The organism is Desulfocicer niacini (assembly GCF_054657595.1).
Map to the genome: position 1 here is coordinate 1 of NZ_BAAHYK010000020.1, position 106,684 is coordinate 106,684.

A 106,684-nucleotide genomic window follows, 5' to 3' on the forward strand; every position below is an offset into this window, starting at 1 on the left:
ATAAACATGGAGGGTGGGGGTCGGGCAGGATGATAATGTGGTCCGGGAAACGGTGATTCCATTTCTCCTTACCGGGTAATAATGGCATTATCTTGGATAAATATTTATCCAATTCTTGACAAATATCAGGACTTGAATATATAGTATGGATAAATATTTATCCAACATAAGGAGATTTATCATGTCAATTAACACATATCGTTTTCATGTCAATGTGGGTGAAACCAAGAGAACCACGGTATCCTTTCCCAAATATCTTTTGACCATGTTCGCATTAAAGAAGGGGTGGGCACTGGAAAACAATAAAGCCCTTCACCGGGATATCAGGGAATGGTGCAACAAGGAATTGACTGATGGGGGATACAATGAACATGCAATAAATTATTCACAGTTCCTTCAAGAAAAAATGGTTGAATCCCTTCTGGATAAAAATTTATCCAAAGCATATTATGATTTATTTTTAAATGGGCAGTATGAAAGGATCAGATATTGATATTCGGACCACCGAATCCACCGAGAAGGCAATGCCCATCTTTTCCGCGACCATGGCAATCATGGCCATTGATGAACGTTTCAGACTCAACCCCCACCAGACTAAAGTCATCCACCAGCACCACAAGGCCTTTGTCAATTATGCCGGGAACTGTCACGTCATCTTGTATGGATAATTTAGTAATGTTTTTGCCCCATATATGTATAAATAAAGACACAAAAATACCTATTGACATATCTTATAGCACATTATGGGGCAAAATAGCATGTAAAAAGCTCCACGGTTCGGGGGTGCCCTGGGGACTTTTTGGACACCGTACGCATTGAGGAATAGCCCGGTGGGGTGAGGTGGTAATAATCTACGGGAACCACATATCAGGAATGCTCAGGGAGAATATCAAATTCAGGGCATCCAAACTTGGATTGACCTTTAGAGCCCCAAGGTGCCGATGCACCATAACGGTGTATCAGCTTTCCCCATGACGACCTAAGTAAACCATAGGGTGTTGACCGGTACTCAGATTTGAATAACGGCATCACCGGGCAATATATCCAGCCTGCCGTCGTCCTTCCCTGGATGCGTGGATTCTGTGAACGGTGTCTTGCCGAACCGCGCCGCCAGGTTGCAGCCATGGCCACCGCTCAAAGTTGAGCAGTCAAAGCATTACCCACATTTGGGCAGTGCTGGTTAAAATGTTAACTTTTGTTAACCTTTCCGGAGATTTTTGGGACTCCATAAAAAAGGACCCACCCCACTGCTGATCTGATACAGCGCACAATATGGTTAATCAGGCGGTTACCAAAACCATAGACCATAGGCTCCAGAGATTTGGGCTATTCCAGGGGCCTTCATTTCACCGGCTCCTTGCCGCAGGGAATAGGGATGCTATGTCAGCACCCCCCTGGAGCTGATTTTTTGGACTTCATAGGCACACCCATTTAACTTGCTGACATTAAAGCCGACCGTACCCTCAGTAATGCACACTCTGATAGCAGTATGCGAAAGATGCATAATGCCCTGATATGGATAAAGCCGATAACAAAACCAAATGGAAGAGCATCACCCCCAACCACCTTTAGGTGATATTGGGGATGTCGGAGATGAGGAATTGATGTTGTTTTTATCATTGTCCTGGGGCGAAGAGTCTGGGGAGCATAAAAAACACATCTTGGGATTGCCCAAGGTCACTCCCCCAAAACAACAGTTCGGTTAAAAAAAATCATAAAAACAGGGGTGGTTTCCTGGCTGTAGAAAGGTGAATGCCCCTCTGTTATATCTGTTTAATGCTTTTATCATTATTTTGAAAGTGGGCAAAAAGTGGGCAAAATTGAAAGATTAGTTGAGATATAAAACAAAAAGGCTTGCAATCATATTGACCGCAAGCCTTTGTTTTTATAAGTATTTTGAGTGGTGGGCCGTGAAGGGATCGAACCTTCGACCTACTGATTAAGAGTCAGTTGCTCTACCAATTGAGCTAACGGCCCCCTCAAAAACAAAGCGAACTTAACAGCTATTGATTTTGATGTCAAATGCTTTTTTAAATATTTTTCAAATCAATAAAATATTGACCTGACCCAATGGCTTTGTTAATTTTAAACGTTTACGGGATTGATAGACGTATTTCGATGGTATATCCAAACCCGACAACTGGCACAAAGGTTTTGAAAAAATATAAACATATTAAATATTCTTTTTTAATGGGGAGTTAAAACATGGAAAACAAAAAATCCCAGAGCCTGTTTGAAAATGCGGTTAAATATATTCCAGGCGGGGTGAATTCACCGGTACGTGCCTGCGGGTCTGTGGGAGGAAACCCTCTTTTTATAGAACGGGCAGATGGCGCTGAAATCTTTGATGCCGATGGCAACTCATACATAGATTACGTGGGCTCCTGGGGTCCCATGATCCTTGGTCACCGACATCCCTCCGTCATTGAGGCATTAGAAAGTGTGCTGAAAACCGGCACCAGCTTTGGTGCTCCCACCAGCCTTGAAACCGATCTGGCAAAGCTTGTGACTGAAATTGTACCCTCGATTGAAATGATTCGTATGGTTAACTCCGGCACCGAAGCCACCATGAGTGCCCTACGTCTGGCCAGGGGATACACCGGACGGGATGTGATCATTAAATTTGATGGCTGCTATCATGGACATGCAGATACGCTGCTTGTGGCTGCAGGGTCCGGGGTGGCCACCTTGAACATTCCCGGGAGCCCCGGGGTTCCCGCCTCGGTGGTGGAAAACACCCTGTCTGTGCAGTACAATGACATTGATGCAGTGACAACCATCATGGAAGAAATGGGAAATAAGGTGGCAGCCATCATTGTGGAACCCATTGCCGGTAATATGGGAATGATTCCGCCGGTGCCGGGCTTCCACGAAACCCTGCGGGAACTTTGCACCACCCATGGGTCTCTGTTGATTTTTGATGAAGTCATGACCGGCTTCCGGGTTGGTAAGGCATCGGCCCAGGGATTGTTCGGCATTACCCCGGATTTGACCTGTTTTGGTAAAATCATCGGTGGTGGATTGCCCGTGGGTGCCTATGGCGGCACCAGAAAAGTCATGTCACATATTGCGCCCCTTGGCCCTGTGTACCAGGCCGGAACCCTGTCTGGCAACCCCCTTGCCATGGCTGCGGGTATTGCCACATTAAACGCCCTTCAGGTACCGGGCTTTTACGAAGATCTGGATGCTAAGACAGAAAAACTGGTGGCTGGACTCAAAATTGCTGCAGCTGATGCCGGAATAGGCTTTTGTGCCGGACATATGGGGTCCATGGGCGGCTTCTTTTTTACGCCAGGACCGGTTCATAATTTCAATGAGGCCAAGGAAAGTAATCTGGAGCATTTCTCTGCCTTTTACAAAGGAATGCGTCAGCGGGGCATCTACCTTGCTCCCTCTCAGTTTGAGGCTTTCTTTGTTTCATCCGCCCACACGGATAAAGATATAGATACCACCATATCTGCAGCCGCAGATGTCATGAAGGATCTTGCCTGATATGGATCTTTCGGAAAATCATATCCCCGTCCAAGTGAAGAAAATCCATATGATTGCCGCCTGCGGCACCGGTATGGGTGCCTTGGCCTGCATGCTCAAAGATCTTGGATACGAGGTTACCGGTTCTGACCATCAGGTGTATCCACCCATGAGTGATTTTCTGGAAGGGAAGGGGGTGTGCCTGTTTTCTGGATTTTCCCCTTCCCATCTTGATCCGCCACCGGACCTTGTGATCATCGGCAATGCCGTTACCAGACAAAATGTGGAAGCACAGTATGTGATGGAAAATAAGCTTCCCTATTGTTCCATGCCCCAGGCCCTTAACCATTTTGTTGCCGGGGATAAAAAAATCATTCTGGTGACGGGAACCCATGGGAAAACAACCACATCCGCCATTATTGCCCACCTCTTACAGGAGGCAGGTCTTGATCCCACTTTCATGATCGGTGGAATTTTAAAAAATTTCAACAGTAATTACCGGCTGGGAAAGGGAGATTATATTGTCATTGAAGGCGATGAGTACGACACCGCTTTTTTTGATAAAGGGCCAAAATTCCTCCATTATATGCCCCACATCACCATTATGAATGGCATTGAATTTGACCATGCCGATATTTTCAGGGATTTAGATCACATCAAGGAGGCGTTTAAATCCCTTGTGGATCTCATGCCCGCCGGGTCAACCATTCTTGCCAATGGTGCTGACGCTAATCTTTTTGATGTGCTGAAGAGTGCCAACTGCTCCATTGAATATTTCGGTCAGGATGCTTATCATTGGTCCTTGCGTCACAGCAGGGCAAATGGCCGGCAGACATGTCTTTATATAAAAAGGGAAAATGGTGAAGAATTTGAGGTTTTATCTCCCCTCATGGGCAGACACAACGCCATGAATACTCTTGCTGCCGTGGCATCTTTGATAAATCTTAAGATTCCGTATGCTTCTTTTGTTCCGGGTATGAAATGTTTTAAAGGCATTAAAAGACGGCAGGAGATCAGAGGCGTCAGACAAGGCGTAACCGTCATGGATGATTTTGCCCATCACCCCACGGCTGTGAAAGAAACCCTTGCTGCTGTGAAACCCTTTTATGCCCCTGGTGATATAATTGCAGTATTTGAGCCACGAACCAATTCCAGTATGCGTGATATTTTTCAAAATGACTATGCCGCAGCCTTTGATGACGCGGACATGATCTGTATCCGAAAACCTTCACGCCTTGATAAGGTGCCGGAAAATAAGCGTTTGTCAACCCAAAAGCTGGTAAACGACATCCAGGTCCGGGGAAAGAATGCATTGTATTTTGAAGATTCGGACTCTATTTTATTGTTTTTGAAAGAGCATGCAAAGCAGGGAGACCTGGTGTTGATAATGTCCAATGGTGGTTTTGACAATATTCATCAGCGACTTTTGGCCCTGCTATAAGTCATGAAAAGAAATGCATTGATCAGACTTATTTTTATCGGATGCCTTCATACCTTTCTGTATCTGTGGTTTGTCCCTTTTGTGGTGTATCCCAGGTTTGGAGATAGTGGACTAAAGATGACCGTTGCCGTTGCCGTGCTTATATCGGTGGCACTTCTGGCAACACTTTTTGTGGGTAAATTTAAAAAATAAAGATGTAAATCATCTTGATATCGTCAGAGCAGGAGTTTTGTTATGGAAAAAATTGAAAAAATTCAATGGGATGAGGCATTGAGCGTTGACATTCCGGAAATTGATGATCTGCAAAAAAAGATATTTGCACTAATTGATGTGCTCATTGATCTAAAGGATGATCATGCCAACGCCAAGGACAGCTCCATCAACGTGGCGGAGCTCACCGAGTATGGAAGATATTATTTCTCCAAGGAAGAAGAATACCTTAGAAAGGCGGGTTATCCCGAGACGGACGTCCATGCCAAGGAGCATCGCAGGTTTATAAAAAGCACAGTGAGTCTGCGCCGACAGGTGGCAGAGGATAGAAACAATCTTACCTATGGCGTGATCAAGGAACTCAGGGATTGGCTTATTGTGCATATCAGCACTCATGATCACAAATATGTTCCTTTTTTACGAACCAACAGCTACATTCTGGAGTCCAGGGCAAAGTAAAACCGTCCCCCGGAACTGATTCTCGGCGATGATCCCGGCAAAAAGCAACGGAGGGCAGGGTTGGCTTATTTGGGGAGGGGTCATGCTTGCGTTATGGGCATTATCGGTGGTGTTTTGCGTTCGCCCCGGCTGTGGTCGATAATCCCCATAACGCAAGCATGACCCCGTTCTCACAAAATTGGAAGAAAAAACTTGAACATCGAGTTGTAACTTGACATCACCCCTGTAAGTTAAAAAGAATATCATTTTCCAGATAAACCTGTTCCAGCTTTTTCTGGTGTTCCTGCAGAGATTCCCCCTGACGACTGGCAAGTTCCTGAACAATATACTTAAGGATACACATCATATTTGAGGTGTTGCCGATGTAGGCAATGGAATTGATGGGGACTTTAAGACAATGGTGGGAAAATTGTATAATGGGACACATGTTGTTATCTGTGATCACCACAAGGGTGTGTCCCTCCCGTCGAACGAGCTTGGCAAGCTTTATCAGTTCATTGGGATACCGCGTGGTGGCAATCATGACCACAAGACTATTTTCAGGGGCATTGGCAAGTATATCTATGCATGTAGTATCACTGCCCTTGAGGGTCTGAACCCCTTTTCTAATACGGGTGAGGGACCATCCCAGGAAATAGGCAAAAGTATAAGACAGCCTTGAACCTGCCACAAACACCGTGGGACTTTCCGCAATGGTTTTTACTACATGCTCCAGTTTTTTGATATCAATGGTTTCATATAGATATTGAAGATTACTCAACTCATCCAATACCACATTGTTCAGCCTGTTCATTCCCGGTTTGTTTATCCCCTGGAGATCGGCTCTGTCCAGAAGACTCAATCCCGTATCCAGGAATCCCTTTAAATCCTGTTGAAAATCGCTGTAGCCTTTGTAGCCGCAGCTGTCAATGAATCGAATCACCGTAGCTTCGCTGGTCTTGCATGCTTCGGCAAGTTCCTTTATGGTCATAAAGACCGCCTTGGTGGGATTCTGGGTAATATAATTTCCGATGATTCGACCCTTGGGAGTCAGAGAGTCAAGCTTGCTTAAAATGGTTGTTATTACAGAATTTGAAGTCATATTGCTCATCTTTCAAAAGTTTTCAGTAAAATTGAAATATTTTATTTCATTGCCTGGCAAACGCATTTTATTTCAAGGTTTCAGGCACAGTTTCATATAAAAAGATAATATTCTCACGCACACAACAAAGATTTAAAATGGCATTATGTCGCCCCCAACGGCTGACTCATCCAGCCCGGACCAACGGTGTTCCATATACCCTGCCAGCCTAAAGCATAGGCACAACAGGCAGTTTTGTTCTTAATCAATCTGCATTCCCTGATAATCGTCAGAGCAAATGGGCTTATCCCCTTTGGCTCCGAACGTGGCAGACCGGACGGGCGTTGGGGCTCTGCTGTGGACATTTTCATATGAAAATGTCCACCTGGCAAAAATCATTGCAATTGAAATCCATCAGAATATCCGGATTTCATGAAGTAATGCGCTGTATAAATAGTCGGAAACAATCACTTTGTCAACAACTGTAAAACTTTATGAAATAAATTTACTCATTTTTTAAAAAACAATTTGACATGATTTAATCCATGGACTATAAAAAGCACAGTCAGTATTTGAATAACATCACAGTACAAAACTCAAGAGAGTGCTTATGTTCAGTAAACAAAAACCCATGTGGGGTGAAAAGACCCAACTTAAGTCAAGTTATGATGCGGTAATCATCGGTGGCGGACTTCACGGGCTGGCAACGGCTTATTTTCTGGCCAAGGAACACGGCATCACAGATGTGGCCATCATCGAGAAAAACTACATCGGCTTTGGTGGCGCAGGTAGAAATACCGCCATTGTGCGTGCCAACCAAAGAACCCAGTACAATGTCCCCCTGTACAATGAGGCCCTTAAGTTATGGCCCATCCTCACCAAGGAACTGGACTATAACCTGATGTTCAACAACTGCGGCAACCTGAACCTCATGCACAGTGAAGCGGCCATGAAGGCGGCCACCACCACCATTGCAACGGCCCAGTTCCATGGTGTTGAAAGTCATCTCATTGATGCCAAGGAAGCCAAAGAACTGGTGCCGGCTCTGAATATTTCAGAGGATATCACCTTTCCCATCCACGGTGCCATGTTCCATCCCCCGGGAGGAATTGTCCGTCATGATGCTGTGGTGTGGGGCCTTGCCAGGGGTGCCAACAAATACGGTGTTGAAATTCACCAGCAGACAGAAGCCACGGGCATTAAAACCCAGAATGGAAAAGTCACAGGTGTGGAAACAAGCCGGGGGACCATAAACACCAAACAGGTGCTCATCTCCGCCGGCGGTTATTCTGCGGCCCTTATTTACGGCATGCTGGGTATTAAACTTCCCATCAGCGTATTGACCATCCAGGCCATGGTGACCCAGCCTTTAAAACCAGTTTTAAACCATGTGGTCTCCTCCGGTGCCTATCACTGCTATGCCAACCAGACCCTAAAAGGTGAAGTGGCAACCGGTGCACACATGGACCAATGGCCCAACTACACCACCCAGAACACCGCCCATTATATCAAGCACCAGGCCGAAGCCCTTTCTGAGTTTCTCCCCTGTCTCCGGGGCGTAAAATTCATGAGAATCTGGGGTGGCCTTGCAGACATGACGCCGGACATGGCTCCCATCATGGACGGTAATGAACATATTGAAGGGTTTTACATGGATTGCGGATGGGGTTATTTCGGGTTTAAATCCTGCTCTGCCGTGGGGAAATACATGGCGCAGTTCATGGCGGAAAAGAAGTGTCCGGAAATACTCAAACCCTTTAACTACAGGCGATACGAAAATCATCAGCTCATGGGTGAAACCGCCGCACTGGTTAACTATACACCTGATAACTGATCGGTGGGATTTAAGGAGATATAAAAATGGCATTAACAATTACATGTCCCATATGCGGCAAACGAAACGGATATGAGTTCAGGTATGGTGGGGAAGACAAAGGGCCAAGACCCGAAGAAGCAGGGTTAACCCCCGAAGCCTGGTGTGACTATGTACATATGAACAAATGCGTCGCAGGCGTTCAAAAAGAGTGGTGGTTTCACAAGGATGGTTGCGGTTCGTGGTTTACCATCCATCGCGATACAACAACCAACCTTGAAGTAAAAGGTCCGGAGGCTGACAAATGATGACCCGATTTAATCAGCTGCCCACGCTGAAAATAGATCCGACAAAAAAAGTGATTTTCAATTACAAGGGAAAGTCCTACACCGGTGTGGAAGGCGATACCATTGCCAGCGCCCTTTATGCCAACGGTGTCCGCATATATGCCAGAAGTCTTAAATACCATCGTCCCCGGGGGCTTTACAGTCTGGATGGTGAGTGCAGTAACACCATGATGGAAGTGGACGGAATCCCCAATGTACGCACGGAGAACACCCTGCTCAAACAGGGGATGACCGTGAAGGAGCAGAACGTCAAAGGATCTGCCGAAAACGATATGCTGGGGTTTCTGGACAAGCTGGACTGGGCCATGCCTGCCGGTTTCTATTATAAAATGATGCATAAGCCTGCCCGTATCTGGCCCATCGCCATGAAACAGATTCGTAAAACGGCAGGTCTTGGTGAAATCAGTCCTGATTTTGTAATGCCGGGTAAGTTCGATGAGATTTTTCCCAGAACCGACGTTGTTGTTATCGGTGGCGGTCCTGCTGGTATGACCGCGGCTCTTGCCGCTGCTGAAAAAGGCCTTCGGGTAATTATCATGGAATCTCGCCCCTGGCTGGGTGGATTTTTTGACTACCGCATGACGGAATATAAAGATGGTGTTGCTCTGTACCAGCGGGGCCAGGATCTGGCACAACAGGTGGAAGCCCATGAAAATATCCGGGTGCTGAAACACACCGCCATGGTGGGTGCGTACAGTAACTGCCTGGTCACCGGTTTCCAGACGGGAACTGATAAAGACGCTTTTAACGAACGTTATGTGGAGATCCGGGCCAACAGTGTCATTGTGGCCACTGGCTGCATAGAGCGTCCTCTGCTTTTTGACAACAACGAGCGTCCCGGCGTCATGCAGGTGGGATGTGCCCTTCGCATGGCCCGTCATTATGGTATTCTGGCCGGTGAAAATGGTGTTTTCAGCGTAGGTCATGATCTGGGCCTGGAAGCGGCCATTGATCTGTTTGACATGGGCATGAAAATCGGTTGCGTGGCGGATGTGCGTGAAGATGGTCAGGACCCCGAACTGGTACTTGCACTGGCCAAACGAAATATTCTCCTTCTTAAAGGATGGGTGGCCACCGTTGCACATGGCAAAAAACAGGTCAATAAGGTAACCATGAGCTCCATTGACGGCATGATCACCCGGGATTTTGACTGTGATGTGCTGGTGGCATCCGCAGGTCTGACCCCTGTGACCGGTCCGTTGACCATGGCCCAGATTAAACTGAGACACGATGATTTCACCGGTTTCTTTGTGGCAGATGAAATGCCGGAAAACACCTTTTCTGCCGGTCGCATCCTGGGACTTAACAATGCCTTTTCCATTGAATGTTCCGGCAGGCTTGCCGGTATCAAAGCTGCCAAGGCCTGTGGTGCCTGCACCGCCGCCGATGTGGAAGCTGCCGAAGCTGCTGTGAAAGAACTTCCCGGACCCGTGCGCGGTTCCAAGCTTGTGACAGCTCCTGTAAAGGGTAAAAAAAGTTTTATCTGCTTTGACGAAGACACCACCATCAAGGCTGTGAAGCAGACCATTGACAGCGGGTTTGATGTGCCCGAACTTGTAAAGCGATATTCTTCAGCCGGTCTTGGACCAGGCCAGAGTGGTATTCCCGGACACAACCTGCCCCTTTATGTGGCAAAATACCAGGCCCTTGCCGGTGTTCCCGTTAAACCCACCACGGTGCGTGCACCCATTGTACCCACCTTTATTGCCACCTATGCCGGTGCCAATCACATCATGCACAAAAGAACCCCCATCCACGATCTCCAGGTGGCGGATAAAGGGATTCTGCGTAAAATCGGTGTGTGGGAACGGGTGAGATATTTTTCCGAGGATTACTCCTGCCGCAAAGAAATTGAAAACGTGCGAAACAATGTAGGTATGCTGGATGGCTCCACCCTGGGTAAATTCCGCCTCCATGGACCCGATGCCCTTAAAGCCCTGCAGCGTATTTATGTCAGCGACATGTCCAAACTCAAACCCGGCCGGGTGAAATACTCCGCCATGTGTAACGACGACGGATGTGTTATCGATGATGGTGTTGTCATCATGCTGGGTGAAAATGATTACTACATTACCACTTCCACCGGCCGGGCCGGTCAGACCGTGGAATGGTTCCGGTATCACACCCGGTATGACGGCTGGAATTTCAACATGGTGAATCTCACCGACTCCATGGGTGTAATCAACCTGTCCGGTCCCAATGCCAGAAAGGTGTTTGCGAAAATCACCGATGAAGATGTCTCCAATGAAGCTCTGCCTTACTCCGGTTATAAAGAACTGGTCATTAAAGATGTCATCCCGGTAAAGGTCATGCGACTGGGCTTTGTGGGTGAGCTCTCCTATGAGTTCCATGTGCCTTCTTCTTACATGACATCCCTGTGGCAGATCCTCAAGGAAGCGGGTGCGGAGTTTGGCATCCAGAACTTTGGTGTGGAAGCCCAGAATGTCCTTCGTATGGAAAAATGCCATATTATCCTGGGCCAGGAGTCCGAGCAGCGGACCAACCTTCTGGATGTGGGACTTGGATTTCTGTGGGATCGTAAAAAAGCCGAAGCCAAAACTGTTGGTGCTGTGGCCCTTCGCCAGGCAGAAAATGATCCTACCCGTCTCAAGCTGGTGGGATTCAAAATGGAAAACAAGGGACGTGCGCCCCGGGATGGTGCTCTCATCGTGGATACACGGGTGCGTGGATACATTGCAACGGCCCGGGACAGCTTTTCATTGAACGAGGCCGTGGGTATGGCCCTTGTTGAATCAGAGCTTGCCAAGGTGGGTACCCGGCTTGAAATCTACGAAGATGAATGCGGCGACAAACGTATCTATGGCAAGGTGGTTCCCATGCCATTTTATGATCCTGACGGAACAAGAATGAAGAGTTGAGGTAAAAAGAAATGGTAGACATAAAAAGAATTTCACCGGTGTCCTTTGGTAAATATCCCAAACGCACGGAAATCCGGGACAATTGGACCATCGCCATGGAATATGACGGAGAAGGGCAGGGCCTGTCCATTGTGGACTTAAGTCATATAACCCGCCTGGATGTCCAGACAAAAGATCTGTCAGCTGTAACCCCCTTTGGTGTGGCTATCCCGGAAGTTCCTGGGAAGTCAGTTCTTGAAGGCGGGGTATTGATCAACCGCATGAACGGTATCCAGGCATCTGTCTTTCAGCTGCCCGGAAACGATGCAGATTGTCCCACGGATGTATTTGTCACAGAGACCACGGAAAATACTCTGTGCGTGGCCATCATGGGCAAGGATGTATTTTCATTCATGGAAAAAGTGACCAACCTGGATTTCCTTGACCCCAAAATGACAGCTCCGTTCCTGTTCCAGGGCCCCTGCTGCCATGTGCCCTGCCAGATCATCACTCTTTGCAAGGATGGTGAAAAGGCTGGGCTGATCCTTACCTGTTCCCGGGGATATGGAAAGGATATGATCCACGCCCTCATGGACAGTGGTGTTGAATTTAACATGCAACCTGCTGGTGAAGAAAAATTCTCCGCCTGGGTGGCGTCTTTGTAAAAATATTTTAAACGTCAGATAATGGGGGATAATGGGGTCAGGCTTGGCTTATGGGTGTTATTTCCCCTGATTTATTCAAGCTGGAAAATTTCAAAATAATGCCAGCCAGGCTGCCCCTATGTGATTTGATCATCAAGGATCAAAATCCAAAACAAAAAACCTGATCCAATTCCGGATCAGGTTTTTTTGCGTTTTGACCATGCCGGTCATTAGGCGCTTATCAGATTCTTATCTCTGGTTTTCGTATTATTTGGGCAAAAGAATCTGAAATTCTTTTTGGTTCCGGCTTGTCCAGGTCAGGTATTCATGGGTCCTGAGGTCTCATGGTTCTTGGCCATGTTGCTTGACATACTCATACATCACAATGGATGCGGCAATGCTTACATTAAGGCTTTGCACCTTTCCAAACTGGGGAATGGCCAGTCGCATGATATTATCGTATTTATCGGGATCAAAGCTGATGCCCAATCCTTCATGGCCCAGCACAAAGGCACTTTTTCGGGGAAGGGCAGTGTTAAAAAGCGATGTGCCTTTTTCCGGTTCCAGGATTACCAAGGTATATTCGCTCTGGACCAGGGGCTGGTAGCAGGCGTCAAAATCATCGTAAAATTTTGCCGGAACATTTTTAAATCCTCCCATTCCCGGGGCCGGATCAAAATGGTCAATGCCCACCAGATCCACCCGGTGTGCCCCAAAAGCATCTGCACTGCGAAATATTTTTCCCACGTTATAAGAAGGCTTGAGGTGATCCAGCACAATGATCATCTCATGGATGCCGGGTTTTGCCAGTACATTTCTCTGTTTTTGACGTCGAAAACGCCGCTGGGCATTCTGGACTTCTCTTTTCATCATTTCTCTTACTTTGTGCGGTCCCATGCGGAGGTCCTCTTTATTAAAACTGCACCTGTGAGGTGTCATTAACAAAATTGTTTCTGGTGTGGAATTATTCAATGAATTTCAATTTTATGAATTACCCCAGATTGCCGAAAAGAGACCGTCATTTAACATGTTTTTTACGTGAATGCAATTTCAGGTTTGTATTCGTCCGGCTTAAAGCGATTTTTAAATCACTTTAAGCAGTTCCCATGGCTTTTCCATGGTTTCCAGCGCCCAAACGGTCCGAATCAAGGCCTCCACTGTGTCCAAAGGAAGGATCTCACCGGTAAATCGTCTGAATTTATCTTTAATCTCCGAATCTGTCAGGGGATAGTTCCAGTCCCCCTTTAATTTGTCAGCCGCTGCATTAAATGTCTGCCCTGCTGTTGTTTCTATGGTGAGTCGGGCCAGGGTGCTGACGGGATATTTTTTTTGTATCTTTTCATCCACTGACAAGGTGACGTTCCGTGCCAGGGCCGTCACCCTGTCATCAAGGAATCGTTCCGGTTTCATCTGGCTGGGGGTCAATTCTCCATCCAGGGCAGCAACCGCCAGGAGAAAGGGGAGGCTGTACTGGGCCTGTTCCACGCAGTCGGGCACCACGGTGTCCAGTAGAGATGCGTAATAAAAAGTGTCCACATGGATCCCTTTTATATCGCCTCCACCCAGTTTGTTTTTTTTCATCAAGTCAAACAAAAGGTCCAGCGCACTATGGGTCCAGCGACAACTGGGATATTGTTTGAAATAAAGATTTTCCATTTCATAATGATCTCCGCAGGTATTGAGCTTTGCAAGATCTTCCTTGCCCCTGAAAAGGGTCAAAGTGCCGGTGATACCCACTTTGGCCATCATGGCGGCGTTCAGGCCCGTGGCTGCGGACCATCCCATACCTTCTTTAACCGTGGGAATGCGGCGGTCTTCAATCCATCCCATGAGCTGACAGCTGGGAGTCTGAACCTCAGTGATGCCCAATGCCTGCTCCATCTCCCGTGCATTTAAGCCCACAAGATGCCCCACTGCGGCGGCGGCTCCAAAGCTGACCCAATTGCCGGAGCCATAATATGTTTCACCACTGTTGATGGCAAGTCCGCATCTTAACCCCACTTCATAACCTGCCACCAGGGCTTCCATGAACTGTCGTCCATTGGCCTTTACCATTTCTGCGGCGGCAAAGGTAGCCGGCAGAATGACTCCGGCCGGGTGTCCCTTGGCCATGCGATGGCCGTCGTCACCATCCAATACGTTGGCAAGTACCCCATTGACATTGGCAGCCATGGTGGGGTTAATACCTTCTTTAACCCCCATGACAGTCGTGCCGTCTGCCTGCCGTGCACTTTGGGCCAGCCGGGTTATCTGTTGACCGACCACGGTATTGGTACCGGCAATCATGCAGCCCAGGGTATCTAAGACCACCCGTCGTACCTGGTTGATCACTTTGTCTGGTAAATTCCCATAACTTACCCGGGTAGAAAAATTTATCAGTTGAGATGCTACCTGTTTCATATTTTTTTCATAATTCCTTATCGGGATTTGTTTGCAAGATGGCCCACTCATCACATTTGACGGGCCAGCTGATGAACAACGTATTGTTTCAGCGCAATTTCAACATCCTTTTCCATGGGGGGGGGTGCATATGATTGCAAACGATTTGTCTTCGCTTCACTGGCCGTTTCATGGGTCCACTTTTTGCCGTTTTGCACCCATCTATCGTGGTTGGATTTATTAAACAGTTTATTCTGAAAAAAAGCAGTTCGGCATCGTTTCATGGTGTGGATCTGGGAAAGGTACTGTCCACCCGCTCCGATCTCTTTAATTAGATCCAGAGCAAAGGCTTCATGGGAATAATCACCAGGCTCCAGCATTTTTTTAACCATACCGCACAGTTCTTCATCTGCCATGAATTTTTCGTATCCCATGGCAATGTAGGCCCCTGAAATACCACAGCAGTGCAGAGACATATTCACCCCGGAGGTAGCTGCCGCTCCAAGAATCATTGCAGATTCCGCACCCGCCTGGTAATCCGGTGCCAGGGAATCGGTGAAAGCACCACCTGCACGGGTGGGGATGTTATAATACCGTCCCATGGCCGCATGGACGGCAATATTTCTGGCAACCTCCGGTGATCCAATGATATATCCCCCTGTTTTCATGTCAAGTGGGGTACCGCCTGCCCCATATATGACGGGGGTGCCGGGACAAATCAACTGTGCAAGACAAATGCCAGCAAGATTCATGGCATTTTGCATCGCCTGGGTGCCAGCTTCTGTGATGGGGCTTGTGGAACCCATCATGGCACCACTGTGAATGATCACCGGTTGTCCCTTTGCGGCATAAATCATGAGAGCATCGGTCATGTCATGGGCAAATTGCAGGGGCGCAAGGGCATTGATAAGTCCTACAACCACAGGGCGATCTAAGGTATTAAAAATAATTTCTGCCATGTTTAAACTATCAAGGGCTGCCCGGGGAGAAGTGGTGCTGCCCATGGTTGGTTTATCACTCAGGGTGAAATTGCTGTAAAGCATTTCAAGGTGCCCGGTTTCGGCGGAAAGTTCTGCTGGCTGGACCATGATGGAGCCCAGAAAGTCCAGATACGGGGAGGTATGGGTCAATTTGCAGAAATTATCATAATCGTCCTTGTTGGCATTTCGCATGTTTCCATTTTTTTCAATGATAAATGGTGCACCATACCCCGGTCCCATGTGATGATAATTTTCACCCATGGTGATGGAGTGCAGTTTGTTTCTGGCATGCCAGACAAAGGAAGATGGAACCAAAGAAAGGGCTTTTTCAATATTTTTTTCACTGAAAAAAACCGTTTCATTGTGAATTTCAACACCGTGCCTGGAGAGCAGCTCCAGGGCCGATACGCAATTAAATCGAATGCCCGCCTCGGCCAGTATCTTCAGAGAGTAAGTGTGTATTTTCTGTTGCTCTTTGATTGATAATGACGGAATTTTGGCATTCATGGAGCCTCCTTTATGTGAACAGTTAGAATGAAAGGGTTCTTGAATCAAATCTATAAATAATTAAAGTCATCATCGCTTTTCGGGTCGGGTTTCCAGATTGAACAGAATATCATTTTCCAGGTAGGCCTGTTCAAGTTTTTCCTGGTGTTCGTTAAGGTCATCCCCCCTTTTCTTTGCCAGGGCGTGGACCAGATAATTGATCAGACAGCTTAATGAAGTGATACTGCCAAGAAAGGGGATGGTCAACATGGGAGCAATCAGGGAATGATCACTGAACTGTAAAAGCGGGCAGGATGAGCTGTCCGTGAGAAGGATGAGGGAATGCCCTTGTCGACGGACCATCTTACCGACCCGTATCAGTTCATTGGGATAGCGGGATGTGGCCACAATCACCACAACCGTATTTTCCGGGGCTATGGCCAGCCAGTCAATGGTGGTGCGGTCGCTGCCTTTGAGGATGGTGATATCCTGCCGAACTTTAGTCATGGTCCATCCCATGTAGTTGGCCAGCGAGTAGGAGAGACGTGAACCAATGACCAGCACCCGACATGCTTCTGACAGGCGGGTAATGATTTTGTCTGCTTCGTCCATATCCATGTTTTTACCCAGAAAAGAAAGGTTTTCAATTTCCTGGGCCACCAGCCGGGTAAATGCGTTTTGCTCTCCATTTTTGGCTTTAATGGTGATGCGGCTTCTCTCCATGAGTGTCAGCCCGGTGTCAATGTGATTTCGCAATTGTTTGATGAAAACGGCATAGCTTTCAAAACCCAGTTGGCGTACAAAACGCACAACTGTGGCTTCACTGACACCGCTTGCAGAAGCAAGTTGCCGTGTGGTCATAAACACCGCCTGTTGTGGGTTTTCCATAACATAATCGGCTATGATTTTGTTTTTGGGTGTCATGTGGGGGGTGGTGCGTTTTATCACTTTTTCCAGTGTGGGCGAATCTGAACTCATTTATTTGGTCTTCCTTTGTTAGTTATTATTCAAAAAGCAATTAAATCAAAAGGGCTTGATCAGAACCTGGGCCACTCGTAATTGTTGGCGGGCCGACGGGCTCAGGTTTTTGTCAACTATCTGTGTCTCAAGACATATTTCTACAAAATCGTCAATAACGAAAGCCTGACCCCGCTTTCGTGTTGTGATCAGTCCCAATCAAAGTGCCGAAATAGTGTCGGACATCTGCGTTTATATCCTTCAGAATTAATACATTAAAAATAACATATTTACAATAAATGATTGAGTTCTTTCATTAGATGTTGATTTGATGCTGATGCATTTCTTTCACTGTACAGGTCTTGCTGATGGCGGACTTGGTCACAAGATGGACCACCCGTCATAATCTGCGGGCCAATGATGCCAGGGGGTGTTGGTTTTATTAATTGTCTGTATTTGCAAGATAAATTTTAATAAATCTGCCCAAAATGCAAGCCTGACCCCTCCCCAGTACGGTCGATTTTATGGGCAAGTCCGAAAATGGCGAACCCTGAGTTGAAAAATAATATTATGGCAAGTGAATAAATATTTTATGAAACAGCAACTATCAATATTGACATTGCTTGAATCATCATGTAATGGATTGAAATTCCAAAATTCATAAAATTGGTTAACACCCATATTAGGATATTTTTTTACCCGGCATGTGCTGAGATGGATTATTACCATAACGTAAATATTCGGTCAGCACCTCATCTTATCCTGTTTTGATCTGCTCGCTCAGCATTAGTATGCGGTGCAACCCCAAACAGGCGAATATGGGGCACTGGCCAAACATTGATATGAGCAAGCCGAATACTTATACCACAAATGTTTTTAATTCTGTCATTTAAGGGGTTTGACATGGCGATTAATGAAAAAAAAGAAAATATTTCAGGCGGTGATATTAGGATTTTTCCCCCCATCCATGACTGTGCTCCGCGTCTGGATGATGTGGTGACGTCTACAAGACCCGTTCTCAGCTGGCTTAACAGTGGGGGAATATCTTTTGATGAACGAAATTATGTGCTTCAACTGGATACCTCACCGTTTTTTAACACAAAAAATTTCATGTAATATAAAAATATCCCTGAAACAATTTATGCCACGCGTTTTAGGCTGGAAAATCCGCTCATGGACAATACGCGTTATTTTTGGCGGGTTAAATGCCAGGAAGGGCACGGCGATGAAAGCCCATGGTCCACGGAATTTGGGGGCTTGACAGCACGGTTTGATGTAAATACCACATGGAATAAACAACTTTTATTCCAGCGGGTTGACTGTGTTGATATCATCGCATCCAGTGGCACAGGAGAAGCCTATATTCAGGCCTATGAGGAGTCGGGTTTGAATCACTGGCGGGGCAGAGCTGGTGAAAGGGTTTACACCATTGATTTTGATATGGGTCAAATCGTTTGTATTTCCCGCATATGGCTTCTCATGGCTCCTGCTGGCTGGAGCCATGAGAAGCCTTGCAAAGCCTGGGGATTGACCCACATTTCAACCTCCAGTCGACTGGAAGACTACGTCTGGCAATCCAGCGATGATAAAGAAAATTGGATCGACATACCCGGAACTTCCGTGAACGGTTTTCATGGGTACAAGGCTGTGATTGACCTGGACGAGAGCCCTGTCAGCACACGTTTTTTCAGACTTTTGATCACCGCATGGACCGGGGATCCCCCAACGGTTCATGAGGTAACCTTTTATGAAAAAGCTGATCCGCCGCCTTTGCAGGTACCCCCCGGAAAATATGTCATGATTATTCGCAATGAACAGAGTTTTTTAAATTATGAGAAACAGGATTGGCAAAATGCAATTCTGGGCAGAGAAGGGATGCAGCGTTGCCCTGGTCCCTTGGGGTTGTCCAGATTAATCATGCCCAGGTTAACAATGAAGTCCTTGAGAATTTTGAAAATAAACCTGTTGCCATTTTTCTGACAGGTCAGAGTCGTTGGTGGGAAATGATGCCCATGTTTGAATTCAACGGTGAAATGGAGGTTATCAGGAAAACGGATATTCCTCTTTTTGGTGTATGCGGAGGGCATCAGATGATAGCGGCCCAACAGGAGAGAACTTTTGTACAAAGCACAGGGCGATACCATGGTGCATATGAAAAGGACGTTAAGCATTTAATGGAAGGAGATATTGTTCCCATTAAGATTATTGCACCAGACAATTTGTTTGCAGGTATGAATGATCCTTTTTATATTCCCAAGCTTCATAGCTGGAACATCTGTGTTATTCCGGATGGTTTTGAACTGATTGCCACCTCCACGGACTCAAATGGACATGTGGTAAATGAAATTATTAAACACAAAAAACGACTGATTATCGGGAGCCAGGGACATCCTGAAATTTCCACACCCTGGAGTAGCGGCAAGCTTCTTTTGATAAATTTTTTGCGACTTGCCATGGCCCATGCCGCCGGAAAAACAGATGGAAACACGCCAGATTTGCAACTGTGTATGAATTAATTATTTCATGATAAAAATTATAGGTATAGATATTGACATGTTTTGCTTCGCATGATAGGTGTGTCTATCATCAAGAAAACAATTTGGAGGTCAACCATGTATTTAGACGTTTCTATCTGCCCGGAATGCAACCGAGAATTGTCTTTGCACGCTGCAAAATGCAGGTATTGTCACAGAGAAATTTCAGAACCAAAATATAAATCTGTTTTTCGGTGGCAGTGGGCGGACAGATTTATACTATTGGCCTTGACAAGCTTGATGGCCTGTTTTTTTGTCCCCTGGTTTCCCGGCGAATTCCTTTTACAGGACACTGGCTTTTCCATTTATACATTGCTCATCCATATTGTGGATATTGAGATTGATTTTCTACCCTCCTATAATATTTTAAGAATGGGGCTGATATTGCCTCTTTTTTCCATGTTTCTCTTCTTCATGGTCTATTTTGAGGAAAATCTTAAATCAAGTCCCTTTCCGGGAATTTTTCTTTTTGTAATCCTTATGACAGTGGTGAGCCTTCAACTAATGACATGGGTGTCAGGCCTTGCGTTATTTGCAGCTTTGGGCTTTTTTCTGTTTTTCCTGGCCTGGTTTTTTCGTCGGCAATATACAAAGGGCTTTCTTGGACAGGAGGTACACCAGTTTCTCTTCGGATTTTTTACGCTTACGATATTGATTTACCTTGCCGATTTCTATGTGAACTTTCTTGCGAAGCTGGATGGAATCAATTTGCTTCACACCTGGGGATTCTGGGTTTCCCTTTTTGTAACGCTGCCCGTGACATTGCTGGCGTTGACCAGATATATGAAAAGCATAACGGATTTCTGGCTTACCCTGTTTATGGTGGTATTCACCATTGCCGCCTACGACAGCCTGGTAAAATTATTTTTTTACTGCGAACCATTTGTTTTTTTTGCAGACAATCTCCATGAAATCCTGGTTGAGCTGGTGACGCACATTCGAATTGTAAGCATTTCCCTTGTCATTGCCATTGCCGTGGGTGTGCCCGTGGGCGTCTACATTACCCGCAATCCCGGTATGGCGAGTATTGTGCTCTACGCCTCCAGTATTCTGATCACCATACCAAGCATTGCCATGTTTGGTTTCATGATGCCCATTCTGTCCTCCATTGATAATGCATGGGATGCTGTAAATGGTATCGGTATCGGTGCTGTTCCGGCGGTGGTAGCCCTTTCGCTTTATTCTCTTTTGCCTATTATACGTAACACCTACATTGCCTTGAAAAGTGTTGATCCTGCCACCCTTGAAGCGGGCAAAGGAATGGGGATGACCCATTTTCAGCTATTAATTCAGCTTCAACTGCCCCTGGCGGCACCCATTATCATGGCCGGTGTCAGAACAGCTGTGGTCATGGCCATCGCCATAGCAGCCATTGCCGCCTATATCGGGGCTGGGGGACTTGGTATCTTTGTCAGTGAAGGATTGCAGTTATCCACCAATTCCTCAGTGATTGCAGGGGCTTTGGTCATGAGTCTTCTGGCCATTGTCGCTGACATGGTTCTGGGTAAGGCAGAAGACTGGCTGACCCCAGACGGGTTAAAGATAACACTCTCCAATGGATAAAATAATTTATAAAAACAGGGGTTGATGGATCATTTAACTGCTTTGAGACTGTATTAAAAATATCAGAATCAAGCCTGACCCATCTCTATAGTGGAAGATGTTGTGACTTAAGCCCTAAAATAATAAAAGGAAGAAGATTATGGGAACCATGCTGAGTCTCCAGGACGTAACCAAAATTTATCCGGGAGCAGGGAATGTAAAGGCTGTGGACGAACTCTCTTTTGATCTGGAAGAAGGGGAAATCTGTACGGTGGTTGGGCCGTCGGGGTGCGGTAAAACAACGGCCATGAAAATGATTAACCGGCTCATCTCCATCACCAGCGGGAAAATATACATTGATGGTGAGAATGTTGCCCGTCTGAACACCATTGAGCTGCGACGCAAAATAGGCTATGTCATCCAGAATATCGGCCTGTTTCCCAATATGACCATCGGCGAAAACATCGCCATTATTCCTAAACTGTTAAAATGGGACAAGGGTAGAATAGAAGAAAAGGTATTAAGCCTCCTTGAAATTGTGAATTTGTCCCCGGATCTCTATCGAGATAGATATCCCAGGGAATTGTCCGGGGGGCAGCAGCAGCGCATCGGTGTGGCCCGAGCAATGGCTGGAGATCCCCCCATCATGCTCATGGACGAACCCTTCGGAGCCATTGACCCCATCAACCGGGAGCATCTTCAGAACGAATTCTTGAAAATCCAGGAAAAGGTAAAAAAAACCATTGTGTTTGTAACGCACGACATCGACGAAGCTATTAAAATGGGAAATAAAATCTGCCTACTTAAGGATGGACATCTTGTGCAGTTTGCTTCGCCGGAAGAAATGCTTGTGAACCCAAAAGACAGTTTCGTCAGTGATTTTGTGGGCGGGGACCGCACACTGAAACGTTTGAATCTTTTCACCCTCAAAAAAGCCATGCAGAAAAACCCTCCGGTGATTCTGGAAAGCGAAATCGTTGAAACGGCATTGAATCGCTCCCGGGAACTTGGACAGGATTTTCTCATTGCCACAGATAAACAAGGGGGATTTGCTGGTATATTAAATTGTAAGGATACCTCCATTTCCCCAAATGTTCAGGTCAAAAAAGCCATGGAACCGGCCAAGGCGTGGCTGCCATCCCATTCCAGCCTTAAAGATGGCCTGTCGGAGATCTTCACCCATGATTATGGATTTCTGGTGGTTGTGGACGATGACAAAAAGGTTCTTGGATGGCTTCGCACAGATGATATCAAAAAAACCCTGAAAGGATAATTCCCATGCCAGTGACTATTTTTTTTCAGCTTTTCAGAAAAATTTTACCGGCTGCTGCAACCATTGCCTTTGTTTGCTGGATATACAGCAGTTATGGTGCTTGGACCTATACCTTCCAGAATAAGGCAGAATTCTTCAAGCTCATCGGGGAACACCTGATGCTTGTTCTCATAAGCATGACCGCCGCCATTACAGTGGGCGTTACGCTAGGAACCATCATGACGCGAAAAAGGATGGAAAAAAGTGCATCTGTGATCATGGCAGTGGTAAATGTGTGGCAGTCAGTGCCTTCCCTCGGGGTCATTGCGCTGGCATATGGTATTCTGCCTGCGCTTGGCATGTCGGGGATTGGCATGGTGCCTGCCCTGATTGCACTTTTTTTCCATGCGGTTTCCCCCATTGTCAGAAATACCTATGCGGGGATTGATGGGGTCAGTAATGACGTGATTGAGGCTGCAACGGGCATGGGAATGACAAAAAGACAGATTATGTTTCAAATTGAATTACCCAATGCCCTGCCTGTGATCATGGGGGGGATTCGAACGTCTTCAGCCATCATTGTGGGTACAGCCCCCCTTGCATTCCTCATCGGTGGCGGTGGCCTTGGATTCTGGATATTTACAGGTATTGCACTGGTGGACATGGGAATTATGACAGCGGGGGCGGTCCCTGTTGCTTTACTGGCCATGGCCATTGATTATCTCCTGGCGCTTCTGGAAAGAATAATCGTCAGCAAGGGTATTTTGCAGGATGATTATCAATTGTCAGCATAAGTTCGTTTATATTTATCAAAGGAGAAAATGTATGAAAAAAATGATTATTGCACTCACAGCCGCAGTTTTTATGTTATCGCCCCTTACCAGCATGGCAGGTGCCCCGGTTAAAATCGGTTCCAAAGCATACACCGAGCAGGTGATTCTGGGAAAGATGATGGTGCTACTGTTAAAGGACAGAAAGATTCCGGTTGAAGATCGAACCAGCCTGGGAGGAACCAACGTAAACAGAGAGGCCCTGGAACAGGGACAGATTGACCTTTACATGGAATACACCGGAACTGCCTGGTTAACTTTTTTTAAAAAGAAGGAGGTGGTCAGAAATGCTACGGATCTTTACAACAAAGTTAAGGCCGTTGATGCTGAAAAAGATCTTGTGTGGTTGACCCCGGGTGTTTTTAACAGTACCTACGCCATTGCCATGAAAGCCGATGTTGCCGAGAAAATGGGCATTAAAACCCTGTCCCAGTGGGCGGATTATACCAAGAAAAATCCGGGTGTCATGACCGTTTCAAGTAATGCAGAATTTTATTCCAGGGCCGATGGATTTAAAGGCATGATGGAGTATTATGGCCTTGAATTCGGCAAAGACATCCCCGATGCCAATGTGCTGAAAATGGAAACCCCCCTGTGCAAAAAAGCCGTCAGGGATGACCAGGCATTGTGTGGTATGGCCTTTGCTGCAGATGGAGAAATAAAAGCCTATAATCTTTATGTGCTGGAAGACGACAAGGGCTATTTTCCCATTTATAATCCCTGTCCGGTTATTCGCGCATCGGTTCTGGAGACATATCCTGAGCTGACAAAAATCCTGGGAGAGATCGGACCTTCCCTTGACACCGGTACCATGATCCGACTGAACTACCGGGTGAATATAAATGGAGAAAAGCCTGAAGCCGTTGCCAAAAGCTGGCTGGAAGGCGTTGGGCTCATTGTGAAAAAAAGGAAATAAATCGCCAGCAACTCCGTCGTGTTAAAAAATGCCCGGTGAAATCATTGGAACACCGGGCATTACCCAATCTCTTCGTTAATTTTATTTGGGTCAGAAAATCACGTTAGCCCCATGTCGGATTCCAGGGCCTTATCCGGTTGGGGTCAGGGGCATGCATCATAAAACATACACCGGGCGCACTTCCATTTTTCCGGTTTGGTCATAATATGGTTTATTTGTCATAGTTAGCGGGGCCAACGGGGTCAGGCTTGTGTTATTGATAATCCACCAATCCCAACCAACGCCTTATTCGCCCCATCATTTTTTCAAATCCTCCAGTATATTTTTGAGAATATGTATCCACAAGGGTTTTGGCTTCATCTTCCTGCAGAATCTCCTCATGATTAACCATTTCCCGACGCTGTTTTTTACGGTAATTGACAATCCAAATATAAAAATCGGTTTCCGTCCGATGGGGAAATGATGCCATGATACCGTTTTTTGCGATGAGATCAACCAGCGGCGCATAAATTTTATCATACCAGGACAGGGCAGCCTCCCCCATGGTAATATGTCTTTTTTTTATTTCCGACAGGTAAAACCCATGGCGTTGAATGTGCTCCATCATAAAGGAATATCCCCCCAGAACCGTTATGTGAAAATCCACATTTCGGTGCTTTTTCAAACCCGTCTGGGTTAAAAATTTGTGATATGTCTCCAGGATTGCCAATTCCTTGATATCTGTTTTATCATTCAGGGAGACATCACAGTCGTATTCATAAATTCTTGCCTCAATGGCGTTTTGTTTCTTTGCTCTGGCCACGGAGATGCGGTGGTGCCCGTCTTTGACAAAATAGGCATCACATACCTTGTAAAGCGTAACCGGGGGCAAAATCTTCCCCGATGCGATGACCCCGTCAATATCTTTCCAACGGCTTCTAAGACTTTCTTCTCTGGGAAAAAAATGGCGGGTAAAATTCTGGTAACGCCCCTGACTGCCGATGATGGCATCCAGGCGAACCGTCTGAATTCCGATATCTGTGACAAACCATAAATCCAATTTTTCTTTCACATCTTCAAAGGGTATCAATCGATGGGATCTTCTGGTAAACCATCCGATTAACTCTTCATAGAAACCCTTGGAAATGGCCTTGGAAAATTTCAGGTCAGACGCATTTTGCTGTATGGTGTTGGACTGCATTTTAAATTTTTAAACAACTCCTGATTCTGTGTTTTTATTGAAGGAAGAATCCAGCATAATATGCTCATTTGCAAAGCAAGACACACACCCCCTAAGGCATCTGGCGCTGGAATGAGTAAATTCTTTTAAATTCATCCCTGAGCAATTTCTATTCACTAAATGATGTATACACGTATCTTTATTTTATTGCCATCTTTAAGGGTTGTAGGAAGTGATTTATGAATCTGTATATTTTTGATAGGTTTCGATTCATTATTCTTGACTTATGAATGAAACGATGTCATTAGGAAACAATCTTATAGAAATAACAACACCTCATTGTCGTAGAAGACATTGAAAACGCTATCCCCATAAAACATATCAGACAAGCCTTTGATATCTTTTAAGGATAAGGATGGAGCGGCATGGATTAAAAACGATAAAGATCCGGCACCGGGTTCTGGTGACGATAAACAAGATTTTTTTCTTGGATTAATTTAAGGAGAGATTATGGATTCAAAAGGTTTTCAAGGTGGACAATATCGTCCCCTTTCCCAGGAACAGGTGGTGACCATCCACAATGCATCACTGCAAATTCTTGAAACCATTGGAATGGGATTTGAGGAGGGGCTTGATGATACCGCAAAAATGCTGGCTCAAAACGGTGCAGATGTTGATTTCAGCAACCGTCGCATTAAATTTTCCAGAAATTTGATCGAGAAAGAGATCGAAAAAGCACCTTCCAAAGTGATTCTGCATGGCCGCGACACCCAGCATGATCTCGATCTGACAGAAGATAAGGTTCATCTTGGCACCGGGGGGGCTGCCATAAAAATTCTTGACATTGAAACAGGACAGGCCAGGGCAACCAACCTTGCCGATCTTTACGATGTATCACGGGTGGTGGATCAGCTTAAAAACATCCATTTTCTGGTTCGTCCCTGCATACCAACGGATATCCAGGAAGATGATTACGATATTAACATGTATTATACCTGCATGAAAGCCACGCAGAAACATGTTATGTCCGGTGTAAATAATGAAGAAGGACTTCATAAAGTCATTGATCTTGCGTCCATGGTGGCAGGTGGTAAGGAAAAATTCATGGAAAAACCTTTTATTTCCGTGATTACCTCCTTTGCCATCAGCCCCCTGAAACTTTGTACCCAGTCCACATTGATCATGCAGGAAGCCAATCGAAATCAGATCCCGGTGGCCCTTTCCTGCGCCCCCATGGCAGGCTCCACCTCCCCTGTAACAATGGCGGGAACCCTTGCTCTGATCCATGCAGAACAACTGGCAGGCATCACCATCTGTCAGTTGACCCATGCCGGTGCTCCCTTGCTCTATGGCGGTATCCCCGGGCTTGCCAATCTTTCCACCATGGGTTATCAGGGCGGCGCTGTGGAGTGTGGCATGATGAATGCTGCCATTCACCAGATGTCCAAACATATTAAAGTACCCAATTACAACTCATCAGGATTGACCGATGCCAAGGTGCCCGATGCCCAGGCTGGATGGGAAAAAGCCCTGACAGCGGTGCTTGCATCCATGGGAGGATCCAATTACATCCACCACAGTGCCGGCATGCTCGAATCCATGCTCACCGTTGCCCTGGAGCAATATGTCATTGATGATGAAATCATCGGCAACTGCTGCAAAGTCTTAAAGGGAATTGAGGTGGATTCAGAACATCTTGCTCTGGATGTCATCAAAGCGGTGGGGCCTGGAGGAAATTACATGACCGCTCCCCATACCATGAAGCATATGAGAACGGAATATTATCAGAGCAATGGTGTTTCCGACAAAAAAAGCCGAAATAAATGGGAACAAAATGGCAGCATGGATGCCAGGGAGAATGCCGTAAAAATAGCAAAAAAACTGGTTGCAAATAGAGTAACTGGCTATATTTCACCGGAAGTTGATAAAGCCATCCGGGAAAAATACAATATTTTATTGGGGGAATTTTAAAATGTCCGATTACAATGCGATGATAGAGGGATTGGTGGGCTGTGACGAGGCAAAGGTAGTTGGGCTTGTCAATGCCGCGCTCGCAGAAAATATCCCGGCGGTGGATATTCTGAACAAGGGCTTGATCGCAGGTATGGATCTTGTCGGTGAAAAAATGGAAAATGGCGACATGTTTATTCCGGAAGTACTCATGGCGGCCCAGGTCATGGGTAATTGTGTGAAGATCCTCAAGCCTCTGCTGGGAGAAGGAGAGGGACAGGCCGGAGCTTCCGTGATCATCGGAACCGTAAAAGGAGATCTACATGACATTGGGAAAAATCTGGTGGGTATGATGATGGAAAGTGCCGGAATGACCGTCCATAATCTGGGTGTAGATATTGCTCCCGAGGAGTTTGTTGCCCAGATAAAAAATCAAAATGCTCAGATCGTTTGCCTTTCCGCCTTATTGACCACCACCATGCCCATGATGAAAAAAACGGTGGATGCCATCGTTGAGAGCGGCCTTCGGGACCAGGTTAAAATCATGATAGGCGGCGCGCCGGTTACCCAGGCTTTTTGTGATGAAATTGGTGCAGACGGATTTGCTCCTGATGCTGGATCTGCTTCCAAGCTGGCAAAATCCTACGCGAATTAGTCACAGCGTAGAAAAAATAGGATGGTCCTGTAAAAACTCCAATTTCGGCAATTATTTTAATGATCATTTATGCCACATGTAATGGAACGTATGTGGTGGTAAAATTGGAGAACTCCTGACTGACAATTAATGAACATCAGCAACAAGGTTTTACCTGCCTTATTGCTGGTGTTTTTTTATTTAAAATACCACAACAGAACCCTCAAAAGGCATCCGATCCGGCGCATTCGAAGCTAAAGGGGATCTTAAAGCAATTGATACCCAAATTAAACTTGCTTGAAAACCATGTAATGCGGTATAGATATACAAGGTTATGAGGTAATGTTCAGAAGTTGTCTCCATTCAATTAAATAAATGCGGGGAGGGATGTGCATGGACAAAAAGAATTTACGCTTGTTAGTTGCCTATGATGGATCTGATCTGGCCCTTGATGCAGTACGCTATGTAGGAAAAGTCTTTCCTGTTGAAACAACAGATGTTGTTCTGTTTTATGTGGGGAAAAACATTCCAGCATCATTCTGGCAGATGGAAAAAGAACTGAACCTCAGCTTGAAAACCCCTGATGTCAGAGCATCCATGGCCACCCAGGCCAAGGCCTTTAATGCCTGCCTGGATAAAGCCCAGAACATTCTCACGGAAGCAGGATTTCCGGTAAGTGCCATTGAAAGAAAGCTTCAGAACGGGATTCATGGCGTGGTGCGCGATATTGTGGAAGAATCCATGAAGGGGTACAGTGCCGTGGTGGTGGGAAGAAGGGGACACAGTCGTCTAAAAGACATTCTTGCTGGCAATGTCCCCAATATGCTTCTGGACAAAATTAATACCATACCACTTATTGTTGTGGGTGGTCTGCCGGACAGTCGCAATTTTCTGGTTGCCTTTGATGGCTCCAATACCATCCTTAAAGCTGTGGATCACATGAAAAGAATGCTGGATGCTGCTGCCTGCAAGGTACTTTTGTGTCATGTGAGCAAGCTTCAGAAAAATAGGGGGGATCTCACTGAAACCGATGAGATAGAAGCAAAACTCAACCATTCCAGGCAGGAACTCATGGCAGCAGGCTTTTCCGTTGACAGAGTGGCATGCGAAATCCTTGAAGGAAAAAAGAGCCTTACCGATGCCATTATAGAAAAGGTGGAGCAGGGGCAGTTTGGTACGGTGGTGGTGGGACGACGGGGGCTTACTGCGTTAAAAGAACTCATGCTTGGCAGAGTTGGTGAGAAAATATTCAAGCTGGCCCAGCATTTGACTGTCTGGGTGGTCAAGTGATCCAAAAGATTAACCCTTGACTTGATAAAAAAATGTGTGGTACCTAAAACACTTATCTGGTTTTTGTTTAATATCTGATATATCAGACTAGAGAGCAAGGCGGGCATGCATGGCTCAAACCAATATTAATCACTCTTGGTTTGAGCTTTTTATTTTAAATCTTGATGATCCCCCGTTTTTTAATACCCTCTCAAAAATTTTCAGGATAAAAAAGATTTGGATCATCGAGTTCAATATGGTGAGCTTACATGGTGTGCTCAATGAATAACAATTAACAAGGTTTGGAGTAAAGAAAGAAAATGGGTTTATTCAGGTTTAAAGGTTTCCCCGGCAAGGGGACATTTCCCCATGGTATTCATCCACCTGATAACAAGTTCTTTTCAGCCGACAACGCAATCGAAGTGTTACCAACACCTGAAAAGGTGGTGTTGCCTCTTCTGCAGAACATCGGTGCCCCCTGTGAACCTGTTGTAAAGCCAAAGCAACAGGTTACAGCGGGAGAACTTGTGGGCAAGGGAAAGTCTTTTGTTTCTGCAGCTCTTCATTCCCCCGTATCAGGCACCGTCCAGAAGCCTGTGATGGTTACGCTGCCCAATGGCCGCCGGATGAAAGCTATTCAGATAAAGGCAGATGTTGATCAAAATCCCGGCCAGTTGCTGTGGGATAAGCTCAGTGCCACGGATTGGCCCACGGACTGTATTTCCATTTATGAACCGGCCACCATTTCAAAAATTATCCATGGTGCCGGTATTGTGGGTCTTGGGGGTGCAGCCTTTCCCACCCATGTAAAGGTCATGCCCGATGAAAATAAAATGATAGATACGCTGATGATCAACGGTTGTGAATGTGAGCCTTTTCTCACACCTGATTATCGTCTTATGCTCCAGGCTCCCGGTGCCATCGTAACCGGTGCCCTGCTGGCTGGCCGGGCCGTATCCGCCAAGGAAATCATCATCTGCGTGGAAGATAATAAACCCCTTGCCATTGAAAAGCTTCGCCGCATCACAGCCCAGACCGTGATCCGGGTGGCCGTGGTTCAGACCAAATATCCCCAGGGAAGTGAAAAGCAGCTGGTGAAAGCCGTGCTGGGTCTGGATGTACCCCTGGGTGGTCTTCCCTCAGATGTTGGCGTTGCCATGAGTAATGTGGGAACCATTGCCGCCATTGGAATGGCTGTGATCAAGGAATCACCCCTGACCCACCGGGCAATTTCTGTTTCCGGCGGGGGAATTACCACCCCGAAAAATCTGTTTGTACCCATGGGCATCAGCATCGGAGAATTGATTGATTATTGTGGTGGTTTTACAAAGGAAGCTGCCCGGGTGGTATCCGGTGGCCCCATGATGGGTTTTTCCTTTTCCGATCTGAGCACCCCGGTTACCAAGGGTACCAGCGGCATCACAATACTGACCCATGAAGATGTGGCAAAGGAAAATGAAACTGCCTGTGTACGATGCGGCAGATGCGTGGATGCCTGCCCCATGAACCTGGTTCCCACAAAGCTTGCCATGGCATCCCGATACAAAAATCCGGCCCTTGCCGTGAAATACAATATCAATGCCTGTTTTGAGTGCGGGTGTTGCACCTATGTCTGCCCGGCCAACATTAAACTTGTCCAGCTGATTCGTACCGGAAAACAGCAGGTTGCGGCCATGAAGAAGTAGTCTTCTTTATGTCTGGTTATAATTAAGGAGTAAATTAACGTGTCTCAGAAAAACGATATAGCAGGGCAGGGCATGGCCGACGAGGCCATCAAGATCCATGTGGCTCCCTCACCGCACCTGTCCGATCAGACCTTTACCACCCGGCGCATGATGACCGATGTAATCATCGCCCTCTTGCCCCTTGTGGTCATGTCGGTTTATGTGTTTCGTATGTATGCCGTTACCCAGCTGGTGATCTGTATTGCCGCCTGCGCGGCAGCCGAATTCGTCTTTGTAAAAATGAGAAGTAAATCCCCAACCCTGGGTGATTTTTCCGCTGTGGTCACCGGCATGATTATTGCCCTTTCACTGCCGGGTACGGCCCCATGGTATGTGGGTGTTCTTGCATCGGTGGTGGCCATCGGCATCGGCAAAATCATTTTTGGCGGTCTGGGAATGAATATCTTTAACCCGGCCATGGTGGGTCGAGCCTTTGTCATGATCGCCTTTGCCAGTGCCATGGGTGCCTCGGCCTACATCAATGCCGACGGCACCATTGATGCAATGTCCATGGCAACGCCATTGACTGCCTTTAAACAAAGCGGTGTTGCAACCTCAATTTTGGATCTCTTTGTGGGCGTAACCAACGGCTCCCTGGGAGAAACCAGTTCATTTGCCTGTCTGCTTGGCGGCGGATATCTTCTTTATAGAAAAACCGCTTCCTGGGAAATCCCCGCCGGTATTCTTTCAACGGTTATTGTTCTCTCTGCACTGGCGGACCTGTCCGGAAACTGCGGGGGTACCTTTGTTTTGCATCAGCTGTTTGGCGGCGCACTTTTATTCGGCAGTTTTTTCATTGCCACTGATCCGGTTTCAAGCCCTGTTACCCCCAAGGGAAAATGGATTTTCGGCATGGGCACCGGCGCATTGATCATGGTTATCCGTCTTTACAGTGGATACCCCGAAGGTGTCATGTTTGCCGTGCTGCTCATGAATGCCATGACCCCACTGATCAACAGATGGACCATTCCCAAACCCACCGGGGTGGCATGATAAACTGGAAATGTTGAAATTTACGTTGACCCGGTAGAAAAAAGCCCGCTGCTACAACAGACATGGCAGGCTTCTTCACCAAGGGTCATGGGAAATTTCAGATTCTTTCAATTGCCCACCGGGCATGTAAGGTAATAAAGACTTATGGATGATACGACATCAGAAAAAAGGGAGCGGTTCCAGAATAACAATCTGCTCCAGGCATGGCTTGTTCTGACACTTGCCTTGATTTTCGGTATATCTCTGGCAGGGGTCCAGGCAGCCCTGGGACCCAAAATTGAAGCCAACAAAATAAAAGAGACCATGGAAAAGGTGCCCGAAGTGGTACTGGGGCTTGAGGCGGCGCAGAAACTTGCGGCTTCGGGTGAAACGCTTAATATCCAGTCCCGGGTCATTGAAGTAAGTAAAAAGAATAAAAAGAAATTCTACACGGTGTATGAAGCAAGATTTAAGGATAATACAGTTGCCGGATGGGTGGCCAAGGCCGGTGGCCAGGGCTATGCAGACAAGATAGAGCTGCTTGTGGGTATTGATGCCCTGGCAGAAAACATCACCGGGCTTTTTATCCTGGACCAGAAAGAAACCCCGGGTCTTGGAAATAAAATTTCAGACACCGCGTGGCGCAATCAGTTTATTGATAAACCCGCAACAAATCCCTTGGTGGTGGTGAAGGATAAATCCCAGGGAGCCAGCAACATTGATGCCATTTCCGGTGCCACCATCTCGTCGGTGTCTGTGTGCGGTATTATCAATCAAACGGTTTCCGATATCAGACCGGAATTGACTTCAACCAAAAAAGATTAATATATAAAGGGAAATGACCAATGGCTGAACAACCAACCGCTCTGGAAAGATTTGTCCAGGGCATATTGCCTGAAAATCCGGTTTATCGCCAGCTGCTGGGGATGTGTCCCACCCTGGCGGTGACCAACGGCATGAAACCGGCAATGACCATGGCCTGCTCCGTGGCCTTTGTGCTGCTGTGCGCCAACGTTGTCACAAGCCTCATCCGGGGCCTGTTGAAGCCCCATCTTCGCATCGTTGTCTTCACCCTGACCATAGCTACTTTTGTAACCATAGCCGACCGGGTGCTTGCCGCCTATCTTTATCAGATGAGCAAAACCCTTGGGCCCTACATTCCATTGATCATCGTTAACTGCCTTATCATCTGCCGATGTGAGGTATGCGCCTCAAAGCAGAATGTGTTCACGGCTGCCTCGGATGCCGTGGGTCAATCCATTGGGTTTGGCCTGGCCCTGGCAAGCATTGCCATGGTGCGGGAACTGCTCGGAACTGGCGGACTGTTTGGCATGCCCATACTTCCGGCCGCGTGGCCGGACTGGGTCATCATGGTACTGCCCCCCGGTGCATTTATCACACTGGGACTGCTGTTGGGATGCGTCAACTGGATAGAAATGCGCAGGGGCGCCAAAGCCGGTAACTAAACCGGATCAACCGATGTATTTTTAACTGGAAAGGTTGTTATGAATTATCTCATAGATATTCTGCTCATAGCACTTAGTGCCGCCATTATAAACAACTTTGTGCTGTATTATTTTGTGGGGATTTGCCCTTTTATCGGGGTCTCCAAGAAGGTGGACATGGCCTTTGGTATGGGCTGCGCCGTTACCTTTGTTATTTGTATTGCCGCATTTCTCAGCTGGAGTATCACCACCATGGTGTTGATTCCCGGCGCACCGGTTTCTTCTTTTTTTGCAGGTTTTTTCCTGTCTGCGGAAGCCGCATCAAAAATTGATCTCACCGTGTTAAGTTATATTGTGTATATTTTCGCCATTGCCTCTTCGGTGCAGTTTGTGGAAATGTATGTGCGAAAATTTTACCCCTCCCTGTATAACTCCTTTGGCGTTTTTCTGCCGCTGATCACCACCAACTGCGCCATTTTGTTTGCCTGTTTGACCATCATGGCCAACGTGGCCGGTGTGGAAAATCCCCAGGACGCCTGGGATCTGGGCCGATCTATTACCCTGGCCCTTTTCGGCGGCGTTGGCTTCACCATTGCCATTGTCATCATGTCCGGCATCCGGGAAGAAATTGAATTGTGCGATATTCCCAAACCCTTCCAGGGCGCTGCCATCACCATGATAATAGGTGGCATTCTTGCCCTGGCCTTCATGGGATTCACCGGTGTGGATTCCGGCGTCAGAAAAGCCATTACCCCAACCCCTGCAGAAGAAACGGCCGCTGTCATGACCCTTGACCATGCCTTTGATCATCCGTTGAATTCCAGGGTTATTGTAAAGGAGATGAGGTTGTCATGATTGGAGTCGTCACCATTGGCATTGCTGCCGGAACCATGCTGCTCATGGCAGTTGTCATGTCGTATATTCTTGGCTGGGCCAATAAAAAGTTTCATGTGGAAGTGGACCCCCGGGTGGAGGCGGTAACAGAAGCCCTTCCCGGGGCCAACTGTGGTGGATGCGGGTTTCTCGGGTGCAGTGATTATGCGGTGGCCATTGTGGCCAACAATGCGCCGGTGAACAAATGCCCCGTTGGCGGGGCTGCCTGCGCTGAAGAGGTGGCCGTCATCATGGGCGTTGAAGTGGGAGATGCTGTGCCGTCACGGGCGGTGGTCCATTGTGGTGCCCACACCAATGACAAGGCAGGAAAATCTGAATACCGTGGCGAACAACGATGCGCCGCGGCCCATCTGGTGGCCGGTATCCAGGACTGCACCTTTGGCTGCCTGGGCTTTGGCGACTGCGTTTTGGCCTGTAATTACGATGCCATTCACATTGTAGATGGTCTTGCCACCGTGGATTATGATAAATGCGTGGGCTGCGGTGCGTGTACCCGTGCCTGTCCCCGGATGATTATTTCCATGGCGGATTTTCATGAAGACAGGATTCCTGCCATTCTATGTTCCAACAAAGATAAGGGAAAAGATGTGACCAGCGCCTGCAGTGTGGGCTGCATGGGATGTAAATCCTGCACCCGGGTGTCCGATATTATCACCATGAACGGTGATCTGGCCGTACTGGATGCCAGTGCCTATACCTATGAGAAAGTGGAAGGTGCCGAAAAAGCCATTGAAAAGTGCCCCACACATTCCATTGCTTTTATCGGGAAATAACCGATTGAATTGCCACGATTAAAAAAACCACCCTGAATTTGATTCAGGGTGGTTTTTTTTATATAACGGGCATGTCCTGACGAACACAAACTCATAGCTTAAAGGTTGTAAACGTCCTCGCCCTTGATCACATTGATGGATTGTTCTTCCAGGATGGCGATGGCCTTGTCAATGTTATCAAATCGAAAAATCATGATGGCGTTTTTCCCATGGGGATTGGCAAAGGCGTACATGTATTCCACATTTACCCCCTGGGCCGTGAGGGGATCGAGAACATTGTTAAGTCCGCCGGGGGCATCGTCGACTTCAACGGCAAGTACGTTGGTTTTTCCCACGGTGAACCCCTGTGCCTTGAGGGCCTTTTCCGCCATTTCATTGTTGTTGACAATGAGTCTTAAAATACCAAAATCTGTGGTATCTGCCAGGGACAACGCCCTTATATTGACATTGGCATCCCGAAGAATTGCGGTGACTTCGGCCAGGCGGCCTGCCTTGTTTTCAAGAAAAATAGATATCTGTTCGGCTCTCATATCTGAAACCTCCTTTGTAAAAATGTAAGGAACAGGTTCTGATGTCCATTGGGGCAAGCGACGTCAGAACCAGGCCCAAATGTATTAAGCTTTTCGGTTGTCAATGACCCGGATGGCTTTTCCTTGACTTCTTTCAATGGTCTTGGGTTCCACAAGCTTTATCTTAGCCGATACCCCAAGATATTCTTTAATATCCATGGAAAGCTTTTTCTCCATCTCCTGGAGTCCCTTGATTTCATCGGAGAACATTTCCTGGCCGATTTCCACTTTCACCGTAAGGGTATCAAGGTTATCCACCCTGTCAACCACCAACTGATAGTGGGGCTGAAGATCCTTGGTTTTCATGATCACACTTTCAATCTGGGAGGGGAATACATTGACCCCCCGGATAATAAGCATGTCATCGGTACGTCCGGAAACCTTGTTCATGCGCACATGGGTTCTTCCGCACACACAGGGCTCGGGATTAAGGGCAGTGATATCCCTTGTACGGTAACGGATGATGGGAAAGGCCTCTTTGGTGATGGAAGTAAACACAAGTTCTCCGGTTTCTCCATAGGGCAGCACTTCACCCGTATCGGGGTTAATCACCTCAGCTATGAAATGATCTTCAAATATATGAAGACCCTTCTGGGCTTCAAGGCATTCAATGGAAACTCCGGGACCCATGATTTCACTTAAACCATAGATGTCCATGGCCTTTAGATTGAGTTTTTCTTCAAGATCGTTTCGCATGTCTTCAGACCAGGGCTCGGCACCAAAGATACCGCATTTAAAATTGAGATCCTTGAAGGAGATCCCCATTTCCTGGGCAACTTCTGCAAGATGAAGAATATAGGATGGGGTACCGGTTAGCACAGTGGGTTTAAAATCACGCATGATGACAATCTGACGTTTGGTATTTCCCCCGGAAACGGGAATCACGGAGGCACCCAGACGTTCGGCACCATAATGTACCCCAAGCCCTCCGGTGAAAAGGCCGTATCCATAGGCATTATGGACAATATCATTGGAGGTGGCACCCCCGGCGGCAAGGCTTCTTGCCATGAGTTCCGACCAGGTTTCTATATCCCTTCTGGTATATCCCACCACAGTTGGAAGACCTGTGGTACCTGAGGAGGCATGGATGCGTACCACATTTTCCATGGGAACAGCAAACATGCCATAGGGATAATTGTCCCGAAGATCCTTTTTCACCGTAAAGGGAATTCTCTGCAGATCCTTAAGGGATTTAATATCCGAGGGTTTAACCCCTGCTTCTTTAAAGCTTTGTGTGTAAAAGGGGACTGTGGCATACACACGTTCCAATGTGGTTTGCAGCCGACGCAACTGGATCGCTTCCAGAGCCTCCCGTGGCATGGTTTCAAAATCCATGTTAAAAATGGGCATGGTAAAATGCTCTCCTTCTTTTCTTCTTTCTTCAGTATCTAGGCATCCGTCGTGTCAGCCCCAAAGTACTTTACACTTTTGGAGCAAGAGTTCCCGAAAAAAGGAATTATTGCGCCAAACAAGTCTAAAGAGGCAAATGAAGGATGCCAATATATATTTCAGTTTATTAATAATCAGCTTTCCAGGGTACCTTTGAAATCCGCTTTTCTTTTCTCAAGAAAGGCACTGGTACCTTCTTTGGCATCAACGCTTGCCATGCATATGGCAAAGGCATCTGCTTCAAATTTACATCCGGTTTCAAGATCAACATCTTTGCCGGCACCAATGGCTTCCTTGGCGGCCCTTAAGGAGGTTCTTCCTTTTTTCGCAATGGCTCTGGCAGTTTTCATCACAGCCTCCATGAGGGCATCCGGGGCAAAGACCTGATTTACAACTCCCAGCGTTTTTGCTTCTGCGGCGGGAAATATTTTACCGGTGTAAATAAGCTCTCTTGCCATGTTGGTTCCCACCAGGCGCGCCAGACGCTGGGTGCCACCAAATCCGGGAATAAGGCCCAGGGTAATTTCAGGAAGACCAAACGCTGCTTTTTCCGATGCATAAATGAAATCGCAGGCAAGGGAGAGTTCAGTTCCACCACCCAGAGCAAAGCCGTTAACGGCGGCAATGACAGGGATGGGCAGATTTTCCAGCCTGGAAAATATTTTTTGCCCTTGAACGGCAAATTTTTTGGCCTGGAGGGAAGTCATCTGGGCCAGTTGGGAGATATCAGCTCCGGCAACAAAGGCCTTGTCGCCGGCACCTGTCAAAACCAAAACCCGGATATCTGTCGATTCTTCAATCTGGGTAATGGCAGTGTTAAATTCTTGAAGCAAGGCATGGTTCAGGGCATTGAGTGCCTTGGGACGATTAAAACTGATGATGGCAATGTTTTCTTGGACCTCAAAAATAATGTTTTCAAATGACATGATACGCTCCAGATAAAAGGTAATTTAATTTAGCGCATGCTGAATTTCAGTATGTTTTTGAACCCTGCAAGATCCGGCATGCGTTTTTTATCCCCAGATTGGTCGATGTTGTGACCAAGCCTCGTCTTTAAAATTTTTCGGGATTGGTTTCCTTTATATATGATTCAACTCCGTCAATAATACTTTCACATAAGTAGTTCTGATAATTTTCATTAAGCAGACGTCTGCATTCTCTTTTGTTACTGATAAAGGATGTCTCAATGAGTATGGACGGCATGGTGGCCCCCAGCAGTACATAAAAGGGTGCTTTTTTCACACCGAGGTTATGAACGTACTTGTATTTTTTTGAAAGACCGGTGCAGATAGCCCCTTGAACATGGGTGGCCAGACGTCCGGATTCGTTGATTTTTGCATTCTGCATGAGCCCATTGAGAATATCTTCCAGATCGGAAATGTTTTTCCGTGAGGTGGCATTTTCCCTTGCAGCCACATTAACGGCATCATCATCGGTGGCCAGATTTAAAAAATAAGTTTCCACCCCGGTGAGATTTCTGTTTTTTGCTGCATTACAGTGAAGGGAAACAAAAAGATCGGCATTGCGGGTATTGGCAATGGCCGTTCGACTTTCCAGGGGTAGATATTTGTCTGTGGTTCGGGTCATGATGACATTGCAGCCCAATCGAGCTTTCATTCTTTTTTCCAGTTTCCTGGCAATTTTCAGTACAATGTCTTTTTCCTTAACCCCCGCCTGATACCCCAGTGCTCCGGGGTCTTTTCCCCCATGACCGGGATCTATGACAATGGTTTTAACCCCCAGGGCCAGTTGTTGCACAATGCCTTTATTGGTTGGTGATGCGGGAGGAGATGGAAAGGATTTTTTGGAGGCTTTGGAAGGGGTTGAAGCAGAAATAGTGGGTTTGGCCGCCCATACATCCACCACCACCCGAAAAGGATCATTCAAGGAAAAAACATTATAAGTATCAAAGGATTTAATATCGATGACCACCCGCACCGAGTGGGGGGTGTGCTGTCCTGCCCTGGCCTGGGTGAGCAGATGATCGTTGATGTAGGTATGTTTAGGAATATTTTTGCCCAGACGCGAATCTTCAATATCAAGAAAAAGGCGCATGGGTTTTTTTAAAGTGGGATTTTTTTCCAGAAGCGCGTGGGTGAATTTTCGACCTTTTTCAATGTCAATGACTACCCGGGTATAAGATGGGTTAGACCAATGACGAATATCCGTAATAACTGCATCGTGACTGGCTATGGTGGCAGATTCGGTCATGGGAGTGATTTTTGTTGTGCCGGATTTTTTTTCCCACTGATTTTTAAGGGCTTTTTTCCGGGGTAGCTGATCCCTTTTGGCATTGACGGGGGGAGAATTCACTGGCGGAGAAATCGAAGAGACTTTTGGAGAATTTGCTGTTTTAAGTTCGGGTTCGGCCGTGACATCAAGGGCGGCCAAAAGCTTAAGGGACCTGTTTCGGTAGGCGCTTTTGGGATATCTACGGGTGATGCGCTGGAGAAGATCAATTGCTTCTTTTTTGTCCTGGGGTGCATAGGAGAACTTGTAAAGATCCAGGTAAAGTTGTGCAGAACGGTACATGGCCGCAGGTGCCCATGGATCATTGGGCATTGTCAGAAAAATATTTTGAAATTTATCAATGCATTTCATCCAGTTGTCACGGTATTGGCGTTTTTTCGGGTTTTTTTGCAATTGTCTGAAGGCGCGATTGCCATTTGTATATTGCTTTTTTGCCGTGGCTGCATTACAGCGGGCAGGGGCCAGCATAAAGCACCCGGTAATCACCAGTAGTAACAGCAGAACAAAGGGTTTTATGGAGGGCTTTATGTGCATGTGGTTTCTATTTGTGTGTTATCCATCTTTTCTTTTATGGTGTTAAGCAGATTCAAGGCTTCAATGGGAGTCATCCGGGAGATGTCAATGCCGGCAATCATTTCAAGAATCGCTTCGTGTTTTTTTTCTTCAAATAAATCCATCTGGCGGGAGACGGGCTCATCTTCAGTATCCGGCACATCATTATTCTCCCCGGGTAAAAGCCCGTTTTCAACGGCTTTTAGAATGGATTTTGCCTTGTCAATCACCGCCGGAGGCACGCCGGCAAGCCTTGCCACCTGTATGCCATAGCTTTTATTGGTTCCGCCTTTCACAAGGGTGCGTAAAAAAATTATATTTTCCTTAAACTCCTTGACGGCAATATTGAAATTTTTAACCCGGGGATGAATCTGCTCCAAACGGGTCAGTTCGTGGTAATGGGTGGCAAAAAGTGTTTTTACGCCTTTGTTTCTGTGATCATGGAGGTATTCCGCCACGGCCCAGGCGATGCTTAACCCATCATAGGTGCTGGTACCTCGTCCAATTTCATCCAGAATAACCAGGCTGTTTTCAGACACATTGTTGACAATATTGGCGGTTTCTTCCATTTCCACCATAAAGGTGCTTTGTCCCTGGGACAGATTGTCCAAGGCACCCACCCGGGTGAAAATTCTATCCACAATGCAGAGGGATGCTTTTTTTGCCGGAACAAAGGAGCCTATCTGGGCCATTAATACGCTCAGGGCAACCTGGCGAAGCACTGTTGATTTACCTGCCATGTTAGGACCGGTGATGATCATCACCTGGTTTTCTTCCATATCCATTTTAATGGAATTTGGCACATATCGGTCGCCCTTCATCAGTTTTTCCACCACCGGGTGACGGCCATCCACAATGGATATACGCTGGTCTTTATTTATCTCCGGTCGGCAATACTGATTCTGCCCTGCCGTTTCGGCCAGGGCCAGCAGACAATCCACCGTTGCCAGAAACGATGCCATGGTTAGGATGGCGGCGGTTTTGTCCACAATGAGACGACGCACCTCGGCAAACAGGGAATACTCCAGGGCGCAGCGCTTGTCCTGGGCGGACAACACGTTTATTTCAACTTCTTTAAGTTCTTCGGTGATGAATCGCTCGGCGTTAACCAAGGTCTGTTTTCGAATATAATGAGCCGGCACGGATGGGGCCTGGGCCTTGCTGACCTCGATAAAATATCCGAATACCTTGTTATATTTGATTTTAAGGGAGCTCAGGCCGGTTTTTTCTTTTTCCTTCATTCCTTTTCTGACAATCCACTGTTTGCCGTCCCGGGACATTTCAATGAGTTCATCCAGATCTTTGTTGTAACCATCCTTGATCAAGCCGCCCTCGTTAAGGGGCAGGGGAGCATCTTCCCGGATGGCCTTGTCAATCACACCGGCAAGGGTGGTCAGATCCGATGCCACGGTGTCACGATTCTTTATGTTCACCCCGCTGTAAAGGGGGGAGGAGAACTGATTCAGGTCTGCAAAAAGATCAGGCAACTTAAGAAGGGATGTTTTAAGGGCTATGAGATCCCGGGCACTGCCGTGGCCCATGGATATTTTGCTGCCAAGGCGCTCTAGATCATACACGGATTTAAGATGATCCCGGAGGCGATTACGAAGACTGTTTTCGGCAAGGGCTTCTTCCACGGCACTGAGTCGAAATTCAATGTCCTTTGGGTCTTTTAAGGGATAGCGAATCCAGTTTTTAAGTGTTCTGCTGCCCATGGCCGTGGTGGTTTTGTCCAGAATGGAAAGAAGCGTTCCTTTTTTATCCATGGTCTGGATATTTTTCAATAATTCCAAGTTACGGCAGGAGCGATCATCAATTATGAGATAGCTGTTCAACACATAGGGGCGAAGGGTGAAAACATGATCAATGTCATGGAACTGGGTCTCTTTAACGTAATGAATGATGGCACCTGCAGCCCCGATACCAGCTGAAAAATGATCACAACCGAATCCTTCCAGACTTCGGGTTTTAAATTTATCTATGAGGGTCTGGCGTGCCGTGGCAGGGAAAAATACATCCTTTGAAAGCCAGGAAATCTGACGATGGGCAAAGGCCTGGCGCAGGGGCTTGAAAAAAGGGTCTTGCCGGTGATGAGAGCTGATCAGTATTTCACTGGGATCTATGCGCAGGGCTTCGTCCATGAGCACATCAGGAATTTTGCCGTTGGTGGTTCTGGTTTCCGTGACATTAAAGGTGCCGGTGGAAATATCCAGGCAGGCAAGACCGGCATATCCATCCACCAGGGCCAGGGCCATCAGAAAGTTATTTGAACCCTTGTCAAGCAGGGATTCATTTAAAATCATACCCGGTGTGATGACCCGAACCACCTCTCGTTTCACCAGTCCTTTTGCCTGGGCCGGATCCTCCACCTGCTCGCAGATTGCCACTTTGCAGCCACTTTCAATGAGTTTTGCAATGTAGGTATCCGCGGCCCGAAAAGGTACCCCGCACATGGGAATGGCATTGTCCTGATTTTTGTTTCGTGAGGTCAGGGCAATTTCAAGGATGCCCGCAGCTTTACGGGCATCCTCCTGGAACATTTCATAAAAATCCCCCATTCGGTAAAACAGAATGGCATCGGGATAATTGTCCTTGATGCGCTGGTACTGCTCCATCATGGGGGTGTTTTTTTTGGGGGTCATAGCTTTAATAAAAATTTAGGAGGGAGTAAAGATCAATACATGGATCTTTTTATGCCTCCACCTCTTTTTTCTGTTTTGCATCAACGGAATCAACATCCATGTCATTTGTTTCCGTGTCAGTTATCAACTCTGTCTGATAGGGATCTGCCTCGTATTTCTCCAGTTCATTTTTCAGGTTGGCTATTTCTTCAAGATTGGCTGCATTTTCAGCATTGAGGCGTTTCAGGGTTTTTTTGGCTTTTAATTTTAGTGTCATGGAGACAAAACCGGCGTACAGCAGACCCACCAGAAGGCAGGCACCCATATATACAACATTTTGAACCGCCGGGGCTGTCCAGTGCCATGTTTCCACTCCAAGACTGAATGACAATTCCTGTTGTGCAAGGAAATACGCTCTGTTCTGATAGATCAAAAGCGAAATGAAAATCACAACAATCAACCCCAAAAACAGCTTAAATTTTTTCATTCGACATCTCCGGTTGGTTTAATATATTAACAGAAAAATTGTTAATGAAATGTATCTGAATCATAGATCAACTGTTATTTTTTTTCAATCAATCTTTTTTCAATCACTTCATTTTATTAAACAAAATAATCAATCTTTTGATTTAAACATCCATGGGTTATAAAAATTTACCCCCGGAGGCGCAGGGGATGTGAAAAGGTTCCAGTCCAGGCGGTTGTTGTCAATGGTATTGGCAACTTCCATGAGGGAAATGTGCAGATGGCAGGGAATCTTTGATTTTCTACCGGTGGTATCTGCTATATTTCCAAGGATTTCATCCCTGATAATTGTCTTGCCCGGACACATGTCCGATAGGGGCTGGATATGGGAATAAATAATGACAAAGCGGGAATCGTTTTCAGGGCATTCCCGGTAATGAACAATCACCGATTTTCCAAGAAAATCATGACAGACATTTAGCACGGTTCCCGGTGCCATGGCAGGAACTTTAACTTCGGGGCGGACCCAGACAATCTTGTCGTTGACATCCCTGTACATGCCGATGTCCAAGCCTTCATGGCAGGTTTTCCGATAAAGGAAATCACCCCACCATTTAGCATTGGAGAACAACAGCATCCCCTCAAAAAAACACCAGGTTTTTTCGCGGCACACCGGTAGATGATTAAGTGTGGCAATGCTTTTAAGATAACGCTTGATTGTTCAACCCTCAAATGGCAACCAGCACAATTTTGTGTGCCATCAGGTTGATATCTTCAATTCTGCCGGTTATCTCCTGGCGATCGCCCAGAAGGCCTTTTAAAACAAAGGTATTGGTGCCCGAAGGCGTGATGGCGGCAACGTTTTCCATTATAAGGGTTTCTGAACCATCTTGTTTTTTTAAAAATACGTTTGACTCACACATGGGTATCTCCTTTTATATGAAAACGGGGAGTTGATAACAATATCGACCCTTTCAGTTTGGTGCCTTGAACACAGTTTATCGGGTGGTTCCACGCTTTACAGCCTACATTCCATATCAGGAAAAGCCCGGTGTTGCAAGGAAAAGGCAGGGCTGATATGCGCCTTTTTTCACAGGCCAACCAACTCCATGTCTCCCCAGGCACCCAGTTTTTTCTTCTTGATGACAATAATGCCCTGAACACCGCCAATTTTTTTTCCATAATCAATGGCCGCCTGGATATCAGATTCGGCTTTCACTCGGTTTGCAAGGGCCGTTGCCATGGCATCCGCAAGGGTGCAGGAGTCCGCCAGTATGGTGACGGCATCAGCTTTGCCAAAACTTGTGGAATGCCCGATGGTGCCAGATGAAGTGCAAAGGGCAAAGGGTGTTTCCCGGTTGGCGATTTTTACCCCCACCTTCATGCTCAAGGGCGACTTACCGGCAAAAATGGCAAGGGTGGTGTCGGAACAGGTTTTTAAAAACACATCTCCCCCGTTTTCCACAATCACCTGGTTTGATACGGCCATCAGTTCTTGCCCTGCATACTGGGCAATGGCTCCGGCGATGGCTGCCATGGGTCCGACCCGGGCTTTTATGCCCGCGTCAATCATGTTTCTTATGATTTCAGGAACATGGGGCAGCGGGGGCAGGGGAACCATGGATGTAAGGAAAGAAGGATAAACCTGGATGTGATTTTCAATGTAAGCGCGGCAGGTCAGGACTGATTTTATGGCTTCCCGGGAAAGATCTTTGTCCGCCTGAATGTGCAGGTTGGTTTCCTTGACGGTGATGGTAAAAGGCACAAGCCCTTTGCGTTGTGCGTGGGCTCGATAATTTCTGTTGTTAAACATGAATCGGCATCTCCATGTGCCGGGGTCTCATGGATTCCGGGGCCTGGCTAATAAAGAAAGAATCCGTCATGCCGGAGATAAAATCCCTTACAATTTCGGGCGGGGTATGGGTTTGACGGTATTCCTGGGAGATTCCCCTTAAAAAGCGGGTGAAAACCATTGAGTTTAGCTTATTTTTTTCAAGATCAGTTAAAAACATTTCAAAAAGGTATTCATAAATGTTTTCTACGGCCTTCAGATGATTTTTAATGAGGGGATTTTTGTAAATACAGCGATAATTGAATTCTTTAAATGCAAGCAGGGCTTCAAATATGGGCTCACTGAATCCCACCTGGGGGGATTGCATGCTGCTGGAGATGAGATCCGTCACAAGATTAAACACGATGGTACCGTTGGTGCTTCCAAGACGTGAGGCAGTGATGCTCGGCAGGTCCTCCCGGATGACAAGACCCAGTCGGATGGCATCTTCAAAATCCCTGCCGATGTAGGCAATGGTATCTGCCATGCGCACCACGCACCCCTCGGAGGTCATGGGCATCTGGTCGGGCTTTTCCATGGTTTTCATCCATTTGACGGTGGCGTCAAAATCATCAAAGGTTTTATTTCTAAGGGGTTTTATCTGTCGGCAGTGTACTTCACCATTGTGGCACAAGATTGCATCCAGGGTCTCCAAGGTAAGATCCCATCCCCGGCCATGCCGCTCTATTTTTTCCAGAAACTGGACGGACTGCACGTTGTGATGAAAAAAACCGATACCATGTTTTTGGGTCAACCGGGAAAGGATGCGTTCCCCGTCATGACCAAAGGGAGGGTGACCGATGTCGTGTCCCATGCTGATGGCTTCTATGAGATCTTCGTTGAGGCCGAGATACCGGCCAATGGTTCTGGCAATTCTGGACACCAGCTGAACATGGAGCACCCGGTGGGAAAGATGATCATTTTTAATGAGGGAAAAAACCTGAGTTTTATCAATGTAGCGGGTATAGGCAAGGGAATTTAAAATCCGGTCGGCATCCACACAAAAGGACTGACGGTAATCCGGGGTCTGGTGGGTATCGGCGTGACGTCTGGTGGCGTTGTCACTGAACGCTGACAGGGGTGAACGCTGGTCATGTTCCCGCTGGTCCAGTCCCTGTTTCATAAACCCTGTCAGCTCATTCATGGCACCACCATTCTTAGTTTACAGTTGTTTTGTAATATTTTCTACAATGGCTGTAAATGCCTTGGAAAAGGTGGATTCCGGGTTTTGCAGTACCACGGGGGAACCGGCATCTCCTGATTTTACCACCTCGGTGTCAAAGGGGATGGAACCAAGAAAGGTCAAGCCCTCTTTTTTTGCTGTGGCTTCGCCGCCGCCGCTTTTAAAGAGTTCAATTATCTCATTGCAGTGGGGGCACTTGAAGGGGCCCATGTTTTCAACAATACCAAGGGTTTTGATTTTAACGGTGCGGCAGAAGGAAATGGATTTTCTCACATCGGCCAGGGCCACTTCCTGGGGGGTTGTGACTACCACGGCCTTTGCGTCGGGGATGGTCTGGACAACGGAAATGGGCTCGTCACCGGTGCCGGGAGGGGCATCAATGATGAGAAAATCCAGATGTCCCCAGTCCACGGAACCCACAAACTGTTTGATCATACCAGTTTTGGCCGGGCCTCTCCAGATGATGGCCTGATCTTTATCCTGCATCAATGCCTGTATGGAAACCACCTTAAGGTTGTCATTGATTTTTTTGGGAAGCAACAGCTGATTGGGGGAAATATCCAGCAATTCCGTCATGCCAAACATCTGTGCAATGGAAGGACCATGGAGATCAACATCCATAAGGCCGGTCTTAAACCCTTTCTGGGCAAGACTTGCGGCAAGGTTGGCGGAAACGCTGCTTTTTCCCACGCCGCCCTTTCCACTCAATACAAAAATTTTATTTTTGATCTTGGCAAGGGAGGCTTTTATCTGCTCTTCCTGTTCCTGCTGTTGATTGGCCTGTTTGGATTGGGAAGGGCATCCGGATGATTTTTTCTTTGCCTGATCCACACTGTCGTAAAGCATAATATTTTTCATCTCCTGAAAAAATCGGGGTGGTTATGATTTTTAATTTTCACCCCCTGGGGATGAATTTTAAATCAAAAACCACGTCCAAAAAATCAATACATAAAAATTAATACATGATGTCCGGTTCATGGCAGAAAATCAGAAAAAAACCATATAAAAGGCTTTTAGCCCACCTGTCCTGTCCCTGACATTATGACGCATAACTTACAAATAATTATCACGATCCTGGTTCTGTCAAGTGAAAGAGTCTGTCCTTGTTTTTAATGATAATATTGGGACTGAATGAGGTGATTTGAAAACCAAGTTGCCGATTGTGGCTGTCGGTTAAAACAGTGGTTTGAGCGATGGGGTAACTGTCAAAGCGGTTAAATTGAGCATAGTGCAATTTTATCACAGGGGGGCCATCCGAAGACAGCTTCCAGTAATCTGTGACCTGGCCAGTCTCATTAAAAAATATTTTTTCCATGGGCAGCCCCCATCCGTTTTTAAAAACAAGCCGGGAAGTATTGTTTTCAACTGTGTGCAGACTGACGTTGTTTCCCCCTTTCAGGGGAATTTTCCCGGTGAGCACTGCAATGATATCTTTAACTTTCACCGGCAGGGAAAGGATGGGCTTAAGGGAGGGGTTGGGCCGGTTTATGGTGTGGGGAGAATGCTTTCCTGTATGGGAAACAAAGGTTAAAGTTTTTCCGTCTGCGGCAATGGTTTCCACCGGAATACCAGACGATAAAAGGGTCATGCGAAGGCAGTCAGGCCAATTTGCCACCCAGGCCATGCGATAGGTTTCTGTTTTGCCATTGCGGGTGAGAAAAAGATTACCAGTGCCCCTGGAGGTGATAATTTCCTGGTTAAACTGCCGCACCTTATCGGCTGCCTGTATGGCTTTTAAATCTTTTTTATGGTGTCTGGCAGGCAACAGGGCACACCCGGATAAAAGAGACAGGCCCAGCAGAAAAACCATGATTCGCACCGTAGATACGGGAAATTTATTCATGAAGGGTCTGTTCCAGTATTTTTATTTTCTTTTTGAGATCCACCTTGTTGGTGGTGGCCTTTTTTAAGGCTTTTTTATATACCTCAAGTGCTTTTTCAGGCTTGTTAACTTTCTGATAGGCATCCCCAAGATGTTCTGCAACCACCGGATCATGGGAAGACAGCTCCAGGGCACGTTCCAGATGCTCAATGGCCTTTGGGAAATCTGCCTTGCGGTAATATACCCATCCAAGACTGTCTGTTATATAGCCATCATCGGGGTTCAATGCCATGGCTTTTTTTATTAATTCTTCAGCAAGTTCCAGTTCTATGCCCAGATCGGCATAGGTGTAGCCCAGGTAGTTCAGGGCCGTTGCATTGTCAGGTTCCAACTCGATGACCTTCTTCATGATCCGGATGGACTTATCCTTATTTCCCCATTTGTCATGGATAATTCCTGCCCGGAACAGCATTTCTGCATTTTCCGGATAGAGAGCCAGGCCCTTATCCAGCATCTCAATGGCTTTGGCATACTGCTTCAGATCTTCGTAGATGGAGGCCAGATAGGAGATAATCTCCGGATCATTGGGCAATTCCCGATGTTTCTGCAAAAGAAATTCTATGGCTTTTTCAGGCTGTTCTTTTTGGCTGTATAGATAGGCAATGTGAATGATGCTTTTTCGATAATGCTCGGCATCGGATGGGATCTGTTTAAAATGGTAGATGGCCTTGTCAATGTCTTGTACAGCATCAAAGGAAAGGCCAGCCAGGTAATGAAGGACCGGGTTTTCCGGGGCTCCGGCAAGAAGACCTGTAAAGATAATCACCGCATCTTTGTATCGCTTGTTGCCGATAAATTCCTTGGCTGCAAGCATGAAAGGACCGGGATTTCGTTGATGCTTTTGTCCGAATTCCGCCAGCTGTTTCTGGGCCAGATCCTTTTTCCCATGCTGGTAATAGTACAGGGGGCGTTCCAGGGAAGCGCGTATATTATGGGGATCTATGGTAAGAATTTCTTTATAAAGCTGGATTATTTCCGGAGACAGCCTGGTTTCATTGCGGGGATCTGATTCATAAATGGAGATAAGCTCAAACCGGGGTTCCACCAGTTCTGAATTCAACTCAATGGTTTTTCTAAAAGCCTTTTCCGCATATTCAATATTATTTTGCAAGGCATGAATTCTGCCAAGGAAAAAAGGGGCCACATAGGATTTGGGAAACTGCACGGCCATTCTTGTGTAAAGGGAAAATGCCTCTTCCAAGTTGTCCTGGTCCATGCAAAGACTGCCAAGCACAATATAGGCATTTTGATTATCCGGTTGAAGATGGATAATTTTCTGATAAATGGCTTTTGCTTCCGCATCCTGTTTTAATTGAAGATTCATTTTTGCAAGCAGAGAAAGGGCAACCACATTCTCCGGATGGGTTTTAACCATGCGTTCTGCCACTTCAATGGCCTTGGAAGGGGATTTAGTTTGAAGATACAGCACCACCAGTTCCTGATTGAGATAGATGGAATCCGGATCCATGGCGATGGCTTTCAGCAAAAAAAATGTTGCCTTGTCCCACATCCTTTTCTGTCTGTAAATTTCTGACTGCATATAGAGGTAATAGGCAGACTCTTTTTCCTCCACCAGTGTGACTGGCTGGCGGGAGGGTTGCGGGGCAGGGGAGGGGGGAGTGTTAATTGGCCGGGCACATCCCCCCATTATAAGAACAACAATCACCAGGGGTAGAAAAAACGCTTTGTTCATGTTCGTCATGTCTCTTGTGGATTGAGCAGGTCTTGGTTGCATATAAAAAATTTACACCTGGGAATGATCGTAGGCTGCAAAGTCCGGCATTTCATTCTTAAAATATTCTTTCATCTTTTTTATGATATTATTTTCAATCTGCCGAACCCGTTCCCGGGAAATGGAATAAAGTTCTCCTATTTCCTGGAGGGTTAAAGAGTCATCGGAAAAGATTCTTTTTTCAAAAATATCCAGTTCCCGCTGATTCAGTGTCTGCTTGAATTCGTTGACCCGAAGGTGGAGAATATCTTCAATTTCTTTTCTGGCAACTCGTTCTTCTGTGGAATCTGTATCCACATTGATAAATTCAATACGTTCGGTGTCTGAATCATCGCGCAGGGGCTCATCAAGGGAGAGGTCCCAGCCGTCCAGGCGCTGGTCCATCTCCACAATTTCCTGTTCTGAAACCCCCATGCGCTCTGACAAGAGCTTGGGTCGTGGATCAAATCCCTCTTCAATGAGTTTTTGCTTTTCTTTTTTAAGACGGAAAAAAAGTTTGCGCTGACCCTGGGTGGTGCCGATTTTCACCAATCGCCAGTTATCCATGATAAATTTAAGAATATATGCCTTGATCCAGAAAGAGGCATAGTAGGAAAATTTCACATTTTTTTCAGGATCAAATTTTTTTACGGCACGAACAAGGCCAATGTTGCCTTCCTGGATAAGATCCAGCAGGTTCTGCATCCAGATTCTCTGAAAATCAAGGGCTATTTTTACCACCAACCTCAGATTAGAGGTTACCATGATATAAGCAGCATCGCTGTCATTATCCTTCTGGATCTTTGTCCCAAGATCTTTTTCTTCATCCCGGGTCAAAAGTCTGTACCGGTTTATTTCAGCAAGATAACTCTGCAGCGGATCCAGTTTTACCAGGGCTTTACTGGGAGCAATATGTCGTTTATCCGCCGGTGTAAGATACCCTCTTCTCACTGCAGATTTTATTTCTTTCTGAGGTTTTAGTTTAACCTTGGCTTCGCTTTTTTTAACCATTCTTTTCTTAACCTTATATTTTCCGTTCTCCCCAAATAGTCCTGAAAAAAACCGGATTATCGAGTGTAATCCTGTGGGCTTTGCCATTCAAAAACAGGCTGTGCGCACAATTTGTATCATCATAGACCAAATAGAAATAAAATTCGATTAAAAAATTTTTTTATGGTAAATCTTTTTTTTTGTGGACAGATCGATTGGTTTTGATATATACACATCCTGTTTGCGCCAGTAGCTCAGCTGGATAGAGCAACGGACTTCTAATCCGTAGGTCGCAGGTTCGAGTCCTGCCTGGCGTACCATTAAACTCAAGGGTCTTCAGCAAAATTGTTGAAGGCCTTTTTTGTTTCTCCGGTCAAGCTCCGGTACTTTTGATTTATTTCCTTATTCCAATTGGCTTTCTGATCCATTCCCGAAATTATCCCTGTACAGAATTTCTTATTATACCATCTTTCTTATCTTTTGGCCAGCAGCCCCCAGCGTATTGCTTCTTTGGTGTGTATTGGTTGCCGGGGAAACATTGTTTTTTATTTCATGGGTTGGTCTATTTGTCTATGTCCATGCGCTTCTTGAGTGCATCCAGCATGGCTGATCCCTTGGGTGTTTTGTCTGCAAGGGCCTTATCTATCTCTTTGTCTGTGGTGTCTGTCTGGTCAAGGATGTCCCCATAGGCCGATGCCAATGATTCTTCCTCCTCAACTCTTTCTTTCATTCTCTCCAGCATGGCAACTGTTCCTGATGAGTCCATGGTGGAGAGCTGGGCATTTATTTTCTTTGTGGATGCCGCTGTCTTTGCCCTGGCCTTGAGGGTGGTCAGCTCGTTGTCATAGGTGGTCAGGGTGGAGCGTAATTTAGAAACGCTTGTGTTGATGGTGGTTGCCATGGTTTCATGCCCTGTTGCCTCATCTCCGAGTCTTTTGGCTTCTGATGACAGCTCTGCCTGTTTTTCCAGGGCCAGGGTTGCCAGTCTTTCTGCTTCTGCTGTATCCATTGTGCCTTTACTGGCATTGAGGAGGAGTTGCTTTGCCTTGTTCTCATAGTCTGCTGCCAGTTTTTGTTTTGCATTGGCCTCTTTTCTGGTTCTGATGGCCATGGCTTTGACCTGGGCCAGATTCTCCATGGCTGCTTGGAGGTCTTTTTTGAGATCCCTTATGCCTTGTTCGGTCATTTTTATGGGATCTTCCAATTGGTCTATTACAGAATTGATATTTGATTGGCCTACTTTCAGAAATCTTTTCAGCATGGTGTTCTCCTTCTTATTGATATGGTGTATCTCATTCAGCCTGTTGCTGAGGTTTGTCAGGGTATGTGTTGATCCTGTTCAGCGGGCTGTGTGTTGGTTCAAACTATGTTGGGATAGACTTTATCAGCTTGGGTGGATAGAGCGAGGACGTAATGAGTGGGTTACCGACATGCCCCCTTTGTGGAAGGTAGGAGGAATTTGTTTCTGCCCGTTGTCATTATCTGAGGAAGGCTTGTGGCCATGGATGAGACATATAGTAAGACTAACTTCACATTTTCCATATGGCAAAAACTTAGGGCTTTGATGTATTTAGCTTAACGTTTCAGAATAAGAATAATCGACTCAAGTCTTTTATATATAAAAATTTTGAACTAAGGAGTCACGTGATAATAAAAGGTATGACTTTTGATTTATATCTCATTGAAACTCAAAAGGTTATAATAAAAAGAAACGCCATTTATTCCTGTACGACTCCTAAGAGATTAAACTTTAAGATAAAAGTGGCAATTGATATGATTTAAAAACAATCAAGTTACCGATCTAAATCTATTTTTTTTTATTTCTATTGACAATAAAAATATTTCTAGATATGTCTTTCTTAACGAGCAGGTGTACCGCCTGTTTGCTAGATCTTTGAAATGCAGTGGTAAATAAAAGTGAGAACAAAGGCTTTATAAGCGATTCTGAAAGATTATTTTTGGAATCTATACCGGCCCCCTATGTGTCTTTAAGGCTTGTCGCATCTTCCCTTCCTGCGATAACGACACTTGTCAGGCAGAAAAACTAAGAACCACTACGGCTCAGTTCATTTTTCTCACGGACACCTTTTTTTATGGCAGGCAGAGCATCTGGATTTCCCAGATGCCTAACGTAGAGAGAGGATAATAAAATGATTATTTTTTGTTTATGTCGAAAAGTTACCATTGTAGATCTGTCCAATTCTGTTTCGAAAGAAAACAGTCTTGGTAAAAAGCAAGCTGAGTTGTTGAAAAAGAAAAAGTTGACCCGAAAGAGCTGCTTTTCTCTGCTTAGAGATTTAATGATAGAAATAATTGTAAAAATTACTTCTAATTTTATTTTCTAAGTGGGTTCTTAGTTATTTTTTTATAAATTCAAAAATCAATTATGATTAATACACATAGAGACAAGCCATATTATGATGCTAAGAGTATTGGTAGCCTAGAATCGCTATCTGAGACTTTAGATATAAGAAAAAGTGCCTTGCTTGATTTGGCCTCTAATCCTGATAAGCATTATTACTCGTTCGAGTTAAAAACAAAAAAAAAAACTAGACTGCTACATGATCCAAAAGATTTTTTAAAAAAAATTCAAAAAAGAATAAATTCTAGAATCTTTAATCACGTAATATTTCCAGATTACCTTCATGGAGGACTCCCTGGGAAAGATTACTATTCAAATGCTCTTTCGCACACAAAATCAGAATATATTATTACTTTTGACATCAGAAGTTTTTACGATAACATTAGCCGTGAAGAAGTCGTGAAAATTTTTCAATTTTTCTGCAGATTCCCACTTGATGTTTCGGAAACACTCTCATATCTGATGACCTTTAAGGGCAAGGTTCCTCAAGGTGGCGTAAATTCATCGAATATTGCGAATTTGATTTTCTTTGAGACTGAATATCAGTTAGTGTCATTTTATCGGAATCAAAACATTACATACAGTCGTCTTCTTGATGATATAGTCTTGTCATCAAAAAAACGACTACATGAACAAAAAAAGACACAAATTTGTCAAGACATTTCTGGTTTAGTCCGTAAAAAAGGGTTGCGTTTGAATAAAGACAAATTCAAATTTGTCTGCAGAAAACAGACGGATGAATTAATGAATGTTACAGGGCTTTGGGTAAATCACGCCAAACCAAAATGCAGTAGAGAAGAAAGGAAAAAAATTCGTGCAGCTGTGAATCATTGCGAAAAAGCTTTCGAAGTATCATATACAGACTCTTCTTATCATAAATTGTGGAACAAAACTTCAGGACGTGTTGCAATGCTAGCACGAATAGGCCATCCTCAAGCTATCAAACTCAGAAAAAGACTCAATTGTATCCTTCCAGTGTTTTCATTGTCAAAAATTCAAGAAATCAAAAGAGAAGTTGAAGGCTTGGAAAACTTATCGAATAAGAAAAAACAAAAATTAGGCAGTATAAAAAAAATCAACAGAATGATATATTTATGTGGCATAATTAACAGGTCTAATAAAAACCTTGGAAAAAAGCTGAGAAAGCGACTTGTGGATATCAAGGTTGTAAAAAGTTATGATGAATATTGGGAGAGCTAATCGATAATGGAATACGGCTATGTTCATGTTTATGACCCACTCAAAGGATTTGGATTCATTCGGAGAAGTGAAGGCAAAGATGTTTTTTTCCATTATACAGGCTTAATAAGTCCCGAATCATCTATTAATGAGGGAGTCAAGGTTTCTTTTTTAACCGAAAAAGGAAATAAAGGGTTAAGGGCCATTAAAGTTGAAGTAACGACATAAAGACTTTACGAAACTATTCAGTCGATGATAAAAACGCTGTCAATAAAAAAGATCCCAACGGCATTCAAGCTATTGGGATTTTCTTTCTTAATCGTCTTTCTCGCTACCAACCAAGACTTTCTCCAGAGCTTCTTTCTTTTTATTTTCCTTCTTCGCCTTTGCAACAGCCTGTCTTTCCGCCAGTCGTTTGGCCTTGGCTTCAGCTCTTTTCTTTACTGCCATACCCACATGGTCAGGCAAGCTGATGTCTTTACCTTTCAGGCTACCAATCTTTTCCATGAGTGGGTCCCAGCTTTTCAGGTGCAGTTCGGTCTGCTTACCAGCCCTCACAGCCGCCACCCCTTCAGCCTTTAGTATAGCCGTCAGATAACCGTGGTTATTGGTTGATTTTCCCATGTACAGCTCTTTGAGGATGACGGCCTTAAAAGTTTTTTTAGGAGCATTATTCAGCACATTACGGATCTCTTTGAGCGTAACCCATTTGGTGCTGTAAGCTCCACTGCTTTCATTTTTCTGTCTGTCCCTTGATCCCCTAAATTGCTCCAAGACCAAAAAGGAACTCACGTCCTTTGCTGTCCAGTGAGTATGTTGTTGGTTCAAACGAGTTATAAGATGCGTGGATAAACTCTTTTTCTTCTAGCTTTTCTAGGTAAAACTCAGTTCGTTGTTGATTTAGTCCAGTTTGATTAGCAATACTTGGGAGCGTGACGTAATTATTTGCTTTCGCCAAGAACTTAAGGATTTCTATCTGCTCCTCATTTAAATCATCTGTATTTGATAATTTGCCAGTATTGCTTGGCAGAATTGCTGCCTCACTTTTTTCTATTGGTCCGGCATGAGCCGCGAGTTCCTCATACATTTTAGAAAAGTCGATTCTTGGTATGATCTTTACTTCTAGATGCTTTGCAATTGCTTGAAATAATCTTTCAGGTAAATGCTGATCGAGATTCAGAGATTGTAATGCATTGATTGGAGGAGGAAGCTCGTTTCTAGATAATCCACCATAGCAAATAGGTATGACTGGTATGGATTGAGCCCATCCACAACCGGCCTCAAAGTTTATCCAAGGTCTATGTATGCTGTTAGCACTACATAATAAAAGTATGATTTTTGAGCTTGTGATTGCCTTTGTTATTTCATCGAGCCACTTCGTGCCCGCAGGAATACTATCGGGATCAGAACTGACAAAAACATTGAAATTGCCAAGAAATGTCGACTCGACCCATTCCTTTATCACTTTTGCCACTTCAGCTTCTTCTGATATATGACTTACAAAAACATCCATGAATATATTTCTTTTCTTTTTTGGTGGTGTCTTAGCACGTTCTTGTGTGGATCTTGATATCATTATAAAATGAAAGATATCGAGAAGAGTTTTAAACATTTTTGGAGATTACCCTTATCCCTGTATGCCTCTGAGATGTAGTTGTCAAGAAAATTCTGTGTCGTTTGTCACTAAAAGTCATAGCCATTTCAAATCAAGAAGCGATGCACAAATTTCAGAAATTCCACAAAAGAGATGGACACCCTGATTTTTTTATCTTTTGTTGCCAATGCACATTGCTGCTTGTTCGGTTTTTACGCATTTCTGATCTATATGGGCCATATTTCATCAACTCAGATGACCATCAGATCATACTGAGAATAGGGGCCGTCAAAACAGTATCCAGTCAAGAAAAAAAGATCCCAACGGCAATCAAGCTATTGGGATTCTCTTCCTTAAACCTCTTCCTTGTTGCCAGCCTGGGCCGTTTCTAGGGCATCTTTCTCCTTATTTTCCTTCTTCTCCTTTGCAACAGCCTGTTTTTCCGCCAGCCGTTTGGCCTTGGCTTCAGCTCGTTTCTTTGCAGCCATTCCCACATGGTCCGGTAAACTGATATCCTTGCCCTTCAAGGAAGTAATTTTCTCCATGAGTGGTTCCCAGGTTTTCTGATGCAGTTCAGTCTGTTTCCCAGCCATCACAGCCACCACTCCTTCAGCCTTCAGTATAGCAGTCAGATACCCATGGTTATTGGTGGATCTTCCCATGTACAGCTCTTTCAGGATGATGGCCTTGAAAGTCTTTTTAGGGGCGTTATCCAGTATATTACGGATCTCTTTCACCGTTACCCACTTGGTGCTATATGCTCCAGTGCTTTCATTGCCGGAGATGCGCAAACATGGCTCATCACTCCCATCGTCGATCCCGATATCATACTCCAACTTGCCAGCTCCACGGGTAGACAATTTTGGGCAACTGCCATGATAGAGGATTCTGATGGTGGGTTCCTCATTCTGGGATTCTTGCTCCTGCTTCGCTTCCTGCTTTTTCTTTGCTGGTTCAGATGATGCCTTTTCCGGTGTCACTCCTTCTCCTGGGATCATAGACTTTGATTCCAAAACTTCATCATTCTTGCCTGCCTTTTCTGCCTTGCCGGATGTCTTCTTTGATTTTGCCATGCCTGTCTCCTGTATTGAGATTGTTGGAAGGTGAGAACACAGAGAGCCCGGCATTTCTGTTCATGCTACCAAGGCTCTCTATAAAAATAATATTTATTTCAAAGCCCTTTATTTACGTGGTTTTCCCCTCTCCATAGGCATTGGCGATCTGATTCTTATTATAAAAGCATTATACTGATTTTGATGGCTTCTCCAGTGTTTCCGGTGTTATCTCCATATCCAGCAGGGCTGTTATCAACAGTCTTCTCATTCCCCCCGCAAGGCGTATCTACTCCATTTTCAAACATATATTATTTCATTAGAAATAGATGTTTATGGATATCCCTATATCCAGCAATTCCAGTAATTCCAACAATACTCTTGAAAGTATGGAGGTAGCTTATGTGTGGAGAAAGTCAATTTTGGAACGATGTGCGATCAGGGAAGTTTGCGTCTATGGTCATGGAGTATTCCAGGGGCCAGCAGTTGAGCAGTGCGGTGGAGGTATACAACGCTGTCAAACCTTTGATGGCTGAGCATGATGATGTGGAATCATTTTACTGTGTCTTCCTTGATGCAAAAAATAGGGTACTGGGCATGGAGAAATTATTTTCAGGAACCATTACCAGTTCCAGGGTGTATCCCAGGGAGCTTGTCAAACGCATCTTTGCTTTGAAAGCCTGTGCTGTGGTGTTGGCTCATAACCATCCCTCTGGTGATACGGAACCATCCCCGGAGGACTTTGAGATCACCAAAAAGATAGCCATAACCCTGCATGGTCTCGAGGTCACGGTGCATGATCACATCATTGTGGGCAATGGTCATTACAGCATGGCAGAGTCTGGATGGCTTGGGACTATGCAGTTTGAGATTCTGGAGATGACAAACAGATGATGGAGGGGTGTATGAGTCAGAAGAAGTACAGCAAGCATTACAGTGATGATGATCTCAAGAAAAAGGTGGGTTTCCTGCCGTCGTCATTGAGCTCTAAGGTTATCCGACAGGTGTTGATCCTGTATGTCCTACTCAAGGACCCAGACGTTCCAGGCTGGGCAAAGGCGGCCATAGTCGCAGCTTTGGGATACTTCATTTTTCCCTTTGATCTTATCCCTGACTTCCTGCCGGGAGGTTACATAGATGATCTGGCGGTGATGGCGGGGGTGGCACGGCAACTTTATGTCTACACCACTCCTGATATTTTGGAACAGGTTGATAAGTTGATGCCGAGATGGGCCAAAGGGAAATGACGGGGAACATAAGGCAGTCCATATATTCCAGTAATTCCCCAGATAGATGAAAGCACTCCATCACCAAAAGGGTGTGACCGATGACAAAAGGAGGGACGATGCTTCATGTAAGATATGTGAAAGATTTTGATCTCATTGATGACGTTGAGATGAGAGATTGGTTAAGAAGGGAAAATCCCTTTATCCCGGCAAAAGATGGGGATTCAGGTTTTTATCCTGACGATCATGGTTGGTTGATTGTCCTTGATGGTAACGCATCTGTGGAGGCATTAGACACGGGTATCACAGTGCTTGATAACCTTTTAGGCGTTGAGTGCTGGGAGTTCGTTACATACAACCCCAGTGTTGCTGTCTGGCTGGCGACGGTTATCATCGGTGATGGTTTCGGCATGGCCATTGCCATCCCAGATTCTATCATATTGCATTCCTCTTTGAGGGAAACACTTACTGAGACCGTTGGATCTGATTCTTTGGATACATGACAAAGAGGGGGTAGGGGATGAGAAAATGGTGGGCATAAGGCATGTCCATATATTCCAGTAATTCCACAAATTGATAAAAGCAGTCATATAAAAAAACGGCCCTATACCAGAGATGGTATGGGGCTTTTGTTGTTTATGGAGGAAATTATGAAAATTATGGAAGTTGGGTATGTATTACCCGTCAGCAAAGATTTGGTGGACATTCTGCGCAAAGAGATAGACGCATCGGGTAACAACAGGGCAGGGGGTATGATCCTAAATTTTCGAGACCCCAAATACTCTCCTGAGTCTGGCGGTTTTCATCCTGTAGAGGTCATGGTGTCTGGTAACGGTGCCATCCAGTACATCACTGATTTTTCATACTCTGGTTATCCGGCAGAGCTTGGCAAAGCCATAGATTTTGACTTTAGTTTGGGCCTCTTCCAGTTTTATGGCGTTGAGAAACCCATCAACCATGGGCATGAGTTCTTCTGTTTATGGCAAGAAAACTTTTGCACCTACTACGGATGGGGGACTTATACCGTTACCGTACAGGGGGTGTGATGATTGTCCATATAAAAGAGAGTGTCCTCAGTTTTCCCTTTGTGAGGCAGGAGTTTGAGGATGTGGGAGAGTGCCTGGCATTGGATTTGTCTGCAATTAAGGTCTCACTGACGCGCGATGTACACACAGATTCCTATGATATTGAAATTTGTATTTATGGGCAGGAGGATATCCCAGATTCTCCCCCTGTCATCCATCACCGTTGTGCTGGTACGTCCAGTATTCAGCCATTGAAAGCATGTGGGGGCGTGCCACCTTATAGGGTGTTGTCCTTGTTTGATCAGGATCTTTTGGATTTGTTCACTGACAAGGGGATGATGATCAGGTGGAACCATGGTGACTTGACTGCCAGGGATATTGATCCTGTACTTCATAAAAACATTGGCTTGCTGTTTGCCCAGGAACAATAACCATAGGGTGATAACCCCTGTTTACCTTCAAGACAACTCAGATTTCCTTCTCGGCGTAATAAAAGGGTGGAGAGTTGTCTACCCTTTTTCGGGCAGTTGTACCGGACGTGGACCGGATTTTTACTGGTTAAGTCAACATTACATTGAGGGACAAGGTACGTGGACACCGGGTCAAGGGTCTACTGATCAGTTGTCCACTACTTTTACCCAAAATACCAAATTCCACATAAAAAAGGAGGTTCTTATGGGCTTACCACAACAACATTCACGGTCTACCAACAAATTCAGGTTTTCCAAGACAGCTTTGGATAAACTTCCCCCGAATGCAAAAGATTCCCCTTCCAGAGAGAAAGAGTATTCAGATCAGGAAGTCATTGGGCTGAAACTGCTTGTCAGCAAGAATGGCAGGAAGTTTTTCCATCTCCGATATCGGTACAACAAACGTAAGAGAGTCATTTCTATTGGAGAGTATCCGGCTGTGAGTATTTCCGATGCCAGACAAAGGGCCAACGAGTTTAAAAACATGCTGTCACGTGGCATTGATCCTTTACTGGAGAGAAACAAGCAGAGCGATAGCATTACTTTTGCGGAGTTCGTCACACAGGAGTACATTCCATTTGCCAAGGTTAACAAGAAGAGCTGGAAAGATGATTCTAACAAGTATGAGAAAGACATGAAAAAAGCCTTTGGTAAGCTACCCTTGTCGGCCATTACCACAAGGGACATCCAGCAGTATCAAACAAAGATCAAAGCCCGTACCTCAGCTGGTACATCAAACCGTCATTACTCCCTTCTGAGCAGAATATTTAACCTCGCCATTGAGTGGGGTTTCCTGGAGAAGAACCCATGCAAAGGGGTTAAGAAGCAAAAGGAAGCGGGAGGCAAGGAACGTTATCTCAACAAAGATGAACTCAAACGTTTTCTCCAGGCTTTGGATGAGGTTGAGCAAAGTGTTTCTACACATTCCATTAGGTTTTTGTTGTTTTCAGGAGCACGGATGTCTGAGGCTTTGGGTCTGTTGTGGACAAATGTTGATATTGAGGGTGGAACGGCTTTGCTTGCAGATACCAAAGGTGGAAAGGCCAGAACCATTACCCTTAACGATCTTGCCAAACAGGTGCTTGTTGAGATGCGATCTTTCAAAATTAACAAGTATGTTTTTCCAGGAGCGAAAGCCAATACCCATTTGGCAAGTCCTCGGAGGCTTTTTGAGACAGTCAAGGAAAAGACTGGTATCGGTAATTTTCGTATACATGATCTCAGGCATTCCTTCGCGAGTATTGCAGTCAACAACGGTGCCAGTCTGTATGAAGTTCAGCGTCTCCTTGGTCATGCCTCCAGCAATATGACACAAAGGTATGCACATCTTTCTGATAAGGCTGTCAGGGATGCAACTGACGGTGTTGCTGCACAAATTACAGAAGCTGTTGCATAGACAAACGATTCCTCTATCCTGTTTTCGGGATAGGGGGATTTTTTTAGGAATGTGACTTTTTATTGTTGATATCTCATTGTATTTTAGCTAAGTAAAAGAGTTTTTATATATTATAAAGTTGATTTTCAAAATCGTTTTAAATAACTTATAAATTTTGATATGTCCTTTTTTATATGAAGCAGATATGTGGATTTGAGCAATAAGTATAATTTGCGGTTAAATAATAAATTATGAATGATATCTGGGTCTGGTGATCAGCTTGTTAATTCAGAAGCAACTTTATGCATTGTAAAGTTGAGTAGGTGTGAATGTGGAAATCAAAGTTTATTGGAGATAAGCTTGTATGAGGTTCAACGTCTTCTTGGTCATGCCTCCAGCGGTATGACACAGAGATGTGCACCTCTTTCTGATAAGGCTGTCAGGGATGCAACTGATGGCGTTGCTGCACAAATTGAGGAAGCTGCTGCTTAGGCAAATGATACCCCTATCCTGTTTTTGGGATAGGGGATTTTTTTTTGGTAGAGAAGGTGTTTGGTCATGGCTGATATAAAAGGGAAGTAACGGGGGGACAGAAAGCAGTCATTATATTCCAGGAATTCCACAAAAAGATAAAAGTATTCTTATTCCCAAAAGGATCTGATCGTGGGGTTATAAAAGGGATGGGCAAAAGGAAAGTAACTGTGGGCATAAGATATGTCCAGATATTCCAGAAAATCAAATTGTAGGAAATTAGGGAATTTCAGGAAGCAAAGTGAGAGTAGAAAAATAAAACGGTCAGAATCTCCAGAGTATGTTTGTTTTTTGTGGCATGTATGTGATACCCGCCGTGCACTTCTCTCCTGGCATTTCCGCTTGGGCTCCATGCCAGTAGGCGCACAGCGTGCACCACCATACCACAAAACTATAGGCGGGGGGTATGCTTGTTCTTTTCCAAGATTCTGGCGGCATGGTCACCGTTGTGATGGTTTTCCCGGTGTCAGAAGAGTGAGCAAAGATAACTGGGAGAAAATGTTTGATTAGAGTTACCGGTGAGAACCATGGAAAACCCATGGAAACCTAATTGTAGGAATTTAGGGAATTTTAGGAACCTATCTGGGATAGAAAAAACCACACCGATAAGAAATTTATAAAAACAGTTATTTTCTCTTACTTGTACGCCCTTGTTCCACATCGATGCGAGCTACCGGGAGCAGGCAGAGCCTGTTCTCGTAGCGTAGTTGTGCCCGACGGCAATGTAGCCAAACGGAATTGCCAGTCGTAGGCACAAGGTGCATGAGATGTTTCTTTATGAGTTCATTTTATTTTTACTTACTTCTTCTTCAGATACTGAGATATGTTTCCTTGGTGATGGTGGGGGCATATGGGCATCCAACAAGTGGATTATTATTACAGATATCCTGGTTATGATATTTATGGCAAAGACAGGGCCTCTGTAGGGGTGATGATAGGGGGTTATACAACCATATAAACTTATGGTGACTATTTGTTGTGCAAGGGCCTTTATTCCAAGAATGGTGATGGCCCGTCGTGCGCCTACTGGCATGGAGCCTCAAGCGGAAATGCCAGGAGAGAAGTGCACGATGGACATCATTCCATTCTCATGTTTCCTGATTGCTGTGGGATGGCAAGGTATGTAGAAGTTTTCCCCGGTGTCGGAAGTAAACACCAAGAGTATTGATCATAAAAAGGTTTGTACAAGAAGTTATAAAAAACTAATTGTTGGAAATTAGAGAATATTGGGAAGGGAACTGAAAAGAGAAACTCATAACTGGAAAGGGACTCATGGGTATCACAAAGGATATGTCTTTAGGATCTCATCTTGTTTTTACTCATAGTGTTTCCTCAGATGATGAGACTTTTTCACCTGGAGATGGCTTCCCCTTTGATGGGTATCCAACATATAAGTCTATTGATACTATAGTTGTTGTAGATATATTGATATCTATTTGTAAAATATCTTATATTGTTTTTGGTTATGATTATGTGCTTTATGAGAAGTTTTTTGAGATCAACATATATGTACATATATTCCAGATATTCCATAGATTAGAAAAGAGTTATTGATTGGCTAGATTGTCACTATGAGGATGATGAGCCTGTTTAGCTTTGTCTTTACCCACATCGATGCGAGCTACCGGGAGCAGGCAGAGCCTGTTCTCGTAGCAGCGTAGTTGTGCCCGACGGCATGGAGCCTCAAGCGGAAATGCCAGTCGTAGGCACAAGGTGCATGAGATGTTTCTTTATGATTTTATCTTATATTTCTATTTGTTGTATCTCTTCAGATATTGAGCCCTATTCCCCTGGAGATGGATTGTACCCTTTGATGGGTATCTAATCAGTGAGGTAGTGATACAGATATCATCCTGTGGATGTTGTCTTGGAAAAGATGGCTCTGTGATGGGATGAGGGTGGTATGGTTATCCAGCATGCAAACTCATTGATATTTCAGTTGTTTAAAACCTTTGTTGTGTTCTGGTAACAGCTTGTAAGATTCTTATATTCTTATTTGTTTTGACTATCAGATATAGTTATGAAAGCTATTTCCTTCCAGGTTCTTTCATCTTTCTTTGGTTATGGTCATGGTGGTCTATAAAAAGATTTTTGAGATCAACATCTGGTTCCATATATTCCAGATATTCCACAGATTATAAAAAGAGATTGGTTACCCTTTGATGGGTATCCAGCAAACGAAGTAATATTACACAGACCTCCTGTTGATGATATTTTGGAAAGGCAGAGCCTGATATGGTTATCCAACATATAAACTTATTGAGATTACAGGTGTTGTAGGATTTTGTAGTCATCCTGATGACTCTTTGCAAAGTTCTTATATTATTATTGATTTTTATTGATAGATGTAGTTTTGAAAAGTGTTTTCCTTTAGATTCTTTCCCTGAGAATTGGATGATGTCCGTCGTGCACTTTTCGCCTGGCAGTTCCGCTTAGGCTCCATGCCAGTCGGTCCACAACGGCCTTCATCATTCTCTGGGGAAAGACCGGGTATATGGACATTCGTAAGACCACAAGTACTGACTTCCTTCTCTCATATCCATTCATTTCTGTTTATGGTATTGGGGCGGGGAGTATAGGTGTGCTGATATCAGATTGTAAGGTTCTTATATTCTTATTGGTTTTGATCATCAGGTATGCTTGTAACAGCTACTTCCTCCAAGCTCTTTGATTGTTCTTTGGTTATGATTATGTACATTATGAAAATATTTTTGAGATCAACATCTGCTTCCCTATATTCCTAAAATTCCCCTAATTAGAAAGATTGTTGATTGTTTGGTTTGGAGGGTTTCCTGCTGTGTCTGGGGTTGTGACGGTGTTTCTGTCATCCATAACTACACGGGATAACCAAATGTATTTGACTATGATTAAGGCACGCAGATCGGCCAGTACATCGAACCAGCACCATACTGTGATAACCCGGATGTTGAACCTTGGTATTTAGTGGCAGTTCCTGGAAGACAACTCCTGGATGGGTATCATAAAACCCATGGAGGCTGGTGATCAGGGGGCCGCAAGTGGTAACGGACAGTGCATCAAGCCATATTACAGAGGTTGTCAGATAGTACCTGCAAGGTCCTGCCCTTATCACATCCAGGTGGTCTGGGTATGGCCTATCCTCATTTATCCCTTTTTGCAGGAGTGGGTGCGGATATTTTTTTGAAAGTGGTTCCCTATATTCCCTAATTTCCCCAAAAAGATTTTCAGGTAGGGTGGTAATTGTAGGATTTTATGGATTATTAGGAACAACTCTTCGCCCATCAGAGTGTTTTTTTGGGGGTGAGCACCTTTCCAGGAGAGACAGTCGGTTAGTTCTGGACATCCCCGTAATTCCCGAAGGCAGTTTGGTAAAGGTCTGATTGCCTATTTGTGGGAACTACAGGAATTTTAGGAACTGCTTGTGTCCATCAGACTTGTTTTTTCTGAGTTCTTTCCCAGTCGAGCACATCTGGGTTGATTGTGTATAGGGGGGCAGGTTTTCTTCCCCGATTACTTTTGCCAGGTGGCCTTACACCCTTACTCTCATATAGGTATCCTTTGTCGCATAGAGTTTTCAGAGCTGCTTTGAGTTCGTCTATATTAGTAAAGTGACCTTTCGTCAATTGATGTATTTCGCTGGAAGTCATCATCTTTCGATCGCTTTCCTTGATTTTTTTCCAGACATATTCTGCTTCTTTTATCTTGGGTTCAGTTGGTGTAAGGGCAACCTCTGCATGTTTCAGGAGATATTTACCAATTTTGATGGCATTTCTCATTGTTGCCGCATTCACTGGTTGTTTCCACCCGTCGGTGGTGTCGACATTTTCGGCAAGGTGTAAAAGGGCTACAATTTTTGACGTATGTCCATTAAGTTTTCCTACCCAATCTGTCATGTGGCTGTATTTGCCAGTCTCTCTCATCGTTTTTTCTACTGCAACGAAAAAGTCATCCCATTGCTTACCTGAGTTTTTTGAAAGAGTGATGAGTTTTGGCTCACTTTCCTCATTATCCTTAAGCTTGAGTAATTTTAAGATGTTATAATTGTAGGTCTCATGAATTTCTTTCGGAATACTTGCTGGATTGGCAATACGATGCCCCAGTGTGTCTTTGGGGATACAGAAAAAGATCCTTCCCCATAGCCCCCTACCTCTAACCTCTGGATTTGCGAAAGTTTTTTTCAGCAAGGCAGGTTGAAAATATAACCCAAAGGTGAAAGCAGGCCTTGCTATGAACTCGGTTCGGTCCTTACGGTTCACCTGTATTGTTTCACCACCGCTTGCCTTTAAAAGATTACTATAGTTGGGGCCAGACGAGTATCTGTTGCTGGTCAAATTATTGACAAAGTCACCCTCGGGAGCTAAACAAGCAAGTTTCCCATTATTATTATAGAGTTCTGTCGTAAAAGATTCTGGAGTTATGTCATCTACCAGCAGACGGGGTGGTTCTTTGGTAGCTCTTTTACATGCCTCCTTCTCTGTGAAGAGCTTATCAGCTACTTCTTTCAGAGATCTTTCTTCATCGGTACCTATGGCTTCCAGATACTTTTTCTCTGCTTTTTTGCGCATCATCTCGATACGTTCTAACTCGTTTTCTTTGGCACTCAGGCTTTTCTTGAAAATTTCATAATGCCTTACATCGTGATCGGTGATGGGTTTGCATGTCAACTTAAAAGCTGCGCTTTTCCTGGTTCCTGGTCGCATTACCGTGATTATATATATGCTGAGGGTCTCTTCGTAGTTATCTTTTAGCCTTATCTCAAACTTCCTTTGTGATGCGACCGCAAGGCACGCAAGGACTTGCATAGCGACAGCATCCAATGGTACCTGTATGGAGTGACTCCCTGCCTTGACAAACTCTTTTAGCCAGGTAGGTAGTGCTTCTATGGGAAAGGGTGTGGGAGGATTTTCTAATGTCAGCGGTGTGAAACTTAGTTCTGATTCTTCTTGATATTCGGTGGTCATTATATCATCAAAGGACATCTCTATGTATTCATCGTTTATCAGTGATTCATCATCCTCGACATATTCAGGATCTTCAGAGTCTCCATCTTCCTGCTCATCAGACTCCTTCTCATGTAGTTCTTCAGGGTCTTCATCTAACAGTTCATCCTCAGCATCTGTTGGGCCATATATTTCATTTAGCGTTTCTGTGTCATCGTAGATGTGCCATTTGGGTTCTTCTGCTAAGCCAGAGTAAAGGACAATTTCCAAGTCCGTACAAAATTGTTTGTAGTGATTTACCAGTTCATCGGGGATTGACTCAGAACCATTTTGACCATCTTCAGATTGACAATATCCTTCATACTCGGTGCGATCTATCCACACTTCTAAGTGGTATGCTCCTGGTATCTCTGGTTGTTCGAACAAGGACTTGTCATTGATTACAATTAAAGCATCTGAACAACCATATTTTTTAGCTATGGCATCCCTTACGTCATATTTTGAGCAAACAACTAAAGCCTCCTTGGCATTCATCCCAAGCTTCAACTCTGTTTCATCGTATGTGTACCATTCTGGATTTTCTGCTAAGCCAGAGTAGAGGATAATTTCCAAGTCCTCGCAGAATTTTTTGTAGTGCTCCTCAAGCCCATTGAAAATTGTCTCTGAAGCACTTTCATCATCTTGAGAGTGACAATGTTTTTCATACTCTGTGCGTTCTATCCATATTTCTAAGTGGTGTGCTGATGGTACTCGGGGTTCTTCGAACAAGATAGAGTCCTTGCTCACAACAAAGATGTCCTCAGTCTCATATTTTTCGGCTATGGCATCTCTTACGTCACTTCCCGCACAAACTACTAATTCCTCTTTATGAGCAAGATATTCAGACTCAACGGGTTCACCGAACATGGTTTCCCATTCGGGATCTTCTGCTAACCCAGAGTAACGAACGATATTTAGTCTCTGACAAGAATTTTCGAAGTTTTCACATATCTTCTCGATATCAACATTTTCTTGGTCGTCCCTGTCTATCCAGATTTCCAAGTGATGAACATTAGGGATTTTCATCTCATAGATGATTTCTTCTTTTAGGTAAGCCCAGACTGATGTCGCGTATGTCTCATGTATTTTGATGGCTGAAAAGGTCTCTTTGCAAAGTACAAGTTTTTCCATATTTCTGGGCTCTGCTTGAGATTTGTCATAGAAGATTGGTCTATCTCTTCGTGTGTCAGAGGGAGCATTTATGTGTATTGTCCCAATTTTGAACTCCTCAAAAGAAGGGAATTTTTTAATGATTTCTTTTGTCATACCTGTACATTTATTGGCTGCATTCTTTTTCCATTTATAAAAAAAAGCGTATCCAATTAAGATATCATCATGCGTTTGTAGCTTTGCTATGACGTTATTAAGAACCTCATTTTCATCAAGATTTTTCTCATCATCAAAGTAAGACAGTGGTTTTCTGAGATACCTGAACGCTTTGTTAACTTTTCCGCTAAAACCTTTTGATCTAAAAAGATTGGTTAACAGTTCTCCATCTTCATATTTTCTAATGGACTTCTCGGTGTTCTTTTTGATTTCCATGCCTTCCTTGGCATTTTCCCATATTTTGCAGTAATTTTCTTGATACTCAGTTATTCTTGTTTTGTCGCTTTTTCTGGTTATCATTTCACATTGTCTCCATTGTTAGTAATTTACTATCGTCTATGGAGAAATTTGACTACCATAGTCAAAGTGTGGGGTGCAACCTTTTATTTGTTTCTTGTGTATAGTCTATGATACTTTCCAAGAAGGTATTCGTGGTCACATAGTCTTCAGAAGTTGTTGGGGATTGCAAACACGTATGATATCTGTCTTCACGGTCATTTTTTTTTGGGGGGGGGGATCCTGGGAGTGGTGGTGATTTTTTCCGTCGTAAGTTTCCGGTCAACTTCCGGTACTTTGTCTGTGATGGAGTGTTGTTCTTGTTGGTAACTTTGCCTGAGGGGCAAGGCAAAGTTCTTGTATGATGGGATTTCCCTTAAAACTGGTATCCAGCCTCAGCTTTAAGGACATTTTTTGCATATGCCTTATCCAATGCTCTGGGTTGCCTTGGAAAACGAGAAGAGTCATGCTGACTTGCGCTGGGTGTCTTGATTGTAGTTGTTATTTCAAGTGTTTAACTCAAAGGCCTTCTAATCCGTAGGTCGCAGGTTCGAGTCCTGCCTGGCGTACCATTAAACTCAAGGGTCTTCAGCAAAATTTGTTGAAGGCCTTTTTTGTTTCTCCGGTCAAGCTCCGGTGCTTTAGCTTTATTTCCTTATTCCAATTGGGTTTCTGATCCACTCTCAAATTTATCCCTTTACAGAATTTCTCAGTATACCACCTTTCTTATCTTTTGGCCAGCAGCCCCCGGCGTATTGACGCTTTGTGTGTATGGGTTGCCGGGGGAGACATGACCTTTTATTTCATGGGTGGTCTATTTGTCTATGTCCATTCTCTTCTTGAGTGCATCCAGCATGGCTGATCCCTTGGGTGTTTTGTCTGCAAGGGCCTTATCTATCTCTTTGTCTGTGGTGTCTGTCTGGTCAAGGATCTCCCCATAGGCCGATGCCAATGATTCTTCCTCCTCAACTCTTTCTTTCATTCTTTCCAGCATGGAAACTGTTCCTGATGCGTCCATGGTGGAGAGCTGGGCATTTATTTTCTTTGTGGATGCCGCTGTCTTTGCCCTGGCCTTGAGGGTGGTCAGCTCGTTGTCATATGTGGTCAAGGTGGAGCGCAATTTAGACACGCTTGTGTTGATGGTTGTTGCCATGGCTTCATGACCTGTTGCCTCATCACTGAGTCTTTTGGCTTCTGATGACAGCTCTGCCTGTTTTTCCAGGGCCATGGTTGCCAGTCTTTCTGCCTCTGTTGTATCCATTGTGCCTTTACTGGCATTTAGGAGGAGTTGCTTTGCCTTGTTCTCATAATCCTCTGCCAGTTTTTGTTTTGCATTGGCCTCTTTTCTGGTTCTGATGGCCATGGCTTTTACCTGGGCCAGACTCTCCATGGCTGCTTGGAGGTCTTTTTTGAGATCCCTTATGCCTTGTTCGGTCATTTTTATGGGATCTTCCAATGGGTCTATTACAGAATTGATATTTGATTGGCCTACTTTGAAAAGTCTTTTGAACATGGTGTTCTCCTTCTTATTGATATGGTGTATCTCATTCAGCCTGTTGCTGAGGTTTGTCAGGGTATGTGTTGATCCTGTTCAGCGGGCTGTGTGTTGGTTCAAGCTATGTTGGGATAGACTTTATCAGCTTGGGAGGATAGAGCGAGGACGTAATGAGTGGGTTACCGACATGCCCCCTTTGTGGAGGGTAGAAGGAATTTGTTTTTTAGGCAACGCAGAGGTCCCCGGCCGGGTTATTGATAAAATGTCTTTACATAAGTTATCAAACTTGACAACTTATGAATTGGAGAATAGAATTTTATAATAATAAGGCGAAAAAGGAGAAATTAGGACTACTCGACGGTATTGTTGCCAATTTGATCCGGACATTTGAACTCATTAAAGAGTTCGGGCCAGACTTGGGCAGGCCACACACCGCGCCGCTGGGGAAAATGAGATAAGAGCAAAAAGGATGTGATGGTATAGCAAAGTCATTTTTCTGCTCGATTGAAGAAAAACAGATAGTCGTCTTGCACTCAATAATCAAAAAAAGCATGAACGCTCCCAAAACAGATATGGATCTTGTCGTTAAGAGAATGAAGGAGGTTAAGATTGGATGATTTTGATTTTGAAAGCTTTAAAGATGAAGCATTGAAGAATCCGGCAGTAAAAAAAGAATGTGACTCCCTTGAGCCAGTGTTTGAATTACGACGCAAATTAATTAAGTTGAGAATAAATAAGGGAGTAACCCAGGAACAACTTGCCGGGATAATGGGAACCAATAAAAGCAATATCTCCAGGCTGGAATCCGGTGAGAACATTTCCTATCCCACATTTAAAACAATTTCAAAATATGCAGCTGCCCTGGGCTACAAGGTTGATATTGAGTTCAAGCCTGTTTGACTTTTACCCCACATTAATCAGGTGATTCAGATCGAGGCCATTCAAGACAATAAAAAGAAATTTGATCTGGCAAATGCGGTGAAACTTGGATTTCTTTATTCGTTCCATAAAGACGGGTTCATTTCCCTCAAATTATAAAATTTGCGGTCCAAAGGAGACAGGTCAATCATGGCAGTCGGTAAATCAGTAAATCGTGTTGATGCAATGGCCAAGGTCACCGGGCGTGCAAGATACACCGAAGATTTTTATCACCCGGATATGCTGGTGGCAAAATATTTCAGAAGTAGCATTGCCCATGGCCGGGTGACCGCCATAAATGCTAAGAAGGCTGAAAATCTTGACGGTGTCCATGCCGTATTCACCTATAAAGACGTTCCTGAAAATAAATTTCCCACCGCCGGTCACCCCCTGGCCCTGACAGAGGATCATAAGGATGCGGCAGACCGTCTTCTGCTGACCCGGGATGTCCGGTTCATGGGAGATGAAATCGCCATTGTCGTGGCCGAAAACGAACTGGTGGCCAATGAAGCACTCAAACTTATTGAGGTCGCCTATGATGAGTACCAGCCCCTTATCCTTCCTGAAGATATCCTGGAAGAAAATGCAAGGCAGATCCATGAAGGGTCATCCAATATTGTGGGTGAACACACCTATACCTTTGGCAATGACGTGGATCAGGCCTTTGAAAAGGCCGATCATGTGGTTGAGGGCAGTTTTCGCACCGCCATGGTCCAGCATTGTCATATTGAAAATCATATTTCCCATGCCTACATGGATGATCTTGATAAGATTGTCATTGTTTCATCCACCCAGATTCCTCATATTGCACGTCGAATTGTGGGAGAGGTTCTCAATATTCCCTTGAGCCGTATCCGGGTGATAAAACCATTTGTCGGCGGAGGATTCGGCAATAAGCAGGATGTCATTTTAGAGCCCATGGTGGCCTTTTTGACCCTTAAACTGAATGGCCGGGCCGTTCAGATCAACCTGTCCCGGGAGGAATGTATGATAGGCACCCGGACCCGGCACCCCTTTTATATTGATGTCAAAACAGGTGTCATGAATGACGGTACCATTGTGGCCAGACATATGGATGTCATTTCCATCACTGGCGCATATGCCTCCCACGGCCATTCCGTTGCAGCTGCCGGCGGCAGTAAGCAAAGCTCATTATATCCCAGGGCAGCAACCTCCTTTCATGCACGGACCCTTTATGCCAACACACCGGTGGCGGGAGCCATGAGAGCCTATGGATCGCCCCAAATCATCTACGCCCTTGAATGCGCCACAGAGGATGCGGCCAGGAAAATAGGCATGGATTCCGTTGAATTCAGGCTGAAAAATGTTGCCCGCCAGGGTGATATGAATCTGTTGTCCGGCAAAGAAATACTCAGCTGCGGCCTTGCCGATTGTCTGATAAAGGGCAGAGACTTTATTGGCTGGGATGAAAAAAAGAAAGAGTATGAAAAATTTAAAATCGGACCGGTGAGAAAAGGGCTGGGCCTGGCCTGCTTAAGTTATGCCTCGGGCACCTATCCTGTGTGTGTTGAAATTGCAGGTGCAAGAATCGCCCTGAATCAGGACGGCACGGTCCATGTCATGGTGGGTGCCACTGAAATCGGGCAGGGGTCCGACACGGTGGTGGCCCAGATGGTGGCCCAGACCCTGTCTTTTTCCTATGAAAATGTCCTGGTGGTCCAGGCCCAGGATACCGATGTCACTCCCTTTGATACCGGGGCCTATGCTTCAAGACAGGCCTATGTGGTGAGCAATGCCGTGTTCAGGGCAGCTACGGATCTTCGGAAAAAAATACTGGACCATGCCGCAGTCATAACAGATAGCGATGTTGCCGGCCTGGATATTGTGGACGGCAATATCGTGGATACCCGTAAAAGCGTACAGGTCATGGATATGAAAACCCTGGCCATTGACAGCTTTTATCACAAGGAACGTGGCTGCCAGCTTACTGCTGAAGCCTCTTTTAAAGCCACCACAAACGCCCCGGTGTTTGGCTGTACCTTTGTGGATATCACCGTGGACATCCCCCTTTGTAAAATTAAAATCAACCGGATGATCAGTGTCCACGACTCCGGGGTGATCATCAATCCGGTCCAGTCCGGGGGGCAGATCCACGGCGGCGCCTTCATGGGCATTGGAGCGGCCCTTTCCGAAGAGCTGCTCATTAATCCAAAGACGGGATATATATACAATAACAATCTTTTGGATTATAAATTTCCCACATTTACCGATGTGCCCCCCATTCACCATGATTTTGTGGAAACATTTGAACCAACTTCAGCTTACGGCAATAAGGCCTTAGGAGAACCGCCCGTGATCTCACCGCCTCCGGCCATCAGAAATGCCGTTCTGGATGCCACAGGCCTTTGCATCAACTCTTTACCCCTGTCCCCCCACACCTTGTTCACCGCATTCAAGGATCATGGCCTTATTGATGGAAAAGGAGGGAGCAATGTTTGACATTTCAAGCCATAAAAAGGCCGGTTCAGTTAAAGAAGCCATCTCCCTTTTAACGGAAAACCCCGATGCAAAACTCATCGCCGGCGGCACGGATGTATTGATCAAACTTCGGGAAGGCAAAAAACAATTTTCACACCTGGTGGATATCCATGGCTTAGGAGAGCTGAATTTTATTAAAAAAGATGGGGACAACACCATTGTCATCGGTTCGGGTACAGTCTTTTCCCAGGTGATTGAATCCGATATCATCAATACCCATATCCCCATGCTTGTGGATGCCGCACAAAGTGTGGGCGGTCCCCAGATTCGAAATATCGCCACCATTGGCGGCAATATCTGCAACGGCGTCACCAGTGCTGACAGCGCCTCGCCTTTATTTGCCCTGAATGCGGTATTATCCGTTAAGGGCCCTAAAGGTAGTCGTGACATTCCCATTGCAGACTTTTACCTGGGGCCGGGCAAGGTGGACCTTAAACACGGAGACGTTCTCATAGCCATTAAAATCTCTTCAGAAAACCATGATCATGCGTTTGGCTGTTATTATAAATATGCCATGCGCGATGCCATGGACATTGCCACCATTGGCTGCGCCGTTAATTTGAAAATAAAAAAGGGCAGGTTACAAGATTATCGCATTGCCTTTGGTGTGGCAGGGCCTGTGCCCATGCGTTGCCACAGGGCGGAAAATATGGCCAGGGGGCAGGCCCTGTCATCCAGGTTGATAGAGGACATATCCCAAGCCGTGACCAAAGAGGTGACCCCCAGAACCTCCTGGCGGGCTTCCAGAGAATTTCGGTTGAATATCATTACCGAACTTGCAAAAAGGGCCACAATCAAGGCATTGAAGCGGGCCGGGGAGGAATTACCATGACAGATGGATATTTCAGACAAATCTCTTTCACTATTAACGGCCGGGAAAGGACACTTAGGGTTGATATCCGGAAATCCCTGGCCGAGGTCCTCAGGGAGAATTTAGGGCTTACCGGCCTCAAGCAGGGATGCGGTGTGGGCGAGTGCGGTGCCTGCTCTGTCATGGTGGATGATGTGTTGGTGGATTCCTGCATTTACCTTGCCCTGTGGGCGGAGGGAAAACAGATCCGGACGGTGGAAGGTGAAGCCAGGGACGGCAAGCCATCAAAGGTTCAGCAGGCCTATGTGGATGAGGGGGCGGTTCAATGCGGTTTCTGCACCCCGGGTTTCATCATGGCCACCACCTCTTTTGTAGAAAAATGTAAGGGCAAAGATGTCAGTCCCGGAGATATTCGAAAAGCCCATGCCGGAAATTTATGCCGGTGCACCGGGTACCAGAATATTTTTACGGCCATTGAAAAAAGCATTGAATCCGATTAAGATGCGCTGACTTTTTTAATCCTTCGGTAATAATCGGGTCAACTCCTTTTTTGTGGAGAGTTTTACCTGGTTACAAAAAAATATGAGGATCCAATGAACAGAGAACCCACAGTCCCCCCCGTGGAAACATGGGAATTTTTTTCCGCCTGTATCCATTACCTGGGAAAGGCAACCTTGACATCCCTGTTTCAAAGGGGAGAGCGACAGATAGAAAGATGGTCTGCAGATCCAAAAACATCGGGCAGTCAGCGCAATCCCATCGACAGATACGAGCAGCTGTTGAAGGAACTCATGGATAAAAATCAGCTGGATATGGCCCGTTCTGCGGTGGGCAGGCAAGCCCACCTTGTGGGTTGTGAACTGGTGGAAAAAGAGATGCCACGCCCGGACAAGGAGAGCCTTGAACTTGAGATTATTGATGATTTACAGATAAAAAATGATTATGATAAGGTTCTCCTTGATCCGGATGCCACCCAGGGCCAGTGCCGCATGGCCATGGAGGCGTTCATCCGGGAGTTAAAGGAAAATTATGTTAAAAAATGCCAAGACAATAACTGGATACCCTGACCCTTCCATGAAAAATAGATGCAAATGGTGTGGAACCGATCTTTTGTATATAGCTTACCATGATGATGAATGGGGTGTTCCCGTTCATGATGACAGGCTGTTGTTTGAATTTCTTATTCTGGAAGGTGCCCAGGCCGGTCTGAGCTGGCTGACAATCCTTAGAAAACGAGAGAATTACAGAAAGGCTTTTAATGGCTTTGACTGCCATAAAATTGCCAGTTATTCCCAGGAGGATATAACCCGTCTTTTAGCTGATTCAGGCATTGTCCGCAATCAGCTCAAGATTAAATCGGCCATTCGGAATGCCCAGGGTGTTATTGACATTCTGGATGAATTCGGCTCATTGGATGCATATTTCTGGCGTTATGTTGAGGGTATTCCCATACAAAATCAATGGAAATCCATGGCAGAACTTCCGGCAAAAACAAAAATATCAGAAATGATGAGCAAAGATTTAAAAAAACGTGGATTCAATTTTGTCGGTCCGACAATCTGCTACGCATTTATGCAGGCAGTGGGTATGGTAAACGATCATACAACCGATTGTTTTCGGCACAAAGAACTGAGCACACATAAAATCTAATTTTAGAAACAAAGGATAGTAACAATGGGGTTTATTAAGGGGATTATCTATAATTTAAGAGGTCTCTGGATGGGAATAAAAACCCCCAGACTTTTGATGCTGGGGATGTTGCGGTTTATTATTGTTGTTTTCATTACCATGGCCCTGGCTGGGTCCATTCTGGTCTGGCATCGGGAAATACTTAACATGATATGGACCATGCCGGAATCCGGATGGCTGGTATATGTCTGGACGGCCCTTTCCTGGATTCTTTCCGTCTTTCTGGCCATGGTGTCAAGCCTTGTGTCTTATATCATTGCCCAGCTTTTTTTCTGCGTGTTTATCATGGATCTCATGTCCCGGATCACGGAAAAAATAATCCGGGGCGGTCAACAGGGGCCTGGTGAAAAAATATCCCTTATGGGAACTTTATTCCATCTGATCCGTCAGGAAATCCCCCGGGCCATGATTCCCATGTTTTTGATGCTTATGTTGACCATTGTGGGTTTTCTAACCCCCCTGGGACCGGCGGTGGCAGTGCTATCCGCCCTTGCAGCAGGTATTTTTCTAGCTTGGGATAACACTGATCTGGTACCGGCCCGGCGCATGGAGACCTTTGGAAAAAGATTTCGGTATTTGAAGAAAAACCTTTTGTTTCATCTGGGATTTGGAATCTGTTTTCTCATTCCCTGGTTGAACATATTATTTTTGTCCTTTGCTCCTGTGGGAGCCACGCTTTTCTTCATTGAAACCGTGGATAATCAGTAAAGGGCGCATTCCCATTTTTTCAATTGGGTCACAATAGCTGGTCTTGGTCATAAGATGGGTGATTCTCATCATTGGGGGGGGGTGACCCCCACCAAGGGTGGCGCATCTTATGACCAAGATCAAATTTTTTTTATATGAAAAGGCAGCCTCCAAGGCAACCTCAGCAGAGCCGCCCTCCCCGATGGGCAATCGGAACCGGACAATTGAGCTGTCTACCGTTCTGGTTTGTGCCCATTTTTATCATTGGCCCAGCGCCCGGGAAACAATCTCATACACATCCCGGGAAAGCCCGGGAACCGCATGAATTCGTTGCAACTCTTGCTGCATCAATCCACGACGACTTTCATCATAACGACGGTAACGGTTAAAGGCCGACACCATGCGGGCCGTAACCTGGGGATTTATTTTATCCAGATGAATGACCTGATCTGCAAAGAATCGGTATCCCTCCCCATCTTTCTGGTGAAACACAAAGGGGTTGCCCATGCCGAAAACCCCGATGAGGGACCGGATGCGATTGGGGTTTTTCCAGTTAAAATCAGGATGCTGACACAGGGCTTTTATACGCCCAAGGCTACCGGGCCTGGTGGCAGCCGCCTGGGCACTGAACCATTTATCCATGACAAGGAGATCCGTGTGCCATTTTTGATAGAATTGATCCAGGGCCATGTCTGTCAAAGGATCATCCATGTCACATAAAAGTGTCAGGACCGCAATTTCCATGGTCATATTACCGGCGGACATGAAATGATCATGCATCATTTTTTTATAAGTCGGGGTATCAATGCTCGCCAGGTAAAACAATATCGCATTTTCAAGGCTTCTGTCCGCCATGGCAGCATTGGAAATATCCTTTGGATCTGTTTTGGAACACTTTTCGAGGGTGTCCAGCAACTGGCTTTCAAGGGCTGTGGCAATGCTTTTTCTCAGAAATTGCCTGGCCGCATGAATGGCATCCACATCAATAATATCATATTTTTCCCCGATCTCGTTCTCGTCGGGTAGGGTGATGGTTTTTGCCGTTAATGCCCTATCCTGGCCAGTATCCTGAAGAGCCTTTTTAAAAGCATCCACCAGGTGGGCAGACAGCACAAGTTCGCTCTGGTTCTGCCCGGCGGACATAAGTCTGTCAATTTCCCGGAAATAAAGCTGCTGGGCCGCATCCCAACGATTAAAGGCATCGGTGTCATAGGCCATGAGAAAGGCAAGTTCTTCATGGGTCAGATCACTGTCTATAATCACAGGTGCAGAAAAACCCCGGAATAAAGAGGGGATGCTCCCCTCTGGAACACCATCAAACACCCAGGTGTTTTTATCTGATTTCAGCTCCAGCAGGCTTTGGTCCGGCGGGGTGATCTCTTTACCGTTTTTGTCCAGAAGGCCGAAACGCACAGGAATGTGAAGGGCTTCTTTATTGGTCTGGTTATGATCCGGCAAAGTTTTCTGGGAAAGTGTCACACAAAGCTGTCGGGTATCTTTGTCATATGTGCGGGTTATGCTCACCCGGGGAGTACCGGACTGGGAATACCATAGCCGGAACCGGGATAGATCCACCCCCGAGGCATCTTCCATGGTCTGGACAAAATCCTCTGTGGTGACAGCCTGCCCGTCAAACCGTTCAAAATAAAGATCCAGGGCGTTTCTGAAGGTTTCTTTGCCGAGGATTTCAAAAATCATGCGGATGACTTCCGCACCTTTCTGGTAAACGGTCATGGTGTAAAAATTATTCATTTCAATGTAGGCCTCCGGTCTCACCGGATGGCTCATGGGGCCTGCATCTTCAGGAAATTGAAGGGTTCTTAAACTTTTTACATCTGATATGCGTTTGACGGCCCGGGAGTTTAAGTCCGAGGTGAACTCCTGATCCCGGAACACGGTCAACCCTTCCTTGAGACTTAACTGAAACCAGTTTTTCAAGGTAACCCGGTTCCCGGTCCAGTTGTGAAAATACTCATGGCCGATGACGCCCTGGATATTCATGAAATCCAGGTCCGTGGCAGTTTCCGGTCGGGCCAGAACATATTTGGAATTAAAAACGTTCAAGCCCTTGTTTTCCATGGCTCCCATGTTGAAATCATTCACGGCCACAATCTGGTACAGGTCCAGATCATATTCCAGGCCGAAACGCTCCTCATCCCACGCCATGGACTGCTTTAACGACTTCATGGCATGGTCGCATTTGTCCTTATTTTCCGCTTCCACATAAATATGAAGGGTGATATCCCGCCCCGAGCAGGTGGTGAACTGATCTTTTATGCACACCAGATCCCCTGCCACCAAGGCAAAAAGATAACTTGGTTTTTTAAAGGGATCTTCCCATTTTACATAGTGCCGATTATCTTTAAGGACTCCTTTGTCCACCAGGTTGCCGTTGGACAACAGCACTGGATATTTGCCTTTGTCTGCGGTGATAACACAGGAAAACCGGCTCATGACATCGGGGCGGTCGGGGTAGGCAATGATTTTTCTGAAACCCTCTGCTTCGCACTGGGTGCAGAAGGTGCCGCTTGATTTATAAAGTCCTTCCAGTGATGTGTTTTTATGGGGTTTTAAACGATTTTTAATTTCCAGGGTAAAATTTTCCGGTACCCTGTTCAGTTTAAAATATGTCTTTGACACCTCGTATTCCCCGGGCAATAATACCATGTCACCAGCAACCACATGGATAATATCGGGTTCTTTGCAGTCCAGCACCAGGGGCGTATGCTCCCCGGCCTGTTCGTTGTTTCGTCGAATCTTCATAAAAGAGGAAACAATTACTTCCTCCTCGTAAAGATCAAACTGGAGATCAATGCTGTCAATCCAGTATGCCGGGGGCCTGTAGTCTTTTAGATATTTAGTTTCATGTTTTTTCATAATAAACATTAATTATTACTGAAAAGGGCTTTTGTCAAAGATAAATGCATCAAAGCCATTGAATTTTTTCTTGATTTATGTCAGATATGAGTTTTTTAAGATCGTTATCAATCAAACAGGAGAAAAATAAAAATGAGCGACAATTCAGATGTTACGCTGTTCAGCGGGGGACACCGGGGAGCCGAGGCGGAATTTGGAAAACTGGCAGAACAGTTCGGTATCAACGAGGTGAACTTTTCCTTTGAAGGTCACAATATTGAGCGTACCCGGGGCGTGAAAATGCTTTCCGAGGAGGATCTGAAAAAAGGAGACATCAGCATGGACATCGTATCCGCCCGCATGGGAAGAAAATTTTCCCGGGTGGATAAAATAAGAAAGGTGTTTCAGTCCATTTTTCACATGGTAAACAGAGGATACCAAGTGTTTGTGGTGGGCTGGATTCTCCCAGACAACACTGTGAAGGGGGGGACCGGATGGGGAGTGGAACTGGCACGACTTTTCAATCGTCCGGTATTTGTCTATGAGCAGGATCGACAGGCATGGTTTTCCTGGATTGACAATACATGGAAAGAGGTAAGTCCCACCATCAGCCACAAGACCTTTGCTGGCACCGGTACCCGGAATCTCACCGATGATGCAAAAAAAGCCCTGGCGGACCTTTACAAAAAATCCTTTAAAGAATAGGCATTTAAACAGGTGACATCCATGAAAAACATGCTGATAACCGGCGGAAGCGGATTTATTGGGTCTAATTTCATACGCTACCTGTTAAAGGAATCCGGATTCACCGGCAGGATCATTAATGTGGACAAGCTAACATATGCCGCCAATCCCGAAAGCCTTAACGATATTCAAGCTGACTTTCCGGATCGATACCTGTTTGAAAAAGCCGATATCTGTAATCCCCGGGAAATGGACCGCATCTTTTCCAGCCATGGCATTGATGCGGTGTGTCATTTTGCGGCGGAATCCCATGTGGATCGCTCCATAATATCTCCCGAGGTATTCATAGATACCAATGTCAAGGGCACATTCACTCTGCTTGAATGTGCCAGAAAAAACATGTCCAGCATCTCATTGTTTCACCATGTCAGTACCGATGAGGTGTACGGCACCCTGGGAAAAACAGGCTATTTTACCGAAACCACTGCTTATAAGCCCAACAGCCCCTATTCGGCATCCAAGGCGGCTTCGGATCATCTGGTCCGGGCCTACCATGAAACCTATGGTATGCCCGTGACCATTTCCAACTGTTCCAACAATTATGGACCGTTTCAGTTCCCGGAAAAACTCATTCCCTTGATGATTTTAAATGCCATGGAAGGAAAACCCCTTCCCGTTTATGGGGATGGCACCAATATCCGGGACTGGCTGTATGTGGAAGACCACTGCAGTGCCATCTGGTGCATCATGGAAAAGGGAAAGAGAGGCGAGACCTACAATATCGGCGGTGAGTGTGAAATGGAAAATCGGGATATAGTGGAACGGATCTGTGCACTCATTGATAATACCGGCCACAGGGCATCTGGTGTAGCGCACAGCCGGGATTTAATTGCCTTTGTCAAGGATCGACCCGGTCATGATTTCAGGTATGCCATAGACTGTACCAAAATTAAAACCGATCTGGGATGGTCCCCCAGGGAATCCTTTGACACGGGCATTGAAAAAAGTGTTGCCTGGTATCTTGATAATCTTGACTGGGTGGAACGAATCAAGTCCGGGGCGTATCTTGACTGGATTAAAACCCATTATAATGCATGACTCGTCAGTCATAAGTTCTCCAATTTGCCACCACATAATGCGTTTTTTTAAAATTAAAACCAACGCATGTGGTCTAAAAAATGAAACCTTAGGACTCGTGAGTTCATGAAATAACCCGGGATTTATCACAACATTGTCTGAAATTGCAAAACTAAATCTCCATCACGCAGCCTTAAAGACAATCACATTTTCCACAAGACTGGCTGGTGATAAAATTCCATAAAACGGAGACATGCATGAAGGGACTAATTCTGGCAGGGGGATCAGGAACACGCCTCTATCCCATTACCAAGGCCGTGAGTAAACAACTGGTGCCGGTGTACGACAAACCCATGATCTATTATCCCCTTTCCGTTCTTATGCTGGCGGGTATCCGGGAGATCATGCTTATCTCAACCCCGGTGGATCTGCCCCGGTTTAAAGAGCTGCTCGGCGATGGTTCCAGCATCGGGCTTGAAATTTCCTATAAGGAACAGCCCCGGCCCGAGGGTATTGCCCAGGCCTTTGTTCTTGCAAAAGAGTTCATTGCAGACCAGAGCGTTACCCTTATTCTTGGGGATAATATTTTTTATGGCTCCAGACTGCAGGATGTTTTAAAGGAAGCTGTCACCATGAAACAGGGCGGGCTCATCTTTGGATACCCGGTGAGGGACCCCGAACGATATGGTGTGGTGGATTTTGATCCATCGGGTCAGGTCATGGGCATTGAAGAAAAACCCCTTCATCCCAAATCCACCTATGCGGTGCCCGGTCTTTATATTTATGATAACCAGGTGGTGGATATTGCCGAAAACCTAAAGCCTTCCCCCCGGGGGGAGCTTGAAATCACCGATGTCAACAATGTATACCTTAAGAAAAAACAACTCCGCGTAGAGTTACTTGGAAGAGGATTTGCCTGGCTTGACACCGGCACCCATGAGGCCCTCCAGCAGGCCGCCGCCTATGTACAGGCTGTGCAGAACCGGCAGGGTATGAAAATCGCTTGCATTGAAGAAATTGCCTATCGGTTGGGGTATATCAATGACAGCGCCTTGAAATCCCTGGCTTCTGATATGCTGAAAAATGATTATGGACAATATTTGATGGGACTTTTAAAGGATAAAAGACCCAGAGGAGAGGGACTCTGATGGGGGTACGTTTCACCGAAGCTTCTTTGAAAGGAGTCTATGTTATTGAGCCTGATGTGTTCGGGGATGCCCGGGGATTTTTTCTGGAAACCTGGCAGGAAAGTAGATACCAGGAATCCGGCATCACGGCCCGGTTTGTCCAGGACAACCATTCCCGGTCGGAAAAAGGGGTGATCCGGGGTCTTCATTACCAGCTGAAACATCCCCAGGACAAGCTTGTCTATGCCGTTCGGGGAACCATATTTGATGTGGCGGTGGATCTGCGTAAGGACTCAGAGACCTTCGGACAGTGGACCGGGTGCATCCTTTCCGATGAAAATAGAAAACAGCTGTTTGTACCCAAAGGGTTTGCCCATGGATTTTCTGTTTTAAGTGATGTGGTGGACGTCACTTACAAGTGCTCGGATTATTATGCACCGGGGGACGAGTATGGCATCTTGTATAATGATCCGGATCTGGGCATTGACTGGCAGGTGGATCTTAATACGGCCCTGGTGTCGGATAAGGATCTTGTTCATCCCTGTTTGAAAGACGTGTCCGTGGAGCATTTATTTACTATGATACAATAATAAATTATGAACATGGTATTATGTCGCCCCCAACGGTCACCCGATCCGTTCCCGGACTGTTGGGAGCTCTGATGTCTAAATTTTTTATGGCTTTGTTTTCTCAAAGCAGGCCTTTACCCACCGTGTTACTTCCCGCTCAAATTCTGCCTGATGGGAACTCTCCGACATCTGGTGATCTCCATTTTTCTGAATAATCAGCTTTTTGGGATCACCGGTTTTTTCATATATATTTTTGCCGTTTTCAACGGGGACAATGCTGTCATGATCGCCATGAAAAACCAGCACATGGTCAAGTAGGGGCAGAATATCCGTTAAATCAAACAGCAGGTTTTCTGTGAAAAAACTCAGGGGCAGGGCGGGGCGATCTGCTGTGGCTTCTGTGGGTATGTTTTTGATGGTGGTACTGTCCACCGGGGCAGCACACAGTATGGCACCTCTGGGATGAACCCCCAAAGATAACAGTTCTTTCCATGCGGCAATACAGGTCGCACCGCCAAGACTGCTGCCAAACAGCATGATTTCCCGGCGGGTTTTCCGCAGCGCCCAGAGATAGTCCACTCCATGGATAACATCCATCACCCGGGTTTTAAGGGAGGTGTCCGTCACAAAGTCACCTTGGCTGTTACCGCATCCCTGGTGATCAAAGCGCATAAAAGCCACACCCATTTCCGGAAGGATTCGGGCAAGAAGTGTCTGCTTGGCTGAGTCCATGGACCCTTCCAGGCCATGGGAGCCCACCACCACAGGTGGTTGTTCAACATCCGGGAGATGCAGTTTTCCCTCAATTTTTTTATTTTGACTCATGAATTCAACAGCTAGTGTTTTCATGCTTGTTTTTATGGCATACATGCTTTATAATTTCAAGCTTTTATTGGGCTTGGTTCACACACGTGCATGACCTCTTGACAGCAGCAAGAAAAAGAGGAAGCAACAGCGATGACCAGGCTCTTTTTTTAACCGGGAAAGAAAAGGATGTGCCAGGAATATATCAGGGTTTTTCATCTTTATTTTCCCACTGACGCGTGGGGCTTTAAAAAAACAGGAACATGAGCATAAAAAAGAGAAAAACAGCCGAACTTGATATCATTGATCTGGCCTTTGGGGGAAAGGGAATTGCCAAACCAGATGGCTTTCCCATTTTTGTGGATAGAACCCTTCCCGGGGACAAAGCCCTGGTGCGAATTACCAAGAAAAAGAAAAAATATGGAGAAGGCAAACTCATCGCGATTATCAAGCCTTCTCCCCTGCGCCAGGATGCGCCTTGCCGGTATGCCGGGTATTGCGGTGGATGTCGATGGCAGGCACTCCCCTACGAAAAGCAATTGGAATATAAAAAAAATCATGTAATCGAATCTTTGGAACACATCGCCATGTTAAAGGATGTTCCGGTGAAGGACGTGGTACCCTCGGACCATATTTTTCAATTTCGAAATAAAATGGAATTTTCATGCACCGATCGGCGCTGGCTTACCCCCGAAGACCTGGAAGACCCGGATATTATAAAAGGGTTTGGGCTGGGACTCCATGTGCCGGGCACCTTTGATCATGTGGTGGACATCCATGAATGTCTGATCCAACCTGATCTGGGAAATCAGATCCTGTCTGACATCAGGGACTACATCAAGGCCTCAGGGCTTCCCGCCTATGGCCTTAAAACCCATCAAGGGTTCTGGCGGTTTGTGATGCTCAGGAGTTCCTCTGCCCATGGCCACTGGATGGTGAACCTGGTGACAAAGGAAGAAAACGACGCCATGCTTCTGCCCCTGGCAGAACAGCTCATGGCAAGTTACCCCGCCATTACCTCGGTGGTGAACAATGTGACGGCCAAAAAAGCTGGTATTTCCACGGGGGACTACGAAAAAGTGCTGTCAGGGGATCGCTGTATCCGGGAAAACCTGGGGGACTTTACCTTTGAGGTGTCGGCAAATTCCTTTTTCCAGACCAACACCAGGGGAGCTGAAAAACTGTATTCCCTTGTGTCCCATTATGCGGCCTTGACCGGCACCGAGCATGTCCTTGATCTTTATTCCGGCACAGGCACCATTCCCATCTGGCTGTCAAAAGATGCGGCCCGGGTCACCGGTATTGAGATTGTGGAAAGTGCTGTGGCCGATGCCGGCAGAAACGCCACCTTAAATGGTATCACCAACTGCACCTTCCATGTGGGAGACATCAAAACCGTTCTGCCGGAAATTGATAAAAAATGTGATGTCATGATCATTGATCCCCCCCGGGTGGGCATGCACAAGGATGTGGTGGACCAGGTGATCAACATAGCCCCTGAAAAAATTGTTTATGTTTCCTGTAATCCGGCCACCCTGGCCAGGGATCTTTTTCTGTTAAAGGAACACTACACTGTTATGGAAGTTCAGCCCGTGGACATGTTTCCCCATACATTTCACATTGAATCGGTGGCATTGCTTGAATTAAAATCCAAAGGGGCCTCATGATTCCCTGGAAACAGCTGGATATCGCCACCACCCCGGATGGCAGAAACGAAGTCGTTCTGCTCCAGCGGGATCAGGAGTTCTCCATCCGGGTGGATGGCCAGGAACTGATGAACAGCCGCAGGAGCGCATCGGAAAAGGCCCTGGGAACCCTGGCCTGTCACCCTCTTGCCCAGCGTCCCGGAGCTAAGGTGGTTATCGGAGGCCTTGGCATGGGGTTTACCCTGGCGTCAGTCCTTGCCCATTTGCACCACGATGCCAGAGTAGTCCAAGTGGAACTTTTGCCAGCCATGGTTCACTGGCATGATACGTTTATGGGGCATTTGTGTAATCATGCTTTAAAAGAGGGACGCGTTCAGGTGGAAGTACAAGATATCGTCCATTATCTTAACAACGAAAAACAAACCTTTGATGCCATTATCCTGGATGTGGACAATGGCCCCGAGGGTCTGACCCAGGAAGGCAACAACCAGCTCTACAATGATGCAGGACTTAAAATGTTAAATCGTCGCCTTATCCCCGGCGGGGTGTTGGCGGTGTGGTCAGCAAGTGAGTGTCCCCCCTTCACCCGCAGGCTTAAATCCGCAGGCTTTTCGGTTAAAGTCCATACCGTTTTTGCCCGCCCCAACAAAAAAGGGGGACGACATACCATTTGGATTGCCACAGCCCGGTGATTGAACATGTAAAGGGGTGCATGGACCCATGTGCCCCTTTCTCAAACCTTGACAGCTACGCACTGGTTAAAAACACCGTTACTTCTCCATCCTTGAATACATAGCCTTTTCCTTCGGTTCTCAACAGACCCTTTTCCCTTGCCAATGACCAGGAACCTGCCGCAACCAGGTCCTCATAGGGAACCACCTCTGCACGGATAAAATGCTTTTCAAAATCAGTGTGAATAACAGCGGCGGCCTGGGGGGCTCTGGTACCCTTTTTTATGGTCCAGGCCCTGGTTTCTTTTTCTCCGGTGGTGATAAAAGAAATAAGATCCAGCAGGGAATATGCTTCCCGGGCAAGACGTTCAAAGCCTGAAGACTCCAGCCCCAGATCCCCCAGAAATATGGCGGCCTCTTCTTCATCCATTTCAGAGAGTTCTGACTCTATTTTTGCCGAAACACAAACCAATCCGTCTCCATGTAAATCCGCGTAGGCTTTTAATTTTTGAACATAGGGACACTCCTGGGCTTTACCCACATCTTCTTCACTGACATTGGCAACGTAAATTACCTTTTTGCTTGTTAAAAACTGTGTTTCACGGGCAATCAGCAGTTTTTCCTGGTCGTTAAGGTCTGCAGTTCTGGCAGGTTTTTCGTCTTCAAGCACTGCTTTTATTTTCATAAAACCATTAAGCTTTATCTTTGCCTCTTTATCCTGGCCCTTTGCCTTTTTCTCCTCGGTAGCAATTCTTTTTTCCACCAGTTCCAGATCAGACAAAATCAATTCCAGATTGATAGTCTCTACATCCCCCACGGGATCTATTCCGCCGTGGACATGGGTGATATTATCATCATCAAAACAACGAACCACATGTGCGATGGCTTCCACACCCCGTATATACCCAAGAAACATGTTTCCAAGACCTTCCCCCCTGGAGGCACCTTTAACAAGCCCTGCAATGTCCACAAATTCGATGACTGTGGGAATTACTTTGTTTGATCTGCCCAGATTGGCTAGAACATCAAGACGTTTGTCCGGAACCCGGACAATACCGACATTGGGTTCAATGGTGCAAAAGGGATAATTACTGGCCTCGGCCCCGGCCTTGGTGAGGGCGTTAAACAAGGTGGATTTGCCAACATTGGGCAAACCAACAATTCCAATTTTCATTTAGGGAAAACTCCTGATCTTTTTTATGGAGAAGATGGGGACTTCTGTGGGAATGGATAAAAATCCCCATATCCCAAACCGGGGAAAGGAGATATTTTTCAGACAAAGTTGACTTTCATATCAGATTAGACAGGTCAATGTAAAGATCTTTTAATGCAGTTCTGCGTCTGGAACTCCTGGGTGGTCACGAGTTTTCGCTGTTCAAACAGGTTAATAATAGCCTGATCCATGGTAAACCCCGTATCCACATAGGAAATGTGGCCGGACAGATCCGGATAGCCGTCACCCCCGGTGGCAATGAAGTTGTTCAGTGCAAGTTTATAGAAATCTGTGTCCACCACCGGCTTTCCTTTAACTGCAAGATCAACTAATTTCCCGCCATCAAGTGTGGCGCAGATTCCCTGGATCTGGGGAAAACTGCCATGACCCGCCGGAAATGAAAGTACCTTTTTCATATAAATTTTCAGTTCTCTGCCGGTTAAGGTCACCTGGATAATAGTATTACCGAAGGGATTAATCTTGATAAGATCCCGGAAAGTCACCGGACCTTTTGCCAGACTGTCCCGGATGCCGCCACTGTTTTGAATGGCAATGTCACAATTACTTATGGTGGCCATGGCATGGCTTACCAGATTACCCATGTTGGTTTCCTGTTTGCGAATTACATCCCGATCACCTTCAAAATAGCCGTCCACAGAACCCACCCGGCTGTTAAATCGTTCTTGAACCTTTGACACATAGGGTGCCAGCAGGGCTGTCATTCCGGCATGGGGAGTAATTTTTTCCAACAGTGGTTGTTGTTTGCTCTTATCTGAGGTGCCTGCGACGTAAATGTTTTTTTCCAGATTAACGGGTATCAGTTGATATTTTTTTACAACCACACCATTTTCAGGGGAATATTCCAGGTCCGTGCGCGCAAGATATTTTCCCCATTCACCGGCCTGTACAATAAAGGTGTTGTTGATGCGGCAAGGAGCAGTGAGGGCCTTATGGGTGTGTCCACCGACAATGATATCAATGCCATTGACTCTGCTGGCAAGGCTCACATCCCCGGGGGCCTCCAGGCCATGCTTTCCCTTTTTGTAATATCCCAGATGACTTACAAGTATGATGATGTCACTTTGTGGTTTCAGTGCCTGCAAAAGATTTTCAGCAACGGGAACCGGGTTTTTAAATATTAGTCCTGTCACATTTTCACGACGGGTCATTATGGGAGTATCTGGAGTGGACAGACCAAAGATTGCCACACGTAAATTTCCCACCTGCTTGATTACATATGGTGTAAATGCCGGTTCTTGATTGTTTTCCCAAAAGATATTGGCGGACAGAAATGGAAAGTCTGCCCAAGCCATCTGCTGTTTTAAAACGGTAAATCCTTTGTCAAACTCATGATTACCCACAGCCATGGCCGTATATCCAAGGAGATTCATGGCTTTTATGTCGGGTTCTGCTTTTAAAAAATCCGATTCCGGGGTGCCGGTATTGATGTCGCCACCAGAAAAAATCAACAGATGCCCGCCAATTGATTCCACTTCCCGGCGTATTTTTTCCACCAGTGTCATACGGGCTGCCATGCCGTATTCGCCGTTGCGGTTTGCCATGAAATGACCATGATGATCATTGGTGGACAAGATGGTTAGTTTTTCAGCGCTGATCACCGCTTGTGCTGTGGTCAATAAAATTATCAGAACAATGCTAAGCAGTGAATATACTTTACGAATAATACTCATCTTTGAAAATAATCTCCTGTATGGCTGTTTTGATATCATATGAAGGATGCCATCAAGCCTTACATGTTCTTGAGAATACCCACTCATTGGGGGTGGAAATATCCGGGTTAAAGGCGTATTCACTTTCTGTGAATTCTTTTAAATCAGCTGTCTTAATAATGCGGTTCTGGAGTATGAAATTCACCATTAATCCCCGGGCGTACTTGGCATGGACGCCCACAACTTTGAAGGTATCCCCTTTTTTTTCTTTAAAAGAGAGATTTAAAATCGGCATTTTTAATACCGGGAGGTGCACCGCCTTGAAATATTCCTGGGAGGCCAGGTTCACCAGCACAGAGTCCCCCGTTGAGGCCTCCACATCCTGATTTAGCTGTTTGGTGATGCTCTTTCCCCAGAAATCATAGAGTTTTTTCCCCCAGGGACCAGAAAGATGAATACCCATTTCAAGCCGGTAGGGCTGGATAAGATCCAGGGGACGAAGTAGTCCGTATAATCCCGAAAGAATCCGAAGATGATCCTGGGCAAAGTCAATCTGTTCATCTGTGTAGTTTTCCACGTCAATATTCTGGTAGACATCCCCCTTAAATGCCAACAACGCCTGGCGGGCATTGTCCGGGGTGAAGGGGGTGTGAAAATCTTTATATCTCTGGTAATTCAGCGCTGTCAGTTTGGGGCTGATATTCATGAGATAGGCCAGGTTTTCCTGGGACAGGGTTTTCATGTGATCTGCCAGCACACAGGTTTTTGACATCAATACCGGAAGGGTGTGACGGGGGAGGGGTTTGCATTTAAAATCAAGGGTTTTGGATGGTGAAATGATGCTCAGCATGAATTGATCTCCTTTTTTGATGGTAATGTAACGAAAAACCAATAAAAAAACAAGCAGACAAAAAATCTCGTCAATGAGCTCAACAGCCCAGGCCATCACTGTTAAAAATAGCCTGTTTCAGGCAATACCTTCGCCAATTTTTAGAATGCGCTTGTGATCAGGATCACAAGATTCTGTAGGTTTATGATTTGAAAAGCACAGCATAAGACTGACAAGCTGATTAAAAATATAAGTGGCGAAGGCATTAGTCAGGAACAAGACCAAATAGAAATTGGCATACCGCTTAAGAATATGGTACCAGTATATATATGACAAATATCTTTCCCATTGATGAACTCTTACCGGAAATTTGCAGCACCCTTGCCCGGAATAATGCCTTGGTCATCCAGGCGCCCCCGGGTGCCGGTAAAACCACCCAAGTACCTCCGGCGCTCTTAAATGCCCCATGGCTTGGCAAGAAAAAAATTTTGATGCTGGAACCCAGAAGGGTGGCAGCCCGGGCCGCAGCCGGATACATGGCTTCCCGGATGGGGGAAAGAGTGGGGGAACTTGTGGGGTATCAGATCCGTATGGAGCGAAAGATATCAGCAGGTACCCGCATTGAGGTGGTCACCGAAGGAATTTTGACGGCCCGACTCCAATCCGATCCGTCCCTGGAGGACATAGGGGTGGTGATTTTTGATGAGTTCCATGAACGCAACTTAAACAGCGACCTTGGGCTTGCCCTGTCCCATGAGATACAGGAGGTGCTGAGAGATGATTTAAAGCTGGTGGTAATGTCAGCCACCCTGGACCCGGAACCGGTGGCGGCCCTTCTGAACAATGCCCCTATTCTTATTTCCAAGGGAAAATCCTGGCCGGTAACCACCCATTATGTGGACCCGGGCACCTTTGGCAGGCCAGGGGGCAAAGGTGGATACCTTCCTGGACATATCCAGGAGACAAGGGCTCTGGAAGCCGCCTGTGTGTGGGCCATCAAAGACGCCCTTACCCGGGAGCAGGGGGATATCCTGGTTTTCATTCCGGGAATGCGTGAAATAAAAAATATGGAAAAACGTATCCGCACGGGCCTTTCAGATATACTTACCCCCTCCATGGAGTTACTGCCGCTTCATGGCAGTCTTCCCCGGCGGGATCAGGACAAAGCCATTTTAAAGCACCCCCGTGGTCATCGAAAAATAGTACTGGCCACGGCCATTGCCGAAACCTCCATCACCATGGAGGGCGTAAATATTGTCATTGACATGGGATTGATGCGCATCTCACGATTTTACCCCGGCCGGGGCATGGATCGTCTTGAAACTGTGACAGCCCCGCTGTCATCCGTGGACCAGCGGCGGGGCAGGGCAGGGCGCACCGGACCCGGCATCTGTTATCGACTGTGGTCCCGGGAAAGCCATGCCCATAGACCCCCGTTTCCGGCACCGGAGATCATCCAGGCAGATCTTGCAGATCTGGTGCTTCAACTTGCCCTGTGGGGTGTGCAGAACCCTTCGGCACTTAAATGGCTGGATCTACCCCCGGGCAGCACCTTTAATCAGGCCAGGGATCTTTTAATCAGCCTGGGAGCTATTGATAAGGCGCTTACCATCACAAGGCATGGTAAAAAACTGGCTCGGCTGGGGATTCATCCCCGCCTTGGGCATATGATCTGCAGGGGAAAGGATGTTGACCATGGCGTTCTGGCCTGCCACATGGCCGCCCTGCTCCAGGATCGAGATATTATAAATTTTACCCGGGGTACCGGTGATGCCGACATTACTCTCCGACTGGAAATACTGTATGCCGGGGTTGATCGAGATGCTTCAAAAAATCAACATGGGCTGTCATATGAACAGAGCCTGGAAAAAAACGGTATGATCATAAATACCAGGGCCGTGGATCAGGTACGCCGCACAGCCCGACAGCTGGCACTCCGGGCAGGTATTGAAAAAGCCAATTTCTATGATGACCGTGTTGACTTTGCCGTGGCAGGCACCCTTCTTTCCTTTGCCTTTCCCGAAAGAATTGCCATGGCCCGCCCCGGTCAAAGGGGTTTTTTTCTCATGGCATCCGGGTCCGGAGCAAGGATAAATCCCCGAGACCCCCTGGCTGGAGAGTCCTTTATTGTTGCCGCACAGTTGGATGGCCAGGGAAACAATGCCATGGTGTTTCTGGGGGCACCCCATGATGGGCTGCTGGTGGAAAATGATTTTCCTGAAAATATTGTCGAACAGGACATCATCAGCTGGGACCCCAATACAAAATCCGTCAAGGCCCGACGACAAAGACGATATGGATCTCTGCTGCTTTCCACATCTGTTTTGAAAAAACCGGATGCTTCCCGTGTGGCCCTGGCCATGATGGAAGGGATAAGGTCAGAGGGGCTTTTTCTTCTTCCCTGGACAAAAACATTGCGAACCTGGCAGGCCCGGGTGTGTTTTCTTGTGAGCACAGGCAATTATCCTGACCTTCCACCGATCAATGACACCTTTCTTATGGATTCCCTGGAGTCCTGGCTTCTGCCCTTTCTGGAGGGAATATCATGCGTTTCCGGCTTCAAACATCTTGATCTGAGCACAATCCTTGAATCACGATTCACCTGGAGCCAGCTACAACGAATTCAGGAGCATGCCCCCACCCACATCACGGTTCCCAGCGGTTCCCGGATTCCACTGGTGTATGGGGAAGCAGTTGCTTTACCCCTTCCTGCCCACCCCCCAATCTGCACCCAGGAAACAGATAAAAATAAAAAACCGGTCAATGGAGATAAAATCAGCGGGGGACGTCATACACAGGCACCGGAAAAACTAAACGCCATGGAAGCTCCGGTACTGCCCGTGAGACTCCAGGAAATGTTTGGATGCACAGAGACCCCCACCATTGCCGGGGGAAGGGTGCCGGTGATTCTTCATCTGCTCTCCCCTGCGGGACGGCCCGTACAGATCACCCGGGATCTGACAAGCTTCTGGGAGAACACCTATGTGGATGTTAAAAAAGATTTAATGGGTCGATATCCCCGGCATTACTGGCCGGATAATCCACTGAACGCCCAGCCCACACGCCGGGCAAAACCCAAAGCCCGAACAGGTAAATAACAGGGAGAAGTAATGACACCGGAAATAAGCTGGAAGATTGTGGTGATTGACGATGAACCCGATATCCTGGAGGTGATCTCCATCGTGCTTCAGGATCAGGGATATCAGGTGGGCACGGCGGTCAATGGCCTTGAGGGACTGGAACTTTGCCGGAACATGCGCCCAGAAATTGTCATCACCGATGTCCGAATGCCGAAAATGGACGGGCTTGCTCTTCTGTCCTCCCTGAAGAAGGAATTTGATGACATTGAGGTCATTGTGATGACCGCCTTTGGAGAACTGGAATATGCCATCAAAGCCCTTCATCTGGATGCCTCTGATTTCATCACCAAACCCATTGATGATGAAACCCTGCATCTGGCCTTGAACCGGGCCAGGGAACGTTACACTTCCAGGAAGAAACTCAAGGAATACACAGCATTTCTGGAGCAGGCAAATATTACCCAGGCAAAACTACTTCACCGGGATAAGATGATTTCCCTTGGCAGACTGTCCGCCGGGGTGGTCCATGAAATAAATAATCCACTGGCCGGTATTTTAAACTATGCGCGACTGATGAATCGCATCCTTAAAAAAGGGCAGCTGGAACCGGAAAACCAGGAAAAATTTTCCCGATATCTGGGGCTCATGGAATCGGAATCCCAGCGGATTTCTCAGATTGTTTCAAGTCTTTTAACCTTTTCCCGAAAGTCGGAACCAAAGACAGGGGCTTTGTCCGTGGCGGATCTCATCCATAAATGTGTACTGCTCAGTCAGCATCGCATGCGTCTTTGCAACATTGAACTGCACCAGAATATTGCCTCGGATATCCCCACCATACAGGGGGACTCCAACCAACTCCAGCAATGCATGATCAACTTGATATTCAATGCCATGGATGCCATGGACAAGGGGGGAAGGATGGACATTAACGCCGGATATGATGCCCCTGAAAAAATGGTTTTCATCCAGGTGAAAGACACCGGCCATGGCATTACACCGGAGAATCGCCAGCACATATTTGAACCGTTTTTCACCACCAAGGATGAGGGCTATGGCGTGGGGTTGGGATTGTCCATTGTCTTTGGCATCATGGAGGGACATGGCGGAAGGGTGGGGGTGGAATCAATTCCCGGGAAGGGAACCTGCTTCAGCCTTTATCTGCCAGTGTAACCACAGATCGGGCGCGATCGTCACAAGCCTGGCCCCATGGTGGCCCCATGGCCCCGCCAGCCGACACAAGTGGCCCATGTTGCGACAGCATCCAGGCAGGCCAATTATGTGGTGGCAAATCGCAGAACTTATGACTGACGAACAATCAAGGTAATTTTCATGGACATGAAACTCTATCATCAATGGCTTTCCATCCTGGATCATCTCAACATCGGCGTGTTTCTCGTTGATTCCAATCGTCGCATCAGGCAATTCAACACCAGTGGTAAGATTATCGTCGGACTGGAAGACGATGAAATAAAGGGAGGGGACTGTCAGGAGATTTTCTGCGGCATACCCTGTTTTTCCACCTGCCCGTTTCATGAAAAGGAAAGTGCGGATATCCGGGACATGGACATTGAATTTCTGGATGAAGCACAAGACAGGCACCGGGTAACCCGGGTGGGAGCCCCGCTGCTGGACGTTGACGGCAATGTAAAGGGGTGCGTGTCCGTTCTCCAGGATCATGCACCTTACTCCGAACTGGTCAACCGCATCCACTATGAAGAGCAGAGCTTGAAAATTATTCTAGATAGTCTGAACATGGGAATTTTCACCGTGAACCGTAACGGATTAATCACTTTTTTCAATCATACGGCGGAAAAGATATCCGGTTATAACCGCATGAAACTCCTGGGCCGGGAAAGCTGCACCCTTTTCGGTCACCGGGACAAAAAGGGAAAGGGAATGATCCGCCAAGCCATTAAAAAAGGGATTCCCGTAAGCGGGATCAAAGGCACCCTGGTTAATTCCGAAGATGAAAAAATTCCCGTGACGGTGGACTATATTCCGCTTGTCAACAATTTAAATAAGGTCATAGGGGGATTGACGGCCATCCAGGACATGACACTGGTTCACCAGCTGGATCAGGTAAAACGCCACAAATATGATTTTCATCACATGATCGGCAAGGCTCCGGTGATGCAGAAACTGTTTGATATGGTCAAGGTAGTGGCTGGTACGGAATCCACCATTCTCATCCAGGGTCCCACGGGCACGGGAAAGGATCTAATGGCCAAAATAATACACTCCCGAAGCCGCCGGGCGGGAAAACCCTTTATTAAAGTAAACTGTGCAGCCATTCCGGAAAATCTGCTGGAATCTGAGATTTTCGGGTATGTTAAAGGGGCCTTCACCGGGGCGGATCGAGATAAACCTGGCAGATTCAGCCAGGCCCACACCGGAACAATCTTTCTGGATGAAATCGGGGATTTGCCCTTGTCTCTCCAGGCCAAGCTCTTGCGGGTACTGGAGGACAGAGAATTTTATCCCCTGGGTAGCCGGAAAACCCAGAAGGTGGATATCCGCATACTGTCTGCCACCAATCGTCGCCTGGAACACCTGGTGGCGGAAAAAAAATTCAGGGAAGATCTTTTTTATCGTCTCAATGTTCTTCGACTGGATCTGCCTCCCCTGTTCCACCGCCAGGGAGATCTGCCGCTTCTCATCCGTCATATTTTAAGGAAACAATCAGCGGCCATGGAAAAACCGGTGCCCGATATCTGTGAAACTGCCATGCAGTTTCTGCTGAACTACCGTTATCCCGGCAATGTCCGGGAACTGGAAAATATTTTAGAGCATTCCCTTATTATCTGCCAGGATGATATTATTCGCTCGGAGCATCTGCCGGCTTATCTTCTGAGTGAACCCACCACGTCATTACCCCTTCAATCCCCCCCATCCAAGTCTTCACAACCTTCAAAAATTTTACAGAAAACAATTGAACCGGACTTTGCCTCCCAGCGGGATGCGTTGATAAAGACCCTGAATAAATATAACTGGCATAGAGGGCTCACGGCCCAGGCCCTTAACATTGACAGAAGCACACTGTGGCGAAAAATGAAAAAATTTCAGCTTATTTCTTCATCATAGTAAAAGTTATTTTGGTCCTTTTCCCATCTGCCCCATGTTGTGATCAGCCACTGATGTTGCATTGTTGCAAAAATATTGCATATGCCAATTAGTGCAACATAAAAATGCAATAAGAGTTAGAAATAATATCTATATTGAACAAATAGTATTGCCAAAAGTTGCATTGCAAGCCGACAATTTGCACTATACTTTTAAGTTTCCCCGGGCTGTTTTTTCTCGATACTAAGGTTGTAACAAACTAAAAAACATTGAAAAAATAGTATCTTACAAAAAAATCTAAACAATTGCGTAAATAAAAAAAGCCTGAATATAGAATGGTCCCTAAATTGCATTCATAAAATGGCATGGATCACAAACAAAAAAAAATACTTGTTGTGGATCAGGAAGCTGATATCCGGGGCTTTCTTCAGACCGTTCTGACAAACAGACACTTTGATGTAAGTTTAGCCTCGGATGAACAGGATGCGTTGCGCAAATTTCTGGCGCGCAAACCGGATTTGCTGATTATGGATGCACTGGTGTCCCAGCAGGGCATGCAGAAACTGTTGAGCCACGCAAAAAACACACCGGTTCTGTTTATCTGCGCCATTCCTCTAAAAGTCCTTTTTTTCCGACATAAATTACAAATAGGGGCAAATCTTTTCTTTTCCGGATCCCAGATTCCATTTCTTGAAAAACCATTACAGGAAGATGAGCTGATAGAGCAGATTCATCTGCTTATAGAAAAATAGAAAAATACAAGGGACTCAGCAATTTTTGATCTCCCTGTTACCCGAAGATATGCAGTATAAGGGGCATCAATATGAATATCAGAATCGGATTTTATGTGTGTCATTGCGGCATCAATATCGCCGGCATGGTCCGGGTGGAAGAAGTGGCAGCCTATGCCCGGACCATTAAGAATGTCGTCATCTCAAGAGATTACAAGTTCATGTGTTCAGATCCTGGTCAGGAACTCATTGAAAAAGATATCCGGGATTACCAGCTAAACCGGGTGGTGGTGGCGTCCTGCTCCCCCCGGCTCCATGAAAAAACCTTCCAAAGCGTTCTGGCCCGGACAGGGCTTAACCCCTATCAGTTCCAGATGGCATCGGTGAGGGAACAGGTGTCCTGGGTCACCGACGACCGGGACCGGGCTACCCGAAAGGCTAAAACCCTGGCAGCTGCGGCCCTGGCCCGGGTGAATTTCCATCAGAGTCTGGCCCAGCGCAAAGTATCCATCCATCCCGATATAATGGTGGTGGGGGGCGGCATTGCCGGCATGCAGGCAGCCATTGACATTGGTAATTCCGGTCTCACCGCCTGGCTGGTGGAAAAAGATACCACCATTGGCGGCCACATGCTTCAGTTTGACAAGACCTTTCCCACCCTGGACTGTGCCGCCTGCATCGGCACCCCCAAAATGGTGGAGACGGCACAGAATGAACACATTAATCTTTTGTCCAACTCCGTGGTGGAGGAGGTGTCCGGCTACATCGGTAATTACACGGTTACAGTGCGTAAAAAGGCACGTTATGTCAATTCAAAATGTACCGGTTGCGGCGAGTGCGCCACGGTGTGCCCGGTGGAACTGCCCAGTGAATGGGATGTGGGGCTGCAGAAACGAACGGCCATTTACCGGGCCTTTCCCCAGGCGGTGCCCATCACCTTTGCCATTGACAAAAAATCCACGCCCCCCTGCCGCACGGCCTGTCCGGCCGGTACCAATGTCCAGGGATATGTTCAGATGGTCAAGCAGGGGAAATACCAGGAGGCCCTGGACATTATCATGGAACGGCTGCCCCTTCCCGGCGTACTGGGTAGGGTGTGTCCCCATCCCTGTGAGACGGCCTGCAGAAGGGCCTTGATTGACGATGCCATATCCATCAGAAATTTAAAAAGAGTGGCTGCAGACCATGGAGATGTAAACAAACGTCCACTGCCGAAGTTACCTGAAAAAGATGCCCCCATTGCCATTGTAGGTTCTGGCCCTGCAGGGCTCACCGTGGCCTATTATTTGAGACTGAAGGGATATCCAGTGACCCTGTTTGAAGCAATGGATCAGCCCGGAGGCATGTTGCGCACGGGTATTCCCGATTACCGGCTGCCCCCGGAAATTCTGAATCAGGAGATTGATCATATATTATCCACGGGGATTCTCCTTAAAACCGGCCAGGCTCTGGGCCGGGACTTCACCCTAAATTCCCTTAAAGAAGAGGGGTTCAAGGCCATTTTCCTTGGCATCGGTGCTCAGTTGCCCATGGCCATGAATATTGAAAACGAAACGGTTCACGGGGTGGTGGATGCCGTGGCGTTTCTCCAAAGAATCAATTTAAAACAGGAGATGCCGGTTTCAGGGCATGTGGTGGTCATCGGGGGTGGTAATGTGGCCATGGACGCAGCCCGGGTGGCCATCCGTTCCGGTGCCGATGCCGTCACCGTGGTGTATCGGCGCAGTAAAGCGGAAATGCCCGCCGAAGCAGAAGAAATTATCGGTGCAGAAGAAGAGGGGATCTGGTTTGTCCACTTGACAACCCCCGTGGGTATCAGTGAAGAAGCGGGCAGGGTGACGGGCATTAAATGCATAAAAAATAAACTTGGACCTGACGATGGCAGTGGTCGAAGACGCCCTGTACCCATAGCTGATTCAGAATTTACCATCGCCTGTGACATGGTGATTCCGGCCATTGGCCAGCGGGTGGATACCCTGTGGCAGAACAGGGAAACCCCCATGGAGTTAACGGCCCGGGGAACCCTTGTGGTGGACCCGGAAACCATGGAAACAACCATACCGGGTGTATACGCCGCCGGAGACGGGGTGTCAGGGCCCGCAACTGTGGTGGAGGCTGTGGCCGCCGGTCACCGGGTGGTGTGTGCCATTGATAGCCGGTTGAGCGCGTCGGACAATGAGAAAGAAGAGGTGATTAAAGAGAAAATCCATCAGAAAATGGTGAAAGATTTTCCTGGTATTTTTGAGCCGGAACTTGATCCCACCTGGTCAGATCTCCCGATCAATCCCGTCATTACTCCCCGCCGGGAACCTGTCTTGATGCATTCCACATCTCGAACCGCCAACTTTGAAGAGGTGGACCTGGGATTGGATGAAGTCAGTGCCCGCATTGAGGCCCAGCGCTGCATTAACTGCGGAGGCTGCTGCGAATGCATGCAGTGTGTCACCGCCTGCAAGCCCGAGGCTGTGAATCACAATGATCAGGATGAATTGATCGATATTCAGGTGGGCAGCATCATAACAGCCACAGGATTTGATGCCCTGGACCCCACCCCCATGAAGCCCTATGGGTATGGAAAATTTCCCAATGTGTTTACCAACCTGGAGTTTGAACGCTTAAGCAATGCCACCGGTCCCACGGGGGGCCAGATTCTCATCCGGGACAATCAGGGTCAGCTGACCCGTACCCCCAAAAGCGTGGCCATCCTGCACTGCATCGGCAGCCGGGACATCAATTATCATACCTACTGCTCCCGGGTGTGCTGCATGTATGCGCTTAAATATGGTCATCTCATCCATGAAAAAGCAGGCCATGATGCCATTGTTTATAATTACTACATTGACATGCGCTGCTTTGGAAAGGGGTATGAGGAGTTTTACATCAAGTGCCAGGAAGAGGGCACCCGGTTTATCCGGGGCAAGGTGGCTTCCATCTCCCAGGCCCCCCGGACAGATGTCCATTATGACACAGATGAGCGTGTGAATAATGCGGAAACAGATCAAAAACTGCTGGTGATCAGTGAAGATACCCTGCTGGGGGAGGTCATTAAAACCGAGGTGGATATGGTGATCCTGTGCACGGCCATGGAGGCCAGAAAAGATGCCAGGGACATCGGCCGGATACTGGGTATCAACCAGGGCGCAGACGGATTCTTTCTGGAAGAGCATCCCAAGCTGGGTCCCTTGAACACCGCCACCGACGGGGTATTCATTGCCGGGGCCTGCCAGGGCCCAAAGGATATCCCGGACACCGTGGCCCAGGCCTCTGGGGCCGCTGCCAAATCCTTGTTGCTTGCGGCAAGGGGAGAGGTGGAAATTCCTTCCACGGTATCCCACATAGATGAAGACATCTGTGCCGGTTGTAAAACCTGTATCGGGCTTTGTCCTTACACGGCCATCAGCTTTGATGAAAACAAAAACGTTTCTGTTGTCAACGAGGCCCTTTGCAAGGGCTGCGGTTCCTGCTCGGGGTTTTGCCCCAGTGGGGCCGCCCAGGTGCGGCATTTCAATGAAAAACAGCTGTTCAGTGAGCTCAATGGGGTCATGGACGCCATTCATGCCATTGGCATATGATATAGAAAGGAGAAGTTGAATGGAAAACTTTGAACCCACAATCATCGCATTTGTCTGCAACTGGTGCACCTATACGGCGGCCGACCTTGCCGGCACCTCCCGGAAAAAGTATCTGGAAAACATAAGGCTTATCAAGGTGATGTGTACGGGAATGGTGGACCCCAAATATGTACTAAAGGCCTTTCTCCAGGGGGCCGATGCCGTTCTGGTATCCGGGTGCCATCCGGGGGATTGCCACTACATCAACGGCAATTATAAGGCCCGGCGGCGCATGAAGCTGCTCCACCATGTACTGGAAAATTTCGGCGTTGACAAAAAACGGCTCAGGCTCACCTGGATCGGGGCCAGTGACGGCATTGAGTTTGCTGAAACCATTAATACCATGGTCAGGGAAATCAAGGCGGCAGGGCCGCTTCTCACGGACTTGAAACAGGTGATATAGGGAGAGGGGATCATGGAATCCATTTATAAAATAGAAAAATCCACACATCTTGCCGCGGCCCGGACCTTTCTCAAGGCCTTTCTTGAAAATCAAAAAGACAGATCCCTGCTGGTTCCGGTGCGATCGGTTCATACCAATGCCGTCATGCCCACCCTGGTGACAGATGCCGATCTTCTGGAGCAGGCAGATCCTTTTTCACCGGCCTTTCCCCTGAACAGTGCCAGGCTGGTTTCAAGGCTTACCAAAAAAGCGGCAGGGGAGGCCATGGCCGTTTTTCTGCGACCCTGTGAACTGCGAGCCTTTGTGGAGTTGGTGAAAATCAAACAGGCCACCCGGGATAACCTGGTAATCATTTCTTTTGATTGCCCGGGGGCCTTTTCCAACACGACATTCAGGGAAAAAGGAGCTGCCGGAAGGGAAGAATTTACCCAGACCTTTCTGGACAGTCGGCTGGGGGCTGATCCTGCGGATAGCATGGAGAACGACATTGCCACGGCCTGTTCCATTTGCACTGCACCTTTGCCGGAAAACGCAGACATAACCGTGGGCCTTTTTCATGCCGGACACAAGGGGATTACCCTTAAGGGCACCACAGAAAAAGGCGCAGAAATACTGTCAGCCATGGGCCTTAAAGCCGGCACACCGGAGGATAACAGGGACGATATTAAAAAACTCATTGCCTCCCGGAAAAACAGGGAACAGGAGGTATTCACGGAGCTTGCTGCCCGCACCGCCACCCTGCCGGATCTTGGTAATTATCTGTCGGATTGCATCAACTGCTATAACTGCCGGGTGGCCTGCCCGGTGTGTTTCTGTAAAGAGTGTGTGTTCAACACCGATGTCGTGGATTATGAGCCGTTTCAATACCAGGCATGGGCCAGGGCCAGGGGGGGGCTTAAAATGCCGGCGGATACGCTGTTTTTTCATGTTACCCGAATGATTCACATGGGACTTTCCTGCGTGGGCTGCGGGCAGTGCTCCAATGCCTGTCCCAACGATATTCCCCTTGCGGAGCTGTTTAAAATGGTGGGGGAAAAGGCCCAGAAAGGGTTTGCCTACAGTGCCGGAAAAAATGTGGATGAGGCACCACCCCTGTCGGTGTTCATGGAAAATGAATTTAAAAATGTTACAGGGATTTCTTAATAAAAAAAGAGGCAATATATGAATGACAAACAAGGGAACGCACTGGTGGTGGGGGCAGGCATAGCCGGCATACGATCGGCGCTTGATCTGGCCGAAACCGGTCACCATGTCACATTGATAGACGCCTCCACTTACATGGGCGGCATTCTGTCCCGGCTGGATTATCAATTTCCCAGTGACGGGTGTGGCATGTGCCGCATGCTGCCCCTGGTGGAACGGGATCAGTCGGCCCAGTTCTGTTTAAGGCGGGGGCTGTTCCATGAAAATATTGAGGTGATGCTCTCCACCACACTGGAAAGTCTTGAGGGAGATCCCGGGCATTACACTGCCCATTTAAACCGTAAAATACAAATTGTTGATCCCGAAAAATGCAACGGTTGCGGGGCTTGTGCCGACGTTTGTCCTGTGGAAATTCCCGACGGATTCAACCTGAAAAAAGGGCAGCAAAAAGCGGCCCATCTGCCGCTGCCCCATGCCCTGCCAAACACCTACACCATTGACATGGATGCCTGCACCCGATGCGGGGCCTGTGTGCCGGTGTGCCCGGTGGATGCCATCACCCTGCCGGAAGATCCCCGTAAAAATTTTCGTATTCTGGTGGTGGATGACGAACTCATCGTCCGGGATTCCATGAAAGAGTGGTTTGAATTTGAAGGATACGCCGTTGACATGGCTGACAGTGGCGCAACGGCCCTTGGGATGATTTCAGAAAACGACTACAGCCTGATGTTTCTGGACATCAAGATGGGTCAGATGGATGGCACCGAGGTGTTAAAAAGGACAAAAGAGATCCAGCCGGAGCTGAAAGTCATCATGATGACAGCCTATGCAACGGTGGAAACCGCCGTTGAAACCCTCACAAGGGGCGCCCTTGAGTACATTGTAAAACCCTTTGAGCCGGACACAGTGCTTGCAAAGGTGGATGCCCTTTACCAGGAATCAAAACCCCCGGTGACAACCCCCGTCACCCTGGAAACCGGCACGGTTATTTTTACCTGCGGTACGGATTTTTATGAACCTTCCTCAGGGAAAAACACCTATGGCCATGGGGTATATCCCGATGTGGTGACAGCCCAGGAATTTGAACGCATCATCAGCGGCACCGGTCCCACCGGTGGGCAGTTACTTCGTCCCTCCAACGGCAAGCCCCCCGAGAGAATTGCCTGGATTCAATGTGTGGGCTCTCGAACCCTTCAGGAAGGGGCACCCTGGTGTTCTTCCATCTGCTGTATGCACGCCCTGAAAGAGGCATCGCTGGTGCATAAAAAATTTCCCCATAGAATTGAAACCGTTATTTATTACATGGACATGCGCTGCTTTGGCAAAACCTTTGAAGCGTATAAGACAAAGGCCATTGACGATCACCAGATAATTTTAAAACGGGCCCGACCCCATTCCGTTCGCTGGGATAATGGCTTGGGAAAACTGAGAATTTATCTGGCAGATATGTTCACGGACAAGACCGATGAAGTGTTTGACATGGTGGTGCTTTCCGTGGGTATCCAACCGATGAAGGGCATGGCAACCCTTTGTGCCATGGGCAATATTCCATTGAATGACTGGGGATTTCCAGCTCTGTCATTTCCAGGTAAACCGGGGCAGGGCGTATTTGCCGGGGGCACCTTTTCCGGCCCCATGGATATCCATGATACCTTGATTCATGCATCTTCTGCCAGCCTGCGGGCCTTGACCCTGCTTCATAATAGCGAATCACCAAGTGAAAAAACGCCGGAAATAGAGAACGTTTCATACACGGATGTATCCATGGAAACACCGGCAACGGCCCTGGTGCTGTGCCACTGTGCCGCCCATGATAATGCGACGGATGTCCGGGGAATGGCTGCATCTTTTAATACGCTTCCCCATGTTTTTCATTGCATCATTGCCAAAAATCTGTGTACCAGGGAAGGATGGGAAGAACTTGTGTCTAAGGTTACCCAACTGAAGGTAAATCGGGTGGTGGTGGGGGCCTGTCTTCCCCATCTTTTTCTTAAAAAGATCAAGGAACTTTCAATTCAGATGAAACTCCACCCCCATTATTTTGATGTGGTGGATATCTTCCAGACCCCAATTGCAACAGCCCGTTCACGGGTGGGTATGGCTCTGACGAGTATCCGTCATCAAACCCCGGACACCACAGTGCCCGTAAAGGTAGAAAAAACCGCCCTGGTGGTGGGAGCCGGCATTGCAGGCATGACCGCCGCATTGGTTCTGGCGGACAATGATGCCCATGTGGTGGTGGTGGAAAAGGCTATGGAGCCTGGCGGAAACCTCTTGTGGCTCCATAAAGACATTACGGGAAGGGATTTTCCACTGCTTGTAAAAGAAACAATTGAAGCAGTAACGGCCCATCCCAAAATAGAACTGGTAACCGGGGCAATCCTGGCGGACACCTTTGGCCACGCAGGGCATTTTGTCTCCACCATTGAATCGGAAACGCAAGAGGTCAGGATCGTTGAACACGGCGTTACCCTTGTGGCCACCGGGGGACAGGAAGCCGTCAGTTCCGCCATGTGCCATGGTCAGCATCCTTCCATCATGACTTTAAAAGAGCTGGAACAATCCCTTGGAGAAGATCCCTCGGCCATGGCAGGAGTGGACTGCATGGTGATGATCCAGTGCGTGGACTGCAGGGATGAAAATAAACCCTATTGCAGCCGCATCTGCTGCACATCGGCATTGAAACACGCTCTTTTGATGAAACAAGAACATCCTGACATGCACATTTATGTGCTTTACCGGGATATGATGACTCCGGGGTTTACCGAACCTTTTTTCTACCAGGCCCGGGAAGCGGGTATTGTATTTATCCAATATACACTGGATCGAAAACCTGAGATACGTGTGGAATCTGATGGGGTAAAAGTGAGCATTTTTGAACCCATCATCCAAGAATCCATTGAAATTTCGCCCCAGCGACTGGTGCTGGCCACCGGCGTGGTGCCTTCAAAAGCTGCATCTTCTGCAGAAATAGCGGGAGCGGATGTGGATGAGTATGGATTTTTTCAAGCGGCCGACGACAAGTTCAGGCCCGTAGACAGCATTAAAGAAGGGGTTTTTGCCTGCGGCATGGCATTGGGACCCCGCAGCGTGGCGGACAGCATGGCCTCGGCCGAAACGGCGGCCATGCGGGCTTTGCGCATATTGAAGAAAACAAGTCTGAAGGCGGCCACTGTAACTGCAGGTGTCAAGACCACCCTTTGCAGTCTTTGCGAACTTTGCATCGGGGCATGCCCTTATGGGGCAAGGAGCCTTAATAGTGAAATCATGGTGGTGGAGGTGGACCCTGTCATGTGCCAGGGATGCGGAGCCTGCGCCGCCATCTGCCCGGCCAGTGCATCTTTTTTAAACGGGTTTAAAGATCGGCAGATGCTGGATATCATTGATGCGGCCATGAACTGATTTAATTGGAGGAAAATATGATCACCACCATCCACATCAAGGAATTACTCAACACCTGCATGCAGTGCGGTACCTGTACGGCATCCTGCCCCAATGCCTTTGCCATGGATATGCCCCCCCGGAAGCTGTGGCGACTGGTGCTCATGGATCGCACCGAAGATATATTTAACAGCACCACATTTTCGTTGTGTTCTACCTGTTATTACTGCACGTTAAGATGCCCCAGGGGATTACCCCTGACCCGGATCATGTCTCTTTTAAAGGAGCAGGCGTTCAAAGCAAAGACACCAGGATATAAAAAAGGAACTGCCTTTTACGGCAGTTTCATGGAAAGTGTACGCCGCCATGGCCGGGTCCGGGAAACCGAGTTCATGACCCTTTATTTCATGGCCATGAAAAATCCCCTGTTGCCCTTTGAGTTTGCCGGTATCGGATTAAAGCTCATGAGAAAAAACAAGGTGGCCATTCAATTCCCATCAGGGGCAGATGATTCCAACCTGGATAGACTGTTTAAGAAGGTAAAGGAAATCGAGAATCTTGAGGAGGCAGGCAATGCACAGGAAGAATATGAATAGATCGGAATAATATAACGGTCATGTCCTGTCGAACACAACAAATATAGGGTCGTAAGCTCGGAGCTAAATGGTATTATACCGCCGCCCCCCCCGACGGGCAATGGTCCCGGACCGGAACTGTAGACAGCTCAATTGTCCGGTTCCTATTGCCCATCGGGGGGGGGCGGCTCTGCTGAGGTTGCCTTGGAGGCTGCCTTTTCATATAAAGAATAAAGGAACAGCCATGACATATATTTATTATCCGGGATGCTCCCTTGAAGGTTCTGCCGTGGAATACGACGGCGCCACCCGGGCACTGATGGCGGAACTTGAGGTGCAGCTCATTGACATCAAAGACTGGAACTGCTGTGGTGCCACGGCTGCGGAACCCATGAGTCAACTGCTGTCCTTTGTGCTGCCGGCCAGAAATATTGCCCTGGCTGAAAAAATCAAGGAGGCCGGCGATATTCTGGTGCCCTGCAGTGCCTGTTACCTGAATCTGCAGAAGGTCATGAAGGAAAGACTGGTTGACGAAAAGCTCAGCAATCAAATTGATGAGGCCCTGGCCGTGGATGAGTTGACTATTAACGGCAACCGGAATGTGCGCCATCTTTTAGATGTGTTGGCCCATGATATCGGGGCTGCAAGGATTTCAGAGCGGGTGGTAAATCCCCTAAAGGAACTTAAAATTGCACCCTACTATGGATGCCAGTGCCTGAGACCCTATGCCGGATTTGATGATCCCGAAGACCCTGTCACCATGACCCCGCTTATTGAGGCCTGCGGTGCCACAGTGCTTCCTTGGAACTCTGCAGCCAGCTGCTGCGGTGCTTCGGGGATGAACACCAAACGGGAGGTGGCAGGTGAGCTGGTGAAAAATATCCTGTTGGATGCCCGGGGGGCAGATGCCATTGTCACCGTGTGTCCCATGTGCCAGATGAACCTTGAAGGGTTTCAGAAAGCCGTTGCCAGTGGAACCCATGAAGATCTTTCCATTACGGTGATATACCTGCCCCAGCTCATCGGACTTGCCATGGGATTGTCCACAGAAGCCATGATGATGAATAAAAATCTGGCTGTGGCAAATTCCTTTATGGATGCATTGTAGTTGCAATTTATCCATACATTTTGGTATTTTTATACTTATTTTCAATGATGTCAAACATGAAAGCTCCGCCATAACCACTCCCAAGATCCATTTGATGTAAATGCTAAACCCGATTTTAGCAAGGAGTCTCCTGGAAATCTGCGGCTAAAACGGTATTTTCAAGTCAGGGACGTTGGGCATTATCCAAGACAAATGCTTATATTGCGCATATCCGAATCGGTGGTTCATAAACCGTTACGGACAAGCGATAAGGTGTATTTATTTAAAATATCTGGAGGACTTTGGATCATTGACAAATATGCCCTATTAATTAACACCTGTTATTGATGATTGTACTCATGAATAGTTACATATATTTTTTTATGCTTGTCAAAAATATTTATTACTGATATGCATTTGTGTAACTTTGATTTTTTTCTTGATACGCTCGTCATTAGGGGCTCTTAAGCGGTTGTTTGATAAAATATAAATGGTGGCAATTCCCAATTGTCTTATCCCAATATTCAATTTTTAATTTTATTAGTTTGAGGA

Annotated in this window: 91 protein-coding genes and 2 tRNA genes; 60 read left to right on the plus strand and 33 right to left on the minus strand. The window is 46.5% G+C overall.

The window, feature by feature from the left end; all coding sequences use genetic code 11:
- The first annotated feature begins 181 nt into the window (after window positions 1–181).
- Window positions 182–493 carry a hypothetical protein gene (locus tag ACYQ2M_RS12170; protein WP_459916619.1) on the plus strand — a complete coding sequence of 104 codons (312 nt, stop codon included), beginning with the start codon at window positions 182–184 and terminating at the stop codon, window positions 491–493.
- A complete protein-coding gene (locus ACYQ2M_RS12175) occupies window positions 474–668 on the plus strand; it encodes a hypothetical protein (protein WP_459916620.1) in 195 nt (64 codons plus the stop codon). The genes ACYQ2M_RS12170 and ACYQ2M_RS12175 overlap by 20 nt, the downstream gene beginning before the upstream one ends.
- Window positions 669–1,901: 1,233 nt before the next feature.
- On the opposite strand, the gene ACYQ2M_RS12180 is transcribed toward ACYQ2M_RS12175, so the two are convergent.
- Window positions 1,902–1,977 (minus strand) — tRNA-Lys (locus ACYQ2M_RS12180).
- A gap of 228 nt (window positions 1,978–2,205) precedes the next feature.
- On the opposite strand from ACYQ2M_RS12180, the gene hemL reads away from it, so the two are divergent.
- Genes hemL through ACYQ2M_RS12200 form a run of 4 tightly spaced genes read left to right on the plus strand, consistent with a single transcriptional unit; the run spans window position 2,206 to window position 5,581 of the window.
- Entirely contained in the window at window positions 2,206–3,492 is a 1,287-nt protein-coding gene (gene hemL, locus ACYQ2M_RS12185; protein ID WP_459916621.1) for a glutamate-1-semialdehyde 2,1-aminomutase, read from the plus strand.
- A 1-nt stretch (window position 3,493) separates the two neighbouring features.
- Entirely contained in the window at window positions 3,494–4,912 is a 1,419-nt protein-coding gene (gene mpl / locus ACYQ2M_RS12190; RefSeq protein WP_459916622.1) for a UDP-N-acetylmuramate:L-alanyl-gamma-D-glutamyl-meso-diaminopimelate ligase, read from the plus strand.
- 18 nt (window positions 4,913–4,930) lie between these two features.
- Window positions 4,931–5,104: a hypothetical protein gene (locus ACYQ2M_RS12195; RefSeq protein WP_459916623.1), complete on the plus strand. Its 174-nt coding sequence runs from the start codon at window positions 4,931–4,933 to the stop codon at window positions 5,102–5,104.
- Window positions 5,105–5,146: 42 nt separating this feature from the next.
- Complete coding sequence (locus ACYQ2M_RS12200) at window positions 5,147–5,581, plus strand: bacteriohemerythrin (RefSeq protein ID WP_459916624.1); 435 nt, start codon at window positions 5,147–5,149, stop codon at window positions 5,579–5,581.
- A 217-nt stretch (window positions 5,582–5,798) separates the two neighbouring features.
- Here the strand turns inward: ACYQ2M_RS12200 and ACYQ2M_RS12205 are convergent, their stop codons facing one another.
- Window positions 5,799–6,662: a MurR/RpiR family transcriptional regulator gene (locus ACYQ2M_RS12205; RefSeq protein ID WP_459916625.1), complete on the minus strand. Its 864-nt coding sequence runs from the start codon at window positions 6,660–6,662 to the stop codon at window positions 5,799–5,801.
- Window positions 6,663–7,251: 589 nt separating this feature from the next.
- On the opposite strand from ACYQ2M_RS12205, the gene ACYQ2M_RS12210 reads away from it, so the two are divergent.
- The 4 genes from ACYQ2M_RS12210 to ACYQ2M_RS12225 are packed head-to-tail and all read left to right on the plus strand — an operon-like array spanning window position 7,252 to window position 12,324.
- Window positions 7,252–8,475 carry an FAD-dependent oxidoreductase gene (locus tag ACYQ2M_RS12210; RefSeq protein WP_459916626.1) on the plus strand — a complete coding sequence of 408 codons (1,224 nt, stop codon included), beginning with the start codon at window positions 7,252–7,254 and terminating at the stop codon, window positions 8,473–8,475.
- Between the two features lie 26 nt (window positions 8,476–8,501).
- On the plus strand, window positions 8,502–8,762 hold the full coding sequence (locus ACYQ2M_RS12215) for a sarcosine oxidase subunit delta (protein ID WP_084068386.1): 261 nt from the start codon (window positions 8,502–8,504) through the stop codon (window positions 8,760–8,762).
- Entirely contained in the window at window positions 8,759–11,680 is a 2,922-nt protein-coding gene (locus ACYQ2M_RS12220; protein ID WP_459916627.1) for a 2Fe-2S iron-sulfur cluster-binding protein, read from the plus strand. Before ACYQ2M_RS12215 ends, ACYQ2M_RS12220 begins: the two co-directional genes overlap by 4 nt.
- A gap of 11 nt (window positions 11,681–11,691) precedes the next feature.
- On the plus strand, window positions 11,692–12,324 hold the full coding sequence (locus tag ACYQ2M_RS12225) for a sarcosine oxidase subunit gamma SoxG (RefSeq protein WP_459916628.1): 633 nt from the start codon (window positions 11,692–11,694) through the stop codon (window positions 12,322–12,324).
- Window positions 12,325–12,645: 321 nt separating this feature from the next.
- Here ACYQ2M_RS12225 and ACYQ2M_RS12230 read toward each other — a convergent pair whose 3' ends face one another.
- From ACYQ2M_RS12230 to ACYQ2M_RS12245, 4 genes are all read right to left on the minus strand, one after another.
- Window positions 12,646–13,200 (minus strand): TrmH family RNA methyltransferase, encoded by a 555-nt coding sequence (locus tag ACYQ2M_RS12230; protein WP_459916629.1) that lies wholly within the window; start codon window positions 13,198–13,200, stop codon window positions 12,646–12,648.
- Between the two features lie 186 nt (window positions 13,201–13,386).
- Window positions 13,387–14,703, minus strand: coding sequence for an MmgE/PrpD family protein (locus ACYQ2M_RS12235; RefSeq protein ID WP_459916630.1), 1,317 nt, complete (start codon window positions 14,701–14,703; stop codon window positions 13,387–13,389).
- Between the two features lie 50 nt (window positions 14,704–14,753).
- A complete protein-coding gene (locus tag ACYQ2M_RS12240; protein WP_459916631.1) occupies window positions 14,754–16,169 on the minus strand; it encodes a trimethylamine methyltransferase family protein in 1,416 nt (471 codons plus the stop codon).
- 69 nt (window positions 16,170–16,238) lie between these two features.
- Window positions 16,239–17,126, minus strand: coding sequence for a MurR/RpiR family transcriptional regulator (locus ACYQ2M_RS12245; RefSeq protein ID WP_459916632.1), 888 nt, complete (start codon window positions 17,124–17,126; stop codon window positions 16,239–16,241).
- A gap of 882 nt (window positions 17,127–18,008) precedes the next feature.
- On the opposite strand from ACYQ2M_RS12245, the gene ACYQ2M_RS12250 reads away from it, so the two are divergent.
- The 7 genes from ACYQ2M_RS12250 (at window position 18,009) to ACYQ2M_RS12280 (ending at window position 24,179) form a co-directional block, all read left to right on the plus strand.
- Complete coding sequence (locus ACYQ2M_RS12250; protein WP_459916633.1) at window positions 18,009–18,221, plus strand: hypothetical protein; 213 nt, start codon at window positions 18,009–18,011, stop codon at window positions 18,219–18,221.
- Between the two features lie 57 nt (window positions 18,222–18,278).
- Window positions 18,279–19,085 carry a discoidin domain-containing protein gene (locus ACYQ2M_RS12255; protein WP_459916634.1) on the plus strand — a complete coding sequence of 269 codons (807 nt, stop codon included), beginning with the start codon at window positions 18,279–18,281 and terminating at the stop codon, window positions 19,083–19,085.
- A gap of 32 nt (window positions 19,086–19,117) precedes the next feature.
- Entirely contained in the window at window positions 19,118–19,621 is a 504-nt protein-coding gene (locus ACYQ2M_RS12260) for a glutamine amidotransferase-related protein (protein ID WP_459916635.1), read from the plus strand.
- 96 nt (window positions 19,622–19,717) lie between these two features.
- Window positions 19,718–21,202: an ABC transporter permease gene (locus ACYQ2M_RS12265; protein WP_459916636.1), complete on the plus strand. Its 1,485-nt coding sequence runs from the start codon at window positions 19,718–19,720 to the stop codon at window positions 21,200–21,202.
- Between the two features lie 139 nt (window positions 21,203–21,341).
- Entirely contained in the window at window positions 21,342–22,454 is a 1,113-nt protein-coding gene (locus ACYQ2M_RS12270; RefSeq protein WP_459916637.1) for a betaine/proline/choline family ABC transporter ATP-binding protein, read from the plus strand.
- Between the two features lie 5 nt (window positions 22,455–22,459).
- Complete coding sequence (locus ACYQ2M_RS12275; protein WP_459916638.1) at window positions 22,460–23,227, plus strand: ABC transporter permease; 768 nt, start codon at window positions 22,460–22,462, stop codon at window positions 23,225–23,227.
- A gap of 31 nt (window positions 23,228–23,258) precedes the next feature.
- Window positions 23,259–24,179, plus strand: a complete 921-nt coding sequence (locus ACYQ2M_RS12280) for a glycine betaine ABC transporter substrate-binding protein (RefSeq protein ID WP_459916639.1) — start codon at window positions 23,259–23,261, stop codon at window positions 24,177–24,179.
- Between the two features lie 253 nt (window positions 24,180–24,432).
- Here the strand turns inward: ACYQ2M_RS12280 and ACYQ2M_RS12285 are convergent, their stop codons facing one another.
- Complete coding sequence (locus tag ACYQ2M_RS12285; RefSeq protein ID WP_459916640.1) at window positions 24,433–25,359, minus strand: hypothetical protein; 927 nt, start codon at window positions 25,357–25,359, stop codon at window positions 24,433–24,435.
- A gap of 489 nt (window positions 25,360–25,848) precedes the next feature.
- Here ACYQ2M_RS12285 and ACYQ2M_RS12290 point away from each other — a divergent pair, with 489 nt between their 5' ends.
- The 9 genes from ACYQ2M_RS12290 to ACYQ2M_RS12330 all read left to right on the plus strand — a co-directional run bounded on the left by ACYQ2M_RS12290 (window position 25,849) and on the right by ACYQ2M_RS12330 (window position 34,999).
- Window positions 25,849–27,309 (plus strand): trimethylamine methyltransferase family protein, encoded by a 1,461-nt coding sequence (locus ACYQ2M_RS12290; protein ID WP_459916641.1) that lies wholly within the window; start codon window positions 25,849–25,851, stop codon window positions 27,307–27,309.
- 1 nt (window position 27,310) lies between these two features.
- Complete coding sequence (locus ACYQ2M_RS12295; protein ID WP_459916642.1) at window positions 27,311–27,943, plus strand: cobalamin B12-binding domain-containing protein; 633 nt, start codon at window positions 27,311–27,313, stop codon at window positions 27,941–27,943.
- Window positions 27,944–28,315: 372 nt separating this feature from the next.
- The gene (locus ACYQ2M_RS12300; protein ID WP_459916643.1) at window positions 28,316–29,212 is read left to right on the plus strand and encodes a universal stress protein; all 897 of its coding nucleotides are present in this window, start codon (window positions 28,316–28,318) and stop codon (window positions 29,210–29,212) included.
- A 299-nt stretch (window positions 29,213–29,511) separates the two neighbouring features.
- Window positions 29,512–30,876: an electron transport complex subunit RsxC gene (gene rsxC, locus ACYQ2M_RS12305; protein WP_459916644.1), complete on the plus strand. Its 1,365-nt coding sequence runs from the start codon at window positions 29,512–29,514 to the stop codon at window positions 30,874–30,876.
- Window positions 30,877–30,915: 39 nt separating this feature from the next.
- Window positions 30,916–31,908 carry an RnfABCDGE type electron transport complex subunit D gene (locus ACYQ2M_RS12310; protein WP_459916645.1) on the plus strand — a complete coding sequence of 331 codons (993 nt, stop codon included), beginning with the start codon at window positions 30,916–30,918 and terminating at the stop codon, window positions 31,906–31,908.
- Between the two features lie 144 nt (window positions 31,909–32,052).
- Complete coding sequence (locus tag ACYQ2M_RS12315) at window positions 32,053–32,712, plus strand: RnfABCDGE type electron transport complex subunit G (protein WP_459916646.1); 660 nt, start codon at window positions 32,053–32,055, stop codon at window positions 32,710–32,712.
- A 20-nt stretch (window positions 32,713–32,732) separates the two neighbouring features.
- Window positions 32,733–33,353 carry an electron transport complex subunit RsxE gene (rsxE, locus tag ACYQ2M_RS12320; protein ID WP_459916647.1) on the plus strand — a complete coding sequence of 207 codons (621 nt, stop codon included), beginning with the start codon at window positions 32,733–32,735 and terminating at the stop codon, window positions 33,351–33,353.
- 39 nt (window positions 33,354–33,392) lie between these two features.
- Window positions 33,393–34,187 (plus strand): electron transport complex protein RnfA, encoded by a 795-nt coding sequence (locus ACYQ2M_RS12325; RefSeq protein ID WP_459916648.1) that lies wholly within the window; start codon window positions 33,393–33,395, stop codon window positions 34,185–34,187.
- Window positions 34,184–34,999, plus strand: a complete 816-nt coding sequence (locus ACYQ2M_RS12330) for an RnfABCDGE type electron transport complex subunit B (RefSeq protein WP_459916649.1) — start codon at window positions 34,184–34,186, stop codon at window positions 34,997–34,999. The genes ACYQ2M_RS12325 and ACYQ2M_RS12330 overlap by 4 nt, the downstream gene beginning before the upstream one ends.
- A gap of 98 nt (window positions 35,000–35,097) precedes the next feature.
- Here ACYQ2M_RS12330 and ACYQ2M_RS12335 read toward each other — a convergent pair whose 3' ends face one another.
- The 14 genes from ACYQ2M_RS12335 to ACYQ2M_RS12400 form a co-directional block, all read right to left on the minus strand.
- Window positions 35,098–35,529, minus strand: a complete 432-nt coding sequence (locus tag ACYQ2M_RS12335) for an ACT domain-containing protein (RefSeq protein WP_459916650.1) — start codon at window positions 35,527–35,529, stop codon at window positions 35,098–35,100.
- Window positions 35,530–35,613: 84 nt separating this feature from the next.
- A complete protein-coding gene (locus ACYQ2M_RS12340) occupies window positions 35,614–36,918 on the minus strand; it encodes a phenylacetate--CoA ligase family protein (RefSeq protein WP_459916651.1) in 1,305 nt (434 codons plus the stop codon).
- Between the two features lie 173 nt (window positions 36,919–37,091).
- Window positions 37,092–37,883, minus strand: a complete 792-nt coding sequence (locus ACYQ2M_RS12345) for an enoyl-CoA hydratase-related protein (protein WP_459916652.1) — start codon at window positions 37,881–37,883, stop codon at window positions 37,092–37,094.
- A 127-nt stretch (window positions 37,884–38,010) separates the two neighbouring features.
- Window positions 38,011–39,741, minus strand: a complete 1,731-nt coding sequence (locus ACYQ2M_RS12350; protein WP_459916653.1) for an N-acetylmuramoyl-L-alanine amidase — start codon at window positions 39,739–39,741, stop codon at window positions 38,011–38,013.
- Window positions 39,732–42,401, minus strand: coding sequence for a DNA mismatch repair protein MutS (gene mutS / locus ACYQ2M_RS12355; RefSeq protein WP_459916654.1), 2,670 nt, complete (start codon window positions 42,399–42,401; stop codon window positions 39,732–39,734). The genes ACYQ2M_RS12350 and mutS overlap by 10 nt, the downstream gene beginning before the upstream one ends.
- 49 nt (window positions 42,402–42,450) lie before the next feature.
- Window positions 42,451–42,867 carry a hypothetical protein gene (locus ACYQ2M_RS12360; protein ID WP_459916655.1) on the minus strand — a complete coding sequence of 139 codons (417 nt, stop codon included), beginning with the start codon at window positions 42,865–42,867 and terminating at the stop codon, window positions 42,451–42,453.
- 129 nt (window positions 42,868–42,996) lie between these two features.
- Window positions 42,997–43,476, minus strand: a complete 480-nt coding sequence (locus ACYQ2M_RS12365; RefSeq protein WP_459916656.1) for a hypothetical protein — start codon at window positions 43,474–43,476, stop codon at window positions 42,997–42,999.
- A gap of 97 nt (window positions 43,477–43,573) precedes the next feature.
- Window positions 43,574–43,768: a CooT family nickel-binding protein gene (locus ACYQ2M_RS12370; protein ID WP_459916657.1), complete on the minus strand. Its 195-nt coding sequence runs from the start codon at window positions 43,766–43,768 to the stop codon at window positions 43,574–43,576.
- A 167-nt stretch (window positions 43,769–43,935) separates the two neighbouring features.
- Window positions 43,936–44,658 carry a UPF0280 family protein gene (locus tag ACYQ2M_RS12375; protein WP_459916658.1) on the minus strand — a complete coding sequence of 241 codons (723 nt, stop codon included), beginning with the start codon at window positions 44,656–44,658 and terminating at the stop codon, window positions 43,936–43,938.
- Window positions 44,651–45,820, minus strand: coding sequence for a deoxyguanosinetriphosphate triphosphohydrolase family protein (locus ACYQ2M_RS12380; RefSeq protein ID WP_459916659.1), 1,170 nt, complete (start codon window positions 45,818–45,820; stop codon window positions 44,651–44,653). The genes ACYQ2M_RS12375 and ACYQ2M_RS12380 overlap by 8 nt, the downstream gene beginning before the upstream one ends.
- An 18-nt stretch (window positions 45,821–45,838) precedes the next feature.
- The gene (locus tag ACYQ2M_RS12385; protein ID WP_459916660.1) at window positions 45,839–46,705 is read right to left on the minus strand and encodes a P-loop NTPase; all 867 of its coding nucleotides are present in this window, start codon (window positions 46,703–46,705) and stop codon (window positions 45,839–45,841) included.
- A gap of 220 nt (window positions 46,706–46,925) precedes the next feature.
- Window positions 46,926–47,702 (minus strand): hypothetical protein, encoded by a 777-nt coding sequence (locus ACYQ2M_RS12390; protein WP_459916661.1) that lies wholly within the window; start codon window positions 47,700–47,702, stop codon window positions 46,926–46,928.
- A complete protein-coding gene (locus ACYQ2M_RS12395; RefSeq protein ID WP_459916662.1) occupies window positions 47,695–49,434 on the minus strand; it encodes a tetratricopeptide repeat protein in 1,740 nt (579 codons plus the stop codon). The genes ACYQ2M_RS12390 and ACYQ2M_RS12395 overlap by 8 nt, the downstream gene beginning before the upstream one ends.
- 51 nt (window positions 49,435–49,485) lie before the next feature.
- Window positions 49,486–50,463, minus strand: a complete 978-nt coding sequence (locus ACYQ2M_RS12400) for a sigma-70 family RNA polymerase sigma factor (RefSeq protein ID WP_459916663.1) — start codon at window positions 50,461–50,463, stop codon at window positions 49,486–49,488.
- 222 nt (window positions 50,464–50,685) lie between these two features.
- Here ACYQ2M_RS12400 and ACYQ2M_RS12405 point away from each other — a divergent pair.
- Window positions 50,686–50,762: transfer RNA gene (locus ACYQ2M_RS12405), tRNA-Arg, on the plus strand.
- A 242-nt stretch (window positions 50,763–51,004) separates the two neighbouring features.
- Here ACYQ2M_RS12405 and ACYQ2M_RS12410 read toward each other — a convergent pair.
- Complete coding sequence (locus ACYQ2M_RS12410; RefSeq protein ID WP_459916664.1) at window positions 51,005–51,703, minus strand: PspA/IM30 family protein; 699 nt, start codon at window positions 51,701–51,703, stop codon at window positions 51,005–51,007.
- A 1,125-nt stretch (window positions 51,704–52,828) separates the two neighbouring features.
- On the opposite strand from ACYQ2M_RS12410, the gene ACYQ2M_RS12415 reads away from it, so the two are divergent.
- Window positions 52,829–54,004, plus strand: a complete 1,176-nt coding sequence (locus ACYQ2M_RS12415; protein ID WP_459916665.1) for a reverse transcriptase family protein — start codon at window positions 52,829–52,831, stop codon at window positions 54,002–54,004.
- 6 nt (window positions 54,005–54,010) lie between these two features.
- The gene (locus ACYQ2M_RS12420; protein ID WP_459916666.1) at window positions 54,011–54,211 is read left to right on the plus strand and encodes a cold shock domain-containing protein; all 201 of its coding nucleotides are present in this window, start codon (window positions 54,011–54,013) and stop codon (window positions 54,209–54,211) included.
- A gap of 87 nt (window positions 54,212–54,298) precedes the next feature.
- Here ACYQ2M_RS12420 and ACYQ2M_RS12425 read toward each other — a convergent pair whose 3' ends face one another.
- From ACYQ2M_RS12425 to ACYQ2M_RS12435, 3 genes are all read right to left on the minus strand, one after another.
- Window positions 54,299–54,757, minus strand: a complete 459-nt coding sequence (locus ACYQ2M_RS12425) for a hypothetical protein (RefSeq protein ID WP_459916667.1) — start codon at window positions 54,755–54,757, stop codon at window positions 54,299–54,301.
- Entirely contained in the window at window positions 54,744–55,595 is an 852-nt protein-coding gene (locus tag ACYQ2M_RS12430) for a TIR domain-containing protein (RefSeq protein ID WP_459916668.1), read from the minus strand. Before ACYQ2M_RS12430 ends, ACYQ2M_RS12425 begins: the two co-directional genes overlap by 14 nt.
- A 335-nt stretch (window positions 55,596–55,930) precedes the next feature.
- Window positions 55,931–56,650, minus strand: a complete 720-nt coding sequence (locus ACYQ2M_RS12435) for a hypothetical protein (protein ID WP_459916669.1) — start codon at window positions 56,648–56,650, stop codon at window positions 55,931–55,933.
- A gap of 435 nt (window positions 56,651–57,085) precedes the next feature.
- Here ACYQ2M_RS12435 and ACYQ2M_RS12440 point away from each other — a divergent pair, with 435 nt between their 5' ends.
- The 6 genes from ACYQ2M_RS12440 (at window position 57,086) to ACYQ2M_RS12465 (ending at window position 60,746) form a co-directional block, all read left to right on the plus strand.
- The gene (locus tag ACYQ2M_RS12440; RefSeq protein ID WP_459916670.1) at window positions 57,086–57,523 is read left to right on the plus strand and encodes a JAB domain-containing protein; all 438 of its coding nucleotides are present in this window, start codon (window positions 57,086–57,088) and stop codon (window positions 57,521–57,523) included.
- Between the two features lie 11 nt (window positions 57,524–57,534).
- A complete protein-coding gene (locus tag ACYQ2M_RS12445) occupies window positions 57,535–57,876 on the plus strand; it encodes a YkvA family protein (RefSeq protein ID WP_459916671.1) in 342 nt (113 codons plus the stop codon).
- A gap of 116 nt (window positions 57,877–57,992) precedes the next feature.
- On the plus strand, window positions 57,993–58,358 hold the full coding sequence (locus ACYQ2M_RS12450; RefSeq protein ID WP_459916672.1) for a hypothetical protein: 366 nt from the start codon (window positions 57,993–57,995) through the stop codon (window positions 58,356–58,358).
- A 147-nt stretch (window positions 58,359–58,505) separates the two neighbouring features.
- Entirely contained in the window at window positions 58,506–58,901 is a 396-nt protein-coding gene (locus tag ACYQ2M_RS12455; protein WP_459916673.1) for a DUF2787 family protein, read from the plus strand.
- Entirely contained in the window at window positions 58,901–59,311 is a 411-nt protein-coding gene (locus ACYQ2M_RS12460) for a hypothetical protein (RefSeq protein WP_459916674.1), read from the plus strand. Before ACYQ2M_RS12455 ends, ACYQ2M_RS12460 begins: the two co-directional genes overlap by 1 nt.
- Window positions 59,312–59,555: 244 nt before the next feature.
- A complete protein-coding gene (locus ACYQ2M_RS12465; RefSeq protein ID WP_459916675.1) occupies window positions 59,556–60,746 on the plus strand; it encodes a tyrosine-type recombinase/integrase in 1,191 nt (396 codons plus the stop codon).
- Between the two features lie 1,285 nt (window positions 60,747–62,031).
- Here ACYQ2M_RS12465 and ACYQ2M_RS12470 read toward each other — a convergent pair.
- Complete coding sequence (locus tag ACYQ2M_RS12470; protein WP_459916676.1) at window positions 62,032–62,289, minus strand: hypothetical protein; 258 nt, start codon at window positions 62,287–62,289, stop codon at window positions 62,032–62,034.
- A 239-nt stretch (window positions 62,290–62,528) separates the two neighbouring features.
- Between ACYQ2M_RS12470 and ACYQ2M_RS12475 the strand changes: the two genes are divergently transcribed.
- Window positions 62,529–62,810, plus strand: a complete 282-nt coding sequence (locus ACYQ2M_RS12475) for a hypothetical protein (protein WP_459916677.1) — start codon at window positions 62,529–62,531, stop codon at window positions 62,808–62,810.
- Window positions 62,811–64,663: 1,853 nt separating this feature from the next.
- Here ACYQ2M_RS12475 and ACYQ2M_RS12480 read toward each other — a convergent pair.
- Both ACYQ2M_RS12480 and ACYQ2M_RS12485 read right to left on the minus strand, forming a co-directional pair.
- The gene (locus ACYQ2M_RS12480) at window positions 64,664–67,840 is read right to left on the minus strand and encodes a YfjI family protein (protein ID WP_459916678.1); all 3,177 of its coding nucleotides are present in this window, start codon (window positions 67,838–67,840) and stop codon (window positions 64,664–64,666) included.
- A 790-nt stretch (window positions 67,841–68,630) separates the two neighbouring features.
- Window positions 68,631–69,329, minus strand: a complete 699-nt coding sequence (locus ACYQ2M_RS12485) for a PspA/IM30 family protein (protein ID WP_459916679.1) — start codon at window positions 69,327–69,329, stop codon at window positions 68,631–68,633.
- 461 nt (window positions 69,330–69,790) lie between these two features.
- On the opposite strand from ACYQ2M_RS12485, the gene ACYQ2M_RS12490 reads away from it, so the two are divergent.
- The 8 genes from ACYQ2M_RS12490 to ACYQ2M_RS12525 all read left to right on the plus strand — a co-directional run bounded on the left by ACYQ2M_RS12490 (window position 69,791) and on the right by ACYQ2M_RS12525 (window position 75,936).
- Window positions 69,791–69,928 (plus strand): type II toxin-antitoxin system RelE/ParE family toxin, encoded by a 138-nt coding sequence (locus tag ACYQ2M_RS12490; protein ID WP_459916708.1) that lies wholly within the window; start codon window positions 69,791–69,793, stop codon window positions 69,926–69,928.
- The gene (locus tag ACYQ2M_RS12495) at window positions 69,921–70,211 is read left to right on the plus strand and encodes a helix-turn-helix domain-containing protein (protein ID WP_459916680.1); all 291 of its coding nucleotides are present in this window, start codon (window positions 69,921–69,923) and stop codon (window positions 70,209–70,211) included. The genes ACYQ2M_RS12490 and ACYQ2M_RS12495 overlap by 8 nt, the downstream gene beginning before the upstream one ends.
- A gap of 168 nt (window positions 70,212–70,379) precedes the next feature.
- The gene (gene xdhA, locus ACYQ2M_RS12500) at window positions 70,380–72,689 is read left to right on the plus strand and encodes a xanthine dehydrogenase subunit XdhA (RefSeq protein ID WP_459916681.1); all 2,310 of its coding nucleotides are present in this window, start codon (window positions 70,380–70,382) and stop codon (window positions 72,687–72,689) included.
- Window positions 72,682–73,560: a xanthine dehydrogenase subunit XdhB gene (xdhB, locus tag ACYQ2M_RS12505; RefSeq protein ID WP_459916682.1), complete on the plus strand. Its 879-nt coding sequence runs from the start codon at window positions 72,682–72,684 to the stop codon at window positions 73,558–73,560. The genes xdhA and xdhB overlap by 8 nt, the downstream gene beginning before the upstream one ends.
- Window positions 73,557–74,039 (plus strand): xanthine dehydrogenase subunit XdhC, encoded by a 483-nt coding sequence (gene xdhC / locus ACYQ2M_RS12510; RefSeq protein WP_459916683.1) that lies wholly within the window; start codon window positions 73,557–73,559, stop codon window positions 74,037–74,039. The genes xdhB and xdhC overlap by 4 nt, the downstream gene beginning before the upstream one ends.
- Window positions 74,040–74,132: 93 nt before the next feature.
- Window positions 74,133–74,606, plus strand: a complete 474-nt coding sequence (locus ACYQ2M_RS12515) for a hypothetical protein (protein WP_459916684.1) — start codon at window positions 74,133–74,135, stop codon at window positions 74,604–74,606.
- 7 nt (window positions 74,607–74,613) lie between these two features.
- Window positions 74,614–75,189: a DNA-3-methyladenine glycosylase I gene (locus ACYQ2M_RS12520; protein ID WP_459916685.1), complete on the plus strand. Its 576-nt coding sequence runs from the start codon at window positions 74,614–74,616 to the stop codon at window positions 75,187–75,189.
- Window positions 75,190–75,213: 24 nt separating this feature from the next.
- On the plus strand, window positions 75,214–75,936 hold the full coding sequence (locus tag ACYQ2M_RS12525; RefSeq protein ID WP_459916686.1) for an EI24 domain-containing protein: 723 nt from the start codon (window positions 75,214–75,216) through the stop codon (window positions 75,934–75,936).
- Between the two features lie 240 nt (window positions 75,937–76,176).
- On the opposite strand, the gene pepN is transcribed toward ACYQ2M_RS12525, so the two are convergent.
- Window positions 76,177–78,792: an aminopeptidase N gene (gene pepN, locus ACYQ2M_RS12530; protein WP_459916687.1), complete on the minus strand. Its 2,616-nt coding sequence runs from the start codon at window positions 78,790–78,792 to the stop codon at window positions 76,177–76,179.
- Between the two features lie 132 nt (window positions 78,793–78,924).
- Between pepN and ACYQ2M_RS12535 the strand changes: the two genes are divergently transcribed.
- The 4 genes from ACYQ2M_RS12535 (at window position 78,925) to rfbC (ending at window position 82,249) form a co-directional block, all read left to right on the plus strand.
- On the plus strand, window positions 78,925–79,476 hold the full coding sequence (locus ACYQ2M_RS12535; RefSeq protein ID WP_459916688.1) for a hypothetical protein: 552 nt from the start codon (window positions 78,925–78,927) through the stop codon (window positions 79,474–79,476).
- 21 nt (window positions 79,477–79,497) lie between these two features.
- Window positions 79,498–80,553: a dTDP-glucose 4,6-dehydratase gene (gene rfbB / locus ACYQ2M_RS12540; protein WP_459916689.1), complete on the plus strand. Its 1,056-nt coding sequence runs from the start codon at window positions 79,498–79,500 to the stop codon at window positions 80,551–80,553.
- 236 nt (window positions 80,554–80,789) lie between these two features.
- Entirely contained in the window at window positions 80,790–81,680 is an 891-nt protein-coding gene (gene rfbA / locus ACYQ2M_RS12545) for a glucose-1-phosphate thymidylyltransferase RfbA (RefSeq protein ID WP_459916690.1), read from the plus strand.
- The gene (gene rfbC, locus ACYQ2M_RS12550; protein WP_459916691.1) at window positions 81,680–82,249 is read left to right on the plus strand and encodes a dTDP-4-dehydrorhamnose 3,5-epimerase; all 570 of its coding nucleotides are present in this window, start codon (window positions 81,680–81,682) and stop codon (window positions 82,247–82,249) included. Before rfbA ends, rfbC begins: the two co-directional genes overlap by 1 nt.
- Before the next feature lie 84 nt (window positions 82,250–82,333).
- Here rfbC and ACYQ2M_RS12555 read toward each other — a convergent pair whose 3' ends face one another.
- Window positions 82,334–83,053, minus strand: a complete 720-nt coding sequence (locus tag ACYQ2M_RS12555; protein ID WP_459916692.1) for an alpha/beta hydrolase — start codon at window positions 83,051–83,053, stop codon at window positions 82,334–82,336.
- Window positions 83,054–83,295: 242 nt separating this feature from the next.
- Here ACYQ2M_RS12555 and rlmD point away from each other — a divergent pair, with 242 nt between their 5' ends.
- A complete protein-coding gene (gene rlmD / locus ACYQ2M_RS12560; protein ID WP_459916693.1) occupies window positions 83,296–84,699 on the plus strand; it encodes a 23S rRNA (uracil(1939)-C(5))-methyltransferase RlmD in 1,404 nt (467 codons plus the stop codon).
- Window positions 84,696–85,370 (plus strand): spermine/spermidine synthase domain-containing protein, encoded by a 675-nt coding sequence (locus ACYQ2M_RS12565; protein ID WP_459916694.1) that lies wholly within the window; start codon window positions 84,696–84,698, stop codon window positions 85,368–85,370. Before rlmD ends, ACYQ2M_RS12565 begins: the two co-directional genes overlap by 4 nt.
- A 55-nt stretch (window positions 85,371–85,425) precedes the next feature.
- Here ACYQ2M_RS12565 and ychF read toward each other — a convergent pair whose 3' ends face one another.
- The 3 genes from ychF to yaaA form a co-directional block, all read right to left on the minus strand.
- A complete protein-coding gene (ychF, locus tag ACYQ2M_RS12570) occupies window positions 85,426–86,523 on the minus strand; it encodes a redox-regulated ATPase YchF (RefSeq protein WP_459916695.1) in 1,098 nt (365 codons plus the stop codon).
- Window positions 86,524–86,657: 134 nt separating this feature from the next.
- On the minus strand, window positions 86,658–88,253 hold the full coding sequence (locus ACYQ2M_RS12575) for a 5'-nucleotidase C-terminal domain-containing protein (RefSeq protein ID WP_459916696.1): 1,596 nt from the start codon (window positions 88,251–88,253) through the stop codon (window positions 86,658–86,660).
- Between the two features lie 52 nt (window positions 88,254–88,305).
- Window positions 88,306–89,082, minus strand: coding sequence for a peroxide stress protein YaaA (yaaA, locus tag ACYQ2M_RS12580; protein ID WP_459916697.1), 777 nt, complete (start codon window positions 89,080–89,082; stop codon window positions 88,306–88,308).
- Window positions 89,083–89,390: 308 nt separating this feature from the next.
- Here yaaA and hrpB point away from each other — a divergent pair, with 308 nt between their 5' ends.
- From hrpB to ACYQ2M_RS12630, 10 genes are all read left to right on the plus strand, one after another.
- A complete protein-coding gene (hrpB, locus tag ACYQ2M_RS12585; protein ID WP_459916698.1) occupies window positions 89,391–92,159 on the plus strand; it encodes an ATP-dependent helicase HrpB in 2,769 nt (922 codons plus the stop codon).
- Between the two features lie 12 nt (window positions 92,160–92,171).
- Entirely contained in the window at window positions 92,172–93,311 is a 1,140-nt protein-coding gene (locus tag ACYQ2M_RS12590; RefSeq protein ID WP_459916699.1) for a sensor histidine kinase, read from the plus strand.
- A 159-nt stretch (window positions 93,312–93,470) separates the two neighbouring features.
- The gene (locus tag ACYQ2M_RS12595) at window positions 93,471–95,222 is read left to right on the plus strand and encodes a sigma-54 interaction domain-containing protein (protein WP_459916700.1); all 1,752 of its coding nucleotides are present in this window, start codon (window positions 93,471–93,473) and stop codon (window positions 95,220–95,222) included.
- Window positions 95,223–95,566: 344 nt separating this feature from the next.
- Window positions 95,567–95,953 carry a response regulator transcription factor gene (locus ACYQ2M_RS12600; protein ID WP_459916701.1) on the plus strand — a complete coding sequence of 129 codons (387 nt, stop codon included), beginning with the start codon at window positions 95,567–95,569 and terminating at the stop codon, window positions 95,951–95,953.
- 71 nt (window positions 95,954–96,024) lie between these two features.
- Entirely contained in the window at window positions 96,025–99,504 is a 3,480-nt protein-coding gene (locus ACYQ2M_RS12605) for an FAD-dependent oxidoreductase (protein ID WP_459916702.1), read from the plus strand.
- A gap of 19 nt (window positions 99,505–99,523) precedes the next feature.
- The gene (locus ACYQ2M_RS12610) at window positions 99,524–99,946 is read left to right on the plus strand and encodes a hydrogenase iron-sulfur subunit (protein ID WP_459916703.1); all 423 of its coding nucleotides are present in this window, start codon (window positions 99,524–99,526) and stop codon (window positions 99,944–99,946) included.
- A 12-nt stretch (window positions 99,947–99,958) separates the two neighbouring features.
- Window positions 99,959–101,089: a Coenzyme F420 hydrogenase/dehydrogenase, beta subunit C-terminal domain gene (locus ACYQ2M_RS12615; RefSeq protein ID WP_459916704.1), complete on the plus strand. Its 1,131-nt coding sequence runs from the start codon at window positions 99,959–99,961 to the stop codon at window positions 101,087–101,089.
- Between the two features lie 18 nt (window positions 101,090–101,107).
- Window positions 101,108–104,491, plus strand: a complete 3,384-nt coding sequence (locus ACYQ2M_RS12620; protein ID WP_459916705.1) for a response regulator — start codon at window positions 101,108–101,110, stop codon at window positions 104,489–104,491.
- A gap of 17 nt (window positions 104,492–104,508) precedes the next feature.
- Window positions 104,509–105,066, plus strand: coding sequence for a 4Fe-4S dicluster domain-containing protein (locus tag ACYQ2M_RS12625; RefSeq protein WP_459916706.1), 558 nt, complete (start codon window positions 104,509–104,511; stop codon window positions 105,064–105,066).
- Window positions 105,067–105,289: 223 nt separating this feature from the next.
- The gene (locus tag ACYQ2M_RS12630; protein ID WP_459916707.1) at window positions 105,290–106,153 is read left to right on the plus strand and encodes a CoB--CoM heterodisulfide reductase iron-sulfur subunit B family protein; all 864 of its coding nucleotides are present in this window, start codon (window positions 105,290–105,292) and stop codon (window positions 106,151–106,153) included.
- Window positions 106,154–106,684: the final 531 nt, after the last annotated feature.

Bases quoted from the DNA above. Each gene is read 5' to 3' on its own strand.
- ACYQ2M_RS12430 (WP_459916668.1), bottom strand. From the start codon at position 55,595: ATGTTTAAAACTCTTCTCGATATCTTTCATTTTATAATGATATCAAGA.
- xdhB (WP_459916682.1), top strand. From the start codon at position 72,682: ATGTTTGACATTTCAAGCCATAAAAAGGCCGGTTCAGTTAAAGAAGCC.
- ACYQ2M_RS12440 (WP_459916670.1), top strand. From the start codon at position 57,086: ATGGTCATGGAGTATTCCAGGGGCCAGCAGTTGAGCAGTGCGGTGGAG.
- ACYQ2M_RS12255 (WP_459916634.1), top strand. From the start codon at position 18,279: ATGGACAATACGCGTTATTTTTGGCGGGTTAAATGCCAGGAAGGGCAC.
- ACYQ2M_RS12575 (WP_459916696.1), bottom strand. From the start codon at position 88,253: ATGAGTATTATTCGTAAAGTATATTCACTGCTTAGCATTGTTCTGATA.
- ACYQ2M_RS12285 (WP_459916640.1), bottom strand. From the start codon at position 25,359: ATGCAGTCCAACACCATACAGCAAAATGCGTCTGACCTGAAATTTTCC.
- ACYQ2M_RS12625 (WP_459916706.1), top strand. From the start codon at position 104,509: ATGATCACCACCATCCACATCAAGGAATTACTCAACACCTGCATGCAG.
- ACYQ2M_RS12390 (WP_459916661.1), bottom strand. From the start codon at position 47,702: ATGAATAAATTTCCCGTATCTACGGTGCGAATCATGGTTTTTCTGCTG.
- xdhC (WP_459916683.1), top strand. From the start codon at position 73,557: ATGACAGATGGATATTTCAGACAAATCTCTTTCACTATTAACGGCCGG.
- ACYQ2M_RS12215 (WP_084068386.1), top strand. From the start codon at position 8,502: ATGGCATTAACAATTACATGTCCCATATGCGGCAAACGAAACGGATAT.
- ACYQ2M_RS12455 (WP_459916673.1), top strand. From the start codon at position 58,506: ATGAAAATTATGGAAGTTGGGTATGTATTACCCGTCAGCAAAGATTTG.
- ACYQ2M_RS12610 (WP_459916703.1), top strand. From the start codon at position 99,524: ATGGAAAACTTTGAACCCACAATCATCGCATTTGTCTGCAACTGGTGC.
- ACYQ2M_RS12435 (WP_459916669.1), bottom strand. From the start codon at position 56,650: ATGGCAAAATCAAAGAAGACATCCGGCAAGGCAGAAAAGGCAGGCAAG.
- rfbA (WP_459916690.1), top strand. From the start codon at position 80,790: ATGAAGGGACTAATTCTGGCAGGGGGATCAGGAACACGCCTCTATCCC.
- yaaA (WP_459916697.1), bottom strand. From the start codon at position 89,082: ATGCTGAGCATCATTTCACCATCCAAAACCCTTGATTTTAAATGCAAA.
- ACYQ2M_RS12465 (WP_459916675.1), top strand. From the start codon at position 59,556: ATGGGCTTACCACAACAACATTCACGGTCTACCAACAAATTCAGGTTT.
- ACYQ2M_RS12205 (WP_459916625.1), bottom strand. From the start codon at position 6,662: ATGACTTCAAATTCTGTAATAACAACCATTTTAAGCAAGCTTGACTCT.
- ACYQ2M_RS12260 (WP_459916635.1), top strand. From the start codon at position 19,118: ATGTTTGAATTCAACGGTGAAATGGAGGTTATCAGGAAAACGGATATT.
- ACYQ2M_RS12340 (WP_459916651.1), bottom strand. From the start codon at position 36,918: ATGCCCATTTTTAACATGGATTTTGAAACCATGCCACGGGAGGCTCTG.
- ACYQ2M_RS12415 (WP_459916665.1), top strand. From the start codon at position 52,829: ATGATTAATACACATAGAGACAAGCCATATTATGATGCTAAGAGTATT.
- hemL (WP_459916621.1), top strand. From the start codon at position 2,206: ATGGAAAACAAAAAATCCCAGAGCCTGTTTGAAAATGCGGTTAAATAT.
- ACYQ2M_RS12300 (WP_459916643.1), top strand. From the start codon at position 28,316: ATGGACAAAAAGAATTTACGCTTGTTAGTTGCCTATGATGGATCTGAT.
- ACYQ2M_RS12385 (WP_459916660.1), bottom strand. From the start codon at position 46,705: ATGCTTTACGACAGTGTGGATCAGGCAAAGAAAAAATCATCCGGATGC.
- xdhA (WP_459916681.1), top strand. From the start codon at position 70,380: ATGGCAGTCGGTAAATCAGTAAATCGTGTTGATGCAATGGCCAAGGTC.
- ACYQ2M_RS12515 (WP_459916684.1), top strand. From the start codon at position 74,133: ATGAACAGAGAACCCACAGTCCCCCCCGTGGAAACATGGGAATTTTTT.
- ACYQ2M_RS12210 (WP_459916626.1), top strand. From the start codon at position 7,252: ATGTTCAGTAAACAAAAACCCATGTGGGGTGAAAAGACCCAACTTAAG.
- mutS (WP_459916654.1), bottom strand. From the start codon at position 42,401: ATGACCCCCAAAAAAAACACCCCCATGATGGAGCAGTACCAGCGCATC.
- ACYQ2M_RS12280 (WP_459916639.1), top strand. From the start codon at position 23,259: ATGAAAAAAATGATTATTGCACTCACAGCCGCAGTTTTTATGTTATCG.
- ACYQ2M_RS12360 (WP_459916655.1), bottom strand. From the start codon at position 42,867: ATGAAAAAATTTAAGCTGTTTTTGGGGTTGATTGTTGTGATTTTCATT.
- ACYQ2M_RS12475 (WP_459916677.1), top strand. From the start codon at position 62,529: ATGGGTATCACAAAGGATATGTCTTTAGGATCTCATCTTGTTTTTACT.
- ychF (WP_459916695.1), bottom strand. From the start codon at position 86,523: ATGAAAATTGGAATTGTTGGTTTGCCCAATGTTGGCAAATCCACCTTG.
- ACYQ2M_RS12445 (WP_459916671.1), top strand. From the start codon at position 57,535: ATGAGTCAGAAGAAGTACAGCAAGCATTACAGTGATGATGATCTCAAG.
- ACYQ2M_RS12170 (WP_459916619.1), top strand. From the start codon at position 182: ATGTCAATTAACACATATCGTTTTCATGTCAATGTGGGTGAAACCAAG.
- ACYQ2M_RS12290 (WP_459916641.1), top strand. From the start codon at position 25,849: ATGGATTCAAAAGGTTTTCAAGGTGGACAATATCGTCCCCTTTCCCAG.
- ACYQ2M_RS12535 (WP_459916688.1), top strand. From the start codon at position 78,925: ATGAGCGACAATTCAGATGTTACGCTGTTCAGCGGGGGACACCGGGGA.
- ACYQ2M_RS12230 (WP_459916629.1), bottom strand. From the start codon at position 13,200: ATGGGACCGCACAAAGTAAGAGAAATGATGAAAAGAGAAGTCCAGAAT.
- ACYQ2M_RS12270 (WP_459916637.1), top strand. From the start codon at position 21,342: ATGGGAACCATGCTGAGTCTCCAGGACGTAACCAAAATTTATCCGGGA.
- ACYQ2M_RS12375 (WP_459916658.1), bottom strand. From the start codon at position 44,658: ATGTTTAACAACAGAAATTATCGAGCCCACGCACAACGCAAAGGGCTT.
- ACYQ2M_RS12615 (WP_459916704.1), top strand. From the start codon at position 99,959: ATGGAATCCATTTATAAAATAGAAAAATCCACACATCTTGCCGCGGCC.
- ACYQ2M_RS12470 (WP_459916676.1), bottom strand. From the start codon at position 62,289: ATGCCAGTAGGCGCACGACGGGCCATCACCATTCTTGGAATAAAGGCC.
- rsxC (WP_459916644.1), top strand. From the start codon at position 29,512: ATGGGTTTATTCAGGTTTAAAGGTTTCCCCGGCAAGGGGACATTTCCC.
- ACYQ2M_RS12525 (WP_459916686.1), top strand. From the start codon at position 75,214: ATGGGGTTTATTAAGGGGATTATCTATAATTTAAGAGGTCTCTGGATG.
- ACYQ2M_RS12345 (WP_459916652.1), bottom strand. From the start codon at position 37,883: ATGTCATTTGAAAACATTATTTTTGAGGTCCAAGAAAACATTGCCATC.
- ACYQ2M_RS12370 (WP_459916657.1), bottom strand. From the start codon at position 43,768: ATGTGTGAGTCAAACGTATTTTTAAAAAAACAAGATGGTTCAGAAACC.
- pepN (WP_459916687.1), bottom strand. From the start codon at position 78,792: ATGAAAAAACATGAAACTAAATATCTAAAAGACTACAGGCCCCCGGCA.
- ACYQ2M_RS12250 (WP_459916633.1), top strand. From the start codon at position 18,009: ATGGCGATTAATGAAAAAAAAGAAAATATTTCAGGCGGTGATATTAGG.
- ACYQ2M_RS12220 (WP_459916627.1), top strand. From the start codon at position 8,759: ATGATGACCCGATTTAATCAGCTGCCCACGCTGAAAATAGATCCGACA.
- mpl (WP_459916622.1), top strand. From the start codon at position 3,494: ATGGATCTTTCGGAAAATCATATCCCCGTCCAAGTGAAGAAAATCCAT.
- ACYQ2M_RS12400 (WP_459916663.1), bottom strand. From the start codon at position 50,463: ATGGTTAAAAAAAGCGAAGCCAAGGTTAAACTAAAACCTCAGAAAGAA.
- ACYQ2M_RS12265 (WP_459916636.1), top strand. From the start codon at position 19,718: ATGTATTTAGACGTTTCTATCTGCCCGGAATGCAACCGAGAATTGTCT.
- ACYQ2M_RS12175 (WP_459916620.1), top strand. From the start codon at position 474: ATGAAAGGATCAGATATTGATATTCGGACCACCGAATCCACCGAGAAG.
- ACYQ2M_RS12225 (WP_459916628.1), top strand. From the start codon at position 11,692: ATGGTAGACATAAAAAGAATTTCACCGGTGTCCTTTGGTAAATATCCC.
- ACYQ2M_RS12395 (WP_459916662.1), bottom strand. From the start codon at position 49,434: ATGAACAAAGCGTTTTTTCTACCCCTGGTGATTGTTGTTCTTATAATG.
- ACYQ2M_RS12240 (WP_459916631.1), bottom strand. From the start codon at position 16,169: ATGAATGCCAAAATTCCGTCATTATCAATCAAAGAGCAACAGAAAATA.
- ACYQ2M_RS12335 (WP_459916650.1), bottom strand. From the start codon at position 35,529: ATGAGAGCCGAACAGATATCTATTTTTCTTGAAAACAAGGCAGGCCGC.
- ACYQ2M_RS12420 (WP_459916666.1), top strand. From the start codon at position 54,011: ATGGAATACGGCTATGTTCATGTTTATGACCCACTCAAAGGATTTGGA.
- ACYQ2M_RS12245 (WP_459916632.1), bottom strand. From the start codon at position 17,126: ATGAGTTCAGATTCGCCCACACTGGAAAAAGTGATAAAACGCACCACC.
- ACYQ2M_RS12555 (WP_459916692.1), bottom strand. From the start codon at position 83,053: ATGAGTCAAAATAAAAAAATTGAGGGAAAACTGCATCTCCCGGATGTT.
- ACYQ2M_RS12520 (WP_459916685.1), top strand. From the start codon at position 74,614: ATGAAAAATAGATGCAAATGGTGTGGAACCGATCTTTTGTATATAGCT.
- ACYQ2M_RS12315 (WP_459916646.1), top strand. From the start codon at position 32,053: ATGGATGATACGACATCAGAAAAAAGGGAGCGGTTCCAGAATAACAAT.
- rfbB (WP_459916689.1), top strand. From the start codon at position 79,498: ATGAAAAACATGCTGATAACCGGCGGAAGCGGATTTATTGGGTCTAAT.
- rfbC (WP_459916691.1), top strand. From the start codon at position 81,680: ATGGGGGTACGTTTCACCGAAGCTTCTTTGAAAGGAGTCTATGTTATT.
- ACYQ2M_RS12410 (WP_459916664.1), bottom strand. From the start codon at position 51,703: ATGCTGAAAAGATTTCTGAAAGTAGGCCAATCAAATATCAATTCTGTA.
- hrpB (WP_459916698.1), top strand. From the start codon at position 89,391: ATGACAAATATCTTTCCCATTGATGAACTCTTACCGGAAATTTGCAGC.
- ACYQ2M_RS12275 (WP_459916638.1), top strand. From the start codon at position 22,460: ATGCCAGTGACTATTTTTTTTCAGCTTTTCAGAAAAATTTTACCGGCT.
- ACYQ2M_RS12480 (WP_459916678.1), bottom strand. From the start codon at position 67,840: ATGATAACCAGAAAAAGCGACAAAACAAGAATAACTGAGTATCAAGAA.
- ACYQ2M_RS12605 (WP_459916702.1), top strand. From the start codon at position 96,025: ATGAATATCAGAATCGGATTTTATGTGTGTCATTGCGGCATCAATATC.
- ACYQ2M_RS12380 (WP_459916659.1), bottom strand. From the start codon at position 45,820: ATGAATGAGCTGACAGGGTTTATGAAACAGGGACTGGACCAGCGGGAA.
- ACYQ2M_RS12295 (WP_459916642.1), top strand. From the start codon at position 27,311: ATGTCCGATTACAATGCGATGATAGAGGGATTGGTGGGCTGTGACGAG.
- ACYQ2M_RS12600 (WP_459916701.1), top strand. From the start codon at position 95,567: ATGGATCACAAACAAAAAAAAATACTTGTTGTGGATCAGGAAGCTGAT.
- ACYQ2M_RS12595 (WP_459916700.1), top strand. From the start codon at position 93,471: ATGGACATGAAACTCTATCATCAATGGCTTTCCATCCTGGATCATCTC.
- ACYQ2M_RS12565 (WP_459916694.1), top strand. From the start codon at position 84,696: ATGATTCCCTGGAAACAGCTGGATATCGCCACCACCCCGGATGGCAGA.
- ACYQ2M_RS12330 (WP_459916649.1), top strand. From the start codon at position 34,184: ATGATTGGAGTCGTCACCATTGGCATTGCTGCCGGAACCATGCTGCTC.
- ACYQ2M_RS12200 (WP_459916624.1), top strand. From the start codon at position 5,147: ATGGAAAAAATTGAAAAAATTCAATGGGATGAGGCATTGAGCGTTGAC.
- rlmD (WP_459916693.1), top strand. From the start codon at position 83,296: ATGAGCATAAAAAAGAGAAAAACAGCCGAACTTGATATCATTGATCTG.
- ACYQ2M_RS12485 (WP_459916679.1), bottom strand. From the start codon at position 69,329: ATGTTCAAAAGACTTTTCAAAGTAGGCCAATCAAATATCAATTCTGTA.
- ACYQ2M_RS12350 (WP_459916653.1), bottom strand. From the start codon at position 39,741: ATGCACATAAAGCCCTCCATAAAACCCTTTGTTCTGCTGTTACTACTG.
- ACYQ2M_RS12325 (WP_459916648.1), top strand. From the start codon at position 33,393: ATGAATTATCTCATAGATATTCTGCTCATAGCACTTAGTGCCGCCATT.
- rsxE (WP_459916647.1), top strand. From the start codon at position 32,733: ATGGCTGAACAACCAACCGCTCTGGAAAGATTTGTCCAGGGCATATTG.
- ACYQ2M_RS12630 (WP_459916707.1), top strand. From the start codon at position 105,290: ATGACATATATTTATTATCCGGGATGCTCCCTTGAAGGTTCTGCCGTG.
- ACYQ2M_RS12590 (WP_459916699.1), top strand. From the start codon at position 92,172: ATGACACCGGAAATAAGCTGGAAGATTGTGGTGATTGACGATGAACCC.
- ACYQ2M_RS12460 (WP_459916674.1), top strand. From the start codon at position 58,901: ATGATTGTCCATATAAAAGAGAGTGTCCTCAGTTTTCCCTTTGTGAGG.
- ACYQ2M_RS12235 (WP_459916630.1), bottom strand. From the start codon at position 14,703: ATGAAACAGGTAGCATCTCAACTGATAAATTTTTCTACCCGGGTAAGT.
- ACYQ2M_RS12620 (WP_459916705.1), top strand. From the start codon at position 101,108: ATGAATGACAAACAAGGGAACGCACTGGTGGTGGGGGCAGGCATAGCC.